The 115,343-nt window shown below is 33.0% G+C and carries 129 protein-coding genes, 9 tRNA genes, 1 other RNA gene and 2 pseudogenes (2 of these 141 running past the window's edge); 98 read left to right on the forward strand and 43 right to left on the reverse strand.

The window, feature by feature from the left end; all coding sequences use genetic code 11:
- Positions 1–344, reverse strand: the beginning of a protein-coding gene (gene ffh, locus HZC47_01440) for a signal recognition particle protein (protein ID MBI5679552.1). 988 nt of this gene lie to the left of the window's left edge; 344 of the gene's 1,332 nt are visible here — the first part of the coding sequence; it begins with the start codon at positions 342–344; the stop codon falls past the left edge of the window.
- Positions 345–560: 216 nt separating this feature from the next.
- Here ffh and HZC47_01445 point away from each other — a divergent pair, with 216 nt between their 5' ends.
- The 19 genes from HZC47_01445 to HZC47_01535 all read left to right on the forward strand — a co-directional run bounded on the left by HZC47_01445 (position 561) and on the right by HZC47_01535 (position 13,026).
- Positions 561–1,127 carry a purine phosphoribosyltransferase family protein gene (locus HZC47_01445; GenBank protein ID MBI5679553.1) on the forward strand — a complete coding sequence of 189 codons (567 nt, stop codon included), beginning with the start codon at positions 561–563 and terminating at the stop codon, positions 1,125–1,127.
- Between the two features lie 22 nt (positions 1,128–1,149).
- Positions 1,150–2,142 carry a diphthamide biosynthesis enzyme Dph2 gene (dph2, locus tag HZC47_01450; protein ID MBI5679554.1) on the forward strand — a complete coding sequence of 331 codons (993 nt, stop codon included), beginning with the start codon at positions 1,150–1,152 and terminating at the stop codon, positions 2,140–2,142.
- Positions 2,143–2,257: 115 nt separating this feature from the next.
- Positions 2,258–2,827 carry an exosome complex RNA-binding protein Csl4 gene (locus HZC47_01455; protein MBI5679555.1) on the forward strand — a complete coding sequence of 190 codons (570 nt, stop codon included), beginning with the start codon at positions 2,258–2,260 and terminating at the stop codon, positions 2,825–2,827.
- A 3-nt stretch (positions 2,828–2,830) separates the two neighbouring features.
- Complete coding sequence (locus tag HZC47_01460; GenBank protein MBI5679556.1) at positions 2,831–3,094, forward strand: DNA-directed RNA polymerase subunit L; 264 nt, start codon at positions 2,831–2,833, stop codon at positions 3,092–3,094.
- A gap of 54 nt (positions 3,095–3,148) precedes the next feature.
- Complete coding sequence (locus tag HZC47_01465) at positions 3,149–3,745, forward strand: DUF99 family protein (protein MBI5679557.1); 597 nt, start codon at positions 3,149–3,151, stop codon at positions 3,743–3,745.
- Between the two features lie 34 nt (positions 3,746–3,779).
- Positions 3,780–4,208, forward strand: a complete 429-nt coding sequence (locus HZC47_01470; GenBank protein MBI5679558.1) for an NUDIX hydrolase — start codon at positions 3,780–3,782, stop codon at positions 4,206–4,208.
- A 188-nt stretch (positions 4,209–4,396) separates the two neighbouring features.
- Positions 4,397–4,711 carry a transcription factor S gene (locus HZC47_01475; protein MBI5679559.1) on the forward strand — a complete coding sequence of 105 codons (315 nt, stop codon included), beginning with the start codon at positions 4,397–4,399 and terminating at the stop codon, positions 4,709–4,711.
- Positions 4,712–4,752: 41 nt separating this feature from the next.
- Entirely contained in the window at positions 4,753–5,298 is a 546-nt protein-coding gene (locus tag HZC47_01480; GenBank protein ID MBI5679560.1) for a hypothetical protein, read from the forward strand.
- Between the two features lie 40 nt (positions 5,299–5,338).
- Entirely contained in the window at positions 5,339–6,073 is a 735-nt protein-coding gene (gene pcn / locus HZC47_01485) for a proliferating cell nuclear antigen (pcna) (protein MBI5679561.1), read from the forward strand.
- 69 nt (positions 6,074–6,142) lie between these two features.
- Entirely contained in the window at positions 6,143–6,958 is an 816-nt protein-coding gene (locus HZC47_01490) for a hypothetical protein (protein MBI5679562.1), read from the forward strand.
- 228 nt (positions 6,959–7,186) lie between these two features.
- Positions 7,187–7,465: a 50S ribosomal protein L44e gene (locus HZC47_01495; protein ID MBI5679563.1), complete on the forward strand. Its 279-nt coding sequence runs from the start codon at positions 7,187–7,189 to the stop codon at positions 7,463–7,465.
- A gap of 9 nt (positions 7,466–7,474) precedes the next feature.
- The gene (locus tag HZC47_01500; GenBank protein MBI5679564.1) at positions 7,475–7,660 is read left to right on the forward strand and encodes a 30S ribosomal protein S27e; all 186 of its coding nucleotides are present in this window, start codon (positions 7,475–7,477) and stop codon (positions 7,658–7,660) included.
- 39 nt (positions 7,661–7,699) lie between these two features.
- A complete protein-coding gene (locus HZC47_01505) occupies positions 7,700–8,479 on the forward strand; it encodes a translation initiation factor IF-2 subunit alpha (protein MBI5679565.1) in 780 nt (259 codons plus the stop codon).
- 35 nt (positions 8,480–8,514) lie between these two features.
- A complete protein-coding gene (locus HZC47_01510) occupies positions 8,515–8,694 on the forward strand; it encodes an RNA-protein complex protein Nop10 (protein MBI5679566.1) in 180 nt (59 codons plus the stop codon).
- Positions 8,694–9,461 carry a proteasome assembly chaperone family protein gene (locus HZC47_01515; protein ID MBI5679567.1) on the forward strand — a complete coding sequence of 256 codons (768 nt, stop codon included), beginning with the start codon at positions 8,694–8,696 and terminating at the stop codon, positions 9,459–9,461. The genes HZC47_01510 and HZC47_01515 overlap by 1 nt, the downstream gene beginning before the upstream one ends.
- A gap of 53 nt (positions 9,462–9,514) precedes the next feature.
- Entirely contained in the window at positions 9,515–10,717 is a 1,203-nt protein-coding gene (locus tag HZC47_01520) for a TIGR00375 family protein (GenBank protein ID MBI5679568.1), read from the forward strand.
- Positions 10,718–10,727: 10 nt separating this feature from the next.
- Positions 10,728–11,579, forward strand: a complete 852-nt coding sequence (locus HZC47_01525; GenBank protein ID MBI5679569.1) for a MoxR family ATPase — start codon at positions 10,728–10,730, stop codon at positions 11,577–11,579.
- 18 nt (positions 11,580–11,597) lie between these two features.
- Positions 11,598–12,743: a VWA domain-containing protein gene (locus HZC47_01530; protein ID MBI5679570.1), complete on the forward strand. Its 1,146-nt coding sequence runs from the start codon at positions 11,598–11,600 to the stop codon at positions 12,741–12,743.
- 16 nt (positions 12,744–12,759) lie between these two features.
- Complete coding sequence (locus tag HZC47_01535) at positions 12,760–13,026, forward strand: hypothetical protein (GenBank protein MBI5679571.1); 267 nt, start codon at positions 12,760–12,762, stop codon at positions 13,024–13,026.
- A gap of 203 nt (positions 13,027–13,229) precedes the next feature.
- On the opposite strand, the gene HZC47_01540 is transcribed toward HZC47_01535, so the two are convergent.
- From HZC47_01540 to HZC47_01555, 4 genes are all read right to left on the reverse strand, one after another.
- A tRNA-Arg gene (locus HZC47_01540) sits at positions 13,230–13,304 on the reverse strand.
- A 232-nt stretch (positions 13,305–13,536) separates the two neighbouring features.
- Positions 13,537–13,610 (reverse strand) — tRNA-Arg (locus HZC47_01545).
- A gap of 106 nt (positions 13,611–13,716) precedes the next feature.
- Positions 13,717–14,436, reverse strand: a complete 720-nt coding sequence (locus HZC47_01550) for a proteasome assembly chaperone family protein (protein MBI5679572.1) — start codon at positions 14,434–14,436, stop codon at positions 13,717–13,719.
- Between the two features lie 24 nt (positions 14,437–14,460).
- A complete protein-coding gene (locus HZC47_01555) occupies positions 14,461–14,904 on the reverse strand; it encodes a PepSY domain-containing protein (GenBank protein ID MBI5679573.1) in 444 nt (147 codons plus the stop codon).
- 348 nt (positions 14,905–15,252) lie between these two features.
- Between HZC47_01555 and frhA the strand changes: the two genes are divergently transcribed.
- From frhA to HZC47_01585, 6 genes are all read left to right on the forward strand, one after another.
- Positions 15,253–16,476: a coenzyme F420 hydrogenase subunit alpha gene (frhA, locus tag HZC47_01560; protein MBI5679574.1), complete on the forward strand. Its 1,224-nt coding sequence runs from the start codon at positions 15,253–15,255 to the stop codon at positions 16,474–16,476.
- Positions 16,477–16,487: 11 nt separating this feature from the next.
- Positions 16,488–16,958 (forward strand): coenzyme F420-reducing hydrogenase, FrhD protein, encoded by a 471-nt coding sequence (gene frhD / locus HZC47_01565; GenBank protein MBI5679575.1) that lies wholly within the window; start codon positions 16,488–16,490, stop codon positions 16,956–16,958.
- Positions 16,959–16,962: 4 nt separating this feature from the next.
- Complete coding sequence (gene frhG, locus HZC47_01570) at positions 16,963–17,772, forward strand: coenzyme F420 hydrogenase subunit gamma (GenBank protein ID MBI5679576.1); 810 nt, start codon at positions 16,963–16,965, stop codon at positions 17,770–17,772.
- A gap of 11 nt (positions 17,773–17,783) precedes the next feature.
- On the forward strand, positions 17,784–18,668 hold the full coding sequence (gene frhB, locus HZC47_01575) for a coenzyme F420 hydrogenase subunit beta (GenBank protein MBI5679577.1): 885 nt from the start codon (positions 17,784–17,786) through the stop codon (positions 18,666–18,668).
- Positions 18,669–18,765: 97 nt separating this feature from the next.
- On the forward strand, positions 18,766–19,149 hold the full coding sequence (locus tag HZC47_01580; protein ID MBI5679578.1) for a tetratricopeptide repeat protein: 384 nt from the start codon (positions 18,766–18,768) through the stop codon (positions 19,147–19,149).
- Positions 19,150–19,201: 52 nt separating this feature from the next.
- Entirely contained in the window at positions 19,202–20,023 is an 822-nt protein-coding gene (locus HZC47_01585; GenBank protein MBI5679579.1) for a hypothetical protein, read from the forward strand.
- Positions 20,024–20,033: 10 nt separating this feature from the next.
- Here HZC47_01585 and HZC47_01590 read toward each other — a convergent pair whose 3' ends face one another.
- Complete coding sequence (locus tag HZC47_01590) at positions 20,034–20,939, reverse strand: type II methionyl aminopeptidase (GenBank protein MBI5679580.1); 906 nt, start codon at positions 20,937–20,939, stop codon at positions 20,034–20,036.
- 375 nt (positions 20,940–21,314) lie between these two features.
- On the opposite strand from HZC47_01590, the gene HZC47_01595 reads away from it, so the two are divergent.
- The 6 genes from HZC47_01595 to rnpB all read left to right on the forward strand — a co-directional run bounded on the left by HZC47_01595 (position 21,315) and on the right by rnpB (position 25,955).
- Positions 21,315–21,458 (forward strand): hypothetical protein, encoded by a 144-nt coding sequence (locus tag HZC47_01595; protein MBI5679581.1) that lies wholly within the window; start codon positions 21,315–21,317, stop codon positions 21,456–21,458.
- Between the two features lie 224 nt (positions 21,459–21,682).
- The gene (locus tag HZC47_01600; protein MBI5679582.1) at positions 21,683–22,114 is read left to right on the forward strand and encodes a hypothetical protein; all 432 of its coding nucleotides are present in this window, start codon (positions 21,683–21,685) and stop codon (positions 22,112–22,114) included.
- Between the two features lie 3 nt (positions 22,115–22,117).
- The gene (locus HZC47_01605; GenBank protein MBI5679583.1) at positions 22,118–22,666 is read left to right on the forward strand and encodes a hypothetical protein; all 549 of its coding nucleotides are present in this window, start codon (positions 22,118–22,120) and stop codon (positions 22,664–22,666) included.
- 209 nt (positions 22,667–22,875) lie between these two features.
- A tRNA-Met gene (locus tag HZC47_01610) sits at positions 22,876–22,950 on the forward strand.
- A gap of 727 nt (positions 22,951–23,677) precedes the next feature.
- Complete coding sequence (locus HZC47_01615; GenBank protein MBI5679584.1) at positions 23,678–25,453, forward strand: tandem-95 repeat protein; 1,776 nt, start codon at positions 23,678–23,680, stop codon at positions 25,451–25,453.
- Between the two features lie 204 nt (positions 25,454–25,657).
- Positions 25,658–25,955: RNase P RNA component (gene rnpB / locus HZC47_01620), an RNA gene on the forward strand.
- A gap of 325 nt (positions 25,956–26,280) precedes the next feature.
- Here the strand turns inward: rnpB and dnaJ are convergent.
- The 3 genes from dnaJ to grpE form a co-directional block, all read right to left on the reverse strand.
- Positions 26,281–27,423, reverse strand: a complete 1,143-nt coding sequence (dnaJ, locus tag HZC47_01625) for a molecular chaperone DnaJ (protein ID MBI5679585.1) — start codon at positions 27,421–27,423, stop codon at positions 26,281–26,283.
- A gap of 130 nt (positions 27,424–27,553) precedes the next feature.
- Positions 27,554–29,428, reverse strand: coding sequence for a molecular chaperone DnaK (gene dnaK / locus HZC47_01630; GenBank protein MBI5679586.1), 1,875 nt, complete (start codon positions 29,426–29,428; stop codon positions 27,554–27,556).
- Between the two features lie 82 nt (positions 29,429–29,510).
- Positions 29,511–30,026, reverse strand: coding sequence for a nucleotide exchange factor GrpE (gene grpE, locus HZC47_01635; protein ID MBI5679587.1), 516 nt, complete (start codon positions 30,024–30,026; stop codon positions 29,511–29,513).
- A gap of 155 nt (positions 30,027–30,181) precedes the next feature.
- Here grpE and HZC47_01640 point away from each other — a divergent pair, with 155 nt between their 5' ends.
- The gene (locus HZC47_01640) at positions 30,182–30,628 is read left to right on the forward strand and encodes an ArsR family transcriptional regulator (protein ID MBI5679588.1); all 447 of its coding nucleotides are present in this window, start codon (positions 30,182–30,184) and stop codon (positions 30,626–30,628) included.
- An 11-nt stretch (positions 30,629–30,639) separates the two neighbouring features.
- Here HZC47_01640 and hypF read toward each other — a convergent pair whose 3' ends face one another.
- Positions 30,640–32,946, reverse strand: a complete 2,307-nt coding sequence (gene hypF, locus HZC47_01645; protein MBI5679589.1) for a carbamoyltransferase HypF — start codon at positions 32,944–32,946, stop codon at positions 30,640–30,642.
- A 120-nt stretch (positions 32,947–33,066) separates the two neighbouring features.
- On the opposite strand from hypF, the gene larB reads away from it, so the two are divergent.
- Genes larB through HZC47_01675 form a run of 6 tightly spaced genes read left to right on the forward strand, consistent with a single transcriptional unit; the run spans position 33,067 to position 37,527 of the window.
- The gene (gene larB / locus HZC47_01650; GenBank protein MBI5679590.1) at positions 33,067–33,831 is read left to right on the forward strand and encodes a nickel pincer cofactor biosynthesis protein LarB; all 765 of its coding nucleotides are present in this window, start codon (positions 33,067–33,069) and stop codon (positions 33,829–33,831) included.
- Between the two features lie 35 nt (positions 33,832–33,866).
- The gene (locus HZC47_01655) at positions 33,867–34,838 is read left to right on the forward strand and encodes an ABC transporter substrate-binding protein (protein ID MBI5679591.1); all 972 of its coding nucleotides are present in this window, start codon (positions 33,867–33,869) and stop codon (positions 34,836–34,838) included.
- Positions 34,839–34,898: 60 nt separating this feature from the next.
- Positions 34,899–35,402: a hypothetical protein gene (locus tag HZC47_01660; GenBank protein ID MBI5679592.1), complete on the forward strand. Its 504-nt coding sequence runs from the start codon at positions 34,899–34,901 to the stop codon at positions 35,400–35,402.
- 15 nt (positions 35,403–35,417) lie between these two features.
- Positions 35,418–36,164, forward strand: a complete 747-nt coding sequence (locus HZC47_01665; protein ID MBI5679593.1) for an ABC transporter permease — start codon at positions 35,418–35,420, stop codon at positions 36,162–36,164.
- Between the two features lie 56 nt (positions 36,165–36,220).
- The gene (locus HZC47_01670; GenBank protein ID MBI5679594.1) at positions 36,221–36,970 is read left to right on the forward strand and encodes an ABC transporter ATP-binding protein; all 750 of its coding nucleotides are present in this window, start codon (positions 36,221–36,223) and stop codon (positions 36,968–36,970) included.
- Positions 36,971–37,008: 38 nt separating this feature from the next.
- Positions 37,009–37,527 (forward strand): nitroreductase family protein, encoded by a 519-nt coding sequence (locus tag HZC47_01675; GenBank protein MBI5679595.1) that lies wholly within the window; start codon positions 37,009–37,011, stop codon positions 37,525–37,527.
- A 3-nt stretch (positions 37,528–37,530) separates the two neighbouring features.
- Here HZC47_01675 and HZC47_01680 read toward each other — a convergent pair whose 3' ends face one another.
- The 7 genes and pseudogenes from HZC47_01680 to HZC47_01710 all read right to left on the reverse strand — a co-directional run bounded on the left by HZC47_01680 (position 37,531) and on the right by HZC47_01710 (position 43,701).
- On the reverse strand, positions 37,531–38,232 hold the full coding sequence (locus tag HZC47_01680) for an epoxyqueuosine reductase (GenBank protein MBI5679596.1): 702 nt from the start codon (positions 38,230–38,232) through the stop codon (positions 37,531–37,533).
- 16 nt (positions 38,233–38,248) lie between these two features.
- The gene (locus tag HZC47_01685) at positions 38,249–38,707 is read right to left on the reverse strand and encodes a GNAT family N-acetyltransferase (protein ID MBI5679597.1); all 459 of its coding nucleotides are present in this window, start codon (positions 38,705–38,707) and stop codon (positions 38,249–38,251) included.
- A 22-nt stretch (positions 38,708–38,729) separates the two neighbouring features.
- A pseudogene (locus HZC47_01690) lies at positions 38,730–39,413 on the reverse strand (class I SAM-dependent methyltransferase).
- 11 nt (positions 39,414–39,424) lie between these two features.
- On the reverse strand, positions 39,425–39,952 hold the full coding sequence (locus HZC47_01695; protein MBI5679598.1) for a cysteine hydrolase: 528 nt from the start codon (positions 39,950–39,952) through the stop codon (positions 39,425–39,427).
- A gap of 217 nt (positions 39,953–40,169) precedes the next feature.
- Positions 40,170–40,844, reverse strand: a complete 675-nt coding sequence (locus tag HZC47_01700; GenBank protein ID MBI5679599.1) for an epoxyqueuosine reductase — start codon at positions 40,842–40,844, stop codon at positions 40,170–40,172.
- 32 nt (positions 40,845–40,876) lie between these two features.
- The gene (locus HZC47_01705; protein ID MBI5679600.1) at positions 40,877–41,845 is read right to left on the reverse strand and encodes a hypothetical protein; all 969 of its coding nucleotides are present in this window, start codon (positions 41,843–41,845) and stop codon (positions 40,877–40,879) included.
- Positions 41,846–41,898: 53 nt separating this feature from the next.
- Positions 41,899–43,701, reverse strand: coding sequence for a ribonuclease H-like domain-containing protein (locus HZC47_01710; protein ID MBI5679601.1), 1,803 nt, complete (start codon positions 43,699–43,701; stop codon positions 41,899–41,901).
- A gap of 231 nt (positions 43,702–43,932) precedes the next feature.
- Between HZC47_01710 and HZC47_01715 the strand changes: the two genes are divergently transcribed.
- The 8 genes from HZC47_01715 (at position 43,933) to HZC47_01750 (ending at position 50,253) form a co-directional block, all read left to right on the forward strand.
- Positions 43,933–44,541 (forward strand): GNAT family N-acetyltransferase, encoded by a 609-nt coding sequence (locus tag HZC47_01715; GenBank protein ID MBI5679602.1) that lies wholly within the window; start codon positions 43,933–43,935, stop codon positions 44,539–44,541.
- Positions 44,542–44,739: 198 nt separating this feature from the next.
- Entirely contained in the window at positions 44,740–45,852 is a 1,113-nt protein-coding gene (locus tag HZC47_01720) for an ABC transporter permease (protein ID MBI5679603.1), read from the forward strand.
- 23 nt (positions 45,853–45,875) lie between these two features.
- Entirely contained in the window at positions 45,876–46,577 is a 702-nt protein-coding gene (locus HZC47_01725; protein ID MBI5679604.1) for an ABC transporter ATP-binding protein, read from the forward strand.
- A gap of 104 nt (positions 46,578–46,681) precedes the next feature.
- Complete coding sequence (locus tag HZC47_01730; protein ID MBI5679605.1) at positions 46,682–47,026, forward strand: PadR family transcriptional regulator; 345 nt, start codon at positions 46,682–46,684, stop codon at positions 47,024–47,026.
- Positions 47,019–47,630, forward strand: coding sequence for a DUF1700 domain-containing protein (locus HZC47_01735; GenBank protein MBI5679606.1), 612 nt, complete (start codon positions 47,019–47,021; stop codon positions 47,628–47,630). Before HZC47_01730 ends, HZC47_01735 begins: the two co-directional genes overlap by 8 nt.
- Positions 47,631–47,647: 17 nt before the next feature.
- Positions 47,648–47,983, forward strand: coding sequence for a winged helix-turn-helix transcriptional regulator (locus HZC47_01740; protein ID MBI5679607.1), 336 nt, complete (start codon positions 47,648–47,650; stop codon positions 47,981–47,983).
- 556 nt (positions 47,984–48,539) lie between these two features.
- Positions 48,540–49,592: an ABC transporter permease gene (locus tag HZC47_01745; protein ID MBI5679608.1), complete on the forward strand. Its 1,053-nt coding sequence runs from the start codon at positions 48,540–48,542 to the stop codon at positions 49,590–49,592.
- Positions 49,585–50,253 (forward strand): ABC transporter ATP-binding protein, encoded by a 669-nt coding sequence (locus HZC47_01750; protein MBI5679609.1) that lies wholly within the window; start codon positions 49,585–49,587, stop codon positions 50,251–50,253. Before HZC47_01745 ends, HZC47_01750 begins: the two co-directional genes overlap by 8 nt.
- A gap of 195 nt (positions 50,254–50,448) precedes the next feature.
- Here the strand turns inward: HZC47_01750 and HZC47_01755 are convergent, their stop codons facing one another.
- From HZC47_01755 to HZC47_01765, 3 genes are read right to left on the reverse strand one after another with little or no spacing between them, the layout of a single operon-like run.
- Positions 50,449–50,913, reverse strand: coding sequence for a GNAT family N-acetyltransferase (locus HZC47_01755; protein ID MBI5679610.1), 465 nt, complete (start codon positions 50,911–50,913; stop codon positions 50,449–50,451).
- Positions 50,914–50,929: 16 nt separating this feature from the next.
- Positions 50,930–51,970 (reverse strand): hypothetical protein, encoded by a 1,041-nt coding sequence (locus HZC47_01760; GenBank protein ID MBI5679611.1) that lies wholly within the window; start codon positions 51,968–51,970, stop codon positions 50,930–50,932.
- A 23-nt stretch (positions 51,971–51,993) separates the two neighbouring features.
- On the reverse strand, positions 51,994–52,719 hold the full coding sequence (locus HZC47_01765) for a class I SAM-dependent methyltransferase (protein MBI5679612.1): 726 nt from the start codon (positions 52,717–52,719) through the stop codon (positions 51,994–51,996).
- A 252-nt stretch (positions 52,720–52,971) separates the two neighbouring features.
- Between HZC47_01765 and HZC47_01770 the strand changes: the two genes are divergently transcribed.
- From HZC47_01770 to HZC47_01820, 11 genes are all read left to right on the forward strand, one after another.
- Positions 52,972–53,715: an alpha/beta hydrolase gene (locus HZC47_01770; protein ID MBI5679613.1), complete on the forward strand. Its 744-nt coding sequence runs from the start codon at positions 52,972–52,974 to the stop codon at positions 53,713–53,715.
- Between the two features lie 150 nt (positions 53,716–53,865).
- Positions 53,866–54,153 (forward strand): winged helix-turn-helix transcriptional regulator, encoded by a 288-nt coding sequence (locus HZC47_01775; protein MBI5679614.1) that lies wholly within the window; start codon positions 53,866–53,868, stop codon positions 54,151–54,153.
- A 24-nt stretch (positions 54,154–54,177) separates the two neighbouring features.
- Positions 54,178–54,510, forward strand: a complete 333-nt coding sequence (locus tag HZC47_01780) for a hypothetical protein (protein MBI5679615.1) — start codon at positions 54,178–54,180, stop codon at positions 54,508–54,510.
- Positions 54,511–54,874: 364 nt separating this feature from the next.
- Positions 54,875–55,759, forward strand: a complete 885-nt coding sequence (locus HZC47_01785; protein ID MBI5679616.1) for a hypothetical protein — start codon at positions 54,875–54,877, stop codon at positions 55,757–55,759.
- A 267-nt stretch (positions 55,760–56,026) separates the two neighbouring features.
- Positions 56,027–57,007: an NAD(P)-dependent alcohol dehydrogenase gene (locus tag HZC47_01790; protein ID MBI5679617.1), complete on the forward strand. Its 981-nt coding sequence runs from the start codon at positions 56,027–56,029 to the stop codon at positions 57,005–57,007.
- 142 nt (positions 57,008–57,149) lie between these two features.
- On the forward strand, positions 57,150–57,821 hold the full coding sequence (locus tag HZC47_01795) for a class I SAM-dependent methyltransferase (protein MBI5679618.1): 672 nt from the start codon (positions 57,150–57,152) through the stop codon (positions 57,819–57,821).
- A gap of 145 nt (positions 57,822–57,966) precedes the next feature.
- Positions 57,967–58,434, forward strand: a complete 468-nt coding sequence (locus tag HZC47_01800; protein ID MBI5679619.1) for a flavodoxin family protein — start codon at positions 57,967–57,969, stop codon at positions 58,432–58,434.
- A gap of 19 nt (positions 58,435–58,453) precedes the next feature.
- Positions 58,454–58,819 carry a hypothetical protein gene (locus tag HZC47_01805; protein ID MBI5679620.1) on the forward strand — a complete coding sequence of 122 codons (366 nt, stop codon included), beginning with the start codon at positions 58,454–58,456 and terminating at the stop codon, positions 58,817–58,819.
- Positions 58,820–58,876: 57 nt separating this feature from the next.
- The gene (locus HZC47_01810; GenBank protein ID MBI5679621.1) at positions 58,877–59,275 is read left to right on the forward strand and encodes a DUF1801 domain-containing protein; all 399 of its coding nucleotides are present in this window, start codon (positions 58,877–58,879) and stop codon (positions 59,273–59,275) included.
- Between the two features lie 29 nt (positions 59,276–59,304).
- Positions 59,305–59,775 (forward strand): VOC family protein, encoded by a 471-nt coding sequence (locus HZC47_01815; protein MBI5679622.1) that lies wholly within the window; start codon positions 59,305–59,307, stop codon positions 59,773–59,775.
- Between the two features lie 48 nt (positions 59,776–59,823).
- Positions 59,824–60,573 (forward strand): DUF4386 family protein, encoded by a 750-nt coding sequence (locus tag HZC47_01820; GenBank protein ID MBI5679623.1) that lies wholly within the window; start codon positions 59,824–59,826, stop codon positions 60,571–60,573.
- On the opposite strand, the gene HZC47_01825 is transcribed toward HZC47_01820, so the two are convergent.
- The 5 genes from HZC47_01825 to HZC47_01845 all read right to left on the reverse strand — a co-directional run bounded on the left by HZC47_01825 (position 60,565) and on the right by HZC47_01845 (position 63,602).
- Positions 60,565–61,317 carry a nitroreductase gene (locus HZC47_01825; GenBank protein MBI5679624.1) on the reverse strand — a complete coding sequence of 251 codons (753 nt, stop codon included), beginning with the start codon at positions 61,315–61,317 and terminating at the stop codon, positions 60,565–60,567. The genes HZC47_01820 and HZC47_01825 overlap by 9 nt on opposite strands.
- A 25-nt stretch (positions 61,318–61,342) precedes the next feature.
- Complete coding sequence (locus tag HZC47_01830; protein MBI5679625.1) at positions 61,343–62,218, reverse strand: 4Fe-4S binding protein; 876 nt, start codon at positions 62,216–62,218, stop codon at positions 61,343–61,345.
- Positions 62,219–62,233: 15 nt separating this feature from the next.
- Complete coding sequence (locus HZC47_01835; GenBank protein ID MBI5679626.1) at positions 62,234–62,728, reverse strand: flavodoxin family protein; 495 nt, start codon at positions 62,726–62,728, stop codon at positions 62,234–62,236.
- Between the two features lie 29 nt (positions 62,729–62,757).
- The gene (locus tag HZC47_01840) at positions 62,758–63,210 is read right to left on the reverse strand and encodes a flavodoxin family protein (GenBank protein ID MBI5679627.1); all 453 of its coding nucleotides are present in this window, start codon (positions 63,208–63,210) and stop codon (positions 62,758–62,760) included.
- Between the two features lie 89 nt (positions 63,211–63,299).
- Positions 63,300–63,602: a winged helix-turn-helix transcriptional regulator gene (locus HZC47_01845; protein MBI5679628.1), complete on the reverse strand. Its 303-nt coding sequence runs from the start codon at positions 63,600–63,602 to the stop codon at positions 63,300–63,302.
- 182 nt (positions 63,603–63,784) lie between these two features.
- On the opposite strand from HZC47_01845, the gene HZC47_01850 reads away from it, so the two are divergent.
- Positions 63,785–64,936, forward strand: a complete 1,152-nt coding sequence (locus HZC47_01850) for a hypothetical protein (protein MBI5679629.1) — start codon at positions 63,785–63,787, stop codon at positions 64,934–64,936.
- A 19-nt stretch (positions 64,937–64,955) separates the two neighbouring features.
- On the opposite strand, the gene HZC47_01855 is transcribed toward HZC47_01850, so the two are convergent.
- Positions 64,956–66,146, reverse strand: a complete 1,191-nt coding sequence (locus HZC47_01855) for a DUF5518 domain-containing protein (protein ID MBI5679630.1) — start codon at positions 66,144–66,146, stop codon at positions 64,956–64,958.
- Between the two features lie 390 nt (positions 66,147–66,536).
- On the opposite strand from HZC47_01855, the gene HZC47_01860 reads away from it, so the two are divergent.
- Positions 66,537–67,580: a zinc ribbon domain-containing protein gene (locus HZC47_01860; GenBank protein MBI5679631.1), complete on the forward strand. Its 1,044-nt coding sequence runs from the start codon at positions 66,537–66,539 to the stop codon at positions 67,578–67,580.
- Between the two features lie 68 nt (positions 67,581–67,648).
- On the opposite strand, the gene HZC47_01865 is transcribed toward HZC47_01860, so the two are convergent.
- Complete coding sequence (locus HZC47_01865) at positions 67,649–68,263, reverse strand: LysE family translocator (GenBank protein ID MBI5679632.1); 615 nt, start codon at positions 68,261–68,263, stop codon at positions 67,649–67,651.
- Positions 68,264–68,499: 236 nt separating this feature from the next.
- Between HZC47_01865 and HZC47_01870 the strand changes: the two genes are divergently transcribed.
- The 3 genes from HZC47_01870 to HZC47_01880 all read left to right on the forward strand — a co-directional run bounded on the left by HZC47_01870 (position 68,500) and on the right by HZC47_01880 (position 73,270).
- Positions 68,500–70,140 (forward strand): hypothetical protein, encoded by a 1,641-nt coding sequence (locus HZC47_01870; GenBank protein MBI5679633.1) that lies wholly within the window; start codon positions 68,500–68,502, stop codon positions 70,138–70,140.
- Positions 70,141–70,281: 141 nt separating this feature from the next.
- Complete coding sequence (locus tag HZC47_01875) at positions 70,282–71,094, forward strand: TrmB family transcriptional regulator (protein MBI5679634.1); 813 nt, start codon at positions 70,282–70,284, stop codon at positions 71,092–71,094.
- Between the two features lie 268 nt (positions 71,095–71,362).
- Complete coding sequence (locus tag HZC47_01880; GenBank protein ID MBI5679635.1) at positions 71,363–73,270, forward strand: YhgE/Pip domain-containing protein; 1,908 nt, start codon at positions 71,363–71,365, stop codon at positions 73,268–73,270.
- A gap of 37 nt (positions 73,271–73,307) precedes the next feature.
- Here HZC47_01880 and HZC47_01885 read toward each other — a convergent pair whose 3' ends face one another.
- On the reverse strand, positions 73,308–74,153 hold the full coding sequence (locus HZC47_01885) for a metallophosphoesterase (GenBank protein MBI5679636.1): 846 nt from the start codon (positions 74,151–74,153) through the stop codon (positions 73,308–73,310).
- 328 nt (positions 74,154–74,481) lie between these two features.
- Between HZC47_01885 and HZC47_01890 the strand changes: the two genes are divergently transcribed.
- The 3 genes from HZC47_01890 to HZC47_01900 all read left to right on the forward strand — a co-directional run bounded on the left by HZC47_01890 (position 74,482) and on the right by HZC47_01900 (position 78,670).
- Positions 74,482–76,389, forward strand: a complete 1,908-nt coding sequence (locus HZC47_01890) for a YhgE/Pip domain-containing protein (protein ID MBI5679637.1) — start codon at positions 74,482–74,484, stop codon at positions 76,387–76,389.
- 173 nt (positions 76,390–76,562) lie between these two features.
- On the forward strand, positions 76,563–77,354 hold the full coding sequence (locus HZC47_01895) for an alpha/beta hydrolase (protein MBI5679638.1): 792 nt from the start codon (positions 76,563–76,565) through the stop codon (positions 77,352–77,354).
- Between the two features lie 251 nt (positions 77,355–77,605).
- The gene (locus HZC47_01900; GenBank protein ID MBI5679639.1) at positions 77,606–78,670 is read left to right on the forward strand and encodes an acyltransferase; all 1,065 of its coding nucleotides are present in this window, start codon (positions 77,606–77,608) and stop codon (positions 78,668–78,670) included.
- A 110-nt stretch (positions 78,671–78,780) separates the two neighbouring features.
- Here HZC47_01900 and HZC47_01905 read toward each other — a convergent pair whose 3' ends face one another.
- Positions 78,781–79,287: a hypothetical protein gene (locus HZC47_01905; protein ID MBI5679640.1), complete on the reverse strand. Its 507-nt coding sequence runs from the start codon at positions 79,285–79,287 to the stop codon at positions 78,781–78,783.
- 187 nt (positions 79,288–79,474) lie between these two features.
- Between HZC47_01905 and HZC47_01910 the strand changes: the two genes are divergently transcribed.
- The 3 genes from HZC47_01910 to HZC47_01920 all read left to right on the forward strand — a co-directional run bounded on the left by HZC47_01910 (position 79,475) and on the right by HZC47_01920 (position 81,153).
- Positions 79,475–80,143: an MBL fold metallo-hydrolase gene (locus HZC47_01910; protein MBI5679641.1), complete on the forward strand. Its 669-nt coding sequence runs from the start codon at positions 79,475–79,477 to the stop codon at positions 80,141–80,143.
- 75 nt (positions 80,144–80,218) lie between these two features.
- The gene (locus tag HZC47_01915; GenBank protein ID MBI5679642.1) at positions 80,219–80,617 is read left to right on the forward strand and encodes a hypothetical protein; all 399 of its coding nucleotides are present in this window, start codon (positions 80,219–80,221) and stop codon (positions 80,615–80,617) included.
- 71 nt (positions 80,618–80,688) lie between these two features.
- A complete protein-coding gene (locus HZC47_01920; protein MBI5679643.1) occupies positions 80,689–81,153 on the forward strand; it encodes a flavodoxin in 465 nt (154 codons plus the stop codon).
- An 81-nt stretch (positions 81,154–81,234) separates the two neighbouring features.
- Here HZC47_01920 and HZC47_01925 read toward each other — a convergent pair whose 3' ends face one another.
- Positions 81,235–81,654 carry a hypothetical protein gene (locus tag HZC47_01925; GenBank protein ID MBI5679644.1) on the reverse strand — a complete coding sequence of 140 codons (420 nt, stop codon included), beginning with the start codon at positions 81,652–81,654 and terminating at the stop codon, positions 81,235–81,237.
- 56 nt (positions 81,655–81,710) lie between these two features.
- Entirely contained in the window at positions 81,711–82,439 is a 729-nt protein-coding gene (locus tag HZC47_01930; protein MBI5679645.1) for a hypothetical protein, read from the reverse strand.
- Positions 82,440–82,571: 132 nt separating this feature from the next.
- On the opposite strand from HZC47_01930, the gene HZC47_01935 reads away from it, so the two are divergent.
- Entirely contained in the window at positions 82,572–82,976 is a 405-nt protein-coding gene (locus HZC47_01935) for a GNAT family N-acetyltransferase (protein ID MBI5679646.1), read from the forward strand.
- A 55-nt stretch (positions 82,977–83,031) separates the two neighbouring features.
- The gene (locus HZC47_01940) at positions 83,032–83,442 is read left to right on the forward strand and encodes a DUF3788 family protein (protein MBI5679647.1); all 411 of its coding nucleotides are present in this window, start codon (positions 83,032–83,034) and stop codon (positions 83,440–83,442) included.
- Between the two features lie 19 nt (positions 83,443–83,461).
- Here the strand turns inward: HZC47_01940 and HZC47_01945 are convergent.
- Positions 83,462–83,533 (reverse strand) — tRNA-Gln (locus HZC47_01945).
- Between the two features lie 158 nt (positions 83,534–83,691).
- Between HZC47_01945 and HZC47_01950 the strand changes: the two genes are divergently transcribed.
- The 4 genes from HZC47_01950 to HZC47_01965 all read left to right on the forward strand — a co-directional run bounded on the left by HZC47_01950 (position 83,692) and on the right by HZC47_01965 (position 86,944).
- Complete coding sequence (locus HZC47_01950) at positions 83,692–84,447, forward strand: class I SAM-dependent methyltransferase (GenBank protein MBI5679648.1); 756 nt, start codon at positions 83,692–83,694, stop codon at positions 84,445–84,447.
- Between the two features lie 41 nt (positions 84,448–84,488).
- On the forward strand, positions 84,489–85,328 hold the full coding sequence (locus HZC47_01955) for an isocitrate lyase/PEP mutase family protein (GenBank protein MBI5679649.1): 840 nt from the start codon (positions 84,489–84,491) through the stop codon (positions 85,326–85,328).
- Positions 85,329–85,370: 42 nt separating this feature from the next.
- A complete protein-coding gene (locus HZC47_01960) occupies positions 85,371–85,943 on the forward strand; it encodes a YbhB/YbcL family Raf kinase inhibitor-like protein (protein MBI5679650.1) in 573 nt (190 codons plus the stop codon).
- A gap of 167 nt (positions 85,944–86,110) precedes the next feature.
- The gene (locus HZC47_01965; protein ID MBI5679651.1) at positions 86,111–86,944 is read left to right on the forward strand and encodes a DNA alkylation repair protein; all 834 of its coding nucleotides are present in this window, start codon (positions 86,111–86,113) and stop codon (positions 86,942–86,944) included.
- A gap of 20 nt (positions 86,945–86,964) precedes the next feature.
- Here the strand turns inward: HZC47_01965 and HZC47_01970 are convergent, their stop codons facing one another.
- A complete protein-coding gene (locus HZC47_01970) occupies positions 86,965–87,798 on the reverse strand; it encodes a class I SAM-dependent methyltransferase (GenBank protein ID MBI5679652.1) in 834 nt (277 codons plus the stop codon).
- A 207-nt stretch (positions 87,799–88,005) separates the two neighbouring features.
- On the opposite strand from HZC47_01970, the gene HZC47_01975 reads away from it, so the two are divergent.
- Positions 88,006–88,596, forward strand: a complete 591-nt coding sequence (locus HZC47_01975) for a transglutaminase domain-containing protein (protein MBI5679653.1) — start codon at positions 88,006–88,008, stop codon at positions 88,594–88,596.
- 154 nt (positions 88,597–88,750) lie between these two features.
- The gene (locus HZC47_01980) at positions 88,751–89,554 is read left to right on the forward strand and encodes a methyltransferase domain-containing protein (GenBank protein ID MBI5679654.1); all 804 of its coding nucleotides are present in this window, start codon (positions 88,751–88,753) and stop codon (positions 89,552–89,554) included.
- Positions 89,555–89,578: 24 nt separating this feature from the next.
- On the opposite strand, the gene HZC47_01985 is transcribed toward HZC47_01980, so the two are convergent.
- Positions 89,579–90,079 (reverse strand): nitroreductase family protein, encoded by a 501-nt coding sequence (locus HZC47_01985; protein ID MBI5679655.1) that lies wholly within the window; start codon positions 90,077–90,079, stop codon positions 89,579–89,581.
- Positions 90,080–90,131: 52 nt separating this feature from the next.
- The gene (locus HZC47_01990; protein MBI5679656.1) at positions 90,132–90,857 is read right to left on the reverse strand and encodes a class I SAM-dependent methyltransferase family protein; all 726 of its coding nucleotides are present in this window, start codon (positions 90,855–90,857) and stop codon (positions 90,132–90,134) included.
- Positions 90,858–90,994: 137 nt separating this feature from the next.
- Here HZC47_01990 and HZC47_01995 point away from each other — a divergent pair, with 137 nt between their 5' ends.
- The 12 genes and pseudogenes from HZC47_01995 (at position 90,995) to HZC47_02050 (ending at position 104,141) form a co-directional block, all read left to right on the forward strand.
- Positions 90,995–92,086 carry a formate--phosphoribosylaminoimidazolecarboxamide ligase gene (locus HZC47_01995; protein MBI5679657.1) on the forward strand — a complete coding sequence of 364 codons (1,092 nt, stop codon included), beginning with the start codon at positions 90,995–90,997 and terminating at the stop codon, positions 92,084–92,086.
- Positions 92,087–92,478: 392 nt separating this feature from the next.
- Positions 92,479–93,027, forward strand: a complete 549-nt coding sequence (locus HZC47_02000; protein MBI5679658.1) for a TetR/AcrR family transcriptional regulator — start codon at positions 92,479–92,481, stop codon at positions 93,025–93,027.
- A 342-nt stretch (positions 93,028–93,369) separates the two neighbouring features.
- A complete protein-coding gene (locus tag HZC47_02005) occupies positions 93,370–95,031 on the forward strand; it encodes a hypothetical protein (GenBank protein MBI5679659.1) in 1,662 nt (553 codons plus the stop codon).
- A 456-nt stretch (positions 95,032–95,487) separates the two neighbouring features.
- Positions 95,488–96,111 carry an archaeal proteasome endopeptidase complex subunit beta gene (gene psmB / locus HZC47_02010; GenBank protein ID MBI5679660.1) on the forward strand — a complete coding sequence of 208 codons (624 nt, stop codon included), beginning with the start codon at positions 95,488–95,490 and terminating at the stop codon, positions 96,109–96,111.
- Between the two features lie 112 nt (positions 96,112–96,223).
- On the forward strand, positions 96,224–98,131 hold the full coding sequence (locus HZC47_02015) for a beta-CASP ribonuclease aCPSF1 (protein MBI5679661.1): 1,908 nt from the start codon (positions 96,224–96,226) through the stop codon (positions 98,129–98,131).
- 280 nt (positions 98,132–98,411) lie between these two features.
- Complete coding sequence (locus HZC47_02020) at positions 98,412–99,440, forward strand: phosphoribosylformylglycinamidine cyclo-ligase (protein MBI5679662.1); 1,029 nt, start codon at positions 98,412–98,414, stop codon at positions 99,438–99,440.
- A gap of 9 nt (positions 99,441–99,449) precedes the next feature.
- Positions 99,450–100,411 (forward strand): annotated as a pseudogene (locus tag HZC47_02025) (Ldh family oxidoreductase).
- Between the two features lie 101 nt (positions 100,412–100,512).
- A complete protein-coding gene (locus HZC47_02030) occupies positions 100,513–102,162 on the forward strand; it encodes an AarF/ABC1/UbiB kinase family protein (GenBank protein MBI5679663.1) in 1,650 nt (549 codons plus the stop codon).
- A gap of 138 nt (positions 102,163–102,300) precedes the next feature.
- Positions 102,301–102,795: a sulfopyruvate decarboxylase subunit alpha gene (gene comD / locus HZC47_02035; GenBank protein ID MBI5679664.1), complete on the forward strand. Its 495-nt coding sequence runs from the start codon at positions 102,301–102,303 to the stop codon at positions 102,793–102,795.
- Positions 102,796–102,805: 10 nt separating this feature from the next.
- Positions 102,806–103,357, forward strand: a complete 552-nt coding sequence (gene comE, locus HZC47_02040) for a sulfopyruvate decarboxylase subunit beta (GenBank protein MBI5679665.1) — start codon at positions 102,806–102,808, stop codon at positions 103,355–103,357.
- A 57-nt stretch (positions 103,358–103,414) separates the two neighbouring features.
- Positions 103,415–103,795, forward strand: a complete 381-nt coding sequence (gene crcB, locus HZC47_02045; GenBank protein ID MBI5679666.1) for a fluoride efflux transporter CrcB — start codon at positions 103,415–103,417, stop codon at positions 103,793–103,795.
- Position 103,796: 1 nt separating this feature from the next.
- Positions 103,797–104,141, forward strand: a complete 345-nt coding sequence (locus HZC47_02050) for a DUF190 domain-containing protein (protein ID MBI5679667.1) — start codon at positions 103,797–103,799, stop codon at positions 104,139–104,141.
- A 3-nt stretch (positions 104,142–104,144) separates the two neighbouring features.
- Here the strand turns inward: HZC47_02050 and HZC47_02055 are convergent, their stop codons facing one another.
- The 5 genes from HZC47_02055 to HZC47_02075 form a co-directional block, all read right to left on the reverse strand.
- Complete coding sequence (locus tag HZC47_02055; GenBank protein MBI5679668.1) at positions 104,145–104,432, reverse strand: phosphoribosyl-ATP diphosphatase; 288 nt, start codon at positions 104,430–104,432, stop codon at positions 104,145–104,147.
- 40 nt (positions 104,433–104,472) lie between these two features.
- A complete protein-coding gene (locus HZC47_02060; protein ID MBI5679669.1) occupies positions 104,473–105,267 on the reverse strand; it encodes a CBS domain-containing protein in 795 nt (264 codons plus the stop codon).
- A gap of 54 nt (positions 105,268–105,321) precedes the next feature.
- A complete protein-coding gene (locus HZC47_02065; protein MBI5679670.1) occupies positions 105,322–105,549 on the reverse strand; it encodes a DUF504 domain-containing protein in 228 nt (75 codons plus the stop codon).
- 107 nt (positions 105,550–105,656) lie between these two features.
- On the reverse strand, positions 105,657–107,012 hold the full coding sequence (gatB, locus tag HZC47_02070; GenBank protein MBI5679671.1) for an Asp-tRNA(Asn)/Glu-tRNA(Gln) amidotransferase subunit GatB: 1,356 nt from the start codon (positions 107,010–107,012) through the stop codon (positions 105,657–105,659).
- A 128-nt stretch (positions 107,013–107,140) separates the two neighbouring features.
- Positions 107,141–108,148, reverse strand: a complete 1,008-nt coding sequence (locus tag HZC47_02075) for a radical SAM protein (GenBank protein ID MBI5679672.1) — start codon at positions 108,146–108,148, stop codon at positions 107,141–107,143.
- A gap of 359 nt (positions 108,149–108,507) precedes the next feature.
- Between HZC47_02075 and HZC47_02080 the strand changes: the two genes are divergently transcribed.
- The 8 genes from HZC47_02080 (at position 108,508) to HZC47_02115 (ending at position 110,728) form a co-directional block, all read left to right on the forward strand.
- Positions 108,508–108,580: transfer RNA gene (locus HZC47_02080), tRNA-Asn, on the forward strand.
- A 4-nt stretch (positions 108,581–108,584) separates the two neighbouring features.
- Positions 108,585–108,658, forward strand: a tRNA-Ile gene (locus HZC47_02085).
- Positions 108,659–108,824: 166 nt separating this feature from the next.
- Positions 108,825–108,899, forward strand: a tRNA-Glu gene (locus HZC47_02090).
- Positions 108,900–108,927: 28 nt separating this feature from the next.
- Positions 108,928–109,011, forward strand: a tRNA-Leu gene (locus HZC47_02095).
- 38 nt (positions 109,012–109,049) lie between these two features.
- Positions 109,050–109,125 (forward strand) — tRNA-His (locus HZC47_02100).
- Positions 109,126–109,300: 175 nt separating this feature from the next.
- Complete coding sequence (locus HZC47_02105) at positions 109,301–109,606, forward strand: hypothetical protein (GenBank protein ID MBI5679673.1); 306 nt, start codon at positions 109,301–109,303, stop codon at positions 109,604–109,606.
- A gap of 108 nt (positions 109,607–109,714) precedes the next feature.
- Positions 109,715–110,122 (forward strand): Holliday junction resolvase, encoded by a 408-nt coding sequence (locus tag HZC47_02110; GenBank protein ID MBI5679674.1) that lies wholly within the window; start codon positions 109,715–109,717, stop codon positions 110,120–110,122.
- 162 nt (positions 110,123–110,284) lie between these two features.
- Entirely contained in the window at positions 110,285–110,728 is a 444-nt protein-coding gene (locus tag HZC47_02115; protein ID MBI5679675.1) for a hypothetical protein, read from the forward strand.
- 57 nt (positions 110,729–110,785) lie between these two features.
- On the opposite strand, the gene HZC47_02120 is transcribed toward HZC47_02115, so the two are convergent.
- Genes HZC47_02120 through HZC47_02130 form a run of 3 tightly spaced genes read right to left on the reverse strand, consistent with a single transcriptional unit; the run spans position 110,786 to position 113,600 of the window.
- Entirely contained in the window at positions 110,786–111,820 is a 1,035-nt protein-coding gene (locus tag HZC47_02120) for an AI-2E family transporter (GenBank protein MBI5679676.1), read from the reverse strand.
- A gap of 54 nt (positions 111,821–111,874) precedes the next feature.
- Entirely contained in the window at positions 111,875–112,669 is a 795-nt protein-coding gene (locus tag HZC47_02125; GenBank protein MBI5679677.1) for a dihydroorotate dehydrogenase electron transfer subunit, read from the reverse strand.
- 25 nt (positions 112,670–112,694) lie between these two features.
- Positions 112,695–113,600 (reverse strand): dihydroorotate dehydrogenase, encoded by a 906-nt coding sequence (locus tag HZC47_02130; GenBank protein MBI5679678.1) that lies wholly within the window; start codon positions 113,598–113,600, stop codon positions 112,695–112,697.
- 181 nt (positions 113,601–113,781) lie between these two features.
- Here HZC47_02130 and HZC47_02135 point away from each other — a divergent pair, with 181 nt between their 5' ends.
- Complete coding sequence (locus tag HZC47_02135) at positions 113,782–114,993, forward strand: ATP-binding protein (GenBank protein ID MBI5679679.1); 1,212 nt, start codon at positions 113,782–113,784, stop codon at positions 114,991–114,993.
- Positions 114,994–115,012: 19 nt separating this feature from the next.
- Positions 115,013–115,343, forward strand: the 5' portion of a protein-coding gene (locus HZC47_02140) for a hypothetical protein (GenBank protein ID MBI5679680.1). The gene runs 5 nt beyond the window's last position; 331 of the gene's 336 nt are visible here — the first part of the coding sequence; it begins with the start codon at positions 115,013–115,015; the stop codon falls past the right edge of the window.

A 115,343-nucleotide genomic window follows, 5' to 3' on the forward strand; every position in this document is an offset into this window, starting at 1 on the left:
GAAGTTGTTTTACCACTTCCTTGAAGTCCTACAAACATTATTTTGTATGGTTTAGCGTCAACTTCTACTTCTTCCGCCTTTTTACCAATAAGATTTACCAGTTCCTCATAAACTATGGTCACTACGTATTCTCTGGGCGTAATTCCTTTTGGAGGCTCTTCTTTTAGAGCTCTTTCTTCTATTGTTTTTGATAGTTTGAAAACAAGCTTAATATTGACATCTGATTGAATAAGCGCTCTTTGTATGTCTTTTATAACCTCTTTTACCACTTCTTCATCGATTATAGGCATACCTGCTAATTTTTTCATTGTGTTTGTCAAATTTTTACCTAGATTTCCTAACATGATCTGCCTCACAAATTAAGTTTAATAAAATTAATTAGAATGAACATTTTAGATATAATATAATTAACTATACCTTATGTTATAAAAAATATCTTATTATAATTAATGATCTAAAAAAGATGAGGCTATTAACATATTTTAACAATAATGTTTTATTTAATTTAAATTTTGATTAATCAAAACAAAAAAGGGCATAAATTATATTATGGTGGTAAAATGCTGGATAAACTTAAAAAAACACTTGTAAAATCACCTATTGTAAAGAAGGGTGAATATGATTATTTTGTACATCCTATAACTGATGGAATTTTCCTTGTCGAGCCTGATCTTCTAAGAGAAGTTTCAGAAGGTATTTCAAAGGTTGCAGATTTAAATGTTGATAAAATCGTGTGCATGGAATCTATGGGGATTCATATTGCAACAGCTCTCTCCCTTAAAACAGATATCCCTTTTGTAGTTGTTAGAAAGCGGCATTATGGGTTAGATGGTGAAGTTGCAGTGCATCAAGTTACAGGATACAGTAAAGGTGAACTTTATATAAATGGAATTAAAAAAGGAGACCGATTACTAATTGTAGACGATGTTTTAAGCACTGGAGGCACAATGATTGCAGTTTTAGATGCTTTAAAAACTTCTGAAGGTGAAATAACAGATATTGTTGTTGTAGTAGAAAAAGGAGACGGAAAAGCAAGGGTTAAAACTGAAACAGGATATGATGTTAAAACGCTGGTTAAAGTCGACGTTAAGGATGGAGAGGTTGTTATTGAAGATAGCATGCTCTAGTAACTGAAATTTGAGGATAAAGATGTTAAATTACGATTTTAAAATGGACGAAGTCATTGAAAAAATAAAGGAAATAAATGCAAAAACAGTGGGTTTGCAGTTTCCAGAAGGTCTTAAAATCCATGCTGTCACCACTGCAGAAATAATAGAAAAAGAAACGGATGCAATGGTTTTAATTTCTGGAGATCCTTGTTTTGGAGCATGTGATGTTTCAGATAATCATATGGAAGGAATGGTTGATTTAATAATTCACTTTGGGCATATAGAATTCCCCATTGATTATAAAGTGCCTGTTCTTTTCATTGAAGCATATTCTAAGATTAATGTAATGGATACAGTTAAAAAAAGCCTTGAATTTCTTGAAGAATACCAAAAAATTGGTCTTGTGACTACAATTCAACATTTACATCTTTTAGATGAAATTAAAAATTTTTTAACTGAAAATGGGAAAAAAGTTCTTTTGAATGAGGGTTCTGGGACAAGAGCAGGGCAAGTACTTGGCTGTAATTTCTCATCTATTAAAAATATATCTGCAGATGCATTTTTATATGTGGGAAGCGGGAATTTCCATGCCCTTGGAATCACTCTTTTTACAGAAAAACAGGTTATAATTGCAGACCCCTACATGAATGAAGTAAGGAATATAAATGAATTTAGAGACCGTATATTAAGAATTCGCTTTGCAAAGATAACAAAAGCCAAAGAAGCTCGAAAATTTGGAATCATTGTTTCATCAAAAAGAGGTCAGTTGAGATTAGAACTTGCAAAAAGTATAAAGAATATGATAAATAAACAAAGGAAGGAAGCATTTATTATAATGATGGATAACATCTCCCCTGACGTTTTACTGCCTTATATGGATTTAGACTCGTTTGTTGTAACTGCATGTCCAAGAGTGGCTATAGATGATGCAAATATGTATAAAAAACCTCTTTTAACACCTAAAGAGCTTGAAATAGTTTTGGGTAAAAGGGAATGGGAAGATTATAAAATAGATGAAATCGAACATATATAAATGAAAACTGTTAATATAATATAAGTTGATAATGGATTCAATTAAATGAATTTTACAGCACATAATAAACATGAAAAATTAAACGTTTTTACTTATTTTAAGTTGAGGTGAATTAATGAAAGCTAAATCTGGAGATTTTGTTTTACCGGGTGACATTTTAGGAGTCACTGAAGAATTTGTTCCATCTGAATGGACATATGAAGAGGAAGGAAAAATCAAATCCCTTGTAGTGGGAACAGTTTCAATAGACGATAAAAATAAGAAAATATCAATAGTTCCAAAAACAGGCACACCGCCTTCATTAGAAGCGGGTAAAATCATAGTTGGAGAAATATCAGACGTAAGAGGCCAGAGAGCTTCAGTAAAAATCGATAAAATCAAAGGAGATAGTAGAGGCCTTGTAACATCCTTTATGGGTGGAATACATATCTCACAGGCACAGAAAGGATATTTATCCAAACTAACCGACGCAGTTAGAATTGGAGATATAGTTGAAGCAAAGGTCACAAAGGTAATGGGCCTTGACACTGTTGATCTAACAACTGCAGACGATGAACTCGGAGTTTTAAAAGCTATGTGTACAAAATGCAGGTATTTCATGGTAAAAACTGAGAATGATGAACTTTACTGTCCTAGATGCGATAGAAAAGAGCGAAGAAAACTCTCTTCACATTATGAGGGATAAAAAATGAAGATTATAAAAGATACTAAAAATGAATTGGAAATTGAAATTACAGGCGAAACTCACACATTATGTAACGCCCTTAGAAGAACATTAATGGAAGATAAAGATGTTGTATCTGCGGCGTATTTAATAGACCATCCAATTGTAGGGGAACCAAAATTATATATTAAAGCAAAAAATCCTAGAAAATCCCTTAAGAAAGCTGCAGAGACACTAAAAAAACAGTGCAATGAATTTAAAGGTTTTATTGAATCTTCCAAAAAGTAACTGATTCAATTAGGTTAATACTTTATTTTTTTTTAATTATATTCAATAGTTAAGATGAAAAATAAAAAATTCCACAAAATCAAGGAAGAAATAAGAATTTTAGGCGTTGACGATGCCCCATTCCCACATCATACAAAAAATAGAGTCATGCTAATTGGAACTGTTTTTAGGGGTGGAACATGGCTTGATGGAGTTTTAAGAACTTATATTTCTGGTGATGGAAAAGATTCCACCGAAAAAATCATCAAAATGGTTAATGGAACCAGACATAAGGGCCAAATTGGAGTTATAATGCTTGATGGAATTACATTTGGTGGATTCAACATTGCAAACATAAAAAAAATATTTAATGAAACAGAAATACCCATAATTGTGATTATGAGGAGATTTCCTGACTTTAAAAAGATAAAAAAGGCCCTAAGTAGATTTGAAGACCATGAAGAAAGATGGGAATGCGTATTAGCTGCAGGAACTGTTCATAAAATAGAAAATAAAGAACCAATATATATTCAGGTTCATGGTATTGATTTAGAAGATGCAGAAGAAATTGTTGCAATTTCTACAACTCGCAGTGCTATTCCTGAGCCAATAAGGGCTGCACATATTATAGAGGCAGGTGTAGAGACAGGAGAATCCAAAGGCAGTGCATAGGGGCAATCATATAAATTATTTACTTAAAAAGAGGATTAAATTGCATAAAACTCCTTCATTAACTGTAGATGCAGTGGTACTTTCTGAAAATGAGTTAATAGTGTTAATAAAGCGGAAAAACAATCCTTATAAAGATTTCTGGGCATTACCTGGAGGATTTGTTGAATATGGTGAAACTGTAGAATCTGCTGCTGTCAGAGAAGTTAAAGAAGAAACAGGTCTTGATGTGGACTTAAATGGGATAGTGGGGGTCTATTCGGATTATGATAGAGATCCCAGAGGACATACAGTTACAGTATGCTATATTGCAATGGAATCTGGAGGAAAATTAAAAGCAGACACTGATGCATCTGATGTCCAGTATTTCCATAAAAATGAAGTTTTAAGACTTAAACTTGCATTTGACCATGAAATTATAATTAAAGATGCATATAAACTGTTATATGATGAAAAAATCCAATAAATAAGAGTATTTGTGTAAATAACTTTATTTGATAATGTTTTAAATTTATATATAATATAAAGATATTTAAATCTGACAAAATTTATAAGTATTAAGAGACAACTCTTTTAAAGTCACAATTAACCTTAATACATTGTCAATTTGACAAATGAAGCTAAAATTATATCAAACTTATTAGGAGGACTAAAATGGAATTTTGTCCAAAATGCGGAACAGTGATGTTTCCTAAAGATGATTATTTTGAATGTAAATGTGGATACAAAAAAGAAATAACTAACGAACAAAAAAGTAAGTATGAGATTTCTGGAAAAGTATCTCCAAAGGAAAATATAATAGTAAAAGGCGACGATGTAAAAACGTTACCTACAACACGTGCAGTATGTCCAAAATGTGGTAATAAAGAAGCTTATTGGTGGCTTCAACAAACAAGAAGGGCAGATGAATCTGAGACAAGATTTTTAAGATGTACTAAATGCAAGCAAACTTGGCGGGAATACGATTAAGTGCTGTTAGTTTCAATTTGCAGAGGAAAAGGAGTTATTATATGAAAGAAAGTTTTGACAAGGAAGATTCCGATAAAAAGGATGATAAAAAGAAATCAACATCCAAATCTATGGGGAAATTCCTTAAAAAACTGGATTTTGCCCAAGTTCCTGAGTCTGAAACCAAAGAGAAAGATAAAGGTTCTAAGTCTGAAGAAAAATCATCTGAACCTGATCCTCATGCATTTCCTCTAATAAGTGATTTTTTAAATTCTGAAAGATTTAAGCACATTAAATCAGGAAAAAACAAGATAATGATGGGTATAGGCATTATTGTCAGTGTTTTATTAATTTTATCAGGCATATATTTAATGATGGGTTCTGCTGAAAAGGTTGCAGATAATGTTGTATTTGGAGAAAAGGCTGTTTTTTCAGTATTCTTAATTTTAATAGGTATTCTAATAATTGCAACAGTTTTTGCCTATAAATTCCTTAATAAATCCTTTTTTAAGGGAATAGATGCTAAAATTGAATCTCCTGAAAAAGAATCTTCTAATCCAAAACAAGAGAATATTAAAAAGGATAATATAAATAGAAATAACAGATAATAGGATAAAATGATAAGTCTTAATGTTAGGGAGGATGAAAATGTTTAAAGCAGTTTTAAGCGATTCGAACATCTTAAAAACAAGTTTTGATGCAATATCTTCTATTGTGGATGAAGTACAGATGCAAGCAGATAGTGAAGGGCTAAGATTAGATGCACTGGATAGATCACACATTACATTTGTCCATCTTGAACTTAAACCTCAACTATTCGATGAATTTTCAATAGACGAGCCTTTAAAAATTAATGTGGATACAGAAGAGCTCATGAAAGTCTTAAAAAGAGCAAAAAGCGACGATATAGTTGAACTTTCAGTGGATGAAGGAAATCTCATCTTAATATTTGAAGGTGAAGCAAGACGAAGATTTAAAATAAGGCTTATAGACATTGAATATGAGGCACCAAGCCCTCCAGACCTTGAATATCCAACTACCTTTGAAATTCCATTCGTTCTCCTTAAGAATTCTATTCAGGACATTGAAATAGTTTCAGATAAAATCGTGCTAATGGTGGATGCGGATAAATTCGTAGCAGAGGCAGAAGGTGAATTTGGAGATGCAAAAATAGAATATCTCCATGGCGAAAAAATAAACACCAACTCTAAGTCTGTATTTTCGCTTGAAAAAATTAAAGAGATGCTAAAAGCGGATAAATTTTCAGATACCATAGTTTTAAAGCTTGGAAATGACATGCCTTTGAATCTTTCACTAAAAATGATTTCAGATGAAGGAGAACTAAGTTTCCTTTTAGCTCCACGTATAGAAAGTGAAGAATAGACATAAATAACCTGAAAATTTTAAAAAATAGAATAATAATCAAATAATCTAAAAAGCGAGGAATGAAGGTTGGATGAGTTTTTCCAAAGATTAAGGGAAATCCAAAAAAAAGAGCGTAATAATAGTGGGTTAGCTGACGTTGGAGATAATTTCTACAAAGATGTTAATAACTATTTAAAAAGGATTATAATTAAAATAGACAATAATCCTTTTTCTTTTGAATCATATCTTCTTCGCGATGCTCGAAGAATAGCATCAGAAATATGTGAAAGACGAGAACATAAAATAACAAATAGCGCGCTCTTAAACATACAGCGGTCACGGAGATTATTCAATGAAAAATCAGAAAACCAAAAATCAAATACACCATCAATTCCTCCTGCAAATTTAACATCTGAAGAAGAAGACCTATATTTTCTACTTACAAAATCACTTTTAAAATATAGAAAAGAAATGGTTCCTCCTTTAGGCTCGCTTAAATCTAAGGTTGATAAATCTGCCTTGGAAACAGAAGTAACATCTAAAAAACAGATAAAATCTGAATTTAGCAGGAATTTGAATTCTAAAGAGAAAAAATCGGCACCTATGGGGATTGAACAAGATATAGCGAGTTATCAGGCATATGAACAGCCAGAACATGAAGAACCAGGAGATATACCACTAACTACTGAAGATGCTTTAAAAATAGCTGATGATCCCAAAGAGGAAATTAAAACATTAATGGTTCTTGAAGACATTCCATCTATAATGGGTGTTGATAAAGAAATTTACGGCCCATTATCTCCTCAAGACATAATTACAATGCCCGAACCCAATGCACAGATTATTATAAATAATAAAAAAGGCAGATTTATTGAAAAGTATAAGAAAATAGCGTATAAATAAATAAAAAGACTAAATATTTTCTATTTTGTTAAAAAAGAGTTTGATTGATATATTTTAAATGCGAACTTTTTCTATTTTTCAAAAATTGCATTACTTATCCAAACATATAAATAAGCAATCAAAAATAAATAACCCTAATATCTAATTATTAAACTTTTCTTGATTAGTTTAATACCAATTAATTTCAATGGTGAATATCTATTCATTTTTATAAAGAGGTGATTATTAATGAAAATTCCAAAAGAGAGAAGAACTTACTGTCCAAGTTGTAAAAAACATACTCATCACGAAGTATTCGAATCAAAAAGAAGAAAGGCAAGTGAACTTAAATGGGGGCAGCGTCAATTCAGACGTGTCACCAGCGGATACAGAGGTTATCCAAGGCCACTTCCATCTGGAAACAAACCAGTAAAAAAGCTGGACTTAAGATATAAATGTAAAGATTGTGGAAAGTCCCACATAAAAAGATCCTCATTTAGAGCAGGAAAAGTAGAATTTGTAAGTTAGGTGATTTTAATGGTAGTTTTCGGTAATAACAGAGGTAATTTTTTAAAAGTAAAGTGTTTAGACTGCGGAAATCAACAAACAGTCTTTGATCATGCAGCATCCAATGTCCAGTGCATTATATGTGGAAAAACATTGGTAAAACCAAAAGGCGGCAAATCTGAAATAGTAGCTCAGATTGTTGAAGTCCTTGATTAAAAAGATTTTTATAGGACTAATCCAAAATCAGGTGTTTTAATGGTAAGAATGAAAAGAGAATGGCCGGACGAAGGCGATCTGGTAGTAGGAACAGTGCATAAAGTTTTAGGCTATGGTGCATTTGCTTCTCTTGAAGAATACGAAGGAAAAGAAGCTTTTATTCATATTTCTGAAGTATCCTCTGGATGGGTAAAAAATATCAGGGATCATGTCCGGGAAAATCAAAAAATCGTTGCAAGAGTCTTAAGGGTAAACCCAAAAAAAGGCCATGTCGACGTTTCCATGAAAAGAATAAGGGAAGATCAAAGGACAAGAAAGATTCAACAGTGGAAAATCGAGCAAAAAGCAGAAAAATTGCTTGAAATAGCTGCAAAAACTATAGGAAAAGACCTTGACACAGCATATGAAGAAGTAGGGTATAAGATCATAAATGAATTTGGTGATCTCTACGAAGCATTTGAAACAGCTGCAGAAGAAGGCGAAGAAGCGTTAATAAGTAGAGAGATAGATGGTGAATGGGCTAAAACCATAACCGAAGTTGCTGAAAAGAACATATCTCCTCCAGAAGTTCAAATAACAGGATACATAAATCTGCATTCATACGCACCAAACGGCGTTGAAGTGATAAAAAGTGCACTTGGCTCTGTAGAGAGTGAAGAAATTACAGTTCAATGTGTTGGAGCTCCAAGGTACAGATTAATAGTTAAATCATCTGATTACCTTACAGCAGAAAATATAATGAAAAAAGCAGCAGAAAGCTGCATAGAAGCTGTTATAAAAGAAGGTGGAGAAGGCGAATTCCAGCGTGAGCTTGAATAAAACTAAGTATAGGGCAAAAGATGCTGTAGGTCTTTATGAAAATGAAAATGAAAAGGTGTAAATCCTGTGGAGAATACACCTTAAAAAATGAATGTCCTTACTGTGGAGGGGAAGTAGGAGTAGTATATCCTGCTAAATATTCTCCTGAGGATAAATATGGAAAATATAGAAGAATGCTTAAAAAACAGCTCTTAGAAAATAAAGGGATGATTTAATGAATAAAACTCATATTAAAATGATAGAAGAAGTGGATCTTAAAGAACCTATATTCATAGAGGCACTTCCTGGAATCGGGCACGTTGGAAAATTGGTTGCAGAACACATAATCCACGAACTTGATGCAAAAAAGTTTGCAGAATTATATTCTCCATCATTTCCGCCACAAGTCTTTGTAAACGAAGACGGAACCGTTGAACCAATGAAAAACGAATTTTATGCACTTAACGATGAAAATGGGCAAGACTACTTAATACTTGTTGGAAACACCCAAGGATTAAGTCCTGAAGGACAATATGAAATATGTGGGATCATACTGGACTTTGTACAAAAATATAATGCAAAGGAAATGTACACCTTAGGGGGCCTTGGAACAGGTCAACCAATAGAAAAATCAAAGGTCTTTGGTGCAGCAACAACACCAGAACTTGCAGAATCACTAAAAGAACATAATGTAATCCTTAGATCTGCTGACGGAGGAATTATAGGAGCATCAGGCCTTCTTTTAGGTATGGGAATGCTTAGAGGCATGAATGGCGCATGTTTAATGGGTGAAACTCCTGGATACTTTATAGATGCAGAAGCATCTAAAGCAGTTTTAACAGTTTTACTTGAAATATTAGGCCTGGAAGTGGATATTGCAAAACTAGAAGAAAGAGCAGAAGAAACAAGGAAAATGATATCTAAAGCTCAGCAAATGGAACAAGAAATGACTGAAAGAATGCATTTAGCTCCAGGTGAAGAAGATTTAAGATACATCGGGTAATATACAATATTATTTTTTTTTAATCCCGATTAATATCTCTTTTTCGTGATGTAATGATAATCAATTCAGATCTTCATGTACACAGTCCTTATTCAATGGCTACATCTAAAAATATGCTAATCAGCACGATTGCGTATCAATCAAAGCTTAAAGGATTGGATTTAATTGGTACAGGGGATGCGTTTCATCCTGAATGGTTAAAAATTATAGAAAGCAGTACAGAACCTTCAAAAACAGGAATATATTCAGTCAAAGAGTCTGAAAATGGTTCAAAAGTACAACTTTTAAAAACGGTTGATGCTCCTGAAATTGAAGCAGAAAAATGCAAATTTATTTTAACAGCAGAAATAGAGGACAAAAATAGAGTCCATCAACTAATTATTCTACCTTCTATAGAATCCGCATATGAAATTAGGGAAGAATTACCTTCTAAAAACATAAATAAAGAAGGTAGGCCTAGAATAGATATGGATGGGGCCGAAATAATGGATCTAGTCAGAGATTATAATGGATTAATTGGTCCTTCTCATGCTTTTACTCCATGGACTAGTATTTATAAAGAATTTGACAGCATTTACAATTGTTATAATGATACTCCTGATTTTTTAGAGCTCGGGCTTTCTGCAGACACAAATATGGCAGATAGAATCGAAGAGCTTCAAGATATTCCATTTCTTTCAAACTCTGATGCTCATTCACCATGGCCACACAGGCTTGGAAGAGAATTTAACGAAATAGAAATAAAAGAAATGACTTTTAATGCCTTTAAAGATGCTATTAAAGGAAAAAAAGTTGTAGGTAATTATGGATTTGATCCAAGGCTTGGTAAATACCATGAAACAGGATGCGTGAGATGTTATCAATTATTTTCAATCGAAGAGGCAAGAAAACTTAAAATGAGATGTCCATGCGGAGGTCTTATAAAAATAGGTGTTAAAGACAGAATATCGGACATGGCTAAATGGGATGAAGCACATCATCCAGAATTCAGGCCACAATATACTCATATTCTCCCGCTTGCTGAAATTATAAGTATTGTTTATGGAAAAGGGATTACCACAGTTTTTGTTCAAAAAATATGGAAAGGATTAGTACAGGAATTTGGAAGTGAAATAGCTGTGCTTATTCACGTGCCTCTTGAGGAAATTTCAAAAACTGATTCTAAATTAGCTGAGGTTATAATGGCTTTTAGAGAAAATACATTGAAGATCCAACCTGGTGCCGGTGGAAATTATGGGAAAATAATGTTGGATTAAGGAGTGAATAATGGAAACCTATAAATTAAGTATAAAACATATTGAAGATGTTTTAACTAAAAATAAGTATATTCCGGATGAAAACATAATTACAGTAGTATTTTTAGCCCTGTCACTTAAAAAGCCAATTTTAGTTGAGGGTCCACCGGGAACAGGTAAGACTGAAATTTCAAAAGCAATTTCCAAGGCATTCCGAAGAGATTTTTTTAGAATACAATGTTACGAGGGAATTACCTTTGAACAGATTATTGGTGAATGGAATTATCAAAAACAGCTTTTAAGCCTTGAAACATCCAAAATAAAGAAAACCGAAGACGATGTCTTTAAGGAAGATTTTTTCATAAAAAGACCTCTTCTCTCTGCATTTATGAATAAAAAGCCGTCTATAGTATTGATTGATGAAATTGATAAGGCAGACGAAGAAGTGGAAAGTTTTCTACTTCAAGCACTTGGAGAAAAGCAGATAACAGTAAATGATCTGGGAACATTTGAATTACAAAATGATTTGATGGTTGTAATGACATCTAATTCTCAAAGACAGCTTCTTGATGAAACAAAAGACCGCTGTTTGTACTTGTATATTGATTATCCTTCATTTGAAAGAGAAGTGGAGATAGTAAAGTCACACACTCCAGAAGCATCTTTAAAGCTCGTAAAAAGTATTGTGAAGGTTATACAAAAGATAAGGAAGCTTAATCTTACCAAAAATCCATCAATCAGAGCTTCTGTGGACTGGGTTAGAAGCCTCATGTTATTTAATAAGGATAATTTAGATGAAGATTCCTTCAAAAAGACAATTAATGTTGTTATAAAAACTGAAGACGATAGAAAGAAAGTTTTAGACAATATTAAAATAAAATAACAGTTTAATGGGAAGTATATGATAAATGATATAGTTAAATTTTCAGGAATACTTCGAGAAAATGGAATTCCTGCAAGTATAAGGAGCACAAAAATAGCCTGTGATGCATGCCATTTAGTTGAAAATGAAAATGGTAATTTAAAAGAAGCATTAGCATGTATTTATCTTAAAGATCAAAGGTATAGGAATAAATTCAACCAGTTATATGAATCGTTTTTTGAAGAAAATGATAAGGAAAAAAAAGACATTCCGTCTGGTTGGGGAGATAAATCCAAATTCATTAAAAAATACAATGTATCCATCAGTACAAAAAGAGTTTCTGACTTTGATTTAGGAGACAAAGGACAGCAGTATAAAATAGACTACATTAAAAATACATTAAACGACATAAATGATAACGCTGATAGAGAAGGTAACTCTGAGCTTTTAAAGAGTAATTTAAAGACATTAAACACACTTCAACCAGAATTAATAGAATTATGCCAAAAACTCGGCCGAAAAATTGCTACAAAAAGAGTTAGAAGATATAAACAGGCTAAAAATCAAAGACCAGATATTAGAAGAAGCATCAGAAAAAACATGAAACATGGGGGAACGCTCTTGGAGCTTGTAAAGAGTAAACCTAAAATAAAAAAGCAAAACCACTATTTTTTAAGCGATGTAAGCGTTTCATGCGACTGGATAAGTATATGGTTTTTTTGCATGGTTTACGCTGCTCAAAATTCATTTAATCGCGCAAGAGCATTTGAATTTGATAATAAAACTGCTGAAGTAACATCTGCACTCTTTGAACCAGGATTAGTCGATGCTTTTCTAAGAGTTATTGAAATTAGGCAAGATAATTCCATGATCCGTGGAAAATCCAATATGTATACTGCATTTCAAGGATTTGAAAAGCAGGCAAACTTAAACAGTAAATCATACGTTCTGATTTTAAGTGACTGCAGAGATTGGGCAGGGCCAAAGGAAGAAGGAATACCAAAAAGCGCAGAACTCATTGAAAACATGGTAAAAAAATCTAAAAGAGTTTTAATATTGAATCCTGAAGAAGAAAAGAAATGGAATGTTGCAGATAGCTGTGTTTCATATTATGAAGATGTGGGTGCTGAAATGTTTGAAGTGAGGAACTTAGATCAGCTTGCAGACTTAATAAGTGAGATTTAATATTAACGGTGATAAAATGATAGAATATTTAGCTCAAAATGAAGGAAGGATTACTTATCAACTAATTTTTAAAGATACTGGAATCTCAGAAAAGACTTATAAACAGTTAGAAAAGCGTGTAAAGAGATATAAAGAAAGTATGGTATTGACACACGTGCCCGTGGCTAATGAAGTGGTTATAATTGTAAACAAGAAATGTGAAAACGATGAATGCTGCAGGGATGAAGCAGAGAAGTTTATTGAGTATTATAATGGTGTTTTAAGAAAAATAACCATTAAATAAATAAAAAAGAGTTTTTTTCATAACATTATGGATTTGAAATTTAAATGGGATTTGTATCCGATAAGAGTTTTAATATTAAATTAATAGCTAAATTTAAACGAAAATAACATTTTATTGAATAATTTAGAATTAAATTTTGATTTTCTCCATCCGCAGCGATAGCGAGGACTTTTGAATTAAATCTTTTCAAGGAAAAGATTTAGCGGACCCGCCGGGATTTGAACCCGGGACCCTCAGATTAGGAGTCTGATGCCCTATCCTGGCTAGGCTACGGGCCCATATTAATTTAAAATTAAATTGTTCTGCATGATTTATAAAGTTTATAGATTTGAAATTTAAATGGATTTAAAATGGGATTTTAACCGATAAGAACTTTACTGTTTGAAATTATCTGAAATTTAAGCAAAAATCTTTAATGGAATTTATTTATTGATTAAAATAAGTCTGAATTTTCTCCATCCGCAGCGTCAGCGAGGATTTTTGGTTCAGCTTTTTGGTAAAAAAGGTGAGCGGACCCGCCGGGATTTGAACCCGGGACCTTCGGATTAGAAGTCCGACGCCCTATCCAACTAGGCTACGGGCCCTTTTGTTACAGATTAAAATTGGTAATTACTAGATTGTTGATTATTGTATATAAAGCACACTGTTAATACCTTTTCTAAAAAAATTAGTTGAAGAGAATCCCTCCAATTACATGTAAGCAGGAGATTCTGTTTCTCCTTGAACAGTTTGAGCCAGTTCTTTAAGGCGTGATTCTATTTCTTCAGCTTCTTTTATAAGAGGATTTGCATCAATTTTTGTGCCTAACATCTTATTTAAAATGTTTATCACATCTGCAGCGGCTCTTGGATCGGGATAAGGGCTAAGTACTTCTGCAAATAGGCAGGATCCTGCTATACCTTTCTGCATGCTTTTTGTAAGTAATGTGCCTGATAATCCAGTTATATTTCCAAAGGGCAATATTGGTAAATCCAGGTTCCCTAATCTTTCTAAGGATTCATCTGAATTGGCAGCTCCTGCAACAACATGTGTCTTCTCTCTTACGACTATGCTGTTGAATGTGATTATTTCTTTGCTGTTGTTTCTTTCCATCCAGTTTACTATGGCATTGGTCATGTCATAGGTTACATTTGGTGGAATTATGAAGTCAGATAGGAATAAAACGATATTATCTGAAGAGTATATTCTGAATGGATGTATTGCCTTTCCTTTATACAGTACTGCAAGTGGAGGGAAATATTTGGAGTCAATATGTCCTATTTCTTTCATTTTGAGTTCTTCAACTAAAAGCCATCCTATTATATTGCCTATAAGTCCTAATTCTGGTGATCCTTCCAGGATTATTGCATCTTCAACATCTTTTGATATTATTTTACAGCATTCAACTTCAGTTTCAACCATTTTAACCATATTATTACTCCCTTTATTTTAAATTTAAGGACTTACTCCCCCTTCCATTCCTGTAATCTGGCCTGTTTGAGGATCTATGTAAAATCCTCCAATTTGTTTGCCGCTTGAGGATAATATGGGTACGTAATATGTTTTTTTCCCATTTATTGTTTTAAGTTGTGGGGTGCCTGCAGTTGCACCAGGTTCTGCAATAGACTTTTGAGCTATTGATTTTGCCTGTTTTGATGATATTTTCACATTACTGCCTCCTTGGGTTCCACTTTGGCTTCCTCCAGAAGTTGTTCCTCCTTGGGTTCCACTATGGCTTCCTCCAGACTGTACATTACTGCTTTGGCTGGTGGATTGTTGATCCTGCGTGGTTGTGGCCTGCCATAATCCAGGGGTGCTTGTTGTAATTTGATAACCTGCTGCTGCTACACCTATAAGTAGAACAATGACGACTGATAACAGAATTTTCATGTTAACCATTAGCTCACCTCTTGATTAAATTTATATTGACGATTTAAATTGGAGTTTGATAATTAATTATTTATTAATATACATTTTCAGCTTAATAGTTTTTGTGTCTCTCATAATATTGTAAAAACTGTTTATATATTATTTTTGTTACAGTTTTTTTTAGATATGAAGTCCAATTAAATAAAAAATAAACAAATATTATTACTATAGGGGTTAATTTCACTAATTTGAAGTTAATAATTTGGTTTGTTATGATATATATATTTTTCATTTTCTTTTTCAAAGAAAAGCTTATTATTATGGATAATAAATTGAAATATTGATATTCGTATATTTTAAAAACAAGAGGTGATACATTTGAGCGAAAAGATTGTTATATCGCCAACATCACGACAGGAAGGACACGCTGAATTGGTCATGGAAGTCGATGATGAAGGAATAGTAACTAAGGGGCGATACTTTAGTATTACTCCTGTCAGAGGACTAGAGAAGATAGTAACAGGCAAAGCTCCAGAAACCGCACCAGTAATCGTGCAAAGGATCTGTGGTGTCTGTCCTATACCTCACACTCTAGCTTCTGTGGAAGCTATGGATGATTCATTAGGTATTGAGCCACCAAAAGCAGGTAAACAGTTAAGAGAACTTGTTATGGCAGCTCACGACGTAAACAGTCATGCTATACATCATTTCCTTATAGCTCCGGATGTTGTTCCTGAAAATTTATTTGCTACTGCAGTAGAATCTGTTTCTGAAATAAGAAAAACTGCACAATATGTAGTAGATATGGTTGGTGGAGAAGGTATACACCCATCAGACATTAGAATTGGTGGAATGGCAAAGAACATAAGTGAACTAGCTAGGAAAAGGTTATATACTAGACTAAAAGCACTTCAACCTAAAGTAGATGCACATGTAGAACTTATTATAGGTTTAGTTGCAGATAAAGGATTCCCAAAAGGTTTAGGGGTTCATGATGCACCAACATTAGCTACTGACAGACTTTATGGTGACAGAGATAACTTCGATTTGGACAGATTTACAGAAATAATGCCAGAAAGATGGTATGATGACTCAGAAATCGGTAAAAAAGCATGTTCAACAATCCCTCTCTACGATGGTGTCAACATTGAAGTAGGTCCAAGAGCAAGAGCTGTTAAATACGGAGGATTCTCCGGAAAAGGTACTGTAGCTCAGCACGTAGCCAGAGCTATGGAAATGAAATCTGCTCTTTCAAAGTGTATAGCTATATTGGATGATCTCGACACATCAGCTCCAGCAAACGTTGGTAACTTCGATGTTAGAGGCACTGGTAAGTTAGGAATCGGTGCAATAGAAGGACCAAGAGGAATGGATGTGCACATGGCTCAAGTTGGCGAAAACGGTAAAACTGAATTCTACAGCGCTTTAGTTCCAACTACATGGAACATACCAACTATGGGACCTGCAACTGAAGGATTCCACCACGAATTTGGACCTCACGTAATTAGAGGATACGACCCTTGTCTGTCTTGTGCTACTCACATGATAGTAATTGATGACGAAGACAGGAGTGTCTTAAAAGACGAAATGGTCAGATTATAAGGGAATAAAAGATGCCATACGAAGCGGAGATTTTAGTAGTTGGCTGTGGAAACGTCCTGTTCGAAGATGACGGATTTGGACCAGCAGTAATAGAGGCCTTAAATGAATATTTCAAGGATCATGAACTTCCAGAAAACGTAATGTTCATAGATGCAGGGACCAGCGCACCACATTTCATATTTTCTCTTCCTCATGAATCATGGAAGAAACTTATAGTGGTAGATATAGTTAATTCAGGAGTTAAACCCGGTACAGTACGACGATTCGAAGTCACAGAGATTCCAAGAGGATCTTATGAAGATGCCCACTCATGGTCAGTAGAAGAACCTTTACATGAGTTAAGTAAACAATGCGAAGTTTTCGTAATTGGATGCCAGCCAGAATCTGTCTCTGCCCCCGATGTAGTAATGGGGTTAACTAAAAGTGTGGAAGAAGCTATTCCCAAGGCCATTAAAATCATTTTAGATGAAATAGGGGTATAAGCTCATGTTAGCCCGAATTAAAGAAATATTAGGAATAGAAGCAAAGCCCGAAACAGGAGAAGTAGCTTCAGAAGAGGAGGTTGAAAAAGTGGCTGAAGAAAAACCTAGACCAAGAATTGGATACATCCACTTAAGCGGATGTACCGGAGATGTTATGTCGTTGAGTGAAAACTACGACATTTTAGCACCTTTACTCACCGAAATGGTGGAAATTGTATACGGACAAACCCTGGCAGATGTATGGTGGGATGATGAAAACCCAATGCCAGAAATGGACATAGCACTTGTTGAAGGATCTGTCTGTTTACAAGATGAACACAGTTTAAAAGAGATTAAAGAAGTACGTGAAAAAGCAGGATTAGTCGTTGCATTTGGTTCATGTGCTGCAACAGGATGTTTCACCAGATATTCCAGAGGTGGACAGCAAGCACAACCAGCTCACGAATCATTCGTGCCAGTAGCAGATGTTGTAAAAGTTGATTTAGCAATGCCAGGATGCCCGCCATCACCAGAAATAATTGCTAAAACAGTTGTAGCTGCAATCAACGGTGATATGGATTACCTACAACCAATGATAGATTTAGCAGGTACTACAGAAGGATGTGGATGCGATCTACAACTAAAAGTAGTTAACCAAGCACTATGTATTGGATGTGGAACCTGTGCAATGTCATGCCAGACACGTGCAGTCGAAATGTTAAACGGTAGACCAGAAGTTAACAGTGACCGATGTGTAAAATGTGGTGTATGCTACGTCCAGTGTCCAAGAAGCTGGTGGCCAATGGAAAGAATTAAAAAGGATACCGGATTATAGGAGGCTTGAAAATGGTATTAGGAACATATAAAGAAGCACTTTCTGCAAGAGCAACCGATAAACAGATCCAAAAGATTTCTCAAGACGGAGGAATAGTAACAGCACTCCTATCTTTCGCCCTTGATGAAAAAATGATTGACGGTGCAGTTGTAGCTGGTCCTGGAAAAGATATGTGGAAACCAGAACCACAAGTTGCAATGACATCTGAAGAAATCCTGGCTGCAGCAGGTACCAAGTACACATTCTCACCAAATGTCTGGACTTTAAAAGAAGCCGTAAGACAATATGGTCTTGAAAAAGTAGGTACAGTTGCAATTCCATGTCAAACCATGGGTATAAGGAAAATGCAGTCATATCCATTTGGTGTAAGATTTGTCGCAGACAAAATTGCATTACTCATAGGTATATACTGTATGGAAAACTTCCCATTCGCATCTCTACAAACATTCATTTCAGAGAAAATGGGAGTTAGCCCAGATCTAGTTGAAAAAATGGACATAGGAAAAGGAAAATTCTGGGTATACACAGCAGATGAAGAATTAAGTATACCACTTAAAGAAACACATGGATACGAACAAAGTGGATGTAATGTCTGCTTAGATTACGTTTCAGAGCTATCAGACCTTTCAACAGGTTCTGTAGGTTCACCAGATGGCTGGTCAACAGTACTCACCAGAACAGATTCCGGTGACTCACTGTTTAAACAAGCTGTCGATGCAGGTATAATCGAAACCAAATCCATGGCTGATGTAAAACCAGGTTTAGGTCTGCTTGAAAAGCTTGCAACTGATAAGAAAACTAAAAATCAGAAAACTATCGATGATAGAATAGCAATGGGATTACCAGTTCCATTCAAAGCAAGTAACGAAAAAGAAGACCCACTTTCAAACTACTAAGTTTGAAAAACAAGTAGGATAATTAAATCCTACTAAATTTTTTATTTTTTTATAAAAGTTATATTTTTATTATTTATAACAACATTTGAGGATTAAAATGGATATAATTATACTTTTAGGAGCAATACTTCTTGCTTATGGTGGAATGCTAATATTATACTATTATTTACGTTCAAAGGAAAGAAAAAAAGCCACTTCTGATTCAATGCTAAAAGGATTAACCAGCATGCGTCGTGGTAACCTGGATAAAGCACTTTTTTATTTTGATAAGGCTTATGAATATTCTATTGAGAACAATAGCAGGGAAGAGATGGCAGAGGCGCTTTACAGTATAGGGATTGTATATAAGGAAAAAGGCGAAAATGATAATGCCATGGAATATTTTAACAGTTCAATAGATGTATATAGAGAATTACAGGATAATGAAGGTTTAAAAAAAGTAATGCTCGCATCTCGTTCAATACGAAAAGTGGATAATTGATAACCGTCATTTCCATGTTTTGAACGCATAAATTTAGGGAGAGTTTATTGAAATGGAATCATTGAATCTAACTCTGGCCGAGTCTTTGATGATAATATCTCCAAAATCCAATGGAAATGAAATGATAAAAATTACATTAATGGATCTTCTACTAAAAAAAGCCCTTAAAATAGATATTTTGGAACAGGAATCTCGATTTTTAAAAAGACGTTACGATGCTATTGTTATTAGCAATGGTGAATCATCACACGATTTAGCGTTTAAACCGCATGAACAATTATTAATGGATTTAATTTTTAAATACGGCGAATTAGATCTAAAAGAATTTGCAAAAAAACTATATGGAACAATCAGAGCTTCAGATTATATGGATATGTACATAAGAGTCCCATTAGTCAATGAAGGCTATTTTGAAAGGCAAAGGAAGATGATATTGGCCCTTATACCTTATAATACTTATGTATTAACGGATAAAGGGGATGAATTAAAATCCAAGATAATGAATTTGCTGGATGAAGCAGAATATCTTGAAAAATGGATGAGGGAAGATTTACCTCATGCAAAAGCTTATTTATCAGTTATAGGATCCCATATTCTCCTCCTAAAGAATTACGATATAGGGGATATTAAAAGATTCAATAAAAAGCTATCATATATAAAACCAGAGTCCAATACAAATGATTATTACAGTTACTATCTTTACACAGTACCATTTACTTATTTAGATGATTTTGATAATCTTCAAAGTTTTGATTTTTTGGATATATCTTTACTTGATAATTTTGATTCATTTGACGATTTTTTCAGCGATTTTGATGCAGGTTCAGGTGATTCTGGTGGAGATGGGGGAGGAGACGGTGGAGGTGGAGACTAAATAATATTTTCTACTCGGTTATAACTCTGCATCCGTCACTTTCTACTATAACTGTATGTTCGGATTGAGCAACAACCGCATTACTCTTTTCTTTGAGCACATGATACGGATAAACTGCCCTTGAAGAAATTAGCATTCTCATTGCAGTATTTAAATGATGCTCGCTGAAACTGTCTTTCATCCATCTTAAAGTAAATGGTAAATTTTTGTAATCCTTTTTTATTATATTTAAAGCTCTTTTTGCATGAATTAGCCTCATTGGCCGATCTCTTAAGAATCGAAATATATGAACTTCATTTGTATCAGTAACCCTTCCAATACCATCAGTTGCAAAAGGTTCTATTGCTAAAACATCTCCTTCTTCCAGTTTATGAGGATTATTTTCTTTTATATTAGGCATTGAAAGTCCAGAATGAAGTATCCAGCGATCCATACTGTGTCCAGTTAAATTAGAAACAGAATTAAATCCTCTGTTGTTTATAGCATTTTCAACAGCTTCCCCAACTTTACCTACCTCAACACCAGCTTTTATCGCGCTTATTGCACTTTCAAGTCCTTCTCGTGATGCGTCTATCATGTTTTGGTGTTTTTCCATTAATTCTTCAGAAACACCATCTCCAACAATCACGCTTATGGCAGTATCTGCAATATAACCGTCTACATGGGCACCTAAATCAATTTTAACAAGATCTCCAGATTTAACGGTCTTTTCATCATTTATGGGGGATGTGTAATGTGCAGTAATCTCATTTATGGAAATATTGCATGGAAAAGCAGGAATGCCTCCCAGTTCTACAATTCCTCCTTCAATAAATTCTACAAGTTCAACTATTTTCATATCTTCTTGGACATGATTTACAGCATTTTCTCTGACTTTGGATACAATTTTTCCAGCTTTTTTGTACATATCAATCATATAATCACTTATAAACTTATTTTTAGAATAAATATGAAATTCAGCTAAAATTTCTATCTAAAATAATCATCAATATTCATATAAATGTAATGTTTTTAAAGATATATGACATTTTAGGTTCAAGTTTCTATTAGAATAATTAATATAATTTGAAAGACAAATATAAACAAAGATTTAATAAACCTTTCTAAAGAGAAAGGAGGCCAAAGAATTCATAATAATTCTAAAAATGATATTAGCTATATTTCAGCAGCATCATTTTCAGCTTTTTTACCTATTGGTGACGCATTTCAGATTTTTATAATCGTTGCAGCGATTATAATTGTTTTAATAGGTGTTTCTGCCATTCGTAAAAGAAGAAGAAGTACTGATCAATTGGATAGGAGAGCTTCAATTATAAGAAGAGAGTTCACAGCTATAAAACAAGAAAAATCTTATGAAGCTGAGGATTACTGGATAAAAAGCCGACTTGAAGATGATTCTAATGATTTAGAGGATATTATTATGGATAGAAAATAGATTTGTTTTCACATAATTTAAACTGTATTTAACTGAATTTAATTTTAAAGGTTTAAATTTGGATTTCCTTAAATTCTATTGGTCAATCAATACTCATTTAAACCTTTAAACTTCTATTTATATATAATTGGAATATAATATATTAATCCAGAATTAATAAAAAAGCCACTTTAAATAAATAATCTTAAATATTTGCTTAAACAATTAATAAAAAGGTGAAAAATATGGCTGACGTTGCAACTGCAATTTCACAAAATATTGTTTTGATAATTATGACAGTAATTGCGGCGATTGTTATCATTGTTGTTGTTACTGAATGGAAAAAGGTTAGAGAAACTCAAAATAATGTGGCACTCGTGGAAAAACAAGTAGAGCTTAAAAAGATATCTTTAGTAGAAAAAGACATTGATACAAAGCGTATGATGGAAAATGTAATTCCATTACCTAAAGAACAGCAAGAACAGCTTGCAAAAATAAGACAGGGAACATCTGATGTCATGCACAAAGTAGGGTATCTCCACAGCGAAATAAGCGAAAGAGTTGCCCATCTAGAAGCTAAAGCAGAATATGGAAAACTCCAAAAATTGATGAAAGACCTTGAAGAGAAAGAAAAAGAACTTGATAAAAAGATGGAAAAAAGCACAAGGAGGGTTTAATAAATGGGACCTCTTGAATTATTTGCAATCTTGGTATTAGCAGGTGCAATAATTGTTCTTTTGTACTATTACATTCAGGAGATGAAGGGAACTTCTTCAGGTGATGTAAAGTCCAGTATTTATGAAATGGGTAATAGAGTATCTGAAGGAATATCTCAAACTAGTGATAGAGTATCTGAAGGAATATCCCAAACAAGTAGTAATGTTTCTGGAGGAGAAGGAAGAATGTCTGGAGTAAGTGAAAAAGTATCTGAAATGGGCGAGAGACTAAGAGGAAAAGTAAGGGAAGTTCCTATAAGCACTGATGTTCTATCCTCAAGAATAGATGAATTTTTAAATGAACAAAGCGACCAGCTAATAAAAGACTGGGAATTGGCAACAAAAAACGATGTTGGACAGCTTGAAAAGAAATATAGCAAAGTTTCTAGGGATATAGATGACTTGGAGAGACGTTTCAACGAATATAGAGGCCATGCCAATAAAAAATTCGAAAATATTGAAAACAGACTAACTGCATTAGAAGGTGAAGAAGAGACAGAAACCGCGGAATAAACTCTATTTTATTCCTTTTTTTTCTACTAATAACTTTTTAGTGAATATTTACCATGTTTTTGGAATAATTAGGCTGTTAAAACGTGAATAATTTTAAATAACTTAATTTAATAATTATATTTAAAATATTAAGCAAAAATAAATTTTGATTTTTAATATTCCATGAAGAGAAACCTTTATATACTCTGAAGTATAAACCATGGTACTACAGCGGGGTGGGGTAGTCTGGTGATCCCGCGGGGCTCATAACCCCGAGAGCCCTAGTTCAAATCTAGGCCCCGCTACTTATTCTAATTTTACTATTTTTATTATTATTATTCAATATAAAAAATAAATAAAGCTTTATTTTAAAATTAGCTTATTAAAATATTATTAAAAATAAAACTAATGTTTGGGACGTTATTGCAGCGATTTTTTTCTAAATTTCACATCTATTTGAGAGTCAATTGTTATGTTTATTCTTTTCAAAATGAATTCACTCCTAATATTTGGTTTTGAGAGTTATTTTATATAGAATTATTACTTTTTAATATATTTATAAGAATATTTACAGTTTTTGTAATAATATGTAGTATTAATTTTGATTAATTTTTTTGAAGATTAATCAATGGTTTTAGAAATCTATTTCGTTATTTGTTCAATTATTTCATTTATTTTTTTAATATAATAATTTTAAGGGGATTAATATTTTTTTAAAATATTAATTAGGGGATTATTTGATTTTAGGTCTTTTATGTTTCTTATTATAACTTAGAGATAGTTAATAATTGTTCATGTTTGCTTTCGAGGGTTTAGTGATCTTTAGTAGTTAATATTAATATATTGGACTTATTCTCCTAAATTGTATTAATTTTAATCTTTTTTTATTACAAAAACGTTCAATTTGGCTCCAAAAATAATAATAATAATAATAATTAATAACATAGTATTAAATATCAGTACTTTTCAAATCATTAGTTACCTAATAAAGGAGGTGAAAAAATTAGAAAACTAGCGATTCTAGCGATTACGATGGCTTTTCTAATTCTAGGCACATTAAGTGCATCATATGCAACTAATATAACTGGTACTTGGAGTGGTTCAGGCACATCATACAGTTCTACTGCAGGTCCTGTTAAAGTAACTGCTAGTACAACTACATCTGGAGATGCTGGATGGGGTACGGCATCAAGTAATACACTTAATGCAGATGGTACTATGTTCAGCAATGCATCTGCAGCATCTCATGCATCTTTACTTGCAACATACGCATGGGACACAACTCCTACATCTGGATCTGATATAGATCTTCCCGGAGATGATAAAGGAACAGGTACAACTACTTTCACATTCAGCAGACCTGTAAATAACCCTATTCTTCACATAGATCGACTAGGTGGTAATGATGGAGGTATAGCTAACGGAGCTAATTTTACTTTAACTAATTCTGGGCTGACTTTAACAAAACTAGCAGGTGTAGATCATTTAAATGTGGATTCTTATAATATATGGAGAACTCCAGAAGTAAGTACTTCTGGTGGTGAGGCTAGTTGGAATTCTGGCAGCGGTACTGCAGCTGGAAGTGTACAAATTAATGGAAATGGAATAACCAGCGTCACTTTCACATGGACAGGTATTGGTATGGAAGGTACTGGTGGTGATGCTATTGAATTACTATGGGAAATTGAAGCTCCTGTTGATTTAGCTATAACAAAAACAGACAGTTCTGATCAAGTGGTTGCTGGTCAAGCTTTGACTTACACAATCACTGTGAGGAACGATGGTCCTTCTACTATTCTGGATACTGACACTTTCACTGTGACTGATACATTGCCTAGCGGTTTTACTGCGTCTAGTTTTATGCCTAGTGTTGGTTCTTATAATTCAGCTACTGGTGCTTGGACTGGTGTGACCTTAGCTAGTGGAGGAAGTGTGACTTTAACCATAGTGGGTACTGTCAGTCCTACTGCAACTGGAACTTTAACTAACATTGCTACTGTAACACCACCTACTGGTGTAACAGACACTAATAATGCAAACGATCAAACTCCACCAACAATTACAACTGTTGATGGACTTCCAGTGGCGAATAACGATATTAAAACAACTCCTGAAGATACTCCATTAAACGACAGCTTACCTATTTCAGATCATGATGGACCTGTTACGGTTGTTAATTTCACTGTAAATGGAACAACTGCTTCAGCAGGGGGCACTGTAAATATTCCGGGGGTGGGAACCATTAAAATAAATGCAGAAGGTACATACACATTTACTCCTTTTGCTAACTATAATGGCTCAGTTCCTGTAATTAATTACACAATACATGATGGAACAGGGAATACTGCCAGTGCTACTTTAATCATTACGGTTACTCCGGTGAATGATGTTCCTGTGGCTCGTGATGACGCTGTATCTGTTGATGAGGGTGGTTCTTTGTATGGTGTTGTTGTTGGTAACGATATTTCGTCTGGTGATGGTGGTAACGTTTGGAATATGGTAACTGGACCTGTTAATGGTTCTTTGACTTTGAATCCAGACGGTACTTACACTTATGTGCCTAATACGAATTATAGCGGGCCTGATAGTTTCACTTACAGTATAACTGATGCTGATGGTGATGTTAGTACTGCTACTGTGACTCTCACTGTAAATAGTGTGGATTCAGGACTTTTGCAGGTTACTGCACAACCCACTAAAGTGAATGCTAAGACAATACCGATGCAACACACAGGTGTACCATTTGCCATGTTAATAATGGCTTTCATTATGGTATTCGGTGGATTTTTTGTATCTAAAATAAAATAAATTGTTTTAAACCCCATTTAGGGGTATTTTTTATTTTTTAAAATTAATAGTATATTTTTACAAAAATGAAAGGTTTATAAAATTTTAAACAATATGTTTTTTAGGTAAAACTTCCAAAAAACACATAAATAATGGGGAGTATTATAAATTGCAAAACTTTAAATCTAAATAATCTAATACTAATATTTTATATTAGATTTTGGGGCAAGCCGAAGGGCAGCTACCGGTTTATTGCAATGCAATTTAAACTGAGGAAACTCCATCCATCGTACAGAACCGTGGTGTCGTGAGGCATATGTTGAGAGGCATGACTCTGGAGCAGAAACGAAACGTCTTTTAGGTAGATGAAAATGATGCGCAAGCTGAAGATATTAAAAGGAACGGTGAAACGGCCACTTCGCGGGATGCAAGGGTAAATACTGCTGGTGAACACTGTATGAGGCAGAGGTAACTCGCATAGATGAATGCTGCTTGAACAGGAGGTGGGTTACTCTCGGCATGCCCCAATCACTCAAATTCTTTGAATTTGGTGCCCCAAACACGTAGTGTTTGAGGGCTTTAAAAAGTTTTTTATATTTGCTTATTTTTCTAAATATAAATCCTTAATCTACATCATCATGCATCAAATTATCTTTAGTGTTATAAACTATGTTTAAATGCACTACACATATGATAAAAAATGAGTTAAATGATCCAACTATGATTATATTTAATCATTATTTCAATTTAAACGATCAATTTTTCATTTAGATTTTCGCTTAAACCATTAAAAAAAATTATATTAAATTTGATAAATACATTCAAAAAAAGAGAAATAAGGGGGGTTTTTAGTGTTTTATAGCATCTTTTACCTTGTCAAAAAAGCCTTTATCTTCTATGTAGATTTCTTTTCCACTTATTTCTGCAAATTCTTTTAAAATCTCTTTTTGTTGGGAATTCAGTTTTTTAGGTACCACTACTTTAACTTTAACATAGAGATTTCCGTACCCTTCCCAACGTAAATGAGGCATTCCTTTGCCTTTAACACGGAAAGATGTGCCTGATTGTGTTCCATTAGGAATCTTAAGGCTTACAATTTCATCGCTTAGAGTAGGAATATCCACTTCATCACCAAGGGATGCTTGAACAAAGCTAATAGACTTTTCATAGATTAAATCAGAGCCATGACGTTCAAATAAACTGTGAGATTTAACTGATATTAAAATATAGAGGTCACCAGGCGGTCCTCCTCTTTTACCCACATCTCCTTCGCCTGGAACTCTAAGACGTGAACCATCTTCAACCCCTGGCGGAACATTAATATGAATGGTACTTGTTTCTCTTACAATTCCTTTACCGCGACATTCATGACATGGAGTATCAATAATTACTCCTTCACCATGACACGCTCTGCATGGTCCAATATTAACAAATTGACCGAATGGGGTTTGATTTACATGTTGAACCTGCCCTGTTCCTCCGCACTGTTCACATTTATGTGTTTCTGTTCCGGGTTCGGCTTTTGAACCTCCACAAGTGGGACAAGTCTTTTTGTGAGGCACATTTATGTCTCTTTCAAGTCCGAATGCAGCTTCTTCAAGGGTAATTTTAAGATCGTAATATACATCAGCTCCCTGTTCTGCCCGGCTTCTTCTCCTGCCTCCACCAAATCCGAACATATCGAATATGTCTCCAAAATCGAATCCAAATCCTTTAAATATGTCATCAAAATTTGCATTTCTGAATATGTCTTCTGTGGAGTATCCTCCCATTCCAGAGTGTCCAAATTGGTCATATGTATGTCTTTTATCTTCATCTGAAAGAACAGCGTATGCTTCGCTTATTTCTTTGAATTTTTCTGCAGATTCAGGTTCGTCATTTACATCAGGGTGATGTTTCATTGCTAATTTACGGTACGCCTTTTTGATTTCTTTTTTATCTGCGCCCTTTTCTACTCCAAGGACTTCATAGTAATCACGCTTGTCTGCCATATAACTTTACCCTCACTTAATTTAAAAAACAAGTTAATTTAATAAAATTAATGATTTAGAGGAAATTTCCTCTAATCTTAAGTAGTAAATAGGATTTTTTACTATTTATCTTTATTTGCAGATTATGAAATTATTTTTTAACTTCATAATCAGCATCAATAGTGTCATCATCCTTACCAGAATCCTTTCCTTGAGCGTCCTGTGCACCTTCTCCAGATTGTTGTTGAGCTTGTTGTGCCTGTTGAGCTTCCTGGTAGATTTTAGCACCTACTTCTTGAACAATTTTAGTTAATTCATCAGTTTTAGCTTTAATTGTTGCTATATCATCACCAGTGATAAGTTCTCGAAGTTCTTTAACTAACTCTTCGATTTTAGTTTTCTGTTCTTGATCAACTTTGTCACCAAGCTCTTCAATGGTTTTTTCTGAGGTGTAAATCATTGAATCTGCATTATTTCTAACTTCAATTTCCTCTTGTTTCTTCTGGTCATCTTCAGCATGCATTTCTGCTTCTTTAACTTTCTGGTCGATTTCATCTTTGGATAATTTAGTTGATGCAGTTATTGTGATTGCTTGTTCTTTTCCTGTTCCCATATCTTTAGCTGAAACGTTCATGATACCGTTGGCGTCAATATCGAATGTTACTTCAATTTGTGGTATTCCTCTTGGTGCTGGAGGTATTCCTACTAACTGGAACCTTCCAAGGGTGGTGTTATCATGTGCCATTGGCCTTTCACCCTGTAAAACATGGATATCTACTGAAGTCTGACTATCTGCTGCTGTTGAAAATATTTGACTCTTTTTTGTAGGGATTGTTGTGTTTCTTTCAATTAATTTGGTAGCTACGTTACCCAGAGTTTCTATTCCAAGAGATAATGGAGTTACATCAAGTAAAACAAGATCTTTGATTTCTCCAGCTAATACTCCTGCCTGGATTGCAGCACCCATGGCTACACATTCCATTGGGTCTATTCCTCGCTCTATTGGTTTACCAATATAGTCTTCCACAAATTTTTGAACGATAGGCATTCTTGTGGGACCGCCGACAAGTATAATTTTGCTTATGTCAGATTTGGTCATTTTAGCGTCAGATATAGCCTGTTCCATTGGTCCAGAACATTTTTTTATGATAGGATCAACTAATTCTTCAAGTTTAGCTCTTGTAAGTGTTGTTGTTAAGTGTTTTGGACCTTCAGCAGTTGCTGTTATAAATGGAAGGTTTATATCTGTTGTTAGGGTGGTTGAAAGCTCGATTTTTGCCTTTTCGGCAGCTTCTCTTAATCTTTGTGCGGCCTGGTCGTCAACTATGATGTCTACACCAGTTTCTCGTTTGAATTCATCTGCAAGGTGGTTCATGATGGTGTTGTCCATATCAGTTCCACCTAGTTTGGTGTCCCCACTGGTGGATCTTACTTCAAATACTCCTCCTCCGAATTCCATGATGGTTACATCAAGTGTACCTCCACCGAAATCGAAAACCATGATTTCCAGTTCTTCTTCTTGCTCTTTATCAATACCATATGCTAAACTTGCTGCTGTAGGTTCATTTACAAGCCTTACAACTTCTAATCCTGCTATTGTACCTGCATCTTTTGTAGCAGTTCTTTGGTTATCGTTAAAGTATGCGGGAACTGTAATTACAGCTTTATTTACTTCTTCTCCCAGGAAAGCTTCAGCGTCTTTTTTAATTTTTTGTAATATGAAAGCTGAGATTTCTTGAGGACTGTAGGCTTTTCCCATTACATTTACTTTATTATCTGTTCCCATGCTTCTTTTTATAGCGCTTATGGTGTTTTCAGGGTTGGTTACTGCTTGCCTTCTTGCAGGTTCACCAACTAATCTTTGTCCGTCCTGTGTAAATGCAACATAACTTGGAAAAGCTTTTCCATATTGAGTAGCTCCTTCTGCACTGGGGATTATGGTTGGTTTTCCTCCAACTAATACTGATGCTGCGGAGTTACTTGTTCCAAGGTCTATACCTATAATTTTTTCTTTTTTATTAGCCATTTAATCACCTTTCTCTTATTTTACAATTTTAAAATGTATTTTGCAATTATTTTATGAATTTAAATGAAATTTAGTTGTTTTTTTATTTTTTACAGACTTTAACCATGGCACATTTAATTACCTTGGAGTTAAGGGTGTAGCCCTTTGCAAGTTCTTCTGTAACTATTCCATTTTCATATTTTTCATTATTTTCAGTCATTAATGCTTCATGTTTGAATGGATCGAATTTTTCACCTTCAGCAGGTATTATTTCAAGTCCTTCTTTTTCAAACACATCATTTAAATTTTTATATATTAATTCAACACCTTCTTTCAGGTTTTCACCATTTTCACTTGATTTAAGTGCTCTTTCAAGGTCTTCATATATTTCAATTATTTTAAGTATCAATCCTTCATTGGCGAATTTTATGTATTCTTTTCTGTCTTTTTCATTTCTTTTCTTATAATTTTCAAAATCTGCCTGGAGGCGTTGAATTTGAGAGAAATAATCTTCTATTTTTTGATCTTTTTTTCCTATTTGAGCATTTAGATCTTCTATTTCTGATTCTTTCTCCTTTAGATCAGCCTTTAGAGTTTTTAATTCGTCTTTCTTGGTCATTAAGTCACCTTTTGAAGTGATAAAAATAATAGTAATCTTTAATAGGTTATAGTTACAAAAGGTTATATAAATCTTTCGCACTAATCATATTTAGTTTATAAAAAGATAGTGATAAAATAGATCATTTTTACTATATTAACATTAAAGGTATAAACATGGATCTTGAAGCAATACTTGATGTGATGGGCTGTAAAACAAGAAGGGAGATACTGTATCTTTTAACACAGGAACCCCGATTTGTAAGTCAAATTTCCAGAGAACTTGAAATAGGACAAAAAGCAATAATAGAACATTTAAGGGCAATGGAAGAACTTGGACTACTTAATTCATCATTTCAAAAGATAGAGAGGGGCAGGCCACGAAAATATTATGGTATATCCCAGAATATGGAAATTAATATATTCATAGGTCCAGATTCTATTAAAATGAATGTTATCGGCGAAGAATTCTCCCAATTGCATCAAATTGAAGAAAAACTGAGAATGGGAAATGAAGACATTATTGAAGACCTTGAAATGCTAATTGAAAAATATGATAAAGCAAAAAAATATGCTGAAAATCTTTTGATAGAAGTAAAAAAGAGGAATAATCATCATTTATAAAATATAAAGATCTAATTTTTCTTATAATACAATGCAGCAATTGCAGCCTGCCCCAATGACACTGAACCATCTCCAGCACAGGTATTTTTATGCTGGATGAATTCGTATCCACTTTCTGTTACAACTTCTTTTATGGTTTTACTGATAGCTTCATTGTAAAATACGCCGCCGGTTCCACCAATAACATTTACACCAGTTTTATCAGCTGTTTTTATGGCTAATTTTGCAAGACCTTCGGCAACGGCTCTTTGTGCAGAGCATGCAATGTCTTCAATTCTTTTATCTTCACTTTTTTCTTCTAAAACAGTTTTTAAAATTTTAGACGTGTTTAAAGTAGCGATTTCATCATCTTTTTTAATTTCAACAGGAATATCAACAGTATCTGAACCGCGATAAGCCACTGATTCAAGTTTCATGGCACATTCCCCTTCATAAGTTCTTTCACCGCAAATCCCCAGTGCTGCTGAAATTGCATCCAGTACGCGACCTGTACTGGTTGTTTTTTGTATATTAAAGTTTCTATTAAGCTGTTTTAAGACTAAATCTATTTCTTTTTCACCATATTTGAAATAATGAATGTATTCATTTACCATTAGTTCTTTAAGCTCTTCAGATTCATAATAATCATTTAACATTGATATTACCATTCTTATAGGATATTTGGTGGTTAAATCACCTCCAGCCATGTTTTGGGGCATCAAACTTCCTAATCTTTCATAATTTTTCCCTTTAACATGTAATATCTCGCCGCCCCAGGCTGATCCATCTTCTCCATATCCTACACCATCTGCAGCAATACATATCAACTCATTAATCTCATGATCAACAAATAAAGCCCCTGCATGGGCATGATGGTGTTGAACACTAAAAATATCACATTCATATTTTTCGCTGAGTTCATGGGCAAGTTTAGTCGTAAAAAACATAGGATGAAGGTCACAAGCTACAGCATCTATCGAATCTGTCTGGGTTATGCTCATCATATAGTTTATAGCTTCTTGAAGATATTTGTAGGTTTCATATTTTGTTGTATTTCCAATGTGCTGTGATACATAACATTTTTTATCTTTAAGAAGTGCAAAGGTCACATCAATTTCAGGGCCCAATGCAAGGATGTTTATATCCTCTGCCATCTTTGAAAAATCGTAGGGCTCAGGTACATAGCCCCTTGACCTCCTTATAAAGGCCAAATCTCCTGCTCTAAACCGAATAACAGAATCATCACATCTATTAACTATTTTTCTATCATGCAAAAGATAATAATCTGCAATCCCTTCTAATTTACCAATAATTTCCTCATTTTCTGTGAGCATTGGTTCTCCTGGAATATTGGCTGATGTCATGATATAAGCTGGTTCCTTTGAATATTGGAAAAGTAAATGATGCAATCCAGAGTATGGGAGCATTATTCCGAGGTTATGAAGTACTGGAGAGACAGAAGGTGCTAAATAATAATCTTTACTTTTATTTAAAACTACAATTGGTCTTCTCCTTGAAATTAAAGTTTCCTCTTCAAAATCTGCAACTTCTGCAAATGTCTTTATTGTTTCAATATCTGGAGACATGCATGCAAAGGGCTGATTAAATCTTCCAAGTCTTTCTCTTAAATTAATCACAGGTTCATCATCAGTTGTCTTTGAAACAAGATGAGTGCCTCCAATTCCTTTAATTGCCAGTATATTACCTTCATCTATGAGTTTTGCAGCCATTTCTATGGGATTTTTTAAATCAAGGATTTTGTCTTTGTATAAAAAAACAGAAGGTCCGCATGTAGGGCAGCATGTTGCCTCGGCATGATAACGCCGATCCAGAGGATTCTGGTATTCAATCATACAGTCATCGCAAAGAGGGAACTCATCCATGGATGTTCGCTCACGATCATAAGGAACTGAATTAATAACTGTAAAACGAGGTCCACAGTCAGTACAAGCTGTAAATGGATATTTAAACCTGTTATTTGAATTATTTAAAATTTCTTCAAGACATTTATCACATACTGCAACATCTGGCGGAATTACAGATGAACCAGAAAAATGGGCAGAGCTTTCTAAGATAATAAAATCATCAAATTCATTTGTCTTAGATTCAATCCAATTTATCTTCAAACTTGTTATTTTAGATATTGGTGGTTTATTAATCTTTAAATTTTCTACAAACTCTTCAATTTTAGATTTATCTCCTTCCAGTGTTATTTCAACACTGTTTCCAAGATTTCGAACAGATCCATTGATTTTCATTTCTCTGGCTATTCTGTATACTGTAGGTCTGAATCCAACTCCCTGGACGATTCCCTGCACTATTATCTTGGCTTTTTTCAATTGCACACCTCTAAAATATGCATAGCATAATTATTTTTTAAACTCATTAATCTAAAATAAGTGAATTAATTTTTATATTTTAACTTATTATATAATGATATAGATAAAATTAGTGATATCATGAGAGAAATACTTCAAAAACTTTTAGATAAGGAAATATCTATTCAAGACGCAGAGAAAATGCTTAAAACTTCACATATTGAAGAGTTAGAGGATTTTGCAAAGATAGATACATGTAGGCACCTGAGAACAGGTATTCCTGAGGTGATCTTTGCAGAAAATAAAGAAGATGAAGATTTACTGAAAATTATTTTAAACTGCGCACAAAATGGTCATGTAATGGTAACAAGGCTTTCAAAAGAGAGATATGAATTATTAAAGCCTCAAATCAGCGTACTTAGCGATAATAAATTTAAAATAGAATATAATAGGAGAGCAAGGATTTTAGTAATTAAAGATCATGAAATAGGGAAAGAAGGGAAAATAGGAATATTAACTGCAGGTACATCAGATATTCCTGTGGCAGAAGAAGCTCGAATCACAGCCGAAGAGATGGGTTGTGAAACAATAGTAGCTTATGATGCAGGAGTTGCGGGAATGCATCGAGTTTTTTCCCCTGTAAAAAAAATGCTTGAAGAAGAAGTTAAAGCAATCGTTGTAGTGGCGGGAATGGAAGGTGCACTACCTTCTGTTGTTACAGGGCTTGTTGACGTGCCTGTAATCGGAGTTCCAACTTCTATAGGTTATGGTGTGGGTGAAGGAGGTTTTACAGCCCTTTTTGCTATGCTTCAATCATGCGCCCCTGGAATTGCAGTTGTAAATATTGATAATGGCTTTGGAGCAGGTGTTTTTGCAGCTAAACTTGCTAAACAAACATTAAAATAGTTTAATAGAATTAAAATTAAAAGGTTTCTGAATCTATGAATAAGGTAATTATAACAGTTTTTTTAGCATTAATCTTGATTATTGCATTTTTTGGAGTTTATAGTTATAATGATCATCCGAAAGACACGGTACGCATCGGATATCTGGCCAATGACCAGCATAGCTCAGCATTAACTATTGCAAATGTCAAGGGAATGTTTGAAGAGGCAGGCATAAATGTTGAACTCCAGCAGTTTAATGTAGGTTCAAATATTGTGATAGCCATGGCTGCGGGGCAAATTGACATTGGATATGTGGGAACAGCACCTGCAACAATGGCTATAGACAAGGGAATGCCTTTAAAGATAGTAGCGGCTGTAAATGAAGAAGGAAGCGGCATTGTAATTGCTCAAAATTCAACTATTAAGAATATAACTGATTTTGAAAACCATATCGTGTGTATACCCTCTAAAGGTTCAATACAAGATATTCTACTGAATTATTTACTTCAAGAAAATAATATTAGCCCCAAAGATATTGATATAAGGGAAATGCAATTATCTTTAATGCCTGAAGCTCTTCAATCGGGGAGGATAGATGGATACGTTATATGGGAGCCCTATGTTACACGAGCAAGTTCTGGAGGATACGGAAAAACGTTTATGTATTCTGATGAAATCTGGAAAAATCATCCATGCTGTGTTATTATAGCAAGCGATAATTTCAGACAAAATAACCCAGATAAACTTAAAAAAATACTTAAAATCCACAAGAATGCAACAGATTACATTTACAGTAATAGGGATGATGCTGCATCGATATTGTCAAAGCAGTTTAATATAGATATTAATACTGAAAAAGAGATACTTAAACATATTAAATTTTTAGCAATACCTGATGAAGATTTTATAGTTAATGATTTAAAGATAGTTAATATTCAAAGACAATTAGGATATGTAGACCATAAAACATTAAATACGTCAGATATTTTTGATTTAAGCTTTTTACCACCTGAAACAATGGTTTAATAATTTATGTACTCTATAAGTGTAAACTTTAATATATACTTAGATTAGATGTGATTAAAAATGGAGAATAAATCCACAATAAAAAAGATAATTGTGTTAAGTATAATATCTCTGTTTTTAGGGTATATAGCCTCTACTGTTTTTTTCACGGCTTTTCCACAAAACCCTAATACTTACAACTATTTCACAAAAATTAGTGAAATGCCCTATGGTTATACTCCAGAAGTGACAACTCCTGAAACGTTCTGGAAAAATGGATATGGTGATTGTAATGATAGGGCAATGGCATTTAAATCATATCTAATAACCAAAGGTGCTACTGATGTTCAAATTTGTTTAGTTTTTCGTATAGATGAAAAAGGACAATTTATTCCCAGTTTTTATAAAGATAAATCTCCAGGTCATTCCTTTGTTGTGTGGAATAAAAAAGTATATAGCCCTAATCTTAATGAATCTAATAGAGTTTATGCTATGGACATTGGAGAATACCAAAAATTTTTAAAAGAAACCTATGGTTTTAATATTTGGTATTATGAAAACCAAACAGTAGGTACTCCATTTTAGTTATAGGGGATTCTTATGAGAAAAATATTAATATCAATTATAATACCGGTTTTTATTCTTTTGGCATGGTCATTACTAACTTCATTCAATATAATCCCTGAATATATATTGCCTTCCCCATCTGATGTACTTAACTCATTTTTAGAATTAATAAAAAATGGTGAGTTGCTTGTTGATACTATAGCCACACTTGCGAGGGTCATTACTGGTTTAATTATTGCAGCGGCAATTGCTATTCCTTTAGGAATTATCATAGGCTGGTCAAAAAAGGCTGAAGATCTTTCAGATTTAACCATCCAGATTCTACGTCCTATACCTCCTCTTGCATGGATACCTTTTGCCATGCTCTGGTTTGGATTAGGATTTGAATCTGCAGTTTTTATTATATTCATTGGAACGTTCTTCCCCATACTTCTTAACACAATAGACGGCGTTAAAAGAATAAATAAGGTGTTTATAGAGTCTGCATATACATTAGGGGCGTCAGAACGCCAAATTTTAAGCAATGTTGTAATGCCTGCGTCTTTACCCTCAATATTTACTGGTTTGAGAGTTGGGATTGGAATAGGGCTGATGTGTACTGTAGCAGCAGAAATGATTGCTGTAAAATCTGGTTTAGGTTATCTAATAATGCAATCTATGAATTTAATAGATACAGGTGGCGTAATTGTGGGAATGCTGGTCATAGGCGTTATTGGATTTTTGTTGGACTATTCATTTAGAAAAGCAGAAAGTAAATATGTTTTATGGAGCGGAAATTAAAATATTTGACAATTTAAATCAAAATAATCATAAAAACTCAAAATAAATGGTGCTAAATGTCTAAAATAATCTTAAATAATGTTTCAAAAATATTTGAAAGCAAAGGAAATGCATTCAAATCACTGGATAATATTAATCTAAAAATCGAAGAAGGAGAGTTTTTATGCATCCTGGGTCCTTCTGGATGTGGAAAATCTACTATTCTTCGTTTAATGGCAGGTTTAGATAAACCGAGCACTGGTGAAATTTTAATGGATAATGAAGGAGTAATAGGACCAGATTACAGGAGAGGGATGGTATTTCAAGAATATTCTCTTTTTCCATGGAGAAATGTGATTGATAATGTTGCATTTCCCTTAGAAATGAAAGGAACAGATCAAGAGGAACGATATAAAATTGCTGAGGACTATTTAGAAATTGTTGGTCTTGAGAAGTTTAAAGAATCTAAACCACATGAACTTTCAGGTGGAATGAAACAAAGAATTGCCATAATAAGAGCTTTAGCTGGAGATCCAGAGGTACTTTTGATGGATGAGCCCTTTGGAGCCCTTGATATTCAAACCAGAAACCAGCTTCAAAAAGATATTTTAAAAATATGGGAAGATAAAGGTAAAACAATCGTTTTTGTGACTCATAGTGTTGATGAAGCGATTTTCTTGGGAGATAGAGTTGTTTTAATGAGTAAAGGGCCTGGAAAAATTGTTAAAATCTTCGATGTTAACATTAAAAGGATTAGAAACAGATTAGATCCAGAATATTTACAATTAAAGCAGGAAATAATGAATTTACTTGAAAGTGGTGAGTGAATTTCATTTCTTAAATTATAAAAAGATGGGGGGATTTTATGGATGTTTTTGAAGCAATAAGTAGAAGGAGAAGCATTAGAAAATATAAAGACACATCAGTCGATGATGAAAAGATTGAAATGATATTAGAAGCAGCTAGAATTGCACCATCAGCTGCAAACCGTCAGGAATGGAAATTTATAATTGTAAAAAATAAGAAAACAAGAGAAAAACTTGTAGAAGCAGCGAATGGTCAGAAATTTGTTAGTGAAGCTCCAGTTACAATTGTGGCATGTTCAACAGAATCTGAAAGGATAATGCCGTGTGGTCAACATGCATACACTGTTGATTTAGCAATTGCAGTCTCATTTATGATACTGGAAGCTACAGAACAGGGCCTTGGAACATGCTGGCTGGGAGCCTACGATGAAGAAAAAGTTAGGAACATTTTAAACATCCCTGAAAGAATCAGAGTTCCTGCAATGTTTACTTTAGGATATGCAGATGAACATCCACATCAAAGACCTAGAAAGCATTTAAGTGAGATTATAAGCACTGAAAAATACGAAAATCCTTAAATTTTACTTTTTGCCGTGTGGACAGGCGTAAATACATAATCCACAAATTTTCCATTGGGAATGATCTTTTGAAGTATAGAGGTAGTCTTCACATTTTTTTGCATCATAACGTACTTCACGAGGCTCATTTTCCTTAAAAGACTCTCCAGTAAATGCATTTACCGGACATATTTCCACACATGCATTGCAATTTTCACACTTTACTTTAAGTTGCTTTCCAGTAATTTCAAGGGGAGCATCTGTAAGAACTGTGCTCCAACGAACTCTTGGCCCTGCTTCTTGTGTGACAAGAAGACAGCTTTTCCCAATCCATCCAAGACCGGCCAGATTTGCAGCTAATTTATGTGAAAAGACAGCGCAGATCCGTTTGTCATCATAACGTTCTGATGCAGGGATAGCTAACGCTTTATGGCCTTCTTGTTGGATTATACTTGCTAATTTTGATGTTAAAAGGTCAAGACGTAAATTGGTAATGTCATATACGTGTTTATAATTAACAGCAACAGCACGATTATCTCTGTCTGGCAGTTCATCAACAACCGAATCTGGTAATCTAATTCCAATAGAAATTGCTTTAGGATAATCTGCAACAAAAAAACCGCCTTGATCGATTATAACATCTTTAGCAGAGGATAAATCTGCAACACCAAAGAAATCGACTCCTTCATGCTCTGTTATTATCCTAATTCTATAATCAAGCTGCATAGAATGCCTCGTTTCGTTATTTTTGTTCTAAAATAATATGTCGGGGATAAAACCCATATTTTTCATAAAATGATAGTAATTCTTCATTCCCAACAGCAACAACAATCTTTTTAATTTTTACTTCTTTTTCATTCATCCAATTAAGGGAACGTTCCATAAATTCATTACCAATACCATAAGACCTGTATTTTTCCTTTAGATATATAGAATCAATTTCTCCAATAAGTTCATCTGAAATTGAACTTATACAATATCCAATATTACTTTCAGTATCATCATCTTTAGCTATATCAATTCTTAAAGTTCCATTTTCTGATTTTTTTAATATATCTTTTTTTCTATCTTTAAAACTGAATTTATCATATCTTTCAGGGAAATGGGTTGATAAATCACCATGATGGTTATTTAATTCTTCCCATAATGGTTTAATTTCATCTATTTGATTTTTTTTAAGTTCAATGTAACTGATATTCATTTTGTACCTACATTTAGCTAATTTATTCAGATTTTTTAGCGTAGAAAATACAGAAATTATAATATTTATAATAAACATCTACATCTTTAAATCCGCAGTTAGCAAGCCATTTTAAATTGCTTTCCATTGTAGCAGGTTTATCAAATTTCATCCGCTCTATAGCTGTGTCTTTTTCAGGTCCAGTAAAATTATTTTCTTCTATTTGCTCTATCCATTTTTTATTGTAGCTTTTATCAATATCTGGAGTTGGACCAACAACCTGATCAGCATTTAAAAATATTCCGCCATTATTTAATGAATTATAAGCCTTTTTATATAATTTCTTTTTATCTGCGTCTTCCAGGTGATGTATTGAAAGAGATGAAATGATTATATCAAATGAATCTTGAAAATAATGCTCACAATAATCCGCGACTATATATTCAAATTTATTAATGTCTTTGAATCTGTTTTTTGCAACATTAAGCATTTCCTCTGATAAATCAATTAAAGTAAATTCTGCATTAGGATATTTTTCAAATAGATATTTGGTGAGTAAACCAGTTCCTGCACCTAAATCCAGTATTTTAGGGGATTTTTTATCTGAATCAGCAAGATTTTTGGTTATATTATAAAGATCATCAAAGCAGGGAATGATTAATTTACGTATTTTATCGTAGTGTTCTGCATTTTAATCAAATTTATCTTTTAAATCTTTATGTATCATCTAATCACAACTTATATCACTTTTACTCCAAGAACTTCACGCATAATCTTAAAAGCGCTTTGATCATCTTCTTCATTTTGTCCAGCTACACAACTTTTAGGCACTTCTACATCATAACCTCTTAAAACTCCATCATATGCCATGAAAAGCACACAAATATGGGTAACAGTACCCGTAATTGTCAAAGTATCTACTTCTAGCTCCTTTAGCACATTATGTAGATTTCCACTGTGAAATGCGGAGTAATTAGTTTTGGGAATGATTATATCTCCATTTCGCGGTTTTAAATCTTCAATAATGTCTGATCCAGGAGTTCCTTTAACTGCATGTGCTGGCCAGTTCATTCTTTTAAATTCTACATCATCTTTTTCATGACTGTCAGTAACATAAATGATGGGAATTTCTTGCTCTCGAGCTTCTTTAATTTCTTTTTTTAAAGCAGGAATGATATTCCGTGTTGATGGAACTTCTAAAGGCGCATTTTCAAGTACGAAGTCGTTGAGCATATCTATTATGATCAGTGCTTTTTTAGTTTTCATGTTATCCCTTATTGATTGTAGACCATTTTTAAATATTTCTAATCCTTCTTTCATCTCTTCTTTTCTATATTCAAGCAGGAAATATTCTCATTACCTTGCCCTGTGTAACATTTAAATAAGTCCATTATCTGAACATTTTGAATTTATGGAATCTGCAATTTCATCAAATTTTTTCTTTAATGCTTTATTTTTCATTTTTTTTACACCAAAAATTTATTTATAAACCTGAGGAGTTGGGACATACTTTTCTACACTCATAACACTCCTTTAAAACAAAACCTCTTTCTGTTACAAAGTTCGACAATTCCCTGCAAAGTTTTTGATTAACTGTAACACTATCTAATGCTTTTTGTGGACAAGAATCTATACAAATGCTGCATTCTTCTAAACAACCTTCATAAGTGGCCATAGGATCACTTTCAAGCTGAATATTTACTAAAACCACACCAATCTGGATCATACTGCCGTATTTTTCATTTATTAAAAGGGTGTTTTTACCAAGAACTCCCAAGCCTGCAAAATATCCAGCATGACGCAATGATAAAATACCTCTTGCATGCTGATTTTCTGCTTCCCAGTATTCAGAAGGATCGTCAGATGGGATTGGAACACATTCTATACCTACATTTTCTAATATTCGACAAAGATTGATTCCTAGCATGTTAACCTCTATGGCGATAGCTTCATTCACATAGGTATATGGAATACAGCTTTCAGCATACAAAATTCCAGTAGGAACTCTTTTTGCAAAAACTATAACAGATTTGCATTTAGAATATATATCTAAGGGATGATGACCTTTAGGAGCATCATTAAATCTACCTATACTTGCTATTCCACAAAGATCTGCTCCAAGATTTTTTGCAATATCTTTAATTTCTGATTTGTCCATTAAATTCATTTTAATACCCATTATTCTTATTTTTATTTATAATATCGTTTAAATAATCTGCAAACAGCAAGACAAATCCAGTAATGTAGATCTTTATCTCTACCGCGGGTAATCCTTAAATTAAAAGTTCCATTTTCATTTTGTTTGTCGCTTAAAAATTCTAATGCTCCGCGTATTTCTTGATTATTTGTATTAAAACCTAAAAAATACAGGGAATCAAGTGCAGATATGATGTTTGTATACAAGAAAGGGAAAGATACTCTTTCCCAGAAAGTTTTATTTTGTCTATCAGGATATTTATCGTTTTTGAAGAAACGAGAGATCAGCAATTCACCTGCTTTTTTAGCTTCTCCAGATTTTCGGTATTTCAAATGGGCTGCAAATGCTCTAAGTACCATTGCAGTAACTACATGGGAAAATGGTTTAGATTTATCTGGCTGTATAAGTTCTGAGCTCTTGAAAGCATCTCCTAAATTTAAACCCACAGTTCTAAAGGGTAAAGCCCAACCTCCATCATCCTGTCTAATGGATAATAGCCAATCAAATCCTCTTAATATGCGAGGATCATTATCATATCCTGCTTTGATTAAAAGCTCCATAATTGCGGGAGAATATGAAGTGGAATATTGATGGGCATAGATTCCTCTAAAATCGCCTTCTTCAGTTTGAAACTGGAAAAGAAATTCCGCAGCCTTTTTTATTGATTCGTGCCCTCTATTAAATCCATATTTTTCAACCAGTTCGCCTAAAATCAGGTAAGTTTGATATTGATTGTAATCTACCTGACCTATTTGTTTTCCACTGGCAGGATATTTCCATGAGCCATCTGATTGTTGCTTTTTGAGGATTTTTTCTACTTCAGGCAATTTCCATAATACTTTAATAGATTCAACTCTTTTATCTAAAATGTCACGGTTTGTAAAATAATTTATGGCTTTATTTTCCAAAGATAGAAGATGGGGTTCCGGATCTACTTTTAATTCTTTTTTCCAGGAATTCATTTAAACACATTCTTAGGATTTAGTCTTTTTAACAGATTTCATATTATTAAAAATTATTTATCTTTTTCGCCAGATTTGTAAGTGGCATAAAATCCATCAGTATCAGCATATACTGCGTGAAATCCATATTTTTCAGCGTATTTCATGGTGTTTTTGATGTAATCTCTTCCCCACGCAGTTACAGCATCTGCGCATTCTCTATTATACCATCTGAATCTTGCATAACCATAAACGCCGTACATGGAGTTTGCAAGAGTTTTAAGGGCTTCCTGCTGTACATTTAATACTCTTTTTTCTAAAGGATCATCTGTTTTTTTCATTACATCCTTTATTATTGCCCTTTCTTTAAGCAAAGAACCTATAATTGAGGGTATAAATCCTTTTGGTTCCTTTCTAAACTTATGCCCTACCTCAGGAGCTGTGTAATACTCTTCATTTGTTTCACCTTTTATTACAGTGTCCAGTGAAATGTTTTTAGAGATTATTAAGCTGGGATATAGGCTTTTAAAATCAAATGAAACAATATTTTCATGAAGGCCTTTAACTGGCTCTTTTACATAGCCTCCAACATAGGTTAAGCCTCTTCTTTTTGAATATTCATATTGTGATGGTTTGTTAGGTACCACTTCACCGTATTCACGGGCTTTTCTTATTAAAAACCATTCCACCATCTGTCCAGATGCCATACGGCTTATATCTGCAGGAGGCTGTCCTATAATTCTTGTAAGCTCCCTATTTAGTGGTAACATCTTTTCTCCAATTTTATAGGCGGCAATAGCGTCATCCATAGAATATTCAAATAATTTTTCCAGTTTTCGACCGCCAGAATCCCAGTATTTCCAGATTTCATCACCGTCTATATCTTTCTTTTCTTCTCCAAAAAGCTCTTTATAGACTCTTTCTAACGTATAACGGTCAAGTGTAAGGTGACGTCTCATTAAGGGGTAAAGATCTATATGAACCAGTCCTTTAGTCACGGCCGCTGATACAAAGCCTCGCCTTAGAAATTTGATTCCTGAGCCATCCATACCTATATTGATAGATACACCCAGTTTTTTGGCTCTGTCAGTTATATAAGGGATATCAAAGTTATCTGAGTTATATCCTATAATTAAATCAGGATTTTCAGTATTTACAATTTCAACGAACCTTTTTAACATTTCTTTTTCGTTTTCAAGAGTTTCAACATAATTTAAAGGGGATTTTTTAGTTGAAAGTACTTTTTGAAGGCCAAAATTACCAGCAAGACTTATCATAATAATTTCGTCTTTATCTGCGCTGGGCATTCCCTTGGGATTTCTAACTTCAATATCAAAACTCATTACTCTTAAAGGAATGATTTCACCATTAACTGGTTGAGGTTTCTCTTCTAACTCAAAAATACATAAATTTCCATTATTTAAATTATATCTTGATGATTTACCTCGTTCTTTACATTTTCCTTTAATTTCCACTTCGGACATGGGAAAAAGGGCATTATCAATTAGATATCTTCTATAAAAAGGAATATCATGTTCGCGAATTTCTTTAACTTCGCTTAAATCCAATATTTTCTCTCTTAACTTGGGAACATCTTGAGGATGGAATAAAATAACTTCTAAAAGTTCTTTTTCTTTACCAATATCCTTTTTTTGGACTTTTCTTACTTCATCCACATTAAGCGTTTTTATTTGCTCCATGCATTCATCCATATTTTCATGTGGAATTACATAGATATATGGCCTGAAATGTTTGTCTAAAGCAATTATTGACTTCCCTTTTTCTTCTCCCTGCAATTTTCCAAAGAGCCGAACTACTGCACGCTCGTTTTCAGTTACATAATCAATATCTAAGAGGATAAATCGTTTGGTTTCCATGAATCTTTATTTGTGATATGAATATTATATAAGTTTTGCAATAAAAATAAGGAATTAAAATGGTTATTTTCAAAAAATAGACGTAAATGGGAGCATCTTCTTGATTAAAGTTTATTTTAATTTTTAGGGGTTTAATGAAAAAGATATTAATAGTACAAGGTGACTACAATTAGCTTATTAAAAGAATGAACATGGAATTTGTATTTTATATAGTTATTTAGGATGAATAAAATGAAATTTGTAAAACTTGATGTAGATAAGCATGATTTAACTTTAGTTTCAAAATTGATTTATGAGACGGAATTAGACTCATTTAAATCTCTTTTTGGAAGCAACAAAATTAAAGCCCAAGAAAACATTCAAAAACTTATAATAGCTGGTAATAACTCATTTGGAAGCGATAAAATACATGTTGCCTGTGATGAGAATGATGATGTGCTGGGTATTTTAGTATCTTACAGTAACAGTGAAATAAAGGGATTTGATGAAATTAAAGCATTTTTTAATGCAATGGGCATTATTGACTTTTTAAAAATTATAATAATTGGATCTGTACTCACTAAATTATTAATAACAGATAAATTAGATGATGATTATTATTTAAGCAACATATCTGTAGCAGAAGAGCATCAAGGTAAAGGAATTGGAACTTATATGCTTAAAAATTCGTTTATTATTGCTAAAGATAAGAAATGTGAAAAAGTAATTCTTGATGTTTCTATTGACAATGTTGGTGCTTTAAAATTATATAAAAGAGCAGGATTTAAAGTTTACAATAAAAAGGTTATAAAATGGCGTGGTGAGGAGATAGGTACTTTCAGTATGGAATATTTTGTCTGATTACTATTTTAATTGTTTATTTTTTTATTTTGTAATATTCTCTTTTTAAATGGGCTTATTTAACTAAAATGGATTAAAATTCAATTTAATTTAAGCAAAGATTTATATAGGATCATGTAGATAAAAACTCATCTGTGAACATATGAGCATCTATTCACATATAGAAAAGGGATGTAAAATCAATAGGAGATGAAAAACATGTCATTTTTAGGGCTTGTAGCTAAAAATCCATTTAGAAGTAAGACCAGAACAGCTCTTGCAGTAATTGGAATTGCCATAGGAATAGCAACAATCGTTGCACTCGGGTTAATAACAGATGGACTTAAATCTTCAACAGAAGAAACATTAAAGGCAGGTGGATCTGATTTTATGGTTGTAGAATCAAATGTATCAGACATGATGTTTAGTTCCATAGATGAAAAACGTCTGGATGATATAAAGAACACGTCAGGAGTTCAAGATGCTGTAGGAGTTTTACTCGCGATTTATCCAGTAAATAATAATCCTTACTTCCCAGTAATGGGTATAAAAGGGGATAAACTTTCACTTGGAGGAATAACAATTACAAATGGCCAGAAATTTCAAGAAAACAAAGATGAAATAATAATAGGAAAAGTTGCATCTCAAAAAACAGGTAAAAATATTGGAGATACAATGGAAATATCTGGCCAAAAATTTAAAATAACAGGAATATATGAAACAGGAGATCTTCAACAAGATAGTGGAGCATTCATGCCTTTATATAAACTCCAAAAACTTGAAAAAAAGGATAATAAACTCACGATGATATTTGTAAAGATTGATAAAAGTGCAAATCTGGAAGATGTAACAAAGAGGATAGATGATGCATATATCAATGAATTAATGACAGTAAAATCTCTTGAAGACCTTGGAAAGATTGAATCAGGGCTAAAAACAATTGATACGGCATCATGGGCGATTTCATTACTGGCCATAGTTATTGGGGGAATAGGAGTCATAAACACCATGATAATGGCCGTATTTGAAAGAACAAGAGAAATAGGTGTCTTAAAGGCAGTAGGATGGAAAAACAGGCGCATACTGGGAATGATTCTGGGAGAATCAATTGTAATTACCCTTGTAGCTGGTGCTGTTGGAATAATAATGGGACTTGTAGCCATTCAAATATTAATGGCAATGGGAATGGATGGATTCATCCAACCAGTATACAAAATGGACACTTTCTTGAAAGCAATGGGAATAGCAGTATTTGTAGGATTAATAGGCGGATTTTACCCTGCTTACAGGGCCAGCAGATTACCGCCAACAGAAGCGCTGCGTTATGAATGATAAAAAAGAGGATGGTGACTAAAATGGAATTAGAAGCTTTAAATGAAAAATATGATGTTACCCAGAATATTATACAAATAAAAGGACTCAAAAAGAGCTTTGATAATGGAAAGATAACTGCATTAAATGGAATAGACTTGAATATCAAAAAAGGAGAATTTGTTTCAATCATTGGACCCTCAGGTTCTGGAAAATCAACTATTCTTAACATGCTGGGGGCATTAGATCGGGGAGATGAAGGATTTATAAATGTATCTGGTCATGATTTAAATAAAACCAAAGATTTAAGCAGTTTTAGGTCTAAAGAGATTGGTTTCATTTTCCAGTTGCACAATCTAATTCCTAATTTGACAGTAGTAGAAAATGTAGAGATACCGATGTATGAAGGGGATTTATCCAACAAAGAAATCAGAAAAAAAGCTTTAAAGCTGCTTGAATATGTGGAGCTAACAGATAAAGTTAACCGGAGGCCAACTGAGCTTTCAGGCGGAGAAAGGCAGAGGGTGGCTATTGCCCGTGCACTTGCAAACGATCCGTCCATAATTCTTGCTGATGAACCTACAGGGTCCCTTGATTCTAAAACAGGGCAGATTATCCTTCAAAGATTAAGGGAAATCCATGAAAAAGAAAATGTAACTCTTATAGTTGTTACACACGATTTATCTGTGGCAAATCAGGCCGAAAGGATAATAAGAGTTTTAGATGGAAAGATTGTTGAAAATTAATTTTTTTTTATTTTTTTTATTTTTTATAAATCTATGATATTTTACACTAAAACTATAAATAGTACCTTGCAATATACAGTACCTTGTAATAATCCTGTGATATTATGAATACTCAATTTAAAAAAGGGGTGCTGGAGCTTTGTGTTTTAGTACTCCTTGAAAGAAAAGACTGTTATGGTTATGAAATGGTCGACGAAATATCAAAAAATATTTCAATTTCTGAGGGTACTATCTATCCTCTTCTCAAGAGGATGAAAAATGAAAAATTGGTGATTTCATACTTAAAAGAGTCTCAAGATGGCCCTCCAAGAAAATATTATCAAATTACAGACTTGGGAAAAGAAAAAAAGGATAAATTAGTTACAGAATGGGATATATTTTCTACAGGTGTTGATAATTTATTATATTCTAAAACTGAAGATATTTTGGAGGAATTTAAGGATGAATAAGGATGAATATCTGGAAAAACTTACCAAACTGGTAAAAGAGATGCCAAAAGAGGATAGAGAAGATATACTTTCAGATTATGAAGAACACTTTAGAATTGGTTTAGAAAAAGGCAGGAGCGAAGAAGAACTTTCAAAAGCATTAGGAGATCCAAAAACAGTTGTAAAACAGATTAAAGTAGAACACATCATTAACAAAGCCGAAAATAAACCTTCTGCAGGTCTTATGCTTGAAGCTGTACTGGCTGCGGCAGGATTGGGAATTTTTAATCTGATATTTGTAGTAGGACCTGTCCTGGTACTTGTAGCGATTATTATAGGGTTATTTGTTACGGGGATTGCTGTGATTTTTTCAGGGATTTTAACAATGTTGTCACCTTTATTGCAAGTCCTATTTCCACAATATTTCCATTCAACTGTAAATGGAGGGTTTTTCAATAATTTAATAATAATGGCTGGAGGCATTCTTTTAACAATGGCAGGAATTGTTATAGTAGTATTTATGGCATTTGTAGCTAAATGGCTTTATAAATTAATGATTAAATACTTAAAATTAAATTTAAGGATCATAAAAGGGCAGAAAAACGTTTCTAATGATAACAGATAAAGAGAGGGGAGTTTTCAATGAAAAAATTTCTTTGGAGGATACTGGCTGGCACTAAAGGGGGATTAAATCGTGCTAGAATAATAGATGAGCTAAATAATCGGCCGTATAATGCTAACCAACTTGCCGAAAGGCTTTCTCTAAATTATAAAACTATAAAGTACCATATTGAAGTTTTAGAGGAAAATGATATTGTAGTATCTACAGTTAAAGGATATGGTACATTGTATTTCCTTTCAGACAAAATGGAAGAAAATTTCGATACATTTTTGAAAATTAGGGAAGAATTCAGAGAATCTGACAATAACATTTGTCATGTTGAAGATACAGCCCCTGTAAAAATTGTTAATTATTGATTATGCTATTCATTAAATAGTCAGTTTAAATTTTGCCTTACACTTATTTTACAAATGTTATAGTTAATTATCTGTTTTTTTTAAAATAACATTCTAAAAAATATTTTTTTTTATTTAAATGATCTTTGAACGTTTTTCTTACTATTCTCTTTTTTTCTATAATTAATTTCTTAAATTTGGGTCAATTTGTGTATAATTAGTGTGAAATTTAGGGGAAATTTAGGGGAAAACAGAATAAAATTAGGGGAAAATATCAGTAAATTCTTAAAAAAACTATTTTTATAGGTTTAAATAACTATTTAATTACAATATAATGAAATTTTCTAAAAGGAGGTAATTTAATATGGTTTTAGTAAAATGGAAGTTAAAAATTTATAAATATCCTAATGAGAGAATGGGCCTTAGCAGTCTGTATTTGAGTTACTAACAGTAAAATCATTCACTAGAGACGTTTAATTTCAAAAAAAGATGTTTAAAGTACAAAAGCTTAAAACAATCAAAAAAAAAATTAAAAAAAGATATTTGCATGATGAATAGTGCTTATTATGGTGAAATTATGAATCTTTATAAATTAGCATTTAACAATATTCGTAGAAAAAAACTTAGAAGTGTGTTGACGACTCTTGGGATTATAATTGGTGTTGCCACAATTGTCGTACTTTTAGGTATGACTGCAGGCGCAACTTCAGAAGTTCAGGCAGAAACTAATGCATATATGTATGATGTGGCAGTTTTGCCGGCTTCAACAAGTGGAAATCTTTTAATGGATGCTCAAACGGTATCAAAAATTAGAAATTTTCCAGGACTTTATGATTTCCGTGAAGTGACTATCTTTAATGAAGATATAAATGGAATCAGAGTTAACTATGAGGGAACAAATGACTGGAAAAAAATAAAACTAAAAAATGGAACAGCAGGAGTTGTAATTAATCAAGCAGTAGCAGATAAGTTTGGATATGCAATTGGCAGTAAAATGAAGGTTAAAAATCAGGAATTAACTGTTACTGGGATATCAAAAGAGGAGCAAGCACTTTATGTTTACATAAATCAGGATACTGCAAAGCAGTTAACGGATAATAAGGTAAGTGCAATCTATGTTCGGGCAAATGGAGACCCAAAAACTGTCTCTGAAGATATGGAAAAACAGATAAATGGTATTTCCGTTGAAACAAAGTCTGAAAAAGTAGCTAAAGTTCAGGAAATGGCTAACCAGGCAATGATGTTTATAGGGTTTATTGCAAGTATTGCGCTCATTGTAGGAATCATAAGTGTAATAAATACAATGCTGATCAGTGTTATGGAACGAACAAGAGAATTAGGAGTTTTGAAGGCCATAGGATTTACAAACTGGGAAATTAAAGGAAGTATACTTTTTGAATCAGGATTATTAGGATTAGTAGGAGGAATTACAGGAGTTATAATTGGTATTGTAGGTATTTTTGCTGCTGCAAATATACTTAAATTTACTGAATCCATTTCTGGAATGATGCCTTTATGGTTAATTGGAGGAGTAATTATAGGTGCTACAGTCTTGAGTGTTCTTGCAGGGTTATATCCAGCAATACGAGCTTCAAAATTAAATGTTGTGGAGGCTTTAAGATATGACTAATAATGTACTTGAATTTCGAAATGTTTGGAAGACATATACCATGGGAAATGAACTGATAAATGCCCTTGCAGGAATGAACCTCACTTTGAAGAAAGGATCATTTACAGCAGTCATGGGACCCTCTGGATCTGGAAAATCCACATTTTTACATGTTGGAGGAATACTGGATATGCCTTCAAGCGGTATAGTCATGATAAATGGAAAGGAAACCAAGAGATTATCTGTTAAAGAGCAGGCGAGACTTCGAAGGAATGAAATAGGATTTATATTTCAGAGATTTAACCTCATGTCTCAGCTTTCTGCCATAGAAAACATTATGCTGCCTATGATTAAAGAAGATACGCAAAAAGCTAAAGAAATTCTTGATAAAATGGGATTAGCAGGTAAATATGATAAATTTCCCGGACAGCTTTCTGGAGGAGAGCAGCAACGTGTTGCAATAGCAAGAGCTCTTATTAATGATCCGTCAATTATTCTGGCTGATGAGCCAACAGGAGAGCTTGATACTAAAAATGCACACTCAATAATGCAAATCCTTCAGGATCTGAATAGAAATGAAGGAGTAAGTGTAGTTGTAGTTACTCATAACCCTTCTTCAGCAGAATTTGCAGATGAAACAATCCATATGAGCGATGGAAAGATAGTTAATAGGGGGAAATAAATCAATTAAACGTATTGTAGTTAGTAGATGGTTAATGCTTAGGGTGGGTGGGTAAATATTTTAGTTAGAAAATCAAAACCGCCTTCGAATAAGGATATTAATTTAAAATATCTTCTTTCATCTGATTTTCTAGGTAAAAAAAGCATAAACCTAAACATATCAAATAAAATAAAAAAAAATTTTAATAAAACCAATTTATTCTATTTTTTTAACACACATAATATTGTAGGGTTTATAACCGTTTTTAAGCCAGAAATTTTTGGATATTTCATTAAAATTGGAAACCATACACTCAATTCGGTTAATACCTCTTTTTTGAAAGATTTTTTCAACTTCCTTCAATAATTCTTCACCAATTCCCTTGTTCTGGTACTTTTCTGTTACAGATAGGTCAATAATATCCCCTATATGTGTTTCTTTGTAAACAGGAGGTTGAATTGATTCACAGGCCATTAAATAACCCACAATTTCATTATTTATTTCATATACCAGCAATATATTTTTAACATTTTTTTGCACTTCTTTTAAGTAGTTAGAATATATTTCCTGTGCATCATCTTTTATTTCATATAAATTGCTTTTTTGGATGTGAAATTGCATCATTTCTTCCCATAAATCTGTAATTGATGATATATCTGATTTATTTGCATTTCTTATCATTTTTCCACCTAATAAATCAATGAAATATAAGTTGATTTTTATTTTCATAAAATCTCTTAAAAATCCTACAAACTGTTAAAGTAAGCCATAGTCTAGTTTTAAATGTTCTTTTCTTATCTGGTGATTTATGAATTGTAGAATAAGATACTTTCCATAAGCCATCATTTTCTTGATGATTTATGAGCCATTTTAACGCGTTTTTAATATCTGGATCATCTTTAGAAAGTTCCATTAATGAAATTGAGTCTAGTGCAGAAATTATGTTGTTCCACCAGAATGGAAATTGAAATCTAACCCAATTATCAGGATTTTTATAAGAATTCCAATTATCTTTTTTAAAAAATTTTGATTTTAAAAGATTTGCTGCATTTAAAGCATATTCAGACTTTCTGTAAAATGGATGAACAGCAAAAGCTCTTAAAACCATCCCAGTTCCGGCAGCAGAAAATGGTTTTAATGGATCAAATGATTTCATGGTTTCTCTCTCAGCATTTGAAGTTAAATCATTAGTTTCGTCCCTTGAAAGTTTAGTGCCAATCATTCCTGGACTTCCAATTACCCAACCTCCGTCATTTTGCCGCATTTTCAAAAGCCACTTAAACCCTTTTTCTATGCGAGGGTCATTTTCATATCCTGCCTTTATTAAAAGGTACATTATAGCTCCTGTGTAATAAGGAGCGTATTGATTTGCTAAAATTCCTCGAATGTCACCTTCATCTGTTTGGCATGAAAACAAATACTCCGAAGCTTTTTTTATCGCAAAATGGGTTTTATTCATCTCATATTGCTGAGTTAAAACCCTGAATTGTCGCCACGTTTCAATTAATGAGTATTTTACCTCAGAATTTTCATCATTTTTACCTTTAGGTTTCCATGAACCGTCTGGCTGCTGTTTTTTAAGAATTTTTTGGACTTCAGGAAAATCCCATAAATACTCTATTGGCTTTACATCTTCTTCTATTAAATCCCTTTTTGTAAAATAAATAACAGCATCATTCTCCGATTCTAATAGTGCTTTAAGTGGATTATAATTTAATTTAGATTGCCAATAGGTCATTTAAATCCCGTTTAATTTACTATTTATTCTTTTTTACCGCCAATCATACACCACAAGAAATATTTGGAAAAAAGATCGGTCTTACTAAAACCAATCTCTTTTAGCCAATTTAATTGAACTAAAAATGATTCATGGACATCATCACCGTCTTTTTTAGGAATATGAATATTTTCTACGTTTCGTTTTTTCCAGCTGTCGAATTTTTCCATCCACTGATTATATATGCCTAATTGGTTATCCGAAAGTGCATATTTTTGTTTTTCAGCATGATAAATCCAGTAATAAAGGCTATTCATGTATGTAGTTTCGTTTAATGTTTTCATTTCGTCAATATTAAAAAACCAACCTTTTTCTTGAAGTATTTTATAACATTTTCCATAAAGCTTTCTTTTATTCTCATTTTTAAGGTGATGAATTGCAGACATGGAAATGATTACATTAGGTTTTTCTTTAAGCTGTGATTCCCAATTGCTGCAAAAATCGGATTTTATATAAGTTATTCTGTCTTCATATTTATCTAATTTTTCTTTGGCAACATGCATAAAATCATCAGAAAAATCTAAGTAATAACATGTTGAATCAGGAAACTCTTTTAGCACTTTTTCAATCAAAATTCCGCTTCCAGCACCTAGATCTAGCAGATTTATCTCATTTATATCTTCAAATTTTAATATATCTATCATTGTATCCTGCATAAAGTCGTATCCGGGCACAAGTAGCTGACACATCTTGTCATAGGCGTTGGCCATAGTTTTCGAGTGAAAACGGTTTTTATCCCTCCGTTTGATAATAAAACCTCCTTTATATCTGATTTTTGTGAAATTAACATGTTATTTACAAGGTTTAACTCCTTTTTCCATATAATTAGTTTTATGAAACTAACTATTATATAAATTTATTGAAAAAGAATTTTCTGCTCTAAATTAGCTTTGATTCATTTAATTTAAAACCCAAATTAAATATGATATCAATAGAATAGGATATAAAAGAAGGGACTGAACATGAATTTTTTACAATCTAGAAAAAGGTTAATTCTAATAATAGTTTTAGCAATCTTTCTAATTGCAATAGTAGGGTTTGTTTATTATGTTTCTGACTATTATCATGCAGATAATATTGCAATAAATGCTCTTAAATCAACAAATGCTTATACTGTGGTTAATACTGATAATTCAATTACATTCACACCTACAGCAAACAAGAGCACCACTGGAGTAATATTTTACCAGGGGGGTAAAGTTCAGCCGGAAGCTTACGCAGTTTTAGCTTCTAAGCTCGTTCAAAATGGTTACACTACAATAATTGCTAAAATGCCCCTTAATTTAGCTTTTTTTGGCAGTAATAAAGCTGATGAAATCATAGCTAGTCATGAAGAAATAAAAACGTGGGTAATTGGAGGTCATTCACTTGGAGGTGTCTTTGCCTCAGAATATGCTGTAAACCATCAAGATAAGATTAAAGGAGTTATTTATTTAGCTGCCTATCCTTCAACAAATGCTTCAAACGCCACTTTTAAAGCATTATCAATTAGAGGCTCCCTTGACGGACTTGCCAAAGCAGGAGATATCTCCAAAAATCTGGATAAATTCCCGGTCAATACGACATTTATCACCATTCCTGGAGGTAACCACTACAATTTCGGCGATTATGGGGTGCAAACTGGTGATAATAACAGTACCATAACCAGAGAACAGCAGCAAAATGAAACAGTTAATGCTATACTGGAATTTCTTAAAAATATCTAATTTTTTAGTTTATTTTCAAATAATGTAAATGTGAATAGTTTTTAAATGCATTTAGACTAAACTATTTAAAGAGAGGATCTAGGTAAATTTTAAGTATATCTGGGTTTATAGATACAATTATTTCAGCATTATATGATCAAAGGGGTTTTTATGAAGAAAGTGTTTTTGTGGTGGTTAATTGCCGGGAGTAAAGGTGGAGAAAACCGTGCCAGAATAATACTCGAACTTAATAGCAGACCATATAATGCTAATAAGCTTGCTGAAAAGCTTTCTCTTGATTATAAGACAATTAGACACCATATTGATGTTTTGGACGAAAATAAGATAATACAATCCACTGGAGAGAAATATGGTGCATTATATTACCTTTCTGACGAGATGGAAAGTGTTTATGATACATTTTTAGAAATTTGGGAAGAATTCAAGGAAAATCGGTAAATAATAGAAAACGAAGGTAAAAACATGTTAATGGAAATAAATCTATTTGGGCTACAAAATATAGTGCCTACTTTGCTAATACTGGTTAAATATTCTGCTTTAATAACCAGCATTGCCAATATCTGCCTTTTAGGCGGTATGCTATATGTATACTTGGAAAGATACTTGAAAGTAAAATCTAAATTCACCACAACTCTAGTTTTGTTTTCATTGATTTTCCTGGCACAAAACATATTATTTTCGGTTTATTTCTTCTTCAACCTTCCTGAAACCGTTATCAACGCTGTTTTTCCTTTAATATTTTTAGGACTCGAATTCACGGCTCTAGCACTGCTTTTAATGATAACAAGGGAATAATTTTGATTTTTTTTATGTTTAAATCTTTTTTCGAATGACTTATTTATTTTAGAATCTTTAGCATGTTTTTATTTTTATAATCCGATGGTTCTTATAATTCGGAATGAATTTGGGTGTAAATCTGAGGAAACCCTGAGGAAATTTTGGAAAAACTACTTTTAAGGGGTTTAACAACAATTAAGTAGTCAATAAATGATTTAGGAAAAATGAAACAAATTGACTAAGTCGTATATTGAATAAAAAGATAGCATTTGGATTTAAAATTCAAATGGAGTTAATCAAAATCAAAGATTTTGGAGGTTAAAGAAAAATGCTATGCATTTTTCTGAACCACCAAAATAGAAAATTTTGGAGGTTAAAAAAAATGTTAGATATAAAAGAAATTAAATCGGTTAAACTGACACCTTTTACCAAGATGTCTGCATCAATATATGGAGTTTTGGGATTAATTGCAGCCGTGGCGATGTTAATAGCACTCACAATCATGCAAGCTGCAGGTTTTATGCCTCAATTAGGGCAATTTAATGTGGTAACTGGATTAGGAATACCTTTAATTATACTCTTTCCAATAGGCGCGTTTTTCAGTACAATAGTAATAAGCTTTTTTTCAGCAATGCTTTACAACGCATTAGTACCTAAATTGGGTGGTATAAAATTAGAATTAGAGGATAAAGAGGTAGTAAAAATCCCTGTTATTTCATATGCCTTAATCCTTTCAGCTATTGGGGCAGTATGGGCTTTTATCGCAGGTTTAGTACTGGCAGCGGTGATTTCACCTATGTTTTCATTAATCAGCACATTGCCTGAAGCCGCCAATATAACAGCAAATTTCACCAACGCTACTGGGGCAGCCATGCCAACAGGTGTAGAATTTGGAGCAATAGGGATAATAATGTCTCTGGCGTTAATAGTCGGACTACCTATAATGGTATTTGTATTCGGGTTTATTTGGACTGCTTTATTTGCAATATTCTACAACTACATAGCTACCAGAGTAGCTAAAATCCAATTAGAATTCAACCAAATCACTGGAAACTTACACGAACTTAAACACATACCTGTAATACCAACCGCACTGGCGGTAGCAATTGCGTACGCGTTATTAGGGCTTGTTTTCGGTATTTTATCCAAGAATTACGGAGAATTTATAACAAATTTTGTGCAGTATTTCATAGAAACCGCATTAATCGCGCTTTTATACAACTACCTGGCACCTAAGATTGGATCCATTAAATTAGATATGGAATAAATGTTTCAAAAAGAATGAAAGCACTTTTATAGACATGGAAAGTCTTTAAAGTCAATGAAGTCATTAAAACCACTCTCAAGGACCATTAAGTGCTGATGGATTTCACGCCGCCTCTGTGATATATAGCAATAGGTTCTTGTTGTCGGTGAACATTTCCTGGCCCTATTAAAGGGTCAGGGACTTCTGAGACCAAAAATCTAGATAATGGGAAATAATCGAGAAAAATTTTAAATTTATTTTATACTTTTTGTAATGGGGAGTAAGCCGATGAAAGCAATAGTTTACGAAAAATACGGACCACCTGAAGTTTTACAGATAAAGGAGATAGAAAGACCCACCCCTAAGGACAATGAGATACTTGTAAAAGTACATGCCACAACTGTGACAGCGGCAGATGTGAGAATGAGGGGTTTCCTAGTTCCTCTCTCTTATTGGCTATTTGCTCGAATAGCTCTTGGCTTTAGAGGGCCTAAAACGGAAATACTTGGGGGAGAATTAGCGGGTGAAATTGAATCCGTGGGTAAAGATGTAAAAAATTTTAAGAAGGGAGACCAGGTTTTTGCATATCCAGGACACCATGGGGGTGGTTATGCGGAATACGCTTGTTTACCCGGTGATTCGGCAGTAGCAATAAAACCGGAAAATTTGACATTTGAAGAAGCAGCAGCAGTCTCATTTGGAGGCAATACTGCCTTACATTTTATAAAACAGGCCAACATCCAGAAGGGGCAAAAAGTGCTTATTTATGGTGCTTCTGGCAGTGTAGGTACTTATGCGGTCCAGCTTGCCAAATACTTTGGTGCAGAAGTCACTGGAGTATGCAGCACTACAAATATAGATTTAGTGAAGTCAATGGGCGCAGATAATGTAATTGATTATACTAAGGAAGATTTCAGCAAAAATGGGGAGATATACGACGTGATTTTGGACACTGTGGGTAAGGCTTCGTTATCTGATTGCATGAGATCTTTAAAGGAGGAAGGAACTTATCTTCAAGTTGTTGCTACACCGGCAGTAAGTATTCAAATGGAATGGAATGGACTGACCAGCAGCAAGACACTAATTGGTGGTACAGCAATCCCCCAGACTGAAAATCTCTTGTTCCTCAAAGAACTCGTTGAAGCAGAAAAGATAAAACCGGTAATTGATAGAACCTATACTCTGGAACAAATTATAGATGCCCACAGGTATGTGGATCAAGGACACAAAAAGGGGAATGTGGTCATAACTGTGGAACCTGATAGTTAAAAATGTTAAAAAGTGATAAAATGGATTCATATAGAAAAACAGGAATAACTGTGGGAATAAAAGAGGGGGGGAAATTATTAAAGAAGAAAAATTTGATTTCGGGGGGTCTCGTTTATTTGAGAACTTTCCCTGGATTTTAGGATTGGGATTTTTCATAGCCAGTATGGAGGTATTTTTTTATTTTGAGTCACCATATATTCAAGTGCTGGCATTGCCGCTACTTTTGCTATCAGCAAATTTCTTCATAGGAACATATGTCACCAGGAACTTTTCAAAAACTGATAATATGACACTTCCCTTTGTTGATTTATTTTCTTCAGATGAGGATCTTATCCTTGATGCAGGATGTGGTTCTGGCAGGGGTACTATAGAGTTGAGTAAGGTGTCAAAAAATGGGCAAATAGTTGCCCTGGACCTTTTTGAATCAGGAGAGGATATCGCTAGTCGAAAATTGCTTGAGAAAAACCTGGAAATTGCTGAAATAACTGGCAGGGTTCGAATCGTAAAAGGAGACGTGACAAATCTTGAATTTGAGAATAACACTTTTAACACAGTTATCAGCGTCTTGTTGTTGAATAATCTAGGTAAAGCAAAAATTACAGGATTAAAGGAGTTATTCAGAGTGCTTAAGCCAGGGGGGAAAATATTGATTATAGTTCCCACTCCCAGCCTACAAACATTCGCAGTCATGAGTGTGTTCTCTTTAATACTCACCTCAAATAAAGAATGGAGATCCCTATTTGAACAGGTAGGGTTCCGGCTTCTTGATGAGGGAGTTATAAATTTCGGGAGATTTTTCCTCTTACAGAAATAGCCTGGTTATTTACAAGCAATAAAACATAATATGGCAGTAAAATGCTTGGATCAAGGATGAAATAACATTATTGATAAAAAATCTGATTAAAAAAATAAGGTGAAAAAATGGAAAATAAATTTAAAGAACAAAGGATGTGTGGACAATGAAAACTCTTTTAGTTTTGTATTCATACCATCATCATAACACTGAGAAGATTGCTAAAGTCTTTGCAAAAATTTTTGATGCTGAAATAAAAAATCCAAAGGAAATAAAGCCTGAAGAACTTCAAGGTTATGATTTGGTGGGTTTTGGCTCAGGGATTTACAGTGCAAAACACGATGAATCTATACTTGAACTTGCTGATGAGCTACCACAAGTCACTGGTATGAAAGCATTCCTCTTCTCAACTGCGGGAATAACTGGAAAATCCAAAGCCTCCAAAGATCATGCAACAATACGGGAAAAACTGGAATCAAAAGGTTACACTATTGTGGATGAATTCCAATGTAAAGGTTTTAACACCAATAGTTTTCTTCGACTATTTGGGGGAATGAATAAGGGTAGACCTAATGCTCAAGACCTCAAAAATGCAGAAGAGTTTGCTCAAAAACTGAAAAAAGATTATAAATAAATTATAAGGAGATTAAATCATGGAAGATGTTCAGATAATACTTTCAGCATCATGGATAGCTTTAGTGCTGGTTTATCTTTATGGGGATGTGTTGCGGATATGTAGTGGTGATTTTAAAGAATCAGAAAAAAAGGGCATAAAACTTACTCAAATGCAGTGGTTTGGAGTCGCAATATTAATGGTGATTCCGATTATAATGGTTATATTATCTTTGATATTGCCTTATCCAGTAAATCGCTGGGCTAACATCATCGTAGCAATATTCTTCTTTGTTTTTAATCTCATGGGATTACCCACATACCCTTCAGCTTATGACAAATTTTTGATAGTTGTAGGGCTTGGATTTAATGTAATGACCGTTTGGTATGCCTGGAATTGGGTCTAATGAAGATAAGCTAACATATTGAAAATAATTTATAATTTAAGTTACAAATGGAATGTCATGAAAGAAGGAGTTAAAGAAGAAACACAAAAAAGTGCTCCAGCAAAAGATATAGATGAATACATATCATTAGCTCCAAAAAAACATCAGGAAGCCCTTAAGAATATTCGTAAGGCAATCAGGGAAGCAGCACCCGAAGCTGAAGAATTAATCAGTTATAGAATTCCAAGCTATAAATATCATGGATCATTGGTCCATTTTGCCGCATTTAAAAATCATTGTAGTTTTATCGTAGTAAACAAAGCCATTTTAGAAACATTTAAAAGTGAACTAGAAGGATTTTATACTTCTGGAGCAACTATCCGATTTACAGCAGAAAAACCTCTTCCTGAAGCATTGGTTAAAGAAATAGTCAAAACAAGAATGAAAGAAAATGAAGTGAGGGCAAATAATAAATAAAAATTTATTTTAAGATTGGGAGGAGTTATATGCAAAAAATAACCCCATTTCTATGGTTTGATAATCAGGCTGAAGAAGCCATGAATTTTTATATATCTATTTTTAAAAATTCAGAAGTCGTAAATGTTACTCGTTATGGTGTGGGAGGCCCCGTACCTGAAGGAACAGTTATGACTGCAAAATTTATGATTGAAGGACAAGAATTTGTTGCACTAAACGGGGGTCCACAATTTAAATTTACTGAAGCAATATCTTTCGTCGTAAACTGTAAAACACAGGAAGAAATAGACTATTATTGGGATAAACTCTCTGAAGAGGGAGAGGAACAAGGACCTGGCTGGGTGAAAGATAAATATGGTGTTTCATGGCAAGTGGTGCCTATAATATTTACTGAAATGGTTAATAACAAAGATCCAGTAAAATCCCAGAGAGTAATGGCTGCTATGATGCAGATGACGAAGCTTGACATAAAAACGTTGAAGAAAGCATATAATGGATAATTAATCAAGAATCAGACACTTCCTAGATCTTATTTGGAGGATTAAGATATGAAAAGTGTAAATAACAGTTCAGATGATACAGATCAAGATTTTCGTTGGAATAGTCTCTATAAAATAGGGGGAGCAGCAGCCATTATATCAGCACTGCTACTATTAATTGAAATTATTGTTTTCACCATCTGGCCCCAACCTGCCACTGTGTTGGATTACTTTACGTTACTTCAGACCAATAAGCTTATTGGATTAATTGATTTTTATTTATTGGAAGTTATAGCCTACATTCTTTTTCTTCCAATGTTTCTGGCCATTTATCTTGCCATAAGGCGATTTAATGAAAGTTATATGATAATTGCTATCTTCATGGCTATTTTAGGGATAGCCATATTTCTTTCAACCAACAACTCTTTTTCAATGCTTAATTTAAGCAACCAATTTGTATATGCGACAACAGGGGCTCAAAAGTCCATGATACTAGCAGCAGGTCAGTCTTTACTGGTTAATACTGGTCAACGTGCTGTTGGAGGTTTTAACATGGGGCTATTGCTCATTTCATTTGCAGGGATTATTATGTCGACTGTCATGTTAAAGAGCAATAAGTTCGGCAATAAAACAGCGTACATTGGTATTTTGGCATTTACAATTTCCTTAGCTGAGTATGTCAGAATGATCCTATTACCAGGAGAACTTATCCTTCTTCTTATCTTCGCAGTCTTATCTGGCGTACTTTTAATGATATGGTTGATTATGGTTGGTCGAAGACTTTTACAATTGAGTCAACTTTCCTTGAACTCATTTTAACCTTAAACTGGCAACATAATCATATTCATTGAGATTGTCCATCTCAGGTTTATCAAATACAATTTCAGTTCCCCTACCAAAATGCTCTGCTGCAAGTTTTAAATGATAAAGACTAATTCCCACATCTATAGGCGGATATTTTTTAGTTAAAAGTCCCCGAACGAAACCTGGCTTAATAGAATAAGCATGAATTGCATTTTTATCACCTGTAAAAAACCATGGCTGCCCATTACCTGCAGAAGGAGCTAAACGTGCTGCTTCCAGTATTTCATCAGCACCTTCAATGTCACTTATTTCTTGCAGCGATTTTCTCTTAAATTCTGAAATATTAGTTCGATGTAATGATTCTTGGGGATTTCCAAATGACATTAACATGATAAATTCCAGATTTGAACTCTTTAAACCTTCTTTTTTGAGTTGGGGGATTCCATACCAGCAGCTACCTAATCCATTAGCTGAAAAGAATAGATCCATCTGCTGTAGCATGAACCCTACATTGTTTAGGTAACCATCTTTGGGTTCTGAAAACACGGCTATATAATGTGGTGCTTTTCTCATCATCCTTCTTTTGACCAAATCAGGGGATAGAATCTTAAATTCAATTTTAATGTCCTTATGCAAAGGTTCTAGAGTTTGAAGATGGTCTGAAATCTCCTTTAATCTATCTTCATCTAAAGGGGTTAAATCGTACTTTCTAATGGATTTCCGTTTGAATATTACCTGATAAAGGTCATTATCTTCCATATTATCTCCTCAAAGTTTTTTTACATTATTTAAGTGTATTAGTTTGCATTAACATATCGGATATTTTAATCTGAGGGTTATGATATTTTGCCAGTTCAGGCATAGCGCTGGTCTGGATAGCTGTTTTTTCACACCAGTGGAAACAGGCCAGGCAGAATTCGCATTTATGTTGCCATGAGGGCTTTTCATTTAACATGACTATGTTTTGAGTTGGACAAATCTGTGAACAGGTTCCACACCCATTACAATTTTCATTGGTATTGAAAGTTTTATCCATATGGGGTAAAAGCTCTTCATAACTTAATTTAGATAATTCGGGGTACTTTTTAATCTTTTTTAAGGTGGGATGTTCAAATGAGGAAGCAAATGGTTTGATAATAGATTTAATTAAACTATAAAATTTACCAAAGACTAAATTGGGAGCATCCCATTTTACATCTGCATGGTTATTAATCTGTTCAACTAGCAATGAAATGTTTTCTTCCCAGACATGAAGCATTTTCTGCTGTTTTTTTAGATTAATGTCTTTAGATTTGCCCATGTTGCTGGGCATGTTCACAGTAAATTTGGCTGCAACTTTACCTCCCTGTAACTGAATGATATCATCTAAAAAGTCCAGAGCATTGACTGAAACAGCGCCATATGTGCAGATGGCAAATATGTACTTGTCTTGAATATTTTTCAATTTCTTAACAAATCTACGCACGATTAATGGCACACCTCCATGGGGTTCATAATAAACGGGGAAAACAATTCCTATAACGTCTGCCGGAGATATTATGCTTTTTTTGTTGATTACGGAGGTTATGGGAATAAGTTCTCCATTTAATTTTTGATTAATATCTCGGGCCACGGCTAAAGAGTTTCCAGTGCCTGAAAAATAATAGATTTCTGTGCTCATAGTTAAACCAACCTATTACTTTAAACTCTTTGCAAATTCTGCTGCATTTTTAAGATCCTCTTCATCAGGTTTTCCTTTATTTAAACCACCAATAAGCTTAAAGGGCCCCCATGTATCAAATCCTTTACAATTAAACTCTCCCAGTATTTCAAAACCTTTTTTTGATAATTCATTTTTCAATAAATCATTGAATTTGGACGCTCGAAAATCGAAAGATTTTCGGTGCCCCAAACGCTGCGCGTTTGAGGGTTTTTTACTTCCACTTGTTGAAAATACAAATGCTTTTTTGTTTTCTACATTATCTAAGTCTTCAACAAATTTTCTTAGCTTTTTATGGGGTTTACTAAAGTATATTCCAGAACCAAAGCCAATTAGATCATATTCTTTGATAATATCATGGTTGGCATCTTTTAAATCAAATAATTCAGCTTCCAGAGCGTTTACCATTGCTTCAGCTATTTTTTTGGTGTTTCCATGATGTATGGACTTGTAAATTATTGCAGTTTTCATCATTTCTCCTCTTTTTAATCATTGATATTTTAAATTTTTCCTTTTAAGCTCTCTGCAAATTTTCTTGCATTATTAAAGTCTTCTTCATTTGGTCTTCCTTTATTTAAACCCTTGCGACTGATTATTCCTTTAATTGAGTATGCATAATATCCTTTACAATGGAATTCTCCGAGGATTTCAAAACCTTTAGTGGATAATTTTTTTTCTAACCAGTCATAATATCTTCCATCGCCGCTTGTTGAAAAATGAAATGCTTTTTTGTTTTCTACATTATCAAGTTCTTCAACAAATTTTCTTAGCTTTTTATGGGGTTTCCAGTAGTATATTCCAGAACCAAAGCCAATTAGATCATATTCTTTAATAATATCATGATTGACATCTTTTAAATCAAATATATCAGCTTCCAGAGCGTTTGCCATTGCTTCAGCTATTTTTTTAGTGTTACCGCGGTGTACGGACATATAAATTATTGCAGTTTTCATTTTATTGTCTCCATTTTTCCCGAATCAAATTCTTTAATCATTTATAGTTTACTAATTTGATAACTTTCGAACCATGCTTTAAAAAAATATTATAATTCGCCGTGATGCAGCTTTAAAAGTTCATTTACTTCATTAACCATTTTTTCATTAACTCTTGCCACTAAATATTTTCCTTTTCTTTCAGTAAAGATTAATTCAGCGTTGGATAATTCTTTAAGGTGGTGAGAAATAGTCGGCGCACCAATATTCAATGATTTAGCGATATCACTTATTAAGCAATCGCAGTTTGCATCGTAACAAGCTTCTTGCTTTTTAACGATTTGTAGGTATAATTCTAACCTGTTGGGGTTTGATAGGGCTTTAAAAACCTTGGCCATTTTTTTGGTATCCATTAAGTACACCGTGAAATATTTTTATAATTCGATAAGTATCGAAATAACTATCTGTGAAATAGTATATAAAGATTTGCTTGGAAACTCCAAGAGATGAAATTAAATATTAGAAAAGGTAAGTATCTTTGTACACAATTAAATCAATCAAACATTCTGACTCTTATCATAGTGGGGGTTAATTTTTGTCAAATAAGTCTGATAAATCTTCCGAATCTCAGGGGAATAATAAAACCAATTTAAAGGGTGAAAAGCTCACACCAAAGGGACGTAGATTCCTTAAATTATGGATAATAGGAATTATTCTAATTTTTTTATTCGTTGGTAGCTATATGGTGGGGGTTGTTTATGAAGATAAACAATCTGACATTGCTAAACATGTAGAGCGGATGAGTCCCAACCTTAATGAACCAGGGCTCACGCCTGCAGAACAAAATCTCTCCACCAACAGCAACATCACTAAAGTGGTTACTGGAATCTATGTGGATCAAATAAGAGATTTTTCCTTATCAGACAGTACTTGGACGGTTGATTTTTATATTTGGTTTAAATGGAATGGTAGTAATGTAAATCCGGGTGAGAACTTACAGATTATTGATGGAAACATTATAGATAAAAAAATAAAGGATAATTATACCCGTGGAACAGAACATTACGAGATTTACTATGTTACAGCTGAGATAAGCAAATTTTTCGATGTTTTAAGGTTTCCTGTGGATAACCACGTGCTCACTATAGGGATTGAGGATGAACAAAACGAAAGACCCAATTTAATCTATGTGCCAGAAAATGATACTTCGGAAATTAGTTCCCGAGTGCAGATCCCTGGTTATTCAATTAGTAATATAACCGTTATTGAAAAACCCCATACTTATAAGTCTAATTTTGGAGATCCTCGCCTGGAAAATGGATCAACCACTTTCTCGCAATTTAGAGCAGGTATTGATGTATCAAGACCGGATTTAGGATTTTATTTCAGAATATTCATTGCTTTGTTTGTTGCAGTTACAGCAGCTTTGTTGGCTCTACTTATAAAACCTACCGAAGTTGATCCGCGTTTTGTACTGGGATCTGGTGCTTTATTTGTGGCTGTTGCCAATAATATTATCACCTCAGAATTAATCCCCAAAACAGGGGTTCTGACACTGGCAGATATGGTGAATGATTTAGGTCTGATTTTGATTCTAATAACTCTGGTTGAATCTACGATTTCATTGTACCTTTATGATAAGAAGGGTGAGAAGAAGTTGTCAAGGGTAATGGATAAGATTTCGATTGTACTGCTTTTAGTGATCTATATTGTCATAAATATAGCTATTGTAGTTGCTGCATGGTAGGATAATAAATAAAATACCATTATTTATAATTAAGATATAAAAAAAACAAGAATATTCCAATTATTATTGATATGGCGGATATGATAATTATGTTTCGGCCATGGAATTTTGCATTAGGATTATCCCTTGTATAAAGATACCAACCAATGAATAGACCAATGAAGCCACCTGAAATGGCGAATATATAACCTATAACCAGCACTATTAGAGAGGTCTTCTTGGCAGGAATCATCCGACTCCCACATTCACATGTGAGGTCATAGTTTTCTGGGGTTTCTCCGGGGGGAAGTTCATAGTAGCTTTTACACTTTTCACAGACGAATATCCCTTTTAAAACCCCTTTATCTCTTCTTCTATTTTTAATGTATATTCCAATTATGCCTCCAATAACACATGCAATTCCATCTTGAATGAAACCATATGCATAAGCTGCCATGTTAGTCATGTTATCTATGGAATATCCAAAGTAACCTACTGAATATCCCAAATAACTACTGGAAATCAAAATTAATATTCCTCCTATTAAACTGGCGACTGCGCAATTAAAAATACCATCTTTGTATCTTCCCCCAGCTATAAAACTTGTAATAAAACCGGCTAGAATAATAGAAAAATGAACTTCACCATTAAAAAACAAACTAAATAAAAAGAGGATTATTGTGCCTGATAAAATAGCAATAATCCTTATCCTGATACTGGAATTATCCAAATCTTCAGATTTCTTATCTGATTTAACTGGTTTTTTATATTCGAATTTACCTCCACATTCACACTTTGCATATTCTTTTGGAGTCTCATCATCTTTAAGCTCATAATGCTCTCCACATTTAGTACAGAGTAAATAACCATTATCTTTCAATTTGGATTTTAATCTCCATTTTTGCATTGTAATTATCAGTTTTCGGATAGATACTCCAATAATAGCTCCTAATCCTCCTAATAATATGCATATAATCCATAACAGAGTTGTTTCAAGTGGTTGTAGATAAAACATGGAGAGATGATAGATTAAAAGTAGAACTGGAAAAAATATTATGGAAGTAATAAACGTTGATATTGTTCCATTTATTGCACCGTCAAGATAACTATCAGCAATCCAAAGACCTACCACCAATCCACCGAGGATACTGAAGATTAAAACATCTAAAAATGGTGCTAAACATAAAGCAACAATGGCCCCTACAATAACTGCCTTAAAATTTAAGTTCATCTTTAAAACATCCTTGATACATTTTAATCTTGATATAATTTAAGATTGTATTAAATATTCCTATTTTGATATAACTTAACTGAAAATATATTGAAATTTTTTGATAAATCCAAACTATTCAGGGTTATATAATCAATTGCACGCCTTAATTTATTAAATAAAGGGTAAATATCACTAAAATTATTCCAAGAACGCGTATTATCTAAATATAGATATTTATAGTTGTTAAATCTCGTTATTTGCATTTTACTTAGGCTAAAACTATTTTTGTAAATATAGGATTAATAAAATTGTGCAGAAAAACAAAACTAATATATATTAATAGGCTATACAGAAATTTGAGGAAAAACATAATTTTATTGAATTTAATACGAAATCGTGGTGAAAAAATTGAATAAATACAATTTTTGTCCAGAATGCGGTAAAAAGAATGTGGAGAATGCAAAATTTTGCATGGAATGTGGTGTGAGTTTAGAAACGTCTGGATCAATGATAAAGGGTTTAGAAAATCAAGATACAAAAGAAACGGAATCAAAAGCTGATAAATTTAAAGATAATCCTGAAAAAAGAGTTTCATTGAATTTAACTCCTGCTGAATCACTTGTGATTTTGGATCATAAACAATACCATGGTTTTGGAGTTATACCAAAAGAACTGTTTAAAGTAACATTAATAGACCTTATTTTTAAAAATGTTTTTAAATTAAATGTCCAGGAAGTTGAAAAGAAAGGCATATTTGGCAAAAAAATAGTAAAGGAGACTTATCTGGAGGAGGGGAAAAATTTCAACATGCCTCTTAAACCTCATGAAGAGGTATTTCGAAAATACTTACCACATAAGGCTGATAGTAAGAGACTTCGCAAACTTCAGCAGCGTGTTGGTAGGGCGCATAAGAACAATTATGCCAAGAAAAAACTGCTCGAACCACTGTCTTTAGAGGGTTTCTTTAATGTGGAAAAGAAGTTTTCAGGAAGAAAGTATTCATTAAGTGATAAAGGAATAGAAACACGACAAATGATCTTAGATTTAAAAGAAGAAGGAAGAGATCTGGATGATTGGATAGAAACAGATCCACAAAGAGCTAAAGCATATCTCATGATGGGAGGATCAAACGTATTCCTAACAGATGATTATTACTTCGAATGGTTTAAGAATAACTCTAAAAAAATAGCTGCATTATTTATTGGCGTAGCAGTTGTTGGTGTAGCCTACAGATTCAGTAATATTCGCTGGTACAGCGCATTTACAAGACATTCACATGACGGTATTGACTTCGACGATTTTGACGACTTCGATAGCTTTGATGACAGCTTTAATGATATATTTTCAGATTATGACGTTTTCGATACCTTTGATTCCATGGATTTCAGTGATTTTGATTCTGGATTTGACAGCGGAGATGGTGGAGGCGATTTCGGTGGAGGCGGGGAGTAGAATTTAGCCTCAACCTCAAGCACCATCCAAAATCTTTTTGCATAATAAATTGATATATGGCTGCCCATTTACTTTATTAACAAGTGCACACCTTGATTAAGGAAATAAAGCGCAAATATCAAAAGCACCACCCCAAGAGTTCGCATGGTATAAATGTAAGTTTTTCCAGTTAAAAAATCCCGTGATTTGCTTGTTGCATAGGCCAGAGCTATTTTTGAACTCACTAAAAGAGCATAAAAACCAATTATAAACAAAAATGGAGATAAAGCACTTGCACTGTAAGCATTAATTATTATGGGGCCGCCGATGGTTATCCAGAATAAATAGGGGGAAGGATTCAAGAAATTAACAGTTGCACCTTTCTGGAATGATTTTGGTTTTTCAACGTCAATATTTTCAGTTAAACCTCTTGTTTTAAAGCTCTCGTAGGCCATATATCCCAGATATACGCCACCTAAAATTGAAATAACTCCTAAAATTGAAGTGTAACTGGAGATCAATGATAGAAATAGTACAGTTACTACTATGATGGGCAAATCAGTGATTATAGGGGCGAAGGCAACTTTTACTCCTTCTTTGCAGCCGTGTTTTAGTGTTTGGGAGATTACGAGGACGAGGAGGGGGCCTGGTGAGAAGCCGGCGTATAGGCCGAGGGTAATTCCTGCGATTAGTAGTTCGATCATTTTGGTGTCTCCATGGGTTTCAACTGATTAACATGATTTTGAATTATGTTTATTTTTATTAATTTGACTTTAAACAGTATAAAAATGATTTTTACTGGTAAATAATAACTATTATGATTAAATTTTATGTTAATGAATTTAAAGAACAATTATGAAAATAACATATAGTTTTAAATAGATAGTATATTAGAAGATATTATTAAAGTCTTAATGTTAGTTAAAATGTTGGCGATGGAATGATAATCAAAGAATGGGATATTTGGAATTCGAATTTAACGTATTTTATTTATGAAATTAAAAATTTAGAAAATATTGCTGAAAGTTTAGTTGATAATGAATTATGTACTTTAGTATGCCATTCTAATGGAAATGTATGGTGGAAAGACGAAAATAGAGTTGAAAGTGGAATTATTAAGACTGAAAAGAAAGAATATAGGAAATCTGACATAAATATTCCGAAAAAACTAAAAAAATCAGAATATTTATCAAATAATGCTAATATAGCGGCTCTTATGCGCTTTGATGAATTAATCATATTTAAAAAGGAGTATTTAGACTCGTTTTCATATATTAGGGGGTATATCAATTCTTGTTATATGGAAAAAGATGGAAAAACAATTGTGTTGTATCCTCAAATAAAATTGTATAATAATGGTGTAATGGAAGTATCTTTTCGGATTGAACTGCTTAAATCAGAGAATGAACCGCCTAAATATGAAATAGATGATTTTATAGAAAAATTAGTAAATATAGTTGAACAAAAAGTAGATAGAATAGGGGTTCCGCAAAAATTAGCTATATTAGAGGCAAAATTTAGATTAGAACCTACAATTAAAGATAAGTGGAAAATATGGGACTTTAGGTTTAAAAACAGTATCGATGAAGAAAATCAGTTAATTTTCAAAAATACTGAAAAAGTTGAAGAAAGAGATTTAATTTATCCTATGACTTATTTAGATGATATTAGTAAATATGATTTCTATATTAAGAATTTGGATATTATAACGAGATTTATTATCTCATCTGTTGAATATATTATTAAAAAAACTGAAAATAAGCATAATTACACTAATTTGAAGTGGATAAACCGTCCAAGTGTTTATATTACAGATTTTGAAGATTTAACTAATAGCAGCATTGAAACAATTGAAAAATATAAAGTGGATATAGCTAAAATTTTAGCAAGAAATACTTACGGAAATTTTAAAGATTTAAATATAATTTTAGGAGATGACTTGCGTTTTTATAAGGATTATAATTTTTTTGTTAGTTATGGATTGAGTTTAGTGGTTTATAGTAAGATTAAACAAGATGAAGTGATGAAAGATAATCCAACGAACCGTTTTATATTTGAAAAGCAAGTTCAGATCGAATCAATAAATTATTTGTACATGTGTCATAAGAGAATAGCTGAAAAATCATCGTTATTATCAATTCCTTATGAACCAGTTCTTGAAGGAATGTTGAATGTGTTAAAATTAGATAGTATGACAAAGGGGGTTACTAAATTTCTTGAACTTAATAATACATATAGTTTTGTGGATAAAATCCTAAAATGGGATGAAGAACGCAAATATGCGAATGAAATGTTGGATATAAGGGCTAAAATTACTAATGAAAGAAAAAATGAGGATTTTAAAGTATTAGGGTTAATGGTTACGGTTATATTTGGATTAATTGGGGCTTCAACTTTTGTAAGTAATGTAACAATTCCAATATGGAAACATTTTAATCTTTGGCTACCTGCTACTGGTGAAATAAGTACTGGAATAAATCAAGTTTTTCTTTTTGTTATTACAGCAGTTTTAATTATAATATTAATTTTTAGTTTGTTTTTAGTTATAAAGAGATTTAGAAAAGAAATTAAAATTACCTGAATTTGAAGAAACTCATCTCCAAAATCCATTTAAAGACTAAATTTATTTTTACAGGTAACTTTAAAAATGAACCGAAATTTATATCCTTAACACAGCATTATATTAGTTTAGTTAAAGACTACTGATTTAGGATTAATTAACATGACAGAAATATCAAATGACCTTATTGAATCCCTTAAAACCATGGGACTTACGGAATACGAGGCCAAAGTGTACTCTGCACTGGTATTATTTGAACGTGCACAGGTTAAAAAGGTTTATGAATACTTAAACGTGCCTAAACCCAGTGTATACCAGAGTTTGAAGGGTTTGATGGATAAAGGCCTTGTAATGATGGTTAGTTCCAAGCCAGCTATTTATCGTGCTGTTCCTCCAAAGATTGCACTTAAACATCTTATAGAAATCCATCAAAACGCTGAAAAAAGTGCTCTCACAGAATTAAAGCAACTTGAGGCAAGTGGATTGGAGACTGAAAGTCCTGACATTATATGGACTCTTTTTGGTAAAAATAATGTGGAGCACAGTATGGAAGAGCTGATTTCCAAGGCGCATGATTCAATGAAGCTTATTTTACCTACAGAATACATGGAATATCTTTCTTTTGTTAGTAACAAGGACTTAAAAATAGAACTCTTGTTTTTTAGGGAAAGTGATTCTACTTTTAACCGTTATGGGTTGAAGAACCTGCAGGTGCATGATGGTTATAAAATGGATATTTCAGATTTTGGTAAGCTTTCTAAATATTTGGATAAACATCCTTTACCCTCAAAACAGTACTCTAAATTTATATTGGTGCTTATTGACGATGAAGAGGTTATGTATGTTCCTTCGTTTCCTGGAAAAACAAATTCAGGTATAAACTCCAAAAATCAATATTTAATTGCTATGGTGAAACTGATATTTGGCGCTGTATGGGAACATACTCCAGAATTTCAGTTAGATATAACTGAATAAAAATTTTAAATCATATTTTTTTATTTAAAACATTTATAACGCTTTTTTTTATTTTTAATTAGATTTTAAACTTATTATATAATTATTATAATTTGTTTTAGATTTTTTGTGGATTTAGCCTGTAATTTAACTCTATTTTAAATTACAATTTAGTAGTTTTTAACACAACTACTAATCGTAAACTTTATATTCTATGAAATCATATCTTTGGTAGTTATTAACAAAACTACTATATTTCATTTATTTATAAATGGAAGGAGGGATTCCCATGATAAAAAACGCTTTTGAAATCTTTAAAAATGATATTAAAGCAGTTAAAAATAATTCTGTAGTTATATTTGCTCTGTTAGTACTCATTTCTATACATGCACTTTATACATGCCTCACTATCCAGTCAACATGGGATCCCTACAGTCAAACTTCAAATATTAAAATAGCTGTGGTTAATGAGGATTCAGGCTACGATTTAAATGGAACACACTACAATGTGGGAGATTTGCTGATTGAAGAGCTTAAAAATAACACGAATTTCAACTGGCAGTTTGTAAATAAAGAAGAAGCATTAAATGGGGTTAAAAACGGAAAATATTATGCTGCATTAATAATTCCTGGCAATTTTAGCCAGGATTTACTTTCAATTAGCACTCCAAATCCTCATCAAGCACAAATAGAATACGTAACCAATGATAAATTAAGTCCAATTACGCCCAGGATGACTGAAGCTGGAGCGGATGCAATACAGGTAAAAATCAACAGTATAATAATTAAAACCATTGATGGACTTATATTCGGTAAAATTAAGGATTTAGGAACATTAGCTAAAGAAAATAAAGCCCAATTTATAAAAACAAAAGCATTTGTAAACACATTAAATGGAAAGTTAAATGATATAGACGCAAAAATAGCAGAAGCAAATTCAATGATGAGCACTGTAAACAATATTTGGCCAAAAATCAGCGCATCATTACCCCAAATACAGAGTTATTCTAATGATATCAGACAATCTTATGATTCATTATACGTTCAGATTAAAGCTGACCCAAATAATGCTTTAATTACAGTTCAAGGCATGGAATCTAAAGTTCAACAGGCAATAGTTTCCTTAGAATATCAACATGCAGTTTTAACCAGTTTATATGACTCAACAGGAGATCCGAAGTTACTTCCTATCATTAAAAAAATTGAAAATAATATTTACCAGGCGAATAAAGTCCTTACACTTCTAAAAGAAATAGAAGCAGATATAAATAACAATGAAAATCCAATGGCGAAATTAACTCAGTTAAAAACTTTAATTGATGAAATGGATAATTCTATTAATCTTTTGGCAGCTAATAAAGGAACAATAAATCAGAAAATTAGTGAAGCATCTGCAGGATTAGGTTTAGTTAATTCAAAATGGCCACTAATTAGAAAAACTATTCCAATGGCTGCAGACAAACTTAACTCAATAAATGAGGAAGATATAGATAAATTAAGTACATTTTCTAATCTGGATTTAGATGCTGTTAATAATTACTTCCAAAGCCCTGTTGAAATACAAAAAGAACACATTTATCCTATAGATAAATATGGTTCTGCTCTTGCTCCATTTTATATGGCCATATCCTTATGGATAGGTGGAATTATGGCAATAGCATTGCTTTCAATGCGTGTAAAATCGAAGAAAAACTATAAAAGCAGAACAGTTTATATGGGTAGAATGGGACTATTTTTAATAATTAGTGCGTCACAGGCATTATTGGTTGCATTAGGAGTTTTATTACTGGATATTCAGGTTTCATCTACATTATTAATTATATTAACCGCTCTATTTATTGGGCTGTGCTTTATGATAATTGTATACTCTTTAACCTCTGCCTTTGGAAATGCAGGGAAACTTCTCTCAGTTATATTGCTTGTTGTACAAATTACAGCGTCAGGAGGAACTTTCCCTGTAGAATTATTGTCTCCAGCTTTCCAGGCTATACACCCGTATTTGCCATTGACATATGCTATTGCAGCGCTTCGTGAAGTGGTTGCAGGGGTTTTATGGAGTAATTATTTGTACTGTATGGGAATCTTAGGACTATTTCCTATTTTAACCTTTATTTTAACATTATTAATTAAAGGAAAGATTGACGAACGTGCAAATTGGACAGAGGAAAAATTGAAGGAAAGCGGGTTGTTTAATTAAAAAAAGAATTAATGAACAGGTAATTTGAATTCATTTTTTAAAATTTGATAACTTCATATTTAACTCCGTCATTGGTTACAGTTACAAGGATGTAGTGGTAGAAGCTGTGATCAGGTGTGGAATTGATTAATGGAGCTCCAGCCCCTCCAGTTATTATGTAAGGTGTTTTTCCCCATGTTCCATTGTAGTATGCGTGCACATGTGATGCAAATATCATTGTCACATTATATTGATCAAATAGTTCGTTTAGCTGTTTTGATTGATTCACGTCTATTAATGCAGTTTCATCGTATTCTTTCTTATTAGTTGCATTTTGTGGGTCAAATAGGGGCACGTGCATCAAAACAAAGCGATATTTATAATTTTGACTTTTTTGAAGTTCATTTTGTAGCCATTGCATCTGTTGATTATCTATTTTTATTAGATTAGCATCATCAACCACGATGAAATAGCTATTCTGCAAAATAAAGGAATAATATGAATTTCCAAATATTGAAATATATTTAGATCCTTTAGTATCATTCATAAGTTCGTGATTACCAATAACAGTTAAAACAGGTGAATTGGATCGATTTATTTGGTTTATAAATGATCTATATTCTTCTATATTTCCAGTGTTAACTAAATCACCAAGATCTATTGAAAATAAGATATTTTCTCCATTCACTTTATTAATTAATTGATCAAATTTTCCAGATGAATTCCTGTTGTCCCCATAGACCACAAATGAATAATTGGCCTGATTTTTATCTATTTTTTGGAATTCATTGTAGTTCCAGTTATCAGATGCAGAGTTATAAGAAGAGATTGAAGAATTATTAAAAGGGTAATAAATAAATGCAAACACAGAAATTAAAGCCACTATTGCTAACACAATCAACAATTTATATAACATTTTCATCTAAAATCACGACCCGTAGATTCCTATTTTCTAAAATTGAACTTAAGTCTTGATTATGAATTTATTATTATACATTACATTATTTGTACACAAATTTAAATATTTTTTCATCATTATTTCTCATATTTTTTGAATTTAAAGCAAGATTTATAATTTTAGTTATGTAGTTTTTAACATGACTACCATTAGTAATGTTTATATACTTGATGTACAGTTATATACTATTCTCGTTGGTAGTCATGCATACGACTACTGTAATTTATTAATTTTACATCTCAAATTCAAATTTAAAATTATACGGAAGGATTAAATGATAAAAGGCGCAAGGGAAATTTTTAAAAATGATATTAAAGCTGTAATAAATAATCCTGCAGTTTTAATCGTTTTAGCAGTAATTATTTTAATACCATCACTTTATGCGTTGCTTAATATTGAGGCAACATGGGATCCCTATTCTCTAACGGACAATATTAAAGTTGCAGTGGTTAACGAAGATTTAGGCTATAATTATAATGGGACAGAATATAACATTGGAAATACGTTAGTTGATGAACTTAAGAATAACACAAATTTTAATTGGCAATTCGTTGATAAGGAAACTGCATTAAATGGAGTTAAAAATGGAGATTATTATGCTGCGTTGATAATTCCAGGTAATTTCAGCGAAGAATTACTATCAATTGAAACATCGACACCTAATCAGGCTAAAATAGATTATATAGTTAATGATAAACTGAATGCAGTCGCACCAAGGCTTACTAATGCTGGAGCAGATGCATTACAGACAAAGATTAACAATGAAGTAATCAAAACCATTGATGGGATTATATACGGAAAACTTAGTGCTGTAGGGGAATTAGCTAAAGAAAACAAAGCAGATCTTATTAAGACTAAATCATTTATAAATGAGTTAAATAACAACCTGGGAAATGTAGATGCAAGTATATCCGAAGCAAATTCAGATATGAGCACTGTAAATAGTATATGGCCGAAAATCAGTGCAGAACTTCCAGAAGCGCAAAAAGAGTCCAACCGCATTAGAACAACATATGATTCTTTATATACTCAAATTACAACTAATCCACAAGGAGCGCTAAATACAATTCAAAGTATGGAATCAACACTTAATGCTATGTTAGTATCATTAAAATCCACTGATGCTGCTTTAACTGCTTTATACAATGCAACAGGAGATCAAAACCTAAAACCAGTAATTGCTAAAGTTGAAGAAAATATTGCAAAAGTCACTAAAGTGCTGGGGGTTCTAAAGGAAGTAGAGACAGCTATAAAAGATGGTAATAATCCACAAGGTAAATTAGCAGAACTAAAAAGCTCAATTGATGAAATGGATAATGGAATTAATCTTTTAGCAAATAATAAAGATAATATAAACCAAAAAATCATTGAAGCTTCATCAAAATTGAATTTAGTTAACTCTAAATGGCCTACGGTTAGAAGTGCCATTCAAATAGCTGCACTAAAGCTTAATTCAATTAATGAAGGAGATATCGATAAATTAATCTCCTATTCAAACATGGATCAAGGTGATGTACAAAATTACTTTGAAAGCCCTGTAAAAATGGATAAAAAACACATTTATCAGGTAGATACATATGGATCTGCACTTTCACCATTTTATATGGCCATATCATTATGGATTGGGTGTATTATAGCAATTGCAATGATTACCATGAGGATAAAGAAAGGTACTAAAAAGTATACGGCCGAAAGTGTTTATATTGGACGAATGGGTCTATTTTTGATAATAGGAACAATACAGGCATTACTGGTTGCAGCAGGGTCAATATTATTACATGTGCAAATGTCATCAGCGTTGCTATTTACAGTAACCACGTTATACATTGGTTTATGTGCCATGATAGTGGTTTATTCGTTAACATCAGCCTTTGGAAATGCTGGAAAAGCTGTTGCAATTGTAATACTGGTCTTGCAGATAACTGCAACAGGCGGAATTTTCCCTGTGGAGATTCTTCCACCATTTTTCCAGTCAATACATCCATATTTACCATTAACTTATGCTGTTGGAGCTCTCCGTGAGGTGGTTGCAGGAGTCATATGGCCTATTTTCTGGTATAATATTGCAATTTTGGCATTGTTTCCAGTTGCAGCCTTCCTTTTAACTTTGCTAATTAAAGAAAAGGTAGATAAGAGGGCAATGTGGATGGAAGATAAATTAAAAGATAGTGGTTTGTTTTAAAAACTAGGAAGATCTAACAACTAAATTATTTAAGCTAAATTAGGATATTTCCTAATTTCATTTTTTTCATCCATGACTAATATTTTAATTTTCATTTTATTTGGATATTAAGTATCTTCGACTGCCTATAGTAGAAGATAAAGCTTAAATTTAATTAAAAACAAGCCTTAATTATGGATTTATATATCAAAGAAACTGGCCAGGAGAACAATGAAACCATAATCTTCCTCCATGGAGGGGGAATATCTGGCTGGATGTGGGATAAACAAATAGAAGCATTCAGTGATTATCACTGCATCGTTCCAGACCTTCCAGAACATGGGAAAAGCGTTGGAGTTAAACCTTTCACTATGGGATGCGCTGCAGATATTATAATTGATATTATCAAAAATAAAGCCCATAATGGAAAAGCTCATCTTGTGGGAATATCTCTCGGTGGCCAAATCATTGTCCAAATTTTAAGCAAGGCCCCTGAAATTGTAGATCATGCATTAATAAGTGGAACGCTTGTCCACACTATTCCACACACTGAAACATTCCTAAAACTACTAAATTACTTGATTAAAGCATATGAACCAGTTAAAGACACTAATTTTTTCATAAAAGCCAATATGCGAACTTATAATATGCCGAAAAGTCTTTTCAGTGAATTTAAAGAATCAACACGCCTTATAAAACCTGATTCATTAAATAGAATTCTTAAAGAAAATATGCTTTTTAAAATGCCTAATGGTCTTGAAAAAGCTAATGCGCCGGTTCTTGTGATGGCTGGTGAAAAAGATTATAAAATAATAAAAGAATCGGCAAGAGACCTTCTTAATATTCTTCCCAATTCCAGAGGAGCCATGGCTTTAAAAGTAGGGCATATGTGGAATATAGAAAATCCAGAGCTTTTTAACAATGTTTTAAGGGCATGGATTACTGGTGAAAAGATTCCAGACGGTGTTGAACCAATTAGCTTTTAGGTTATTTGAAAGTGAATTAGATAAAAGAAAGAACATTAGAGGGTTTGCTATTTTTTTAAATTCAATCTTAACTTCCAGCTCATCCTATTCATGGTAAAATATTACTTCTTTAGGTTATGATTTAGGCTTTAAAATGAAGTTCACCATAAAACATTTTAATAATAAACATATGAATAGTTATAGGTGCGGATGCACTGTAGGCTGGAGATTTTCAACAAATCGAGGATTTTAAAGAGAATAAGTGATATTTAATGACTATAAAAACTAAAAAATTGCAGGATATGGAAATTTTACGTACATTTGCAATTATTCTTATAGTGGGGTTTCATTCACTCACTTATTTACAATTCCCATATAAGGAGCTGATTTATGGAGGATATATCGCGGATATTGGTCTTAGTCTATTCCTTTTTATATCCGGATTTCTTTTGTACTACAATTATAAAGATATAAACTTTAAAAACGGTTTAAAAACGTTCTATTATAAAAGGGCTGTTCGTATTTATCCCCTTTACTGGTTTGCATTAATTGTTACATTTGCTTCACTGATTTATGCTTATGGATTCATTTCATTTCCAACAAACCAGCCGACAGCAATATTGAGTTTCAGCACATTATTATCAGGTGTTTTAGGGCTTCAAGGTTTGACAGAGGGCAATACTGGTTTAAATTTAAGTCTTTTCTGGTTCATTGGCGTGATACTAATTTATTATTTTCTCTATCCCTTCTTTACGAAGCCTAAAAATTTAATTAACATGTTTTCAGTTAGCTTAATCTTATTCTTTGCACTGTATTTATTGAGCTTCAAATTAAATATTATAACATTATTATTCTTTTTTTATTGGATGTTTTTTGCAGGGATAGCAATATGCTGGCTTAATGATAATTACAAATCTTTCAAGAACATAAAAACTTATTTTAAGGACATGACATTTAAAAGGTTATTTGAACATGTTTTGCCATTACTTCTTTTAATTCTCCTATTACAAACATCACCTAATATTAACTGGATTTATATCATTATATTGCTTTTAATAACGTTGATAATTTATGCTATGGGAAAATTTCTTGTATCTTATCTAACTAAGGACTATAGAGGTTTCTTTAATTCAGTGACTTATAGTATCATCACAAAGATTTCTTACGGTTCTTATGCAATATATTTATTGCATGTAACAATCTTTGCAATAATCGCAGTTATGATAATCAAATTCCAGTTAAATGGCTTTCAAAATCTTATTTTTCTATCAGGAATTCCTATTTCTTTTATTGTAGGGTATTATGTTCAGATTGTAGAGAGTAAATTAATTAGATAATAAGGATGCTATGCAGAGAGCGCTGTTAAAAGGCATCGCAATATTTTTTACAAAATTTTTAATTTCAAATTCATTACTTACAAAATACATTCAATTTTTCTATTTCAATTCTATTTTTTATTAAATAAATCTTCTGCAGGACAGCCTAATTCACGCTGTTTACAGTTCCCACAAGTTAAAAAGCCTCTAACTAGTGCATTACCTGTAAATGAAAGAATCAACAATGCTGCAATCAAAAATAATATTATCCATGAGAAAGTATATATTAAAAGGATAATTCCACCAATTAAGGGGAAAATAAAGACCAGCATGTCCGGAATCATGTCTTTCCAGCTTAATTTCTTTTGGGAAAATTTGGAAGAGTCTCCTTTTTTAAAGAACAAAGCACTTAAACGGCCTTTACCAAAACCGCAAATCTTACCATAATAATAGCAATTGACACAACCATTTTTTAAAAGCCTAATTTCTAAAAAAATACAGTACAAAAGATAGGAAATAGCGTAAACTAATCCTAAGCCCGAGAGAATGTAAGCGCCAATGATGTAAATGGATAATGAAACTATATTGGACAAGAAGACAATCCATAAGGGGTAGTTTTCATAGCAGTGATTTTCCATATTTAAATTATTTAATTATAAAGTATTAATATTTTAGGTGATTATGAAGGTCAATGTTTAGTTTATTAGATAAGAAATGGAATTCTATGAAAATTTAAGAACCGAAAATAGTTTAAACAGTAAAAAACATTAATTTATTTACTTGAATTAAAAAATATCAAGATTAGAATCTTAAATAGGAGAAAAGATGCCAAAAGAGATAAAAACCATCACTTTGAAAATTTTTGGCGGTTTGGCAAGTGTTAATTGCTATCTTATAAAAACAAATGATGGATTTATTCTTATAGACACAGGAGATTCTGGCAAACGCCATGAACTTGAAAAAGAGATTAATAATGCTGGTTGTGAACCTGGAAATCTAAATCTAATCGTGATAACTCATGGAGATTCAGATCACACTGGTAATGCAGCTTATCTTCGTGAAAAGTTCGATACAAAAATAGCCATGCATCAAGGAGATTCTGGAATGGTACAAAAGGGTGACATGCTCTGGAATAGGAATGGAAACCTTCTTTCTAAGATGATAAGTCCGTTCATGGGATTAGGTAAATCTAATAGATTCACACCTGATTTTTATGTGGAAGAAGGCTATGATCTATCTGAGTATGGATTAAATGCTAAAATTATTCATATCCCTGGCCATTCTTTAGGATCTATTGGAGTACTAACAAAGGGCGGAAATCTGTTTTGTGGAGACCTGTTTACCAACACCAAAAAACCGGCCATTAATTCGATTATGGACGATAAAGTGGCAGCAGAGGCAAGTATTGAAAAATTGAAAGATTTAAATGTTGATATAGTTCATCCAGGTCATGGTAAATCTTTTCGAATGGAGTTCGTCATCTTGGTTAGATAAGTTAATAATAAAAGCACAGAACAATTTAAATGATTTTTTCACATCATAATATAAATTATTTATCGGTAGGTTTCCATGGAAGATGCTAAAAAGAATAAAACAGATGTTAATGAGTTAGATAACGAAAAAAAGCTATCTTCCCAAATGGAAAAACAGTTATCTCCTGCTAGGTCTATACTTAAAATTATAATAGCTATATTGGCCTTCATATGGTTTTTGGCAGGCGGTTCAGCCCAAACAGTTTTATCTTTGTCAGGTGGAGCAATTGGTTTAACAGGAGTAGTGACTTTTCTTATCCGAAACCCAATTTCCTTTTTAATTATAGGCATTATTCAGGTAGTTTTAGGCCTGATTTTTTATATATTTGGTTCTTCATTCTTGCTATTAACGGTTTTCCATTTTTTATGGTCTATAAGATGGTTTTATGGCTACAAGAAGTATCGTCATTTAAAAAATCCAAATTTGGTTAAGTGATAATTATTTAGGATAAAAAGGATTAAATTATATTAAAAGAGGAAATATTTTAGGGGAGGGGAAACGTTAATATGAAAATAGGAATTATAGTTCATTCCCAGACGGGCCATACTAATGAAGTTGCTCAAAAGCTCCAAGAAAAGCTTTCAGCAGCTTTAGATGAAGTAGAGATCCAACAGCTAAGGTTAGAAGGTGGACAACAGGTTTCTAATGAAAATAGTAAGATTGAAAATCCTCCGGATGTAAGTGCATATGATGCGCTTATTTTCGGTGCTCCAGTGCAGGCATTTTCTCTTTCAAAGGTAATGAACATTTATTTGGAGCAAATTCCATCTCTTCAAGATAAGAAAATCGCACTTTTTGTCACCAAGGGCCTACGTTTTGAATGGACTGGTGGAACTCGTGCAATTGGCCAGATGAAAAAGATATGTCAATCTAAAGGCGGAATAATCATGGGAACCGGTATAATTGTTTGGAATAAACAGCGCGATGGAAAAATTGATGAAGTAGCCCAAAAATTCAGTGAATTGTTTTGATTTGAATTAATATTGAAAAGATCATTTCACGAAAAACAAAGTAAATGGGTTAATAAGGAATGGCATTTTTTATGCAGGTGCCTATCCTGATCCACTGCATTGAGGACATTTAACTCTTGTGGGGCACACATGTTGTATTAATGTGTTCCGTTCTCCACATCTCGAGCATCTATTGAGGTATGTATAAAATTTGGCTTGACACTCACCACAGATGTAATATAGTCCATGGCCATGGCAGGTTGGACACACAATACTGCCGGTACCGCCACATTCTGGGCATGTTACGCTGTTTACGGAATTTTGCTGATTTTCAGATGATTCCTGTTTGTTTTTCTGATTTTCTTGATTATTATACTGTCCAGATCCAGGGTTAGAACTTTGAATGCCAATATCTGATTTATTAGTTTTATTAAATTTTTTGATGGCTATTACTCCAAGAGCAACACTTAAAACTATTAAAATAGCCATAATTAAAATCAATAATTTTCCCTTTTTACTCAATTTAATTCCCCTGGATAAAACATATTATTGAGCTTATTTTTTGCAGAATCCTTTTTTTATTTAGATTTTTTTTCAATTTTCTTCCAAGTATAGATAATAACTGCAATTTGTGCCAGAAGGAGGATTGATGTCATTATAACGTCATTCCAGCCTAATAAAAAGCCTCCTTTGAGCGTGCCCACAGCTGAGGATGTACTCCATGTTAATGGCCACATAATCAACAGATTGGAAGTTATACGGAAGATTGCAGCAAATAATATACCAAATAGTGCTAAAACCACTACTTCGGCCATAGGATATGTTCCAATGTGATAAGCACCTAAACTTATCCCTGCAAGTAAAATACCGGGAATTATTCCAAAAGCTTTATCAAAACGAAGTTGAAGCCAACAGAATATAAAGAAAGGTTCCCATAGAATCAATGCATTTGTTAAAAAGTGTGGTATTAAATTAGTTCCATAGAAAGAATATGTGCTTAGGGCATAATAAAGGAAATATGCAGCTATTAATATGCTAATAATTAAACTGGGAACTATGCCTTCTTTTTTAATACCTAAATCCTTTAAAGAACCATTTTCATGCCATAAAAGCCACCATACAGGGAATACTACTAGTAAAAATGTTAGAATAAACTCATAAACTGTCTTAATCACGCTACCTTCAGGTAAATGTACCATTAAATAGTAGCCTCCACCAATCATTATTAGGGCAGTGATCAAAGCTATAACCGTATCACTTGAAGGATCCCATGCAAACCATCTTTTATTTAAGAAATTATTAGCCATATAATACATCTCTATTTACAGATTTATTTTAGAAATTAATAAATATTAGGGTTTTGATTAAATACAATTATATAAAATAGTTTTTTATGATCGCATTGATTTAAATCTTTTAAATTAAGGGAAATGACTATTATGGAAATTAAATATAAGAAAATAAAAGATTTTAAGGAAAGAGAACTGCAAGAACTGTTTTTATCAGTGGAATGGGACTCTGGAAATTATCCGAATAAATTAAAAAGAGCAATAATGAATTCTCACGCTGTTTATTCTGCGTGGGATAATGATAAATTGGTTGGATTAATTAATTCTTTATCTGACGGTGTAATGACAGTTTATTTCCATTATTTATTGGTAAATCCTGATTATCATGGCAATGGAATTGGAAAGAAGCTGGTCAATTTAATGCTTGAAAAATACAAAGATTTCGCAAGGAAAGTTGTAATTGCATATGATAGTGAGGTTGAATTTTATAAAAAATGCGGCTTTGAGGTTGGAGAAGATAAAAGCGCCATGTTTGTCACTTATCTTAAAACATAGTTAGTTAACAGTTTTATTAAATTTATCAATTAAAAATCATAAGGAGGGTGAAAATATGGAAGAAAAACCATTTTTAGATGAAAATTCTAAACCTACAGAAGATTCATTGAAAACAGTATTAGGGAATGCATTTGCCTATTATGAAACGTTAATGGATATTGCAGATTCCTTTTCCAAGGATTGGAATTTCTTTAAAAGCAGTGGCTGGATGTTAAAGGTGCATGATCGGAAAAAAGCATTATTTTATATAGTTCCGCTTAAAAATGAATTTAAAATCAGCATGGCAATACGTGAAAATGAAAGAAAAGCTTTCTTAAAAGATGATAAATTAAAAATGATTCATAACATGATTAAATCAGCAAAACAATATAGGGAAGGTTATGCACTTCGATTTAATGTAAATGATGACGAAGATTTCGAAATAATAGAGCCGTTAATTAAAAAATTAACTGCTATTAGAACATAATGTCTCCATTTAAATCAAATAGTTCCTGGCGGAGTCGAACCGCCGTCGAAAGGTCCAGAGCCTTACAGGATTACCACTACCCCAAGGAACTAAAAACAATTATATTTCCATATTTTCTTAAATATTTTTTGGATATAATAAATTTTGCCATTCTCTTTTTTTTAATATTATCCTAAAAAAGGTAGTTTTTAACTGGATTCCTTTAAATTTATTAATATTTGAAGATAAATAATTAATTGAGGAGATAAGATGGAGCAATGGTATGAGGAACTCTTTACAGATTACGCAGATAAATATGAAAATGAAACTTTTACACAGGGAACTATAGGAGAAGTTGATTTCATAGTAAAAGAGATAAATAACGATAAAAATTTTAAAATTCTGGACATTGGCTGTGGAACAGGTAGGCATGCCATAGAACTTGCTAAACGAGGCTATAATGTCACAGGTGTGGATCTTTCAGAGTCAATGATAAATAAGGCAAGAGAAAAAGCCAAAAATGCCCAGATAAATGTTGATTTTAAGGTAGGGGATGCTAGAAATCTGTCTTTTGAAAATAAATTTGATCTGGTAATTATGCTATGCGAAGGGGCATTTCCTCTTATGGAAACAGATGAAATGAACTTTGAAATATTAAAAAACGCGGCTAAAGCATTAAAAAAGAATGGAAAATTGATATTTACAACTTTAAATGGCTTATATCCATTATATCATTCTGTAAAAGAGTTTATGGATACTAACATGGTGGATGGGACGAGTTCTGATAATTCATTTGATCTTATGACATTCCGTGATAAATCTAATTTTGAATTAGAAGATGATAATGGTAATTTAAAAGTTTTAGAGTGCAATGAGCGATATTACGTGCCTTCAGAAATCACATGGCTTCTCAAGTCTCTTAATTTCAGAAAAATTGATATTTACAGCTGTAAACTTGGAAATTTCAGCAGAAATGATATTTTAACTACTGAAGATTATGAAATGCTTGTTATAGCTGAATTTTAAAATCTATAATTCATTAATTTGATATTTAAGGGGGAATTTCCATGAATAAAAGCAAAAGGCTTAAAAAAATCTTAAATTCCAAAGAAACACTGGTCATGCCTGATGCATATGACTCTATAAGTGCTAAATTAATTGAAAAAGCAGGATTTAAAGCAGTACAATGCTCAGGATACAGTTTTTCAATTGCTGCAGGTTATAAAAAAGAAAGTGATGTTTCTTTAGATGAAAACGTTGAATGGACAGGCAGAATAGCGCAATCAGTGGATATTCCAGTTATGGCTGATGCTGAAGATGGATATGGCGGTCCTGAAGAAGTTATTGACACAGTTGAAAGATTCGTGGAAGCGGGAGTAGCTGGCCTTAACATTGAAGACCAGATTCTAAATGGAAACGGTAAGTTATCTATTGTAGATGCAGATTTAATGGCTCAAAAAATCATGGTTGCCAGAGAAACAGCTGAAGTTGAAGATAACGCTGATTTTATTATTAATGGCCGTACAGATGCACTTAGATCTACAAAGGACAGAAATGAAGGATTAGAAATTGCAATTGATCGTGCAAACCAGTATCTTGAATCTGGAGCAGATTTAGCATTTATAACATATATAGAAACTTTGGATGAAGTAAAAAAAGCTGTAAAAGAAGTTAAAGGACCAGTTAGTATTGCTGTAGGAATGCCTTACAATATAATGAACTTATCAATTGCTGATTTGAGGAAATGTGGAGTTAAAAGGGTTAGTTTGCCTACATTGCTTATATATTCAAGTCTTCATGCAATTAATAACTCACTTGAACATATTAGGGAAGATAATTTATCTGAAATGCTTGAAAACAAATTATTATATTCTTTAGAAGATTTAAAAAGTCTTTTAAATATGTAATATGTTTAAAAAGTTAAATGGAGGGATAATTTGAAAAAATATATGATATGGGGGCTGTTTGTTTTAGTGCTGGTGATTTTTGTCTCTGGATGCACTTCGCAAAACACAAATCAAACCACTGGTACTAACCAAACCACAGTAAATTCAGGTAATTTTGAGATTAAAAGCAATGCATTTGTACAGGGAGGTCAAATACCTCAAAAATACACAGCTAATGGCCAGAATATATCTCCACCTCTTTCATGGGCATCGGCTCCGGTTAATACAAAAAGTTTTACCATAACCTGTGAAGATCCTGATGCATCTGGATCTGGAGGCGGAGCATTCTTCCACTGGATAATATTCAACATACCTGGAAATGTTAACCAGTTAGCAGAAGGAATTACCAATCAAGGAACATTGGATAATGGTGCAAAACAGGGAACTAATGATTTCAACAAAATAGGGTACTCAGGACCAGCTCCGCCCAGTGGAACACATAGATATGCATTTAAAATCTATGCACTGGATACTACACTCAATTTAGATGTAGGTGCAACAAAAAATCAGGTAAATAGTGCAATTCAAGGCCATATATTAGGTGAAGCTCAAATCACTGGAAAATATGGAGTATAATCTTATAATAGATTAAATTAGCCAATTCTAATGGCTGGAAATATGAATAGTTTAATTAGGATTATGCAGGATTTTGAGGTTTATTAGGAATCCTGCAGCTTAATTTTTTAGATGAAATTGATGCAATCTAAATCAAATCTCCATTAGTTAAATAGGATGGCGGTGATATGCCAGTAAAATATAGGAAATCGGAAATAATAGAAATAGCTCAAAATATTTGTGATCAGCTTGAAAATGGGAATGAAGACAAATTTTTTGAGAGTTTAGAGACAGTTTTAGTTCAAAAAATACCATTTGGCACATTATATCCTCTTGCAGAAGTAATAGGTAAAAGAGGTTTAGAAAAACCAGAATTATATTTCAATATTTTAGACAAATTTTTCAAAAAAGAATTGGATTATGGCTACAAAAAAGGAATCATTAACACATCACGCATGAAAATGAGCGAAGAAGAGGTTCAAAAGTCCCGTGTCTACGGTTGGAGGGCAGGGATTGTAGGAACGGCTTTTAATGAAATGAGTCACAAATATTATAAAGAAGTAGTGAAAAGAACCCGTAAATACATTATTGAAAGCGCTCACTGGTCTTCATCAGATACATTTGCTGATAAGACCTTCAATAAAATGTTTGAAGAACGTTTTGAATGGATACTGAACATTTTAAAATGTTGGGCTGTAGATGAAAATAAATGGCTTAGAAATACTGCCGCTTTTGCTATTCATGCTCCTACAGAGAAAAATATCTTAGCTGACGATGAATTTAAAAAAGCTTTAGAAGTTCTTGTTCTTGTAATACATGATCATGACTTAAACGTTAAAAAGAAGGTGGCATGGACTTTAAAAGTTACAAGTAAATATAGGATGGAAGAGACATTTGAATTTATGAAAAAATGGGCAAAATCTGATGATAAAAACGCTAAATGGATAATTAAAAAGGGAATGATAAATTTAGATCTAAAAAAACAGGATGAAATATTAAAATTGATGGATACGTCCTATTAATGGATAATCTACGAAAAAGTTTATTTATCTACTTTTTGTCCTACATACAGTCCATATCCTAAATAATTGAATAAATTCCTTACAACTGACATTGAAGGCCATATTTCTTTAGTATAGCTCCTAAACTCTCTGTTTTTTATTAAAAGATCGAAGAATTTACTCCATGACTTCATAAAGTCATTAATATCTTTAGAACCTAACTGATTCATTTCATCTCGCCATTGACCGAAAGCAGTTATTTCACATGTTTTAGGAGTTATTTGCCCTAAACCTACGTTTTTAAATAGTTCAATCCAACCTGATGGAGTTAAAAAATTAGCGCCGGACATAGTACGATTTAAATAATGAACTAAATCTTTTGGAGGGGGTGTTTTTATCCATGTACATTCATTAAAGCCAATATATCCTCCAGGTTTTGTAACACGATAATATTCATTCATTACTCCTGATTTATCTTCTATAAATGCATTTACTGATTCGCAAATAACAGCATCGAATGTTTCATCATTAAAGGGGAGTTTTTGAGCATCAGCAACTTTAAAGTCAACATTTGATTCTAAATTCTCTCTTTTTACTCTTTTTTTGGACCATTCAATCATTTTTTGGGATATATCTACACCAACAACTTTGCAACCATATTCTTTTGCTATATAAATGGGAGTTATTCCTGCCCCGCATCCAACAACAAGCACATATCTATCTTTAGTTACATAACACATCTTTAATAGCTTATTTGTCGCGTTTAATCCGCCCATGTGTTTTGTAAATCCCCAGTATCCCTGTAAATCAAAATAAGAAAGTTTAACTTCTTTATCTGGAGATGATGTCATTTTTACATCCTCATTTTTATCCATTTTAATCACAAATTTTAGTTTTTATAAATGAATGAGCATTGGAGTTTAAAATATTATGATTATTAATATTAAACTCATCAAAGATTAATTTAATTCATAATTAAACTGAAAATATCCATCAATTAAAAATATAGAAAATGAAATAATTTAACATTTACAAGATTAAACTGTAATTTAAGCTTTAAATTGGTGAATAAATTGATATTAATGCCAGAAACAGATGATATGAAATATTATCTCCTTTCATCTGAAATTATAGACTTTGAAGATGAAAATATTCAAAAAACTGCCCTAAATTTATCCAAAGACATCAAAGATGAAACTGAACTTATAAAAACAGTTTATGAATTTGTAAGGGACGATATAGATCATTCTATGGATATTTATAGTGATGAGGTCACATGCAATGCTACTGATGTTTTGAAATATAAACATGGACTTTGCTTTGCTAAATCTAATTTGCTGGCAGCTATTTTAAGGTTTTTAGAAATTCCAACAGGATTTTGTTACCAGAAACTTGAATTTGACATAGGAATGGGATTGCATGGACTAAATGCAGTTTTTATTAAAAGTATGGATAAATGGGTAAGATTAGATGCTCGTGGGAATAAAAACGGAATTAATGCACAGTTTACCACTGATAAGGAAGTTCTTGCATATTCTCCAATAAAAAAAAGTGGTGAAATTGATTATCCAACCATATATGCTTCGCCAAATACGAAAGTTATTGAAATATTGAGAAATAGCACAAATTTAGATGAAGCATTTGATTTAATAGTGAATACTGATTTTTTTTAGAATTCAATGGCCATATAAAAAAATAAATGCACATATATGGGCTATGAAGTTTTAAATAGTACGATAACCTACAATTGACTGGATATAATTAAACCAGTAAAATATTAAAAAAATCATGCTAATTTGAATATTAAAAGCAGTATAAGGCGATTTTATGAGAGACGATTACGTTCATGGATATTCAAAAGAAGAAGCCAATAGACTGTTAGATCAAGCAAATACACTTGCTAATTTAATGCATGAAGACACAAAATATCCTGCAGGATCAAAAGTTTTAGAGGCAGGGTGTGGAGTAGGTGCTCAAACAATAATGCTTGCAAAAAATAGTCCAAAAGCACAAATTACATCAATAGACATTTCTGAAGATTCAATAAAACATGCAAAAGATTTAATTGATAAAAATGGATTTTTGAATGTTGAATTTCAGACAGCAGACCTGTTTAATTTACCTTTTGAAGATGAAAGTTTTGATCATATCTTTGTTTGCTTTGTACTTGAACATCTTCAAGATCCAGTAGCAGCACTTAAACATTTAAAGAGGGTTCTTAAAAAAGACGGCTCAATTACAGTAATTGAAGGTGATCATGGGTCTTGCTATTTTTACCCTGAATCAAAAGAAGCTATTAAAGCATGGGAATGTTTAATTGAATGTCAAAAAAGTTTTGATTGCAATCCTATGATTGGAAGAGAAGTTTATCCTCTATTGCAGAATTCTGGATTTAAAAATATAAAAGTACAGCCCAAAATAGTCTATGTTGATTCGAGTAAGCCGGATTTAGTGGAAGGATTTAATAAAAAAACAATAATTGCAATGGTTGAAGGAGTTAAAGATCAATCTCTTGATTTAGGGTTGATGGACAGTGAATCATGGTCTAAGGGAATAAATGATTTATATAAAACTACAGAATCTGATGGTGTTTTCTTTTACAATTTTTTTAAGGGAGTTGCTACTAAATAGTAATTAACCCCCTAAACTTTTAAATTAATATTTTTCATAATGAATACATTCTTCAATTTCCCTTCTTGGCGGTGGAGCAGGTTTTTCATCAGGATAACCCATAGGTATCATTGCGATAGGTATAACCCCATCTGGAATTTCCAATTTTTCTAAAACAGATTCTTCTTCAAATGATCCAATCCAGCAGGCGCCTAAACCCAGTTCATGGATTTTAAGAAGCATATTTTGAGCAGCACACGTAGCATCCTGTATGCAGTAGAGTTCTCTTCCTCTTTCTCCGTAGATTGCTCCTGATTTTTGTGTATGGGCACATATTACTAATATAACTGGTGCTTCAGCAATAAAATCTCTTAAATAACCACAAATACAAAGATTTACCTTAGTTTCCTTATTTTTTACTATTATAACTTCCCAGGCCTGTAAATCTCCTGCAGAAGGAGCCCAAATACCTGCTTCAACTATTTTATTAATTAAATCATCATCTACTTCATCGTCTTTAAATTTTCTTATACTACGCCTATTCATTATTGCATCATTTAAATCCGTACTAACACCTTCTTTTAATTTTAATATTTATTTATTCAATTAACGCATCTATTACAACGTGATAAACACCTGGAGAGTACTTTTTTATAATTCTTTTATTTAATATCTCCACATCACGCCCATTTGCAGCTTCAATTATCCTCTGGGGTGGTCTTTCAAATTTTAATTTGTCAGGGACTGATTCATGGTAATGGATGATACCTCCCGGTTTAACAATTTCCATAGCAACATCAAGATATTCGTGTGTATTTCCTATATATCCCATTAAAACCCGGTCTGCAATTCCTTTAGGAGCTAATTTTCTACAATCTCCAAATAATGGGTTTATTATTCCTTCAACTTTGTTAAGTACAATGTTTTCCTTTAAATAACAATATGAAATTGGATTTATTTCTATTGAATAGATTTTCTGGGGATTTGAATGCACAGCTATTGGTATTGAGAAGTAACCGATTCCAGCAAACATGTCCACTATTATTTCGCCATCTTCTACTAGTTCTGCAATTCTTTTACGCTCTGTGGTGTTACCCTTTGACCACATGATTTTTGCAACATCTAACTTGAAAAAACAATGATTTTCACGGTGAATAGTTTCTGTATTATCGCCAACAAGTATTTTAACATCAGGCTCTCTTTTAGAGCCACTAATACGTCCTAATTTAACTATACGATTTACTTCTGGTAGTTTTAGAAGTTCATCTAAGTTATTAGGTTCGTTTTTTAAAACAAGGATATCTCCAATGACTTTACCTTTCATGATAATGGATATGATTATTGAACATTTTAAATTTTTTATTATTTTTTATTTAATAGTTCTTACAAAATCACAAGCCAAAAAAGATAATTATTAAAATAAACAATATAAGTTCAAATTATAACAAGAGGAGATTCAAGATGAGTATAGTAGAAAAACAGAAAATTCTCGACATCCTTGAGGGCTATGATAAGAAAGATATTACCATTGCAACCTTGGGAAGTCATACATCTTTACATATATTAAAAGGAGCAAAAGAAGAGGGCTTTAAGACTGCAGTAGTCTGCGAAAAAGGTCGTGAAGTTCCATACCAGCGATTTGGAGTCGCTGATGAGTATATTATGGTGGATAAATTCAGCGATATAATAAATGAAGATGTTCAACAAAAATTACGTGATATGAATGCAATTGTTGTTCCTCATGGATCATTTATAGCTTATGCAGGGCTTGATCGTGTTGAAGCAGACTTTAATGTTCCAATGTTTGGAAATAGGTCAATTTTAAGATGGGAAGCTGAAAGGGACCTTGAAAGAAAATTGATGATTGAATCGAACATAAGGATACCTAATAAGTACGAAAGCAGTGCAGATATTGACAGAACAGTAATGGTCAAATTCCCTGGCGCAAGAGGTGGAAAAGGGTATTTCGTATGTTCTTCACCAGAGGAATTTGATAAAAAAATTTCAGACATGATAAACAGGGAATGGATTACAGATGCAGACATTGAACATGCACACATTGAAGAATATGTTTCAGGTACTAATTATTGCATACACTTCTTCTATTCCGCATTAAAAGAAGAAGTAGAAATAATGGGTATGGACAGCAGATATGAATCAAATATTGATGGAATTGTCAGAATACCGGCAAAGGATCAGTTAGATCTTTCCATGGACCCGTCATATGTGATAACAGGTAACCATCCTGTAGTTATGAGGGAATCATTACTTCCACAGGTGTTTGATATTGGAGATAACCTTGTTGAAGCTGCTAAAAAATTAGTAAAACCTGGAATGAACGGACCATTCTGTTTACAAACATTATGTAATGATGATCTAGAAATTGTTGTATTTGAGATGAGTGCAAGGATAGATGGTGGAACAAACACATTCATGCACGCATCAGCCTACAGTTACATTATGTTTGGTGAATTTATGAGCATGGGCCGCAGAATAGCACGTGAAATTAAAAATGCAGTTGCTGAAGATAAGTTAGATATCATAATCACTTAAATATCTACCTTATTTTTACTTTTTTTAACTCCCGAACAACAAATTCAAAGTTGTATCAAAAACATAGATGTGAAATTATTTTAATGGACTAATAACATCATATTAATGTTTTTCATACCCTTCAAAAATCGGAGGTTTTTTTTTGGAGAGGTCCATAAAATCATAGATTTCGACGGCTTTTGAAGCCATTATAGTTTTTGAATTTCCCGAACAGATACTCTTAAATATTTTCTTCGACAAAATGTAAGTTAAGCCTTCTTTACTGATATTTAGATGGTGTTTCATTTTTTTACCAAATTAATACATCTAAACGTATAAAAATAAAAGGAAGATAATTTTTCTAGTGAGAAAAAATCTAAAGGGCTAAAAATTTAGTATTATAGTTGGTTTATATGACTGATGTGACTGAACAGAAAATTTTAGAGGCAGCGCTAAAATTATTTAGTGAAAAGGGATATGGTGGCGCTACTACTAGAGTTATAGCAGCTGAAGCTGGTTTTACTGAGATGACTTTGTACACAAAGTTTAAAACTAAACAGAATCTTTTTGATCAGGTTATGGTTTATGGTATGAAAAAATTGAATGAAGATGCAGCTTCTATGTTATTTATTGATGAGGAGTTTGAAGATCCTCGGGATTTTTTAGAAGCTTATGTTAAAAATTTGGTGAAGTATGTCTGGAATAATCTTGAATTTTTCCGATTAGGGTTTAATCAAGATCGGAAAATACTTGAACAGTTTTTGATGGAGGGTTCATATGTTTTCAGTAAATTTATTGAAAAGAATATTCCCAATCAGAAAATAGATTATATGGCATTTGCACTTACCATATTCTCATTTGTATACATGTTCAATCTAGGAAAGTACCATGACCGCCAGGATACAAGTATTGAAGAGATTTTAGATAAATTCATTTATAATCTTACGCTTTGTATCCAATAATCCCCAAATAATCCTTAAATTTGTAAATGTTTTTTTTTAAATTTGGCTTTTAAAAATTATTTATTAATCCCTCAAACACCAAGTGTTTGGGGCCTTCAAAATCTTCGATTTTGTGGTTTAGGAAATTGAAAATTTCTTTCAACACCGAAAATCCCTCAAAATCTTTGATTTTCGAGTGATTTGCTATTTTCTCTTTTCATAAATTAATAACTTTTATATATGAAATAAAAACTAATACTCTATTAATTATAGCATCTTATAATATACTATAGTTAATAAATTGTACAAATGGATTTAAAAAAAGAGAAATTTTCGATAATAATTGTAAAAGGAGGTGAAAAATTGAAAAAAAAATTAGGAAGACCATTAATTTTACTCACATTCGTTATTATTTTAACCTGTTTACTTATTGGAGCTGTTTCAGCAGCAGATATTTATGTTAATGACACAACAGGTGTTGATGCTCCAGGGGGCGGAACAATAGATAATCCCTACAAAACAATTAGTTATGGGATTACTCAAGCAAGCGGTACAAGTACAGATACTGTAATTCTTGCTCCAGAAACTTTCAGCGCTCCTGGAGATTACGGAATTAGCATCAATAAAAACGTGAATATTAAAGGAGCAGGCAAAGACCTAACCAAAATCGATGCTGGAGGTCATGATAGAGTTTTCAATATCAATCCAAATTGCATAGTAACCCTATCCAATTTAACCATTACAAACGGACATACTGCATTAGAAGGTGGTGCTATCTTCAATGGGGGAATTTTAACTGCTAATGATTGTGCTTTCACTGGTAACACTGCAAGTAATAGTGGTGCTATCTTCAATGGTGGAACTTTAACTGCTAATGATTGTGTTTTCACTGGTAACACTGCAATTGCTTTTGGTGGTGCTATCTTCAATGGGGGAACTGTAAATGCAAATGGCTGTGTTTTCACTGGTAACACAGCAAATTTTTTTGGTGGTGCTATCGACAATATGGGAACTGTAAATGCAAATGGCTGTGTTTTCACTGGTAACACTGCAGATTATGGTGGTGCTATCATAAATGAACATGGAACTTTAACTGCAAATGGCTGTGTTTTCACTGGTAACACTGCAGAATGGTATGGTGGTGCTATCGACAATATGGGAACTTTAACTGCAAATGGCTGTGTTTTCACTGGTAACACTGCAGAATGGGATGGTGGTGCTATCTTCAATGGGGGAATTTTAACTGCTAATGATTGTGTTTTCACTGGTAACACTGCAGATTATGGTGGTGCTATCATGAATCAACATGGAATTGTAACTGTTAATTTCAGCAGGATTGTTGGAAACACAGCAACTAACATTAGTGCTATCTACAATTTCGATGGTCTTATGAATGCAGAGTATAACTGGTGGGGTTCTAATGTAGACCCAAAAACTGTTACTAACCTTATTAGTGAAGATGTGGATGATAATCCGTGGCTTAAGCTTTCTATAGTTGCTAATCCGACTGAAGTAATTAATACTATGACTTCTCAGGTTACTGCGGATTTATACACAGATTCAAACGGTATAAGCCACAGCAGTGAGTTTGCTAAATATCCATCTGAGATTCCAGTAACTTTCGCCACAACTTGGGGATGCATTACACAGGTATTGATGAAATACGGTACTGCAACAGCTACTTTCACAGCAAACGGCGGCCCAATATCCGGTCCAATTATTACAACAGTTTCAGCAGCAGACAGTGCTAATCCACTAGCTACAGTAACTACTCATATTACCATAAAATCAGCACCAATTGTGAATGCAGCAACAAGCAATACGTTAACACGACATAAAACAACAGGAAATGCAGCAAACACAAAACAAACAACGACCCCAGCACCAACAACAAATAACACTACTTCAAATTCAAATGAAACATCTGCAGGAACACAAGGAAATGGACTACTATCCTACTGGTGGATAATAGCAATAATACTGCTTTTAATAGCCAGCGGGCTACTATGGTTTTTATTAGCATAAAGAATAGAGGAATAAACCATATTTCTCCACATTTTTTTTTATTTTATTTTTTGAAAATTATTAATATCAAAAAAAAGTTACATCAGCTAATTTTATAATTAGAAAACTTTAAAAACCATGAAAATATAAGTTGTATATAATAAAATTAATGTTATTTTCTTAAAAGTTCAATTTATAATTAAAAATTATACACAAATTATTAAAAAATAATAAAACGTGTCTAAATTTCTCTTTAAGATTTTTCAAATAATCTTTAATTTCTATTTATATAATTTAATAGAGTATATTTGAAAGATAAAATCAAAGAAATTGGTTTAATTGATTAATAAGACACATATAGCACGTTAAAATTTAAAATTAGCACGAAGTAAAGAAGCAATGTTTATATAATATGAAATTTAATAATAGGCATAGAGAACTATTTTTACTTTATTTATGTTTTTTTGAGGTGTATTCATGAATGATGAAAACAGATTAAAAGGCACTACAACTGTTGGTTTAAAATGTAGAAACGGAGTTGTTTTTGCTACAGAAAGAAGGGCAACTATGGGTAATTTAATAGCTCACAAGGCCACTGATAAGATTTTTAAAATTGATGATCATATAGGGGCGACAATTGCCGGTGGAGTAGGTGACGCCCAAAGTCTTATGAAATATATAAGCGCGGAAGTAGCTCTTTACAGGCTAAGAAATGGTGAGAGAATAAGTGTAGAATCTGCAGCAACACTAACAGCAAATATATTACATTCATCAAGGTTTTATCCATACTATGTTCAAACATTACTGGGAGGAATGGATGATAAAGGACCTGCAGTATTCTCATTAGACCCTACAGGAGGAGTAATCGGAGATAAAATGATTTCCACAGGTTCAGGTTCACCAGTAGCATATGGGGTTCTTGAAGACCGCTACAATGATGATATGGATGTTGAAGAAGGAATAGATGTTGCAATTAGAGCAATACAATCTGCAATGGAAAGAGATGCATTTTCAGGTAACGGTATTCTGGTAGCAACAATAACCAAAGACGGATATAAAATACTCCCTGAAGACGAGGTAAAAAGTAGATTAAGAAAGTAAATTAACTTTTTTTAACCCTCCAATTACATTAAAGTGAATATGTCTATTATTAAGTTTATTAAAATCTGTAAAACAAATTTTACAGTATCTTTCTATTTTTAGAAGTGATTTTATGGGTTCAGAGATTCAAGAAATTAAAAATACAATAGTACAAAGACTTCCATCAAGAGTACAAGTAGCGAAGGTGGAATTTGAAGGTCCCGAGGTTGTTATATACACAAAAAACCCGGAGATTATAACCGAAAACGGAGCGCTTATTAGAGATCTTGCAAAGGATATACGAAAAAGAATTATTATTCGTTCTGATCGTTCTGTTCTTACAGAACCGGAAAAATCAATTGAAAAGATTCATGAAATAGTTCCGGAAGAAGCTAAAATAACTAATATCTCTTTTGACGAGGTTACATGTGAAGTTATAATAGAGGCGAGAAAACCGGGACTTGTAATCGGTAAATATGGTGCAACATCCAGGGAAATAGTTAAAGGAACTGGATGGGCTCCAAAGATACTTAGAACGCCCCCAATTTCTTCTGAAATTATACAAAGAATAAGAAGAACACTACGAAAAAACAGTAAGGAACGTAAAAAAATCTTACAAACCCTTGGAAATAAAATTCATCGAAACGTGGAATTAGAAAATGAATGGACACGTTTAACTTCTCTTGGAGGGTTTAGAGAAGTTGGAAGATCATCCCTATTTTTGCAAACACCCAACAGTAAAATTTTACTTGACTGTGGAGTAAATGTAGCCGGAGCTGATGATAAAAGTTCTTATCCTTATCTTAATGTTCCTGAATTTATTTTAGATAACCTGGATGCAGTTATAATAACTCACGCACACCTTGATCACTCTGGATTCTTACCTTACTTATTCCATTATGGATATGAAGGCCCAGTATACTGTACAACACCAACAAGAGATTTAATGACACTTTTACAATTGGATCATATTGATATAGCTCATCGTGAAGACCAGCCATTACCATTCAACGTGAAACACGTTAAAAAATCTATTAAACACACAATAACTCTGGATTATGGTGAAGTGACAGATATAGCTCCAGACATCCGTTTAACACTCCACAATGCAGGACACATACTTGGATCTGCAATTGTTCACATGCATATAGGAGACGGCCAGCATAACTTTGTATACACTGGAGACTTTAAATTTGAAAGAAGCAGACTTCTTGAACCTGCAGTATCAAAATTCCCACGTATAGAATCAATTGTAATGGAAAGTACATATGGTGGACATGGCGATGTACAGCCAACAAGAAATGACGCTGAAAAAGAGTTAATAAAAACTATTTACAGAACACTTGAGCGAAAAGGAAAAATATTAATACCTGTATTTGCTGTAGGAAGGGCTCAAGAGCTTATGATAGTATTAGAAGAGTATATTAGGCACGGTATTATTGATGAGGTCCCTGTTTATATAGATGGGATGATATGGGAAGCAAACGCAATCCATACAGCAAGACCAGAATATTTAAGCAAAGATCTTCGTGATCAAATATTCCACATGGGCAGAAATCCATTCATATCTGACGTATTCCACAAAGTAAATGGGTTAGAAGAGCGAAGGAAGATAGTTGAAGGAGAAGAACCTGCAATAATTCTTTCAACCTCTGGAATGCTTACAGGAGGAAATTCTGTAGAATATTTCAAATGGTTATGTGGAGATGAGAAGAGTTCACTTGTATTTGTTGGTTATCAAGCAGAAGGATCCCTTGGAAGAAGATTACAGAAGGGATGGAAGGAAATTCCATTAAAAGAAGATGGGAAAACCAATGTTTACAATGTAAAAATGGGAATAAAAACCATTGAAGGATTTAGTGGACACTCCGACAGAAAACAACTAATGGATTATGTAAGAAAACTATCTCCAAAACCAGAAAAGATTCTTATATGTCATGGAGATAACTATAAAACACTTGATCTTGCATCAAGTATATATAGGTCCTTTAAAATTGAAACAAAGACTCCCATGAACTTAGAAACAGTTCGGATCCAATAATATCTTTTTTTAAGCCAAAAAGAATATTTTGAAGTTTCATTTTTTTTAATTAAATTTTGATTTTTTTATTTTTCCTATTTTTTATATTAATTTAATCTAAAGCTTTTTATTTAGATCAATCAAATAGATATTATAATTACCTTTATTTTAAAAATTGAGGAAATTAAAAACTTGCAAAAATCAATGATTTTTGCGTTCAAAACACGAAGTGTTTGAGAATTTCCGAACCCCAAAAATAAATATTTTTGAGGGTTTTTAAAAATCTATTTTGGTGAATTACATGGTAACATATTCAGAATCAGGCGTTGATATTAATCTTGAAGAGGCTACAGTTTCGGCATTAGTCTCAGAAATTAAAAAAACACTTTCTTTTAGAGATGTAATTACAGAAAGCGGTCATTTTGCAGCACTTGTAAAATTAGGAAATAAAGCAATAGCCATGAGTACAGATGGTGTTGGAAGCAAAATATTAGTTGCAAAAATGATGAATAAATACGATACAGTTGGAATAGACTGCATTGCTATGGTAGTAAACGATATTCTCTGTGTTGGAGCAGAACCAATAGCAATGGTGGATTATCTTGCTGTAGAGAAGGCAGATCCTGAAATTGCAGGAGAAATTGGAAAAGGACTGGCCAAAGGGGCTGAAGAATCCAAAATTGCAATGATTGGAGGCGAAACAGCATCACTTCCCGAGATCATAAAGGACTTTGACCTTGCAGGAACTGGAATTGGAATAGTAGATGCTGATAAAATCATAACTGGCGAAAATATCAAGGATGGAGATGTGCTTATTGGAATAGAAAGTAGTGGAATCCACAGTAATGGTTTAAGCCTTGCAAGAAAAGTATTTTTCGATAAACTTGGTTTAAATGTAGATGATCCTCTACCCTCTGATTCAAACACAACAGTTGGCCAAGAACTTTTAAAACCTACCGAAATTTATGTTAAACCGGTAATTGATCTATTGAATGAGAATATTGATATTCATGGACTTGCCCATATAACTGGCGGAGGATTTTTAAACCTTAAACGGCTTAAAAAAGGTATTGGATACGATATTGAAAATTTACCGGAGCCACACCCTGTTTTTAAATCAATATATGAATCAGATGTTCCATTAGAGGAAATGTATCGAGTATTCAATATGAACATCGGATTTGTGGCAATTGTAAATAAGAATGATGCAGATAAAACAATAGAAATTATTAAAAAACACAATCGGGCCTTTAAAATAGGACATGCAAGGGAAGATGTCCATGAAAAAGTTAAAATTAAGGCATTTGATGGCAGTGTTCTTAATTTGTGAGGTGCTAAAATGAATATTACAGCAGAACAAGAGAAAGCTATAATCATGGAAATTTTAACAAAGATGAACGTTCCTACAGAAGATGCAGAGATAGTCGCTGACGTGACTTTAGATGCTAATTTAAAGGGTTTTTCATCTCATGGCCTGGGTAGATTTCCCCAATATGTAAAGGGACTTAAAGCTGGAACAATTGAATATCCAAATGAAATAATTGTAGAAAAAGAAACGCCTGCAATGGCACTTATAAACGGTAACCACAAATTTGGGCATGTTGTTGCATATAAAGGAATGGAAATTGCCATTCAAAAAGCAAAAGAGACAGGAATTGGAATTGTAGGAATTCATGATTCCAATCATTTTGGAGTTGCAGGATACTATTCGGATATGGCAGTTATGGAAGACTTGATCGGGATTGTAATTGCAAATACCGAGCCTGCAGTAGCTCCAATCGGCGGTAAAGAACCTATACTTGGAACAAACCCAATAGCAATTGGTATTCCCTCCAATAAAAACTATGTTTCTGTGGACATGGCAACATCTGCATCTGCAAGAGGAAAACTTTAGATCCGGAATGTGCTTTAAGAGGTTCAATCTTACCATTTGGGGCGCATAAAGGTTATGCATTAGCATTTATGATTGAAATACTTGCAGGACCTCTCGTAAGAGCTGCATCTGGTAAAGCAGTAACAGGAACAGCTAATCCTGAGGAAATGTGTACCAAGGGAGACCTTATGATTGCAATAGACCCTTCAAAATTTGTTGATCTTAATGAATTTAAAGAAGAGGTTGATGAATTTATTGGGGAAATTAAGGATTCTGGCGAGAACATTTTTATTCCTGGAGACATGGAAGTTAGAAATGTCCATAAAGCTAAAGAAGAAGGTATTTCATTGGATGATACGTTATACATGCAGCTTAAAGAGATTGCTGATGATTTATCCTTTGATCTTGATGCGTTAATAAGTGATTAAATCTCATTTTTTTTTAATTTAATTGTTTTATTCTTTTTAAAGCTGATTTTATTTTCATTCAATGCATAGTATTAATATAACTCAAAAGTCTAAGAAAATATATGAAACTGGGGAAATTAGATGGTAATTCCAACCTTAGAAGGTTGAATGAAATAATCAAAGTTTTAAGTAAATACGAATTTGGTTATATAACTGAAAAGATAAATCTTAAAAATAAAATTCCATTTAAGAGCCATTCATATCAATATGAATCAATTGAAGAGTTAGATGCTACAATACCCTTAAGATTAAGACTTGTTTTACAGGAGTTAGGAACTACTTACATAAAATTAGGTCAAGCTTTAAGTACAAGGCCTGATTTGATTGGGGACGATATTTCCAATGAATTTTCAAAAATGCAGGATGATAATCCTCCAGTAGCATATGAAACCATTAAGTCAGTTTTAGAAACGGAATTAGGAGATTCTCTAGATAATATTTTTTTGGAATTTAATAAGGAACCATTGGGTTCAGCTTCTATAGGCCAAGTTCACAGTGCAGTTTTAAAAAATAGGAATAAAGTAGCTGTTAAAATCCAGAAACCCGGCGTTGATGTTCTTATAAAAGAAGATATTTCTATTATGCGGTTTTTAGCTAAAAGAATTGATAATTACATTCCTCAATTTAGAAACTATAATTTTCCAGGTATTGTAGATGAATTTGAACGTTCAATATTAAAAGAAATTGATTACAATCAAGAAGCAATGAACATCACACGATTTGACTATAATTTTAAAGAAGATGAAACAGTTTATGTTCCAGCAGTATATAAAGAGTATTCCACTTCTAAAGTTCTTACAATGGAACTTATTGAAGGAAAAAAGGTTGCAGATGTTATAAATACAGATGAAGGCTTTGATAAGCCGTTAATTGCAAAAAGAGGGGTAGAATCATTTTTTAAACAAGTATTAATCCATGGATTTTTTCATGCAGACCCGCACCCTGCTAATATTTACGTTTTAGATGATAATATCATATGTTTTTTAGATTATGGTATGATGGGTATTTTGGATAAAGAATTCAGGGAAAATCTGGCTGAATTGATTATTTACTTCATGGAAAACAGTGTTAAAGGTATGATAAACCAGCTAATTTACATGGGGATAATCAATGAATCAATAGACATTAAATCATTCAAATACGAACTTACAGATTTAATGTACAGATACTATGGAATTGGGTTAAATGAGATGCATGGGGGTATGAATGATTTAATTTCTCTGATGAGGAAATATAAGATTCACCTACCTAGAGAATTTGTGCTTTTGGCTCGAGGTATTGGAATGCTTGAAGATACAGGCTTAAACTTAGATCCAAGCTTTAATCCTGTGGAAACATTTAAACCAATGGCTCTTAAAGTTATTCAAAAAAGAATAAGCCCGTTAGGGTTCATGGATTTTGTAAAAGATAATTTATTTGAGGTAGAGCATCTTATAAAAACACTCCCTCGAAGTGTCAGTAAAACTCTTTACAGATTAGAAGAAGGAAAAATAAGCATAGAAATAGAGCATAAGGACTTGGAACGGATAAGTAACAAAGTTTCAACAGCTTTAATCATAGCAGCGCTTTTAATTGGCTCATCATTAATAATGCAAACAGATAAGGGAATATTAATACTTGGATTTCCATTTTTAGGTATAATTGGGTTTATAATTAGCATGATACTTGGATTAAATCTTGTATTGTCTATTTTAAGGCATAGGGAACTTTAAATATATATTTTAATTTTTATTTTCTTAATAAGGCCAATTATCCTCAAGATTAAATACCAATTAAGACTTATACATACATAGAAAAAGATATTTTAATATTTAATTTATTGAATAATACTGTTAATTTAGGTGTGTTAAGTGGAAAGTAGTGAAGCTGTTTATAAATCATTAAAAGAAGCAGGAATAGACTTTGTAGTGAGTTTACCTTGTGTAAATCTTGGAAAAGTCATGGAAATGGTTGACTGTGACCCTGATATTATTCATGTTCCTGTAACGCGTGAAGAAGAAGGATTTGGAATTTGTGCAGGAGCATTTCTCGGTGGGAAGAAACCTGCAATACTTATGCAAAATTCAGGGCTTGGAAACTCAGTTAATGTACTAGCATCTCTATATGAACTTTATAAAATTCCAATGCTCATGATAATGAGCCATAGGGGTACTGAAGGAGAATTTATGGGCGCCCAAGTCCCGATGGGAAGAGCAACACCTCTTGTTTTAGACGCACTGAACATTGCCTACTTCAACCCTAAAACAGCTGAAGAAGCATTAGAACTTATCCCTCAAGCATGGAAACTGTCTGAAATGGGCGAAACACCTGTAGGAATACTTTTAGAAATTCCATTCTGGAAATAATGGTGAAATTATGGAACGTATTGAAGCCATCAAAATAATAACAGAAAATCTTAAAGATGAATTAGTCATATGTAACATTGGATTTCCATCCAGAGAATTGTATCATGTTAAAGACTCTTCTAAACAATTTTATATGCTTGGCTCAATGGGAATGGCATCATCAATTGGACTTGGACTTGCATTATCCACAAAACAAAAAGTAGTAGTATTCGACGGTGATGGATCTGTTCTTATGAACATGGGAACTCTTGTAACCATTTTCAGCCAAAACCCAGAAAATATGATACTTGTGGTATTTGATAACCAGTGCTACGGTTCAACAGGGTCACAATGCACATATACAACAAAAGTAGACCTTGCCAAAATCGCAAAATCTGTTGGATTTAAAAACACATTTATTTTTGAAGAAAAAATAGATTTTAAACAGGTTTTAGATGCAAAGGGACCGGGTTTCGTGCATATGAAAGTTAAACCCGGAAATGCAGATGTTCCTGTAATTGATATGGAACCAGAAGAAATTAAAGAAAGATTTATGCAAGAAATTAAAAAAATACAAGATTAATTAAAAATTATATTTATATTCATTTTTAAGGATGATTAAATGCTAAAAACAGAATTAATTAACTTATGGCTATGGATTGGACTTGGGGGATTTATTGGGGCTATTTTAAGGTTTTTAATCAGCGGATTACTTCAGTCTAAAGCGGCAGTGTTTCCATTAGGTACTTTTGGTGTTAATTTTATTGGAAGCTTTCTTATGGGTTTTGTAATGTACTCATCAGAATTTGGAGGGCTTTTTAGTGAAGAAACAAGGGTATTTTTAACAATAGGGATACTTGGATCGTTTACAACAATGTCAGCATTCAGCTACGAATCTTTTAAGTTATTAGAACAGAATGAATTACTATTATTAAGTATAAATGTTGTAGGGGCGGTTTTACTTACAATATTTGCCATATATTTGGGTAAAATTGCTGCATTAAACTTATGGAAGGTTTAAAATGAAAAAAGAGTCAGAAGCTATTTTGCTTAGGATATTCATAGGAGAATCTGATAGGTATGAAGGAAAACCTCTTTACAGATATCTTCTTGAAATGTTTAAAAATGAAGGATTGGCTGGCGCAACTGTATTAAGGGCAATTGGAGGATTTGGAAAAACAAGCTACATCCATTCAACTGCAATACTACAGCTTTCAACAGATTTGCCCATAGTAATTGAAGTTGTTGATAGAAAAAACAAAATAGAAATGATTAAAACTAAATTAGAAGGAATAATACAGGGCGGCCTTATAACCGAAGAAAAAATTAAGATTATTTTATATGAAAGTAAAAAAGGTCCTAATTAATTTTTATTTCACTCTTCTTTCAAATTCATCAAATAAATCGTCAATATCAATGCCTTTATATGCCAGAAGCAATAATGTGTGAAAAATAAGGTCAGCAGATTCAGATACGAGATTTTCGTCATTTTTAGAAGCGATTATAACTTCTGCAGCTTCTTCACCGATTTTTTCAAGTATTTTGTCCTCTGCTTGCTTTTCATCGTTGCTCATGAGTTTAGAAGTGTAAGAATCAATAGGATTATCACGTCTATCCTCTAAAACAGTATAAACCTCTCTTATGATTTTATCTTTCACTTTTAATCTCCTTAAAACAGTTTAATATGTTATAATTTGTTTATTTTTGTTTATTCTTCCTTAAACTTCCAGTTATGGCTATAAGTGGATGTTGAGCATCATCAATTATTTCGATATCGTTAAGAGTGTAAATTCCTTCTTTGTCTGCTGTTTTTTCCAAACCCAGCTTAATATCTTTCTCTAACTCGATTACATAGGAATCTATTTCTTTATAACCCAGCTTAGAGGCGGCAACAGTTCTGTGGTGACCATCCACCAAAATGTGCCTATTTCCACTTTTAACGGTGATTGTGGGTTCTGCAAGCCCTCTTTCAAGTTCATAAGTCCTGCCTTGAAGTTCATCGGCATATATTTTGTTTTGGGTTGGCCTGAGCTGTTCTGTGGGAACTTTCATCCTTAAAAGCTTTGTTTCAACGCCATAAAGCTGTTCTAATGTCTTTTTAAAGTAATTCACTTTCATTGGCGTGGATCTTTCAATATGGGACCTTACAATATCAGTATTAGTTATAATGCCTACTAATTTACCTTCTTTATCTATAACGGGGAGTCTTGATATTCCCATTCTAAACATTACTCGTGCGGCATCGTTTATGGACATGTCCTGGTCTGCAACCACAACATCAGTGGACATAATGTCTTTAACTGCATGATCCCATGGTTTTAAGAGTAAATCGAAGGCGGTTACCATACCCATTACTTCGCCGTTTATTTTAACTGGAAATCCGTCGTGACCAGTGCTTTTCATTAAATTAATAATTTCTTCATTGGGGGTTTCGGGAGTTACCGTTATAACCTCTTTTGTCATATAATGTTTTACAAGAGCTGAACTACTCATTTAAAATCTCCTAAATAATATTCCATCAAATTTTTTGTTTATTTTATAATTTAATTATTTATGCCATGTTAATTGGTTATTACATTCAATTTTTATTATTCTATGGCATGGAATTTGTGTATAATCGTTTAATATTAAAAATCCACGTTCTAAATGACTTATTTGGTTTCCTGAAATAGTTTTGAGGTTTCCATTAGCTCCCCTATGTACATAAGTTATTTTACAATTTTTTATTTCCATTGGGGGATGCCATAAAATCATGTCTAAAACATTTTTTGCCATTTAAAGCCCTAATTTTCAATAAAATTGTTTTATATTAATTTGTTTGAAGTTATTAAAAAATTTATGCTTAATTTATGATTAAATAAAAAAAGGGAATGTATTAAGTCTTATTTAGCTAAAGCGTCTCTTAAAAACTTAGAAGTTTCACCAGGATCAGCTTTCCCACGTGTAAGTCTCATAACTTGCCCTATCAAGAAATTCATGGCGCTTTTTTTACCTTCATGATAATCAGAGACTGCTTGAGGATTTTCATCAATGGCCTGTTTTACAGCATTCATAACACTTTCTTCATCACTTACTCCAATTAAACCCATATTTTCAGCTATTTTGGATGGATGCTCATTATTTTCAGGCATTTTCTCAATTATCTTCTTAGCAGCCTTAGGAGTGATTTTTTTATCCTTTATCATTTGTAGAAGCTCTACAATATCTTCTGTTTTTATGTGGCTTTCATCAAAACTTATTTTATTGTAATTAAGTACTCTTTTAAGCTCATCTCTCATCCATACGGCTGCAAATGAAGGTTCAACTTTCTTTACAATTTCTTCAAATGCATCTGCCAGTGCTAATTCAGAAGTCATAACTTTTGCATATTCTTCTTCAATTTTATATTCGTCAATGAACCTTTCTGCCTTAATATGAGGTGGTTCAGGCATAGCTTCTCTTATACCTTCAATTTGCTCATCTTCTGCCATCATTGGCGGGAGATCAGGATCAGGTATATATCTATAATCGTCAGCTTCTTCTTTAAGACGCATAGAAACTGTAATCATCTGGGATTCAAGAAATGCTCTTGTTTCCTGTTTTATTTCTACTCCTCTTCTAATGAGATTCTTTTGTCTTACAATTTCATATTTAAGAGCCTTATACGCACCCCTTATAGAGTTTACATTCTTGATTTCGGCTCTTTTACCGCCTTCAAGGGATATGTTGACATCTGCACGCATGGTTCCCTCACCACGAGCACTGCCACTATATTCCAGGACTCTTATAAGCTCTCTTAGGAAATTCCTAGCTTCTTCTGGTGATTTCATATCAGGTTCGGTTACAATTTCAATAAGAGGAATTCCAGACCGGTTAAAATCCACTACTCCTGTATCTGGTTTGTATTGGCCCGGATCTTCTTCAATGTGAACTTCACGAATTCTCACACCATTAAGATTACCTTCATATCCTATGGGGATGGATGTTCGCTGATAACCAGATGAAAGATCAGGATAATCATAATGCTTCCTCATGAAGTAGGTTTCATTTTCTGCTATCTTACATCCAAGCATTAAAGCTATTTTAATTGCACCATTCATTGCTGATTCATTTGGTGGATATGGCTTTGCACCAGGCTGGTTTAAACACACATAACAGATGTTGGAGTTAGCTGCAGCCTCCTGATAATTTGTATGGCAATCACAGAAAAGTTTAGAATCAGTTTCAAGCTGAACGTGAATTTCAAGTCCGCATTTCATCTTAATAATAATTCCTCCTGAAAATCTCTAATTTAAACAATAAGCAAAGTAACATTATTTTATAATTTAATTAAAAAATTACTCACTAACTTTTTAGATGAATATAACACTAAAAATATGTTTCAATTTTATTCATTACTAATCTTGTTGTTAAGACACTTATCAATATATCGTTTTATATATGGTTCAATTTCTAAGCTATGGGTTTCACCCTTTGTTAACATATCAAAATCTGTAAAAGTCCCCATTAATTCTCTTCCAGCCCAAAAAACTTCTTCTTCAACCCTTTTTCCGAAACGTGTTCCAAACATTTTAAATAAAGGGAATTTGGTAAGTCCATTAGCTCCACTTAAAAGAAGAGGCCCAATATTTGCAAGATTATCAATCCAAGTTCCAGTAATTATTTTAAGCTGTGGAAATTTGATCCTGGTTGCAGCAACAACTCCCGCATAATAAAGAGAAGCAGGCTGAGGTGAATTTTCATAAACAGTTTCTTTATGGGGATTTAAGGAATAAAACGTAACTCTATCAATTCCAATCTTTTGTATCATTTCATGTAGGTACTTTATATCTTCAGGGGTCTCACCAAGCCCTAAAATAATAGTTATGGCCTTTTGAAATCCAAGTTCGCCAGCAAATTCAAGCATTTCAGTTATATCCTCTAAAGATTTACTTGGACAGATTTTGTCATGTAAATCAGGATTAGCAACCTCAACAGCACCTGTAACACCTGCAATCTCATCTCCATAAGCTTCAAGATCCTTTGTAATTCCAATATTAAGCCAAACAGGCTCTCCAGTAATTCCATAAATCTTCTGGGAAATATCTCTTATTTCTTCTGTTTTAAAAGACCCGTATCCTCCAGAAAGGAATTCAATTTTCCAATCAGTTCTCCTGCAAAGCTCTGCTTCAGCTAAAATAGAGTTTATGTTACGTCGGGCTTTAGCAGGCTCTTTAATCTTTGGTTTTTGTGAGGACATATAGCAGAATAGGCAATCGCCTTTATCACACCACCATGAAAGGAATATGGCCCTTTCTAATGTAATTTGATTTCCATGCTCAGCTAAAGTGATTTTATTGGCTTTTTGCATTAAATCAAGGATTTCAAAGTTTTTAATTTTGTTTATGAGATTCATAATTCACCTAATTAATATTATAATGAGTTTTGGGGCACGGTTAATTTGCTTAATTTTGTAAAATCTAAATATTTTAAATGTTGTATTGAATTTTATTTATCTTTGCTCTTATTTAAATAAAAAAAATAAAGTTATATTGCCTGTTAATAACAATATTTATATGATATAAGCATGCAATGCTTGGTTATACTGTGGATTTACATATCCAAAACGTTTATATACTATAATCACTAACTTAAAAAATACGTCATAAATGTGCTTATATTTTAAACTCTTGAAACAATGAGTTTCAAGTTTGAAAATCCTTGATTTGTGATTTGCAAACCGCTAGCTTGTAGTTTGCAGCTATGCTAGGCATGGCCGCCGTAGCTCAGTAGGTAGAGCGTTCGGCTGTTAACCGATTGGTCGCAGGTTCGAGTCCTGCCGGCGGCGCTGTGGGCCCATAGCTTAGCCAGGTAGAGCGCCCGGCTCATAACCGGGCGGCCATGGGTTCGAATCCCATTGGGCCCATTTCCAAAAACAATCGTATATTCGTAAGCTAACGAAAATTATATATTTTCATGCAGCAAAAATAAAACTTTGCATGCTGTCAAAATCTTGGATTTTGAAAGCACAAATAGAATATTTGTAAGCCATAGAAATCTATGATTTCTGGCTATGAATAAAAAATTCATAAGCTCCGGTGGTGTAGTCCGGCCAATCATTTCGGCCTTTCGAGCCGAAGACTCGGGTTCGAATCCCGGCCGGAGCATTCTTCTTAACTAATAAACTTACAGCTAGCGGGGGTGCCCGAGCTGGCCAAAGGGGACGGGCTTAGGACCCGTTGGCGTAGGCCTACCAGGGTTCGAATCCCTGCTCCCGCATTAAACACATTTCAAATTAAGATTATAAATCATTCAGTGCCGGGGTGGGGTAGGTGGTTATCCTACGGGACTGTGGATCCCGCGACTCGGGTTCGAATCTCGGCCCCGGCCCCATTATAACGTTCATTTTCTTTTAATCCTTGTTTTAAATGATTTTACATTCATTATTTTTAAATTTATATCTATTCAACTTACAAAAAACCAGAATAATTAGAAAAATTTATTATAGGTAATAATGTTAATTATAAAATTGTTCAATGACCTAAAAATATCGTAAGATGAGGTTTTTATGTTAAAAATGGAAAGGACATGTAATTCAATTAAATGTAATGTTTTACATGAAGGCAAGTTAATAGGCTACATGGACGGAGTAAGTGTTACGCAGTGGTTTTTAAAGAATAGATATAGTTATAAAGGCTCATTTTCAAATTTTGTGACTGAAAATCATGAAGATACACGTGTGGGAATTACAGTGGATATTATTTTTTTAGATCTAAACTTAATGGCTAAAGATGCAAGAATAGAATGGATAAATGCATTTGGTTCAAATGGTACATTTCAAGCTTTAAGAATTGAGTATTGTGATCTTAAATAAAAAAAACTTTTTTCTAATTAGGATCAAAGGTTATATACTCTTAAAATTAAATTATACTTGTTTTAAATTACCGATATTTACAGAAACTAAATGGATATTCTTGATATTATGAATAAAAAAGGGTCACGCGTAGAACGTGAATTGGTTAAAATGTTATGGGATGCTGATTGCGCTGCTATGAGGGCGCCAGCGTCTGGTGGAGCAACTAAAAAACCTCTTCCAGATATTATTGCAGGTAATGGGAAGATTTATCTGGCAATTGAAGTTAAATCAAGCTCTGCAGATCAAATATATATTGATTCTGAAAAAATTAGTGGATTAATAGAATTTTCAAAGATTTTTGGGGCTGAACCATTCCTTGGAGCTAAATTTAAAAATAAAAAATGGCGTTTTGTACGTATAGATGATCTAAGTAAAACTAGGGGAGAAAATTTCAAAGTTGATGTGGATTTAGCATTTTCTAAAGGTTTAGAATTCGATGAATTAATTGGAAGAGATAAACAGGTTAAATTTTAACAAACCAATGATTATTTTTATATTTTTAAACACTTAAAATTTCTTATTTTCTATGTTTTAAACTATAAACTGATCATTTTATATTGGAGTATGACCATAATTAGGGTTTAAGGAGGGATTAAAACGGATAAAAAGATAGGAATTGTGTTTATAATTGCAATTATGGCAATTGTTGTTTTTGCATCTGGATGCACACAACAGGGAAATCAGACTTCCCAGCAAAATAATACCACTGTCCAGCATAATACAACTTCTGCTAAGGCTATTGATGTAGTAGCCATTCAAAAAGGACCAGAAACAGCCAAAAAAGGTATGAATGTAACTATTCAATATGAAGTTTCAAATAAAGGCTCTGAAACTGTTTACAATGTTCAAATTGACAGTCAGGACTTTGAACAGAATCTGGGAACAATAAAACCTGGAGAAACCAAGAAAGGCAGTGCTAGTATATATATACCCACAGATGCAGAAGTTCAAGCAGATTTTGGGCCTGACGCCACAGTATCTAACCCGTTCTTCATAGGTGGATTCAGCGTTAAATTCAATGGTGCTAACGGCGCTAAACATACAAAAACTTCTAATTCAATAGAAATAAAATTAGTATAACTTCCTGCAAAAAACAGGAAAACTTATTTTTTTTATTTTAAATTTTTAATATTATGATTACTGTGAATTAACAGCTTCTTTATCTTTTTTATATGCTTTAACTGCAGCATATGTAACCCCTAAAATTAAAGGGCCTATAATAAAACCAGATAATCCAAATACAAGAGGTCCACAGAGGAATCCTAACATAAATATCAAGGGATGGATATCTGCATATTTGCTGGATATTTTAGGCCTTATATAAATATCAATTGCACTCATCAAGAATCCTAATATTATAACTGCAAATGCCTGTAAATAGTTTCCAGTTAGAATACTGTAGGCTGCAAGGATAATTGGAAGTGGCCAGTGTCCAATAAATGGTATAAGCTGGAAGAATCCGGTTAATATTCCTAAAAATGAGGCGAAAGGATAGCCTATGAGCCAGAACCCGACACCACCCAATATTCCGGTTAAAAGAGCTGTAAAGAAATGCCCGAAAAATATGCTCTTTAAAACTTTTTCTGTTTCGCTAAAAAGAGCATCAAAGTAATGTGTTCTGTTTTGGGGAATGGTGAAATTAATGTATTCCCATAGTTTATCTCCATCTTTTGCAAAATAGAACGTAGATGCAAAGAATATGAACAGTTGGAAGGCAATGGTGGGAATAGAACTTAAATAGGTAACTATATAGTTTAAGGTATATTTTAAAACTTCTTCTAAACCTAATTTAAAGCTGCTTATGAGGGAATCAGCATATGTTTTAAACCCTGTAGGCAGATAATATTGAACTGTACCTGAATTTACACTACTTAAATTAGCATTTTTTGCAATGGCAACAATTGCAGGGGTAGATTCTATAAGGGAGTTTATTATTATTACCATAATCAAGATTAAGGGGAGAATAACTATTATCATTGCAAGTATTATGGATATGGTTTCAAATTTTATGTGGGGCAACATTTTATTGGATATGGGGCGAATTACATAGGCAAATACGGCGCCAAGAATAATCATACTTATCATGGGAGTTAATACAAAAAATGAGATGATGAGCAGGGCTGAAATAATAAAAACAGCTGAAGTAACAGTTCCTCTTAGTTTATAAATCATTGTATTCACTTTTTATCCTTATTACAATTTTATTTAGTTTTTTATAAACAGAAATTAAATTTTATGTTTTATACCTGAAGCATCTCTTTTATATTTTCCAAATTCTGAAATTAACCTGATTTCATCACTCCAAAACACAGGACCTTCAACACAAACTCTCCAACCAATGTCATCGACGCAGCATTGTCCACAGATTCCCATTCCGCATTTCATGTATCGTTCCAATGAAAACTGGGCAGGGATTTTGAGCCTTTCTACGATATCGAAGATGCCTTTCATCATTACTTCAGGACCACAGGTCACCACCATATCATAATCTTTATCTTCAATTATTTTTTCCATATATTCTGTGGCGAATCCGCAAAATCCGAAGCTTCCATCATCTGTGCATGCATAGGGGGTTATATCAGTTGATTTAAGTTTATCCATAAATAATAGTTCATCTTTAGTTGTGGCTGCGGTTATTACATCTATATCTACGTCCATGCGTCGGGCTTCACTAACAAATGCTGAAATTGGTGCCATTCCCACTCCTCCACCAATTGCAAGGATTTTTGAGCCTACTATTTCAAAGCCACGTCCGTAGGGTCCTCTTAATCCTAATTTATCTCCATTTTGGAGGGAATGAACTGCTTCTGTAAATGGGCCTACATTTTTTATTGAGATTCCTATTTCATTGTTTATTGGATCAATTAGGGATATGGACATGGGTTTTTCATCTTTAAAATTCCATACCATCATGAATTGGCCGGGCAATATATTTTCAGTATCCCAATCAAATATAAATGTTTTAATGGTTTTAGTTTCATTAATTATTCTTTTTATTTCAATGGTTTTTGGAACATGCATTTTATCAGCCTTATATTGATTATTTTTATTGTTTATGGGCTATTCCCACCATTTCTTCAATTGATTGGTATTTATTTTTATTCATGAATTTATTAATTCCATCATTAACTTCCTTAAAAATAGATGGTCCTTTATACATAATTGCGGTGCCAATTTGAACACATCTTGCTCCAGCGAACATAAATTCTATGGCGTCCCTGTAATCTGTTATGCCGCCCACCCCAATTAGGGGGACATGAACTGCATCATATACATCAAACACACATCTAAGTGCAATGGGCTTTACTGCAGGACCAGATAATCCTCCAAATTTATTAGAGAGAATGGGATTTCCAGAGTCTATATCTATTCTCATGCCGGGACCTACTGAATTTATTAAAGTTAAGGCGTCACAACCAGCTTTTTCAGCACTTAACGCAATTTCAACGATATCTGTTACATTAGGGGTTAATTTAACAATAACAGGGGTGTCAACAGTTTTTTTAACTGCTTTTACAATTTCTCCTGTAAATTTAGGGTCTTCTCCTATGGATGCTCCGCAACCTTTTTGTGCATGGGGACATGAAACATTTAATTCAACAGCATCAACAAGATTTTCAATTTTAGAAGCTATCTCGGAAAATTCACTTGCTGATGAACCATAAATAGAAGCAATAACATTATTTGATTCTTCAATTTTTTCTAATTCTCCAATAAATGCATCTACTCCGGGATTTGAAAGTCCAATTGCATTTATAACACCACCAGTAACTTCAACTGTTGTAGGATTTGCATAACCTTTATTTGGCTCTAATCCAAATGATTTAGTTACAACAGATCCTGCACCACTCCTTAAAACCCAATTAAGTGAAGATGCAGTGCTTCCAAGTATGCCTGCTGCAAGCATGGTGGGATTTCTCATTTTTATGTTACAGATTTCAACTTCTAACATAATTGTCTCCTTGATACATTGGTCTTAGATATTTTGATCAACCGCAAAAAAATTCATAGAATTTTTGGCGCCCCGAAACATAAGTTTCGAAGGCTTTTTTTTAAAGGTTGATTTCAATTTCTAACATAATTATCTCCTTAATAAATAAACTTTAAAGTCATGTAAATACAAATTAAATTCCATGAAATATTATCTTACTAATTGTTTTGCAGGTTTTATAATCTTTGATGAAGATTTTGCCCTTATAGATTATGAACTTTTCCAAAAAGAAAATCTCCAAGATCGAATGAATGAGATGAATAAAGGAGATTTAACGCGTGAGGAAGAAAATATATTGAAAAGAAATGCTAAAAAATGTGATTCACTAATAATAGAGACAAATTTAGCCATTTCTAAGTATAAAAACATTAAAGGAGCATCTAAATTTGAATTTAAAACTTCAAACGATGCGGGTAATTATTTAAGGTCTAACATGGTAAGTGTGCTGGAAGAGGTAGGATTTATAGAATCAGAAAATGAATTAAGAGAAATTTTACACAATCTTTCTTTAGAAATTGTAAATTACAAGCTTAAAGAAGCTTCAAAAGCAGAGGATATGTATTTAATTCAGGCTATAAATACAATAGATGAAATTGATGAAGCAACAGGCAAATTAATTGAAAGAATCAGAGAATGGCACATGATCCACTTCCCTGAACTAATTAAAATAAGAAGCAATGAAAAATATGTGGAACTCATTGCAGAGTATGGGGATAGAAATGCTATAATAGAAAGTGGGCTTTTAGAAGAGTTAAAGATTAAAGAGGGGAGTATTGGTGCAGATATTGGGGGAGAGGACCTTGAAATACTCCAAAATTTTGCAAATTCTCTAAAATCACTTCAAGATACTAAAAATTCACTTACAGATTATGTTGAAGGGAAAATGAATGAGGTCGCGCCGAATTTAAGTGATTTAATTGGCCCTTCGCTTGGTGCTAAATTAATAGCGCATATTGGAAGTATTCAAAAACTATCCATGCTTCCATCAAGCACAATACAAATTATGGGTGCTGAAAAAGCCCTATTTAGGCATAAAAAAACCGGAGAGCGTCCTCCTAAACATGGGATTATATATCAATATCCGGAAATAAGAGGCGCTAAATGGTGGCTTAAAGGCAAAATTGCAAGAGTATTGGCGGGTAAAATTGCTATTGCTGTTAGAAAGGATTTTTATTCAGGCGATTTTGACCCTAATTTAAAGGAACAACTTCAAGAAAGATTAGAGGAACTTAAAAAGAAATATCCGTTCCCACCAAGACCAAGTCGATCTAAAAAAGGTGGAAAGAACGATAAAAGTGTTAAAAAGAAGAAAAAACGGGATAAATATAAAAAGAATATTAAAGATTATTATTGAAGATAGGGAGGGTCCAATTTTGGATGTTTTGTTACCGTTATATATTTTGTCAATAATTTCAAGCATTATGTCTGCAATTTTAGCCCTTTTTGCAATTCAATTTTCAAGAAGAACAGAGGAACGACTTAAAAGAAATTTCACCCGTATACAGAAATATATGAAGATACAGCACGATAAAACTGAAGGTCTTCTAGCCAGTATTGAATCTGAATCTGAGGAAATAAAAGCAAAGGTTCATGAAACACGGATGGAACTTCTGGAATCCATAGAAAATGTTCATAAAATAAGGGATGAAATATTAGAATCAGTTGAAAGCTTAGAAGATAGCTGTATTAATAATAACGACAAGA

This window comes from Methanobacterium sp. (assembly GCA_016222945.1).
Lineage (GTDB): Archaea > Methanobacteriota > Methanobacteria > Methanobacteriales > Methanobacteriaceae > Methanobacterium_D.

Coding starts and splice junctions, on each gene's coding strand:
- HZC47_01445 (MBI5679553.1), top strand. CDS start 561: ATGCTGGATAAACTTAAAAAAACACTTGTAAAATCACCTATTGTAAAG.
- dph2 (MBI5679554.1), top strand. CDS start 1,150: ATGTTAAATTACGATTTTAAAATGGACGAAGTCATTGAAAAAATAAAG.
- HZC47_01455 (MBI5679555.1), top strand. CDS start 2,258: ATGAAAGCTAAATCTGGAGATTTTGTTTTACCGGGTGACATTTTAGGA.
- HZC47_01460 (MBI5679556.1), top strand. CDS start 2,831: ATGAAGATTATAAAAGATACTAAAAATGAATTGGAAATTGAAATTACA.
- HZC47_01465 (MBI5679557.1), top strand. CDS start 3,149: ATGAAAAATAAAAAATTCCACAAAATCAAGGAAGAAATAAGAATTTTA.
- HZC47_01475 (MBI5679559.1), top strand. CDS start 4,397: ATGGAATTTTGTCCAAAATGCGGAACAGTGATGTTTCCTAAAGATGAT.
- HZC47_01480 (MBI5679560.1), top strand. CDS start 4,753: ATGAAAGAAAGTTTTGACAAGGAAGATTCCGATAAAAAGGATGATAAA.
- pcn (MBI5679561.1), top strand. CDS start 5,339: ATGTTTAAAGCAGTTTTAAGCGATTCGAACATCTTAAAAACAAGTTTT.
- HZC47_01495 (MBI5679563.1), top strand. CDS start 7,187: ATGAAAATTCCAAAAGAGAGAAGAACTTACTGTCCAAGTTGTAAAAAA.
- HZC47_01500 (MBI5679564.1), top strand. CDS start 7,475: ATGGTAGTTTTCGGTAATAACAGAGGTAATTTTTTAAAAGTAAAGTGT.
- HZC47_01505 (MBI5679565.1), top strand. CDS start 7,700: ATGGTAAGAATGAAAAGAGAATGGCCGGACGAAGGCGATCTGGTAGTA.
- HZC47_01510 (MBI5679566.1), top strand. CDS start 8,515: ATGAAAATGAAAATGAAAAGGTGTAAATCCTGTGGAGAATACACCTTA.
- HZC47_01515 (MBI5679567.1), top strand. CDS start 8,694: ATGAATAAAACTCATATTAAAATGATAGAAGAAGTGGATCTTAAAGAA.
- HZC47_01520 (MBI5679568.1), top strand. CDS start 9,515: ATGATAATCAATTCAGATCTTCATGTACACAGTCCTTATTCAATGGCT.
- HZC47_01525 (MBI5679569.1), top strand. CDS start 10,728: ATGGAAACCTATAAATTAAGTATAAAACATATTGAAGATGTTTTAACT.
- HZC47_01530 (MBI5679570.1), top strand. CDS start 11,598: ATGATAAATGATATAGTTAAATTTTCAGGAATACTTCGAGAAAATGGA.
- HZC47_01535 (MBI5679571.1), top strand. CDS start 12,760: ATGATAGAATATTTAGCTCAAAATGAAGGAAGGATTACTTATCAACTA.
- HZC47_01550 (MBI5679572.1), bottom strand. CDS start 14,436: ATGGTTAAAATGGTTGAAACTGAAGTTGAATGCTGTAAAATAATATCA.
- HZC47_01555 (MBI5679573.1), bottom strand. CDS start 14,904: ATGGTTAACATGAAAATTCTGTTATCAGTCGTCATTGTTCTACTTATA.
- frhD (MBI5679575.1), top strand. CDS start 16,488: ATGCCATACGAAGCGGAGATTTTAGTAGTTGGCTGTGGAAACGTCCTG.
- frhG (MBI5679576.1), top strand. CDS start 16,963: ATGTTAGCCCGAATTAAAGAAATATTAGGAATAGAAGCAAAGCCCGAA.
- frhB (MBI5679577.1), top strand. CDS start 17,784: ATGGTATTAGGAACATATAAAGAAGCACTTTCTGCAAGAGCAACCGAT.
- HZC47_01580 (MBI5679578.1), top strand. CDS start 18,766: ATGGATATAATTATACTTTTAGGAGCAATACTTCTTGCTTATGGTGGA.
- HZC47_01585 (MBI5679579.1), top strand. CDS start 19,202: ATGGAATCATTGAATCTAACTCTGGCCGAGTCTTTGATGATAATATCT.
- HZC47_01590 (MBI5679580.1), bottom strand. CDS start 20,939: ATGATTGATATGTACAAAAAAGCTGGAAAAATTGTATCCAAAGTCAGA.
- HZC47_01600 (MBI5679582.1), top strand. CDS start 21,683: ATGGCTGACGTTGCAACTGCAATTTCACAAAATATTGTTTTGATAATT.
- HZC47_01605 (MBI5679583.1), top strand. CDS start 22,118: ATGGGACCTCTTGAATTATTTGCAATCTTGGTATTAGCAGGTGCAATA.
- HZC47_01615 (MBI5679584.1), top strand. CDS start 23,678: ATGGCTTTTCTAATTCTAGGCACATTAAGTGCATCATATGCAACTAAT.
- dnaJ (MBI5679585.1), bottom strand. CDS start 27,423: ATGGCAGACAAGCGTGATTACTATGAAGTCCTTGGAGTAGAAAAGGGC.
- dnaK (MBI5679586.1), bottom strand. CDS start 29,428: ATGGCTAATAAAAAAGAAAAAATTATAGGTATAGACCTTGGAACAAGT.
- grpE (MBI5679587.1), bottom strand. CDS start 30,026: ATGACCAAGAAAGACGAATTAAAAACTCTAAAGGCTGATCTAAAGGAG.
- HZC47_01640 (MBI5679588.1), top strand. CDS start 30,182: ATGGATCTTGAAGCAATACTTGATGTGATGGGCTGTAAAACAAGAAGG.
- larB (MBI5679590.1), top strand. CDS start 33,067: ATGAGAGAAATACTTCAAAAACTTTTAGATAAGGAAATATCTATTCAA.
- HZC47_01655 (MBI5679591.1), top strand. CDS start 33,867: ATGAATAAGGTAATTATAACAGTTTTTTTAGCATTAATCTTGATTATT.
- HZC47_01660 (MBI5679592.1), top strand. CDS start 34,899: ATGGAGAATAAATCCACAATAAAAAAGATAATTGTGTTAAGTATAATA.
- HZC47_01665 (MBI5679593.1), top strand. CDS start 35,418: ATGAGAAAAATATTAATATCAATTATAATACCGGTTTTTATTCTTTTG.
- HZC47_01670 (MBI5679594.1), top strand. CDS start 36,221: ATGTCTAAAATAATCTTAAATAATGTTTCAAAAATATTTGAAAGCAAA.
- HZC47_01675 (MBI5679595.1), top strand. CDS start 37,009: ATGGATGTTTTTGAAGCAATAAGTAGAAGGAGAAGCATTAGAAAATAT.
- HZC47_01680 (MBI5679596.1), bottom strand. CDS start 38,232: ATGCAGCTTGATTATAGAATTAGGATAATAACAGAGCATGAAGGAGTC.
- HZC47_01685 (MBI5679597.1), bottom strand. CDS start 38,707: ATGAATATCAGTTACATTGAACTTAAAAAAAATCAAATAGATGAAATT.
- HZC47_01695 (MBI5679598.1), bottom strand. CDS start 39,952: ATGAAAACTAAAAAAGCACTGATCATAATAGATATGCTCAACGACTTC.
- HZC47_01700 (MBI5679599.1), bottom strand. CDS start 40,844: ATGGACAAATCAGAAATTAAAGATATTGCAAAAAATCTTGGAGCAGAT.
- HZC47_01705 (MBI5679600.1), bottom strand. CDS start 41,845: ATGAATTCCTGGAAAAAAGAATTAAAAGTAGATCCGGAACCCCATCTT.
- HZC47_01710 (MBI5679601.1), bottom strand. CDS start 43,701: ATGGAAACCAAACGATTTATCCTCTTAGATATTGATTATGTAACTGAA.
- HZC47_01715 (MBI5679602.1), top strand. CDS start 43,933: ATGAAATTTGTAAAACTTGATGTAGATAAGCATGATTTAACTTTAGTT.
- HZC47_01720 (MBI5679603.1), top strand. CDS start 44,740: ATGTCATTTTTAGGGCTTGTAGCTAAAAATCCATTTAGAAGTAAGACC.
- HZC47_01725 (MBI5679604.1), top strand. CDS start 45,876: ATGGAATTAGAAGCTTTAAATGAAAAATATGATGTTACCCAGAATATT.
- HZC47_01730 (MBI5679605.1), top strand. CDS start 46,682: ATGAATACTCAATTTAAAAAAGGGGTGCTGGAGCTTTGTGTTTTAGTA.
- HZC47_01735 (MBI5679606.1), top strand. CDS start 47,019: ATGAATAAGGATGAATATCTGGAAAAACTTACCAAACTGGTAAAAGAG.
- HZC47_01740 (MBI5679607.1), top strand. CDS start 47,648: ATGAAAAAATTTCTTTGGAGGATACTGGCTGGCACTAAAGGGGGATTA.
- HZC47_01745 (MBI5679608.1), top strand. CDS start 48,540: ATGAATCTTTATAAATTAGCATTTAACAATATTCGTAGAAAAAAACTT.
- HZC47_01750 (MBI5679609.1), top strand. CDS start 49,585: ATGACTAATAATGTACTTGAATTTCGAAATGTTTGGAAGACATATACC.
- HZC47_01755 (MBI5679610.1), bottom strand. CDS start 50,913: ATGATAAGAAATGCAAATAAATCAGATATATCATCAATTACAGATTTA.
- HZC47_01760 (MBI5679611.1), bottom strand. CDS start 51,970: ATGACCTATTGGCAATCTAAATTAAATTATAATCCACTTAAAGCACTA.
- HZC47_01765 (MBI5679612.1), bottom strand. CDS start 52,719: ATGGCCAACGCCTATGACAAGATGTGTCAGCTACTTGTGCCCGGATAC.
- HZC47_01770 (MBI5679613.1), top strand. CDS start 52,972: ATGAATTTTTTACAATCTAGAAAAAGGTTAATTCTAATAATAGTTTTA.
- HZC47_01775 (MBI5679614.1), top strand. CDS start 53,866: ATGAAGAAAGTGTTTTTGTGGTGGTTAATTGCCGGGAGTAAAGGTGGA.
- HZC47_01780 (MBI5679615.1), top strand. CDS start 54,178: ATGTTAATGGAAATAAATCTATTTGGGCTACAAAATATAGTGCCTACT.
- HZC47_01785 (MBI5679616.1), top strand. CDS start 54,875: ATGTTAGATATAAAAGAAATTAAATCGGTTAAACTGACACCTTTTACC.
- HZC47_01790 (MBI5679617.1), top strand. CDS start 56,027: ATGAAAGCAATAGTTTACGAAAAATACGGACCACCTGAAGTTTTACAG.
- HZC47_01800 (MBI5679619.1), top strand. CDS start 57,967: ATGAAAACTCTTTTAGTTTTGTATTCATACCATCATCATAACACTGAG.
- HZC47_01805 (MBI5679620.1), top strand. CDS start 58,454: ATGGAAGATGTTCAGATAATACTTTCAGCATCATGGATAGCTTTAGTG.
- HZC47_01810 (MBI5679621.1), top strand. CDS start 58,877: ATGAAAGAAGGAGTTAAAGAAGAAACACAAAAAAGTGCTCCAGCAAAA.
- HZC47_01815 (MBI5679622.1), top strand. CDS start 59,305: ATGCAAAAAATAACCCCATTTCTATGGTTTGATAATCAGGCTGAAGAA.
- HZC47_01820 (MBI5679623.1), top strand. CDS start 59,824: ATGAAAAGTGTAAATAACAGTTCAGATGATACAGATCAAGATTTTCGT.
- HZC47_01825 (MBI5679624.1), bottom strand. CDS start 61,317: ATGGAAGATAATGACCTTTATCAGGTAATATTCAAACGGAAATCCATT.
- HZC47_01830 (MBI5679625.1), bottom strand. CDS start 62,218: ATGAGCACAGAAATCTATTATTTTTCAGGCACTGGAAACTCTTTAGCC.
- HZC47_01835 (MBI5679626.1), bottom strand. CDS start 62,728: ATGAAAACTGCAATAATTTACAAGTCCATACATCATGGAAACACCAAA.
- HZC47_01840 (MBI5679627.1), bottom strand. CDS start 63,210: ATGAAAACTGCAATAATTTATATGTCCGTACACCGCGGTAACACTAAA.
- HZC47_01845 (MBI5679628.1), bottom strand. CDS start 63,602: ATGGATACCAAAAAAATGGCCAAGGTTTTTAAAGCCCTATCAAACCCC.
- HZC47_01855 (MBI5679630.1), bottom strand. CDS start 66,146: ATGAACTTAAATTTTAAGGCAGTTATTGTAGGGGCCATTGTTGCTTTA.
- HZC47_01865 (MBI5679632.1), bottom strand. CDS start 68,263: ATGATCGAACTACTAATCGCAGGAATTACCCTCGGCCTATACGCCGGC.
- HZC47_01870 (MBI5679633.1), top strand. CDS start 68,500: ATGATAATCAAAGAATGGGATATTTGGAATTCGAATTTAACGTATTTT.
- HZC47_01875 (MBI5679634.1), top strand. CDS start 70,282: ATGACAGAAATATCAAATGACCTTATTGAATCCCTTAAAACCATGGGA.
- HZC47_01880 (MBI5679635.1), top strand. CDS start 71,363: ATGATAAAAAACGCTTTTGAAATCTTTAAAAATGATATTAAAGCAGTT.
- HZC47_01890 (MBI5679637.1), top strand. CDS start 74,482: ATGATAAAAGGCGCAAGGGAAATTTTTAAAAATGATATTAAAGCTGTA.
- HZC47_01895 (MBI5679638.1), top strand. CDS start 76,563: ATGGATTTATATATCAAAGAAACTGGCCAGGAGAACAATGAAACCATA.
- HZC47_01900 (MBI5679639.1), top strand. CDS start 77,606: ATGACTATAAAAACTAAAAAATTGCAGGATATGGAAATTTTACGTACA.
- HZC47_01905 (MBI5679640.1), bottom strand. CDS start 79,287: ATGGAAAATCACTGCTATGAAAACTACCCCTTATGGATTGTCTTCTTG.
- HZC47_01910 (MBI5679641.1), top strand. CDS start 79,475: ATGCCAAAAGAGATAAAAACCATCACTTTGAAAATTTTTGGCGGTTTG.
- HZC47_01915 (MBI5679642.1), top strand. CDS start 80,219: ATGGAAGATGCTAAAAAGAATAAAACAGATGTTAATGAGTTAGATAAC.
- HZC47_01920 (MBI5679643.1), top strand. CDS start 80,689: ATGAAAATAGGAATTATAGTTCATTCCCAGACGGGCCATACTAATGAA.
- HZC47_01930 (MBI5679645.1), bottom strand. CDS start 82,439: ATGGCTAATAATTTCTTAAATAAAAGATGGTTTGCATGGGATCCTTCA.
- HZC47_01935 (MBI5679646.1), top strand. CDS start 82,572: ATGGAAATTAAATATAAGAAAATAAAAGATTTTAAGGAAAGAGAACTG.
- HZC47_01940 (MBI5679647.1), top strand. CDS start 83,032: ATGGAAGAAAAACCATTTTTAGATGAAAATTCTAAACCTACAGAAGAT.
- HZC47_01950 (MBI5679648.1), top strand. CDS start 83,692: ATGGAGCAATGGTATGAGGAACTCTTTACAGATTACGCAGATAAATAT.
- HZC47_01955 (MBI5679649.1), top strand. CDS start 84,489: ATGAATAAAAGCAAAAGGCTTAAAAAAATCTTAAATTCCAAAGAAACA.
- HZC47_01960 (MBI5679650.1), top strand. CDS start 85,371: ATGATATGGGGGCTGTTTGTTTTAGTGCTGGTGATTTTTGTCTCTGGA.
- HZC47_01965 (MBI5679651.1), top strand. CDS start 86,111: ATGCCAGTAAAATATAGGAAATCGGAAATAATAGAAATAGCTCAAAAT.
- HZC47_01970 (MBI5679652.1), bottom strand. CDS start 87,798: ATGGATAAAAATGAGGATGTAAAAATGACATCATCTCCAGATAAAGAA.
- HZC47_01975 (MBI5679653.1), top strand. CDS start 88,006: ATGCCAGAAACAGATGATATGAAATATTATCTCCTTTCATCTGAAATT.
- HZC47_01980 (MBI5679654.1), top strand. CDS start 88,751: ATGAGAGACGATTACGTTCATGGATATTCAAAAGAAGAAGCCAATAGA.
- HZC47_01985 (MBI5679655.1), bottom strand. CDS start 90,079: ATGAATAGGCGTAGTATAAGAAAATTTAAAGACGATGAAGTAGATGAT.
- HZC47_01990 (MBI5679656.1), bottom strand. CDS start 90,857: ATGAAAGGTAAAGTCATTGGAGATATCCTTGTTTTAAAAAACGAACCT.
- HZC47_01995 (MBI5679657.1), top strand. CDS start 90,995: ATGAGTATAGTAGAAAAACAGAAAATTCTCGACATCCTTGAGGGCTAT.
- HZC47_02000 (MBI5679658.1), top strand. CDS start 92,479: ATGACTGATGTGACTGAACAGAAAATTTTAGAGGCAGCGCTAAAATTA.
- psmB (MBI5679660.1), top strand. CDS start 95,488: ATGAATGATGAAAACAGATTAAAAGGCACTACAACTGTTGGTTTAAAA.
- HZC47_02015 (MBI5679661.1), top strand. CDS start 96,224: ATGGGTTCAGAGATTCAAGAAATTAAAAATACAATAGTACAAAGACTT.
- HZC47_02020 (MBI5679662.1), top strand. CDS start 98,412: ATGGTAACATATTCAGAATCAGGCGTTGATATTAATCTTGAAGAGGCT.
- HZC47_02030 (MBI5679663.1), top strand. CDS start 100,513: ATGAAACTGGGGAAATTAGATGGTAATTCCAACCTTAGAAGGTTGAAT.
- comE (MBI5679665.1), top strand. CDS start 102,806: ATGGAACGTATTGAAGCCATCAAAATAATAACAGAAAATCTTAAAGAT.
- HZC47_02050 (MBI5679667.1), top strand. CDS start 103,797: ATGAAAAAAGAGTCAGAAGCTATTTTGCTTAGGATATTCATAGGAGAA.
- HZC47_02060 (MBI5679669.1), bottom strand. CDS start 105,267: ATGAGTAGTTCAGCTCTTGTAAAACATTATATGACAAAAGAGGTTATA.
- HZC47_02065 (MBI5679670.1), bottom strand. CDS start 105,549: ATGGCAAAAAATGTTTTAGACATGATTTTATGGCATCCCCCAATGGAA.
- gatB (MBI5679671.1), bottom strand. CDS start 107,012: ATGAAATGCGGACTTGAAATTCACGTTCAGCTTGAAACTGATTCTAAA.
- HZC47_02075 (MBI5679672.1), bottom strand. CDS start 108,148: ATGAATCTCATAAACAAAATTAAAAACTTTGAAATCCTTGATTTAATG.
- HZC47_02105 (MBI5679673.1), top strand. CDS start 109,301: ATGTTAAAAATGGAAAGGACATGTAATTCAATTAAATGTAATGTTTTA.
- HZC47_02110 (MBI5679674.1), top strand. CDS start 109,715: ATGAATAAAAAAGGGTCACGCGTAGAACGTGAATTGGTTAAAATGTTA.
- HZC47_02115 (MBI5679675.1), top strand. CDS start 110,285: ATGGCAATTGTTGTTTTTGCATCTGGATGCACACAACAGGGAAATCAG.
- HZC47_02120 (MBI5679676.1), bottom strand. CDS start 111,820: ATGATTTATAAACTAAGAGGAACTGTTACTTCAGCTGTTTTTATTATT.
- HZC47_02125 (MBI5679677.1), bottom strand. CDS start 112,669: ATGCATGTTCCAAAAACCATTGAAATAAAAAGAATAATTAATGAAACT.
- HZC47_02130 (MBI5679678.1), bottom strand. CDS start 113,600: ATGTTAGAAGTTGAAATCTGTAACATAAAAATGAGAAATCCCACCATG.
- HZC47_02135 (MBI5679679.1), top strand. CDS start 113,782: ATGAAATATTATCTTACTAATTGTTTTGCAGGTTTTATAATCTTTGAT.